Annotated in this window: 65 protein-coding genes and 1 tRNA gene; 27 read left to right on the top strand and 39 right to left on the bottom strand. The window is 72.2% G+C overall.

Annotation, left to right across the window (positions count from 1 at the left end; translation table 11 throughout):
* Positions 1–141 precede the first annotated feature (141 nt).
* The 4 genes from ABZX67_RS22410 to ABZX67_RS22425 form a co-directional block, all read right to left on the bottom strand.
* Positions 142–3,039, bottom strand: a complete 2,898-nt coding sequence (locus tag ABZX67_RS22410) for an ATP-binding protein (RefSeq protein WP_355362839.1) — start codon at positions 3,037–3,039, stop codon at positions 142–144.
* Between the two features lie 255 nt (positions 3,040–3,294).
* Positions 3,295–3,618 (bottom strand): STAS domain-containing protein, encoded by a 324-nt coding sequence (locus tag ABZX67_RS22415; protein WP_031073773.1) that lies wholly within the window; start codon positions 3,616–3,618, stop codon positions 3,295–3,297.
* A gap of 150 nt (positions 3,619–3,768) precedes the next feature.
* Positions 3,769–4,617 (bottom strand): 3-hydroxyacyl-CoA dehydrogenase family protein, encoded by an 849-nt coding sequence (locus ABZX67_RS22420; RefSeq protein ID WP_355362841.1) that lies wholly within the window; start codon positions 4,615–4,617, stop codon positions 3,769–3,771.
* Positions 4,618–4,772: 155 nt separating this feature from the next.
* Positions 4,773–5,462, bottom strand: coding sequence for a TetR/AcrR family transcriptional regulator (locus ABZX67_RS22425; protein WP_355362843.1), 690 nt, complete (start codon positions 5,460–5,462; stop codon positions 4,773–4,775).
* Between the two features lie 79 nt (positions 5,463–5,541).
* On the opposite strand from ABZX67_RS22425, the gene ABZX67_RS22430 reads away from it, so the two are divergent.
* Genes ABZX67_RS22430 through ABZX67_RS22440 form a run of 3 tightly spaced genes read left to right on the top strand, consistent with a single transcriptional unit; the run spans position 5,542 to position 7,669 of the window.
* On the top strand, positions 5,542–6,324 hold the full coding sequence (locus tag ABZX67_RS22430) for an ATP-binding cassette domain-containing protein (RefSeq protein WP_355362845.1): 783 nt from the start codon (positions 5,542–5,544) through the stop codon (positions 6,322–6,324).
* A 9-nt stretch (positions 6,325–6,333) separates the two neighbouring features.
* Positions 6,334–7,083 (top strand): ABC transporter permease, encoded by a 750-nt coding sequence (locus ABZX67_RS22435; protein WP_355362847.1) that lies wholly within the window; start codon positions 6,334–6,336, stop codon positions 7,081–7,083.
* 13 nt (positions 7,084–7,096) lie between these two features.
* Positions 7,097–7,669 carry a cob(I)yrinic acid a,c-diamide adenosyltransferase gene (locus ABZX67_RS22440; RefSeq protein WP_355362849.1) on the top strand — a complete coding sequence of 191 codons (573 nt, stop codon included), beginning with the start codon at positions 7,097–7,099 and terminating at the stop codon, positions 7,667–7,669.
* Here the strand turns inward: ABZX67_RS22440 and ABZX67_RS22445 are convergent.
* On the bottom strand, positions 7,666–8,244 hold the full coding sequence (locus tag ABZX67_RS22445) for a hypothetical protein (RefSeq protein ID WP_355362851.1): 579 nt from the start codon (positions 8,242–8,244) through the stop codon (positions 7,666–7,668). The two genes, ABZX67_RS22440 and ABZX67_RS22445, sit on opposite strands and share 4 nt — an antisense overlap.
* Positions 8,245–8,407: 163 nt before the next feature.
* On the opposite strand from ABZX67_RS22445, the gene ABZX67_RS22450 reads away from it, so the two are divergent.
* From ABZX67_RS22450 to ABZX67_RS22460, 3 genes are all read left to right on the top strand, one after another.
* Positions 8,408–9,607: a histidine kinase gene (locus tag ABZX67_RS22450; protein WP_355362853.1), complete on the top strand. Its 1,200-nt coding sequence runs from the start codon at positions 8,408–8,410 to the stop codon at positions 9,605–9,607.
* Positions 9,604–10,278, top strand: coding sequence for a response regulator transcription factor (locus ABZX67_RS22455; RefSeq protein WP_355362855.1), 675 nt, complete (start codon positions 9,604–9,606; stop codon positions 10,276–10,278). The genes ABZX67_RS22450 and ABZX67_RS22455 overlap by 4 nt, the downstream gene beginning before the upstream one ends.
* Before the next feature lie 225 nt (positions 10,279–10,503).
* On the top strand, positions 10,504–12,288 hold the full coding sequence (locus ABZX67_RS22460) for a glycoside hydrolase family 18 chitinase (RefSeq protein WP_355362960.1): 1,785 nt from the start codon (positions 10,504–10,506) through the stop codon (positions 12,286–12,288).
* A 138-nt stretch (positions 12,289–12,426) separates the two neighbouring features.
* Here the strand turns inward: ABZX67_RS22460 and ABZX67_RS22465 are convergent, their stop codons facing one another.
* The 26 genes from ABZX67_RS22465 to ABZX67_RS22590 form a co-directional block, all read right to left on the bottom strand.
* Positions 12,427–12,873, bottom strand: coding sequence for a DUF2550 domain-containing protein (locus ABZX67_RS22465; protein ID WP_355362857.1), 447 nt, complete (start codon positions 12,871–12,873; stop codon positions 12,427–12,429).
* Between the two features lie 174 nt (positions 12,874–13,047).
* A complete protein-coding gene (locus ABZX67_RS22470; protein WP_355362859.1) occupies positions 13,048–13,428 on the bottom strand; it encodes a F0F1 ATP synthase subunit epsilon in 381 nt (126 codons plus the stop codon).
* A gap of 126 nt (positions 13,429–13,554) precedes the next feature.
* A complete protein-coding gene (atpD, locus tag ABZX67_RS22475) occupies positions 13,555–14,997 on the bottom strand; it encodes a F0F1 ATP synthase subunit beta (RefSeq protein ID WP_355362861.1) in 1,443 nt (480 codons plus the stop codon).
* The gene (locus ABZX67_RS22480; RefSeq protein WP_355362863.1) at positions 14,997–15,911 is read right to left on the bottom strand and encodes a F0F1 ATP synthase subunit gamma; all 915 of its coding nucleotides are present in this window, start codon (positions 15,909–15,911) and stop codon (positions 14,997–14,999) included. Before ABZX67_RS22480 ends, atpD begins: the two co-directional genes overlap by 1 nt.
* 20 nt (positions 15,912–15,931) lie before the next feature.
* On the bottom strand, positions 15,932–17,521 hold the full coding sequence (gene atpA / locus ABZX67_RS22485; RefSeq protein ID WP_355362865.1) for a F0F1 ATP synthase subunit alpha: 1,590 nt from the start codon (positions 17,519–17,521) through the stop codon (positions 15,932–15,934).
* 126 nt (positions 17,522–17,647) lie between these two features.
* On the bottom strand, positions 17,648–18,463 hold the full coding sequence (locus ABZX67_RS22490; RefSeq protein WP_355362867.1) for a F0F1 ATP synthase subunit delta: 816 nt from the start codon (positions 18,461–18,463) through the stop codon (positions 17,648–17,650).
* Complete coding sequence (locus ABZX67_RS22495) at positions 18,460–19,005, bottom strand: F0F1 ATP synthase subunit B (RefSeq protein WP_031073811.1); 546 nt, start codon at positions 19,003–19,005, stop codon at positions 18,460–18,462. The genes ABZX67_RS22490 and ABZX67_RS22495 overlap by 4 nt, the downstream gene beginning before the upstream one ends.
* Before the next feature lie 41 nt (positions 19,006–19,046).
* Positions 19,047–19,286, bottom strand: a complete 240-nt coding sequence (gene atpE / locus ABZX67_RS22500; protein WP_031073813.1) for an ATP synthase F0 subunit C — start codon at positions 19,284–19,286, stop codon at positions 19,047–19,049.
* Between the two features lie 85 nt (positions 19,287–19,371).
* Positions 19,372–20,181, bottom strand: a complete 810-nt coding sequence (gene atpB, locus ABZX67_RS22505; RefSeq protein WP_355362870.1) for a F0F1 ATP synthase subunit A — start codon at positions 20,179–20,181, stop codon at positions 19,372–19,374.
* Positions 20,182–20,406: 225 nt separating this feature from the next.
* Positions 20,407–20,820, bottom strand: coding sequence for a hypothetical protein (locus ABZX67_RS22510; RefSeq protein ID WP_355362872.1), 414 nt, complete (start codon positions 20,818–20,820; stop codon positions 20,407–20,409).
* Positions 20,821–21,082: 262 nt separating this feature from the next.
* A complete protein-coding gene (locus tag ABZX67_RS22515; RefSeq protein ID WP_355362874.1) occupies positions 21,083–22,396 on the bottom strand; it encodes an MraY family glycosyltransferase in 1,314 nt (437 codons plus the stop codon).
* A gap of 106 nt (positions 22,397–22,502) precedes the next feature.
* The gene (gene glyA, locus ABZX67_RS22520) at positions 22,503–23,780 is read right to left on the bottom strand and encodes a serine hydroxymethyltransferase (RefSeq protein ID WP_355362876.1); all 1,278 of its coding nucleotides are present in this window, start codon (positions 23,778–23,780) and stop codon (positions 22,503–22,505) included.
* A 309-nt stretch (positions 23,781–24,089) separates the two neighbouring features.
* Positions 24,090–24,734, bottom strand: coding sequence for a protein-tyrosine-phosphatase (locus tag ABZX67_RS22525; protein WP_355362878.1), 645 nt, complete (start codon positions 24,732–24,734; stop codon positions 24,090–24,092).
* On the bottom strand, positions 24,731–25,378 hold the full coding sequence (locus ABZX67_RS22530; protein ID WP_355362880.1) for an L-threonylcarbamoyladenylate synthase: 648 nt from the start codon (positions 25,376–25,378) through the stop codon (positions 24,731–24,733). Before ABZX67_RS22530 ends, ABZX67_RS22525 begins: the two co-directional genes overlap by 4 nt.
* 38 nt (positions 25,379–25,416) lie before the next feature.
* Positions 25,417–26,298: a peptide chain release factor N(5)-glutamine methyltransferase gene (gene prmC, locus ABZX67_RS22535; protein WP_355362882.1), complete on the bottom strand. Its 882-nt coding sequence runs from the start codon at positions 26,296–26,298 to the stop codon at positions 25,417–25,419.
* Between the two features lie 26 nt (positions 26,299–26,324).
* Positions 26,325–27,404, bottom strand: a complete 1,080-nt coding sequence (gene prfA, locus ABZX67_RS22540) for a peptide chain release factor 1 (RefSeq protein ID WP_355362884.1) — start codon at positions 27,402–27,404, stop codon at positions 26,325–26,327.
* Positions 27,405–27,515: 111 nt separating this feature from the next.
* Positions 27,516–27,740 carry a 50S ribosomal protein L31 gene (rpmE, locus tag ABZX67_RS22545; RefSeq protein WP_355362886.1) on the bottom strand — a complete coding sequence of 75 codons (225 nt, stop codon included), beginning with the start codon at positions 27,738–27,740 and terminating at the stop codon, positions 27,516–27,518.
* Positions 27,741–27,894: 154 nt separating this feature from the next.
* The gene (locus ABZX67_RS22550; RefSeq protein ID WP_355362888.1) at positions 27,895–28,992 is read right to left on the bottom strand and encodes an LCP family protein; all 1,098 of its coding nucleotides are present in this window, start codon (positions 28,990–28,992) and stop codon (positions 27,895–27,897) included.
* 251 nt (positions 28,993–29,243) lie between these two features.
* Positions 29,244–30,998, bottom strand: coding sequence for a trypsin-like serine protease (locus tag ABZX67_RS22555; RefSeq protein ID WP_355362890.1), 1,755 nt, complete (start codon positions 30,996–30,998; stop codon positions 29,244–29,246).
* A 226-nt stretch (positions 30,999–31,224) separates the two neighbouring features.
* Positions 31,225–33,306, bottom strand: coding sequence for a transcription termination factor Rho (gene rho, locus ABZX67_RS22560; RefSeq protein ID WP_355362892.1), 2,082 nt, complete (start codon positions 33,304–33,306; stop codon positions 31,225–31,227).
* Between the two features lie 394 nt (positions 33,307–33,700).
* Positions 33,701–34,618, bottom strand: coding sequence for a homoserine kinase (gene thrB, locus ABZX67_RS22565; protein WP_355362894.1), 918 nt, complete (start codon positions 34,616–34,618; stop codon positions 33,701–33,703).
* A 307-nt stretch (positions 34,619–34,925) separates the two neighbouring features.
* Complete coding sequence (gene thrC, locus ABZX67_RS22570) at positions 34,926–35,990, bottom strand: threonine synthase (protein ID WP_355362896.1); 1,065 nt, start codon at positions 35,988–35,990, stop codon at positions 34,926–34,928.
* Positions 35,991–35,996: 6 nt separating this feature from the next.
* Positions 35,997–37,286, bottom strand: coding sequence for a homoserine dehydrogenase (locus ABZX67_RS22575; protein WP_355362962.1), 1,290 nt, complete (start codon positions 37,284–37,286; stop codon positions 35,997–35,999).
* A gap of 100 nt (positions 37,287–37,386) precedes the next feature.
* Positions 37,387–38,778 carry a diaminopimelate decarboxylase gene (gene lysA, locus ABZX67_RS22580; RefSeq protein ID WP_355362898.1) on the bottom strand — a complete coding sequence of 464 codons (1,392 nt, stop codon included), beginning with the start codon at positions 38,776–38,778 and terminating at the stop codon, positions 37,387–37,389.
* 15 nt (positions 38,779–38,793) lie between these two features.
* Positions 38,794–39,777, bottom strand: a complete 984-nt coding sequence (gene nrtL, locus ABZX67_RS22585) for an ArgS-related anticodon-binding protein NrtL (RefSeq protein ID WP_355362900.1) — start codon at positions 39,775–39,777, stop codon at positions 38,794–38,796.
* 66 nt (positions 39,778–39,843) lie between these two features.
* Complete coding sequence (locus ABZX67_RS22590) at positions 39,844–40,368, bottom strand: response regulator (RefSeq protein ID WP_355362902.1); 525 nt, start codon at positions 40,366–40,368, stop codon at positions 39,844–39,846.
* A 106-nt stretch (positions 40,369–40,474) separates the two neighbouring features.
* On the opposite strand from ABZX67_RS22590, the gene ABZX67_RS22595 reads away from it, so the two are divergent.
* Positions 40,475–40,546: transfer RNA gene (locus tag ABZX67_RS22595), tRNA-Arg, on the top strand.
* A gap of 369 nt (positions 40,547–40,915) precedes the next feature.
* Here ABZX67_RS22595 and ABZX67_RS22600 read toward each other — a convergent pair.
* On the bottom strand, positions 40,916–42,610 hold the full coding sequence (locus tag ABZX67_RS22600; RefSeq protein ID WP_355362904.1) for a TIGR04141 family sporadically distributed protein: 1,695 nt from the start codon (positions 42,608–42,610) through the stop codon (positions 40,916–40,918).
* A 192-nt stretch (positions 42,611–42,802) separates the two neighbouring features.
* Between ABZX67_RS22600 and ABZX67_RS22605 the strand changes: the two genes are divergently transcribed.
* The 6 genes from ABZX67_RS22605 (at position 42,803) to ABZX67_RS22630 (ending at position 54,520) form a co-directional block, all read left to right on the top strand.
* Complete coding sequence (locus tag ABZX67_RS22605; protein ID WP_355362906.1) at positions 42,803–44,923, top strand: N-6 DNA methylase; 2,121 nt, start codon at positions 42,803–42,805, stop codon at positions 44,921–44,923.
* Between the two features lie 79 nt (positions 44,924–45,002).
* On the top strand, positions 45,003–47,099 hold the full coding sequence (locus ABZX67_RS22610) for a class I SAM-dependent DNA methyltransferase (RefSeq protein ID WP_355362908.1): 2,097 nt from the start codon (positions 45,003–45,005) through the stop codon (positions 47,097–47,099).
* Positions 47,096–48,391 (top strand): restriction endonuclease subunit S, encoded by a 1,296-nt coding sequence (locus tag ABZX67_RS22615; RefSeq protein WP_355362910.1) that lies wholly within the window; start codon positions 47,096–47,098, stop codon positions 48,389–48,391. The genes ABZX67_RS22610 and ABZX67_RS22615 overlap by 4 nt, the downstream gene beginning before the upstream one ends.
* A 7-nt stretch (positions 48,392–48,398) precedes the next feature.
* The gene (locus ABZX67_RS22620; protein WP_355362912.1) at positions 48,399–48,974 is read left to right on the top strand and encodes an AAA family ATPase; all 576 of its coding nucleotides are present in this window, start codon (positions 48,399–48,401) and stop codon (positions 48,972–48,974) included.
* A 6-nt stretch (positions 48,975–48,980) separates the two neighbouring features.
* Entirely contained in the window at positions 48,981–52,181 is a 3,201-nt protein-coding gene (locus ABZX67_RS22625; RefSeq protein ID WP_355362914.1) for a DEAD/DEAH box helicase family protein, read from the top strand.
* A gap of 719 nt (positions 52,182–52,900) precedes the next feature.
* Positions 52,901–54,520: a protein kinase gene (locus tag ABZX67_RS22630; protein WP_355362916.1), complete on the top strand. Its 1,620-nt coding sequence runs from the start codon at positions 52,901–52,903 to the stop codon at positions 54,518–54,520.
* A gap of 16 nt (positions 54,521–54,536) precedes the next feature.
* On the opposite strand, the gene ABZX67_RS22635 is transcribed toward ABZX67_RS22630, so the two are convergent.
* Both ABZX67_RS22635 and ABZX67_RS22640 read right to left on the bottom strand, forming a co-directional pair.
* Positions 54,537–56,642: an AIPR family protein gene (locus tag ABZX67_RS22635; RefSeq protein ID WP_355362918.1), complete on the bottom strand. Its 2,106-nt coding sequence runs from the start codon at positions 56,640–56,642 to the stop codon at positions 54,537–54,539.
* Between the two features lie 54 nt (positions 56,643–56,696).
* Complete coding sequence (locus ABZX67_RS22640; protein WP_355362920.1) at positions 56,697–57,620, bottom strand: hypothetical protein; 924 nt, start codon at positions 57,618–57,620, stop codon at positions 56,697–56,699.
* A gap of 836 nt (positions 57,621–58,456) precedes the next feature.
* Here ABZX67_RS22640 and ABZX67_RS22645 point away from each other — a divergent pair.
* Positions 58,457–59,068, top strand: a complete 612-nt coding sequence (locus ABZX67_RS22645) for a hypothetical protein (protein ID WP_355362922.1) — start codon at positions 58,457–58,459, stop codon at positions 59,066–59,068.
* A gap of 54 nt (positions 59,069–59,122) precedes the next feature.
* Here the strand turns inward: ABZX67_RS22645 and ABZX67_RS22650 are convergent, their stop codons facing one another.
* The 3 genes from ABZX67_RS22650 to ABZX67_RS22660 are packed head-to-tail and all read right to left on the bottom strand — an operon-like array spanning position 59,123 to position 61,391.
* Positions 59,123–59,815 carry a 4'-phosphopantetheinyl transferase superfamily protein gene (locus ABZX67_RS22650; protein ID WP_355362924.1) on the bottom strand — a complete coding sequence of 231 codons (693 nt, stop codon included), beginning with the start codon at positions 59,813–59,815 and terminating at the stop codon, positions 59,123–59,125.
* Positions 59,812–60,651, bottom strand: a complete 840-nt coding sequence (locus ABZX67_RS22655; RefSeq protein WP_355362926.1) for a metallophosphoesterase — start codon at positions 60,649–60,651, stop codon at positions 59,812–59,814. The genes ABZX67_RS22650 and ABZX67_RS22655 overlap by 4 nt, the downstream gene beginning before the upstream one ends.
* On the bottom strand, positions 60,648–61,391 hold the full coding sequence (locus tag ABZX67_RS22660; RefSeq protein WP_355362928.1) for an alpha/beta fold hydrolase: 744 nt from the start codon (positions 61,389–61,391) through the stop codon (positions 60,648–60,650). The genes ABZX67_RS22655 and ABZX67_RS22660 overlap by 4 nt, the downstream gene beginning before the upstream one ends.
* Positions 61,392–61,612: 221 nt before the next feature.
* Here ABZX67_RS22660 and ABZX67_RS22665 point away from each other — a divergent pair, with 221 nt between their 5' ends.
* From ABZX67_RS22665 to ABZX67_RS22705, 9 genes are read left to right on the top strand one after another with little or no spacing between them, the layout of a single operon-like run.
* Entirely contained in the window at positions 61,613–62,926 is a 1,314-nt protein-coding gene (locus ABZX67_RS22665; RefSeq protein ID WP_355362930.1) for an MFS transporter, read from the top strand.
* Positions 62,923–63,120 (top strand): MbtH family protein, encoded by a 198-nt coding sequence (locus ABZX67_RS22670; RefSeq protein WP_355362932.1) that lies wholly within the window; start codon positions 62,923–62,925, stop codon positions 63,118–63,120. Before ABZX67_RS22665 ends, ABZX67_RS22670 begins: the two co-directional genes overlap by 4 nt.
* Before the next feature lies 1 nt (position 63,121).
* Positions 63,122–66,577, top strand: a complete 3,456-nt coding sequence (locus ABZX67_RS22675) for an amino acid adenylation domain-containing protein (protein ID WP_355362934.1) — start codon at positions 63,122–63,124, stop codon at positions 66,575–66,577.
* Positions 66,568–67,671 carry a MupA/Atu3671 family FMN-dependent luciferase-like monooxygenase gene (locus ABZX67_RS22680; RefSeq protein ID WP_355362936.1) on the top strand — a complete coding sequence of 368 codons (1,104 nt, stop codon included), beginning with the start codon at positions 66,568–66,570 and terminating at the stop codon, positions 67,669–67,671. The genes ABZX67_RS22675 and ABZX67_RS22680 overlap by 10 nt, the downstream gene beginning before the upstream one ends.
* Positions 67,672–72,213, top strand: a complete 4,542-nt coding sequence (locus ABZX67_RS22685; RefSeq protein ID WP_355362938.1) for an amino acid adenylation domain-containing protein — start codon at positions 67,672–67,674, stop codon at positions 72,211–72,213.
* Positions 72,210–76,019 carry an amino acid adenylation domain-containing protein gene (locus ABZX67_RS22690; RefSeq protein WP_355362940.1) on the top strand — a complete coding sequence of 1,270 codons (3,810 nt, stop codon included), beginning with the start codon at positions 72,210–72,212 and terminating at the stop codon, positions 76,017–76,019. The genes ABZX67_RS22685 and ABZX67_RS22690 overlap by 4 nt, the downstream gene beginning before the upstream one ends.
* Positions 76,016–79,186, top strand: a complete 3,171-nt coding sequence (locus tag ABZX67_RS22695; RefSeq protein ID WP_355362942.1) for an amino acid adenylation domain-containing protein — start codon at positions 76,016–76,018, stop codon at positions 79,184–79,186. Before ABZX67_RS22690 ends, ABZX67_RS22695 begins: the two co-directional genes overlap by 4 nt.
* 5 nt (positions 79,187–79,191) lie before the next feature.
* The gene (locus ABZX67_RS22700) at positions 79,192–81,156 is read left to right on the top strand and encodes a beta-ketoacyl synthase N-terminal-like domain-containing protein (protein WP_355362944.1); all 1,965 of its coding nucleotides are present in this window, start codon (positions 79,192–79,194) and stop codon (positions 81,154–81,156) included.
* Positions 81,153–82,394: a cytochrome P450 gene (locus ABZX67_RS22705; RefSeq protein WP_355362946.1), complete on the top strand. Its 1,242-nt coding sequence runs from the start codon at positions 81,153–81,155 to the stop codon at positions 82,392–82,394. The genes ABZX67_RS22700 and ABZX67_RS22705 overlap by 4 nt, the downstream gene beginning before the upstream one ends.
* Positions 82,395–82,443: 49 nt before the next feature.
* Here the strand turns inward: ABZX67_RS22705 and ABZX67_RS22710 are convergent, their stop codons facing one another.
* The gene (locus ABZX67_RS22710) at positions 82,444–83,487 is read right to left on the bottom strand and encodes a Ku protein (RefSeq protein WP_355362948.1); all 1,044 of its coding nucleotides are present in this window, start codon (positions 83,485–83,487) and stop codon (positions 82,444–82,446) included.
* Between the two features lie 50 nt (positions 83,488–83,537).
* Between ABZX67_RS22710 and ligD the strand changes: the two genes are divergently transcribed.
* Both ligD and ABZX67_RS22720 read left to right on the top strand, forming a co-directional pair.
* Complete coding sequence (gene ligD, locus ABZX67_RS22715; RefSeq protein ID WP_355362950.1) at positions 83,538–84,422, top strand: non-homologous end-joining DNA ligase; 885 nt, start codon at positions 83,538–83,540, stop codon at positions 84,420–84,422.
* The gene (locus ABZX67_RS22720) at positions 84,419–85,330 is read left to right on the top strand and encodes an ATP-dependent DNA ligase (RefSeq protein ID WP_355362952.1); all 912 of its coding nucleotides are present in this window, start codon (positions 84,419–84,421) and stop codon (positions 85,328–85,330) included. Before ligD ends, ABZX67_RS22720 begins: the two co-directional genes overlap by 4 nt.
* On the opposite strand, the gene ABZX67_RS22725 is transcribed toward ABZX67_RS22720, so the two are convergent.
* The gene (locus ABZX67_RS22725; protein WP_355362954.1) at positions 85,320–86,117 is read right to left on the bottom strand and encodes a nuclease-related domain-containing protein; all 798 of its coding nucleotides are present in this window, start codon (positions 86,115–86,117) and stop codon (positions 85,320–85,322) included. The two genes, ABZX67_RS22720 and ABZX67_RS22725, sit on opposite strands and share 11 nt — an antisense overlap.
* Positions 86,118–86,306: 189 nt before the next feature.
* Here ABZX67_RS22725 and ABZX67_RS22730 point away from each other — a divergent pair, with 189 nt between their 5' ends.
* Together ABZX67_RS22730 and ABZX67_RS22735 are read left to right on the top strand one after the other, a co-directional pair.
* Positions 86,307–88,469 (top strand): PBS lyase, encoded by a 2,163-nt coding sequence (locus ABZX67_RS22730; protein WP_355362956.1) that lies wholly within the window; start codon positions 86,307–86,309, stop codon positions 88,467–88,469.
* A gap of 66 nt (positions 88,470–88,535) precedes the next feature.
* Positions 88,536–89,343, top strand: an 808-nt coding sequence (locus ABZX67_RS22735; protein WP_355362958.1) for a hypothetical protein, incomplete at its 3' end; no start/stop codon positions are given.

Below are 89,343 nucleotides of genomic sequence, written 5' to 3' on the forward strand. Positions count from 1 at the left end.
TGCGTTGACGAGGACGAGGGGGTGGCGGCGTGACGCCGCGAAGGAGGCGGAGCGCCGGCGGCCGCCGTGCCCAGCGCAACGAGGCGGCGCGGCTCCGGGCGACGAGTTCCCTCGCCCGGGGCCTTCCGCGTACCGCGCGTCTCAGGAACCGCTGGGCGCGCCTCCGTCGGTGGTCGTGCCGCCGGTGGTGTCGGCGCCACCGCTGGTGGTCCCGCCGCCCGCGCCGCCGCTCGTGGTGTCGGTGCCGCCGTCCGCCGTGCCCCCGGTCGTGGTGTCGCCCGTCGTCGAACCGCTCGTGCTGCTGCCGGCGTCGCCCGTCGTGGAACCGCTCGTGGTCGGCGCCGGCGAGGTGGTGCCGCCGGAGGTGCTCGGCGAGGGGTCGCCGCTGCTGCCGCCGGTGCTGGTCGGCGAGGAGCTGCCGCCGCCGGTGCTGGTGGGCGAGGAACTGCCGCCGGTGGACGTGGAGCTGCTGCCGCCGGACGTCGGCGAGGTGCCGCTCGTCGACGTCGAGCCGGTCGTCGCGGACGGCGTGCCGCCGCCCGGCGCGGTCGGGTTGCCCGCCGAGCCCGACTCGCCCGGCCGGGCGGAGGCGCCGGGGCCGCCGCTGCCGCCCGGACCGCCGGTTCCGCCGGAGCCTCCGGTGGAGCCGCCGCCGGGGTGGCGGGTGGAGTCCTGGCCGGGCTCCTCGGCGTCCGAGCCGCCGCCGCTGCCGTTGCCGTCGTCCACGGTGGCCGGCTGGTCGGACGTGACGCGGCCCGAGCCGCCCTCGTCCTCCTCGCCGCCCGAGGTGGCGCCGAGCGTGACGACCGTGCCGAGTACGGCGGCGAGGAGCGCGCCCGCGCTCGCCGCGACGAGGTTGCGCCGGGCGCCGGTGAGCAGGGTGCGCCGCGCCGATGCGCCGAGCCCGGAGAGACCGAGGCGCGAAGCACCGGGCCGCGTGAAACCGGGCCCTGAAGGACCGGGCCCCGAAGGACCCGCTCCCGGAGAACCGGACGCCGGGGAGTGGGGCGCGGACGCCCGGGGCCCGGAACCCAGGGGAGCCTGCCCCGGCCGCGCACCCGGCGCACCCGGCGCACCGGGCGTCGTGCCCGGCGCACCGGGGCCGTCCTTGCGCAGGCCGCCCGAGGGCGTCTCGTGCGACAGACCCGGCAGGTAGGGAAGGGCCGCGAGGCCGCCGGACGTCGCCGGTACGCCGCCGGCCGGGGTCGCCGGTCCCTCGCGCCGCGCACCGGGCAGCTCCTCGCCCGCCGCCGTACGCCCGCTGGGCAGCGCGCCGCGCTCGCGGTCGACGACCAGCGCCAGGGCCCGGCGGCCGGCGACCGTGCCGCGCTTGTCGGCGAGCGCGCCGCGCATGCCGATGGACGCCTCCAGCTCGGCGCGTGCCCGGTCGAGGTTGCCGGAGCAGAGCGCGAGGACCCCCAACTCGTGGTGGAAGTACGCCTCTTCGGCCACTTCGCCCGAAATGCGGGCGGCTTCCTGGCCGGTGCGCAGCGCCCGCTCCCAGGCGGCCCAGTGCAGCCCGGCGGCGAACGCGGGCGCCGCGCTGCGCGCCAGCAGCACGGCCGCGCTCGCGTGGCCGGCCTCTCCCCCGGGCACCAGCGCGGCCATCGCGGCGAGCACCGCGTCCGCCTCGGCGCACGCCCGCTCGGAGGTGACCGACGGGTGCGCGGCCCACCAGGCGTAGTGCTGGGCGGCGGTGTGGGCGCGGGCGACCGCGCCCTTGTCGTACCCGCTCCGGGTGAGCTGGGCGAGGACCCCGGAGGCGAGCCGGTGGCGTGAGCCGACCGGGGTGAGCAGCCCGCAGCCGAGCAGCTCGGCCAGGGCGGCGTCCGCGTGGGTGTCACCGACCAGCGCCGGCAGGTGCGCCTGGTGCGGCACCTCGCCGCCGAGCGCGACCGCGAAGCGCAGGGTCTCGCGCGCCGACTCGGAGAGCCGGGAGGCGAGCAGCGCGGCGGGGGCGGCGCCTTCGGCGAGCGTCGGCAGCGGTACGTCACGGGTGCCGGAGAAGACGTCGGCGTCGCCGGACGCGTCGTCCGCGAGCTCCGCGTCGCCGTCGTCGTCCGCGTCCGCGCTGCCGGCGCCGGAACCGGCGCACAGCTCGTCGCGCTGCCGCAGCAGGGCGCCGGCCTGGACGAAGCGCAGGGGCAGGCCCTCGGACTCGAACCAGAGGTCGCCCGCCCAGTTCGCCTCCTCGTCGGTGAGCGCCCGGTCGACGCCGCGCTCCAGCAGCTCGAGGACGGAGCCCCGGCCGAGCCCGCTCAGGAAGACCTCTTCGAGGTGGGCGTCGGGCGAAGGCGCGGCGACGTCGGGCGTGGTGGCGAGCAGGAAGGCGCACTCGGGGGCGGCGTCGAGCAGCTCGTCCAGCGCGGAGCCGCCGAAGTCGAGGTCGTCGACGACCACGACCGCGCCGATCTCCCGCACGCCGGCCAGCAGCCCCGCACGGTCCGGCCGCTGCCCGGGCGCGCGGTACACGGTGGCGAAGAGCTCGTGCAGCAGCTCGGTGGGCGTGCGGTGGTGGCCGCTGAGCCGTACGACACCGTCGGGGGCGAGGTCGGCGCAGTCGGCCGCGACGGCGTCGAGCAGCGCGGTGCGGCCGGAGCCGGAGGGCCCGGTCAGCCGGACGGAGCGGCCGCGCGCGAGGAGCCGTACCAGCCGTTCGCGCTCCTCCTGGCGCTCCAGCAGCGTCAGATGGCGGGCGGCGGGGCCCGGGGGCACGGGCGGGCCCGCCGCGCGGGCGCGTTCGGCGCGCTCTTCGGCGGTGCGGCGGCCCGGTGGTGCGGGCTGCCGTCCGGGCGGACAGGGCTCGATCTCGCTGCCGTCTATCGGGTTGACGGTGAGCAGGAGGTCGCCCGCGACGATCTGGGCGGTACGGGCGGGGCCGGCCGGCAGTCCCCGCTCGGCGCCGCGTTCGGCGCCGCTCGCACGCGGCGGCGCGTCGTCGCGGGACGCCGCGTGGGCGCGGTGGGAACCGTCGCCGCCGGTTTCGTTGTCATCGTTGTCGTGGCCGTACTCAGCCGGCCCTCGGTCCATCGGGTTCATGGTGTGTGCCCCCAAAAGCGGTGCGCGCCGAAGCCCCTCCCGGCCGATCCGCACGCCGCTGTCGCTTCTGGTCCGGTGCCCGCCGGTGGGTCCGTCGTTCGGCAGGCGACCGAACCCTAGACGTTCGCCCAGTATCGGGGAAGCGCGGGGTGCCGTGCTGCCCAAGACGTCACGGTCTTGTGAGGATTGTGCGCCTGTGGTGTACCGCCACGGCCTGCGACGGCCTGCCCGACGTGGGACGCGGTGCGGACCGCTTCAGACGCGGGGCAACGTTTCGGCGGCGATACCGCCCTCGATGGCGAGGATGCGGTGCAGCCGGGTGGCCACCAGCAGGCGCTGCATCTGGGGTGGGACGCCCCGCAGCACCAGCCGGCGGCCGCAGCGGCCCGCACGCCGGTGAGCGCCCATGATGACCCCGAGTCCGGTGGCGTCCCAGGAGTCGAGGCCGGTCAGGTCGAGCACCAGGTCGCCGGCGCCGTCGTCGACGGCCGAGTGCAGGACCGTACGGGCGTCCGCCGCGCTGCGGACGTCGAGGCGGCCCCCGACGACCAGCTCGGCGTGGTCGCCCCTGATATGCATATGCGCTCCCCGAGAGTGCGGTGATGGTGCTGTGGTCGTCAGGTCTTTCTATGCATCAACTGACTGCCGTACCGGTGGAGCAGTTGCGCCTTGTAAGCGAACCGATATCGAATTCACCCCTCGGGGTGATGGCGTCACCGCCGATACGGCTCAGTGCTTGTAGAAGCCCTGCCCGCTCTTGCGACCGATGTCACCGGCGTCCACCATCCGGCGCATCAGCTCCGGCGGCGCGAACTTCTCGTCCTGGGTCTCGGTGTAGATGTTGCCGGTGGCGTGCAGCAGGATGTCGACGCCCGTCAGGTCTGCGGTGGCGAGCGGCCCCATGGCGTGGCCGAAGCCGAGCTTGCACGCGATGTCGATGTCCTCGGCGGAGGCGACGCCCGACTCGTACAGCTTCGCCGCCTCGACGACCAGCGCGGAGATGAGACGGGTCGTCACGAAACCGGCGACGTCGCGGTTGACGACGATGCAGGTCTTGCCGACGGACTCGGCGAACTCGCGCGCGGTGGCGAGGGTTTCGTCGCTCGTCTTGTAGCCGCGCACCAGCTCGCACAGCTGCATCATCGGGACGGGCGAGAAGAAGTGCGTGCCGACGACGCGCTCCGGGCGCTCCGTCACGGCGGCGATCTTGGTGATCGGGATGGCGGAGGTGTTGGAGGCGAGGACGGCGTCGTCGCGTACGAGCTTGTCGAGCGTGCGGAAGATGTCGTGCTTCACCTCCAGCTTCTCGAAGACCGCCTCGACGACGATGTCGGCGTCGGCGACCGCGTCGAGGTCGGTGGTCGTGCTGATCCGGGCGAGCGCGGCCTCGGCGTCGGCGGCGTCCAGCTTGCCCTTGGAGACGAACTTGTCGTACGACGCCTTGATGCCGTCCGTACCGCGGGTCAGGGCCGCGTCGGTGACGTCCCGCAGCACGACCTCCCAGCCCGCCTGGGCCGAGACCTGCGCGATTCCGGATCCCATGAGTCCGGCCCCGATGACGGCGAGCTTCCTGGCCACGTTCTACCCCTTAACGCCTGTTTACTTTTCGGCCCTTCGGCGGGAGGTTAGCGCCCGGCGGCGCCGCTGTGGCGGCGAAGAGATGCGCGTCACGTCTCACATGACGGACATCACACTGATACGGCCCGCCGGGTGAGGCTCCGGGCGGGACACGCCTACCGCTTCACGGCGTAGGCGAGCACCTTCTCGCCCAGCAGCTCCTCCATCTCGTCGAGGAGGACGAGGGCTTCGCGCGACACCTCGACGGGGTCGCGGCGGCGCAGCATCTGGGCCGTGATCCAGCGCATGAGGGTGGAGTGCAGCCAGTTCAGCTGGCCGGCGACGAGTTGGGGCCGGGGGTCGGTGTCGTCGGCGCCCACCTCCTCCCGCACGGTGCGCTCCAAGTGCTCCAGGATCTGGCCCTGCATCTCCCACATGCGGGAGCGCAGGGTGTCCGCGTCCAGGATGACCTGCATGAAGTCGGCGTAGCCCGGGAAGAGCCCGACGGCGTGGGAGAGGCCCTCCACCGCCTCGCGCAGCTCGCGCAGGACGGCTTCGGCGGCCGACTCCCCCGTGCGCCGGCCCCTGACCCACCGGGAGATCCGGTCGACGAGGCCCTCCCTCCGGTCGAGGAAGAGATCCTCCTTGGTGGGGAAGTAGTTGTAGACCGTGTTGACGGAGACGTCGGCGGCCCGGGCGATCTCGGCGATCGTCACCGCGTCGAAGCCGCGCTCCAGGAACAGGCCCGTGGCCACATCGGAGATGTGCTGCCTGGCCTGCCGCTTCTTGCGCTCCCTCAGCCCCTCGCGCGGCCCAGTCGGCTCGGTCGGCTCGCTCGCCCCGCTCGGCTCCCCGGTCGTCGTCATGCCGTCATCCTAGCTTTCCTGGTCCCGGTGAAAACTTGGTGTCATTGCAATTTTTCAGTCGCTCTGTTTTTCTGGGGTCATGGCAATCATCAGCGCGGCCGGACTGGCCCACACCTTCCGCACCCGCCGCGGACCCGTCGAAGCCGTGCGCGGCGTCGACCTGACCGTGCGGCCCGGCGAGATCCTCGGCTTCCTCGGCCCCAACGGAGCCGGCAAGACCACCACCCTGCGGATGCTCACCACGCTGCTCCCGCCGACCGGCGGCGCCGCCACAGTCGCCGGCTGCGACCTGGCCGCCGACCCCGCCGGCGTACGGAGGAAGATCGGGTACGTCGCCCAGTCCGGCGGCGTCGACCCGCAGATCTCGGTACGCGAGGAGCTCGTCACCCAGGGCCGCCTCTACCGGCTGTCCAAGGCCGAAGCAGCGGTCCGTGCCGAGGAGCTCGCGCGCGACCTGGACCTGACCGAGCTGCTCGACCGGCCGTGCGCTGCCCTCTCCGGCGGCCAGCGGCGGCGGCTCGACATCGCGCTCGGGCTCGTCCACCGCCCCGAGGTGCTCTTCCTCGACGAGCCGACCACCGGCCTCGACCCCGGCAGCCGGGCGGACCTGTGGCGGCTGGTGCGGCGGCTGCGCGACGAGCACGGCACCACCGTCTTCCTCACCACCCACTACCTCGACGAGGCGGACGCGCTCTCCGACCGGCTCGTCGTCGTCGACAAGGGCGCCGTGGTCGCGGAGGGCACCCCGGCGGCCCTCAAGGAGCGGTACGCCGGCTCGGCGGACGCGTCCCTCCAGGACGCCTTCCTCGCCATCACCGGGCGCCGCCCCGCGCCCGCCGACCCCACGCCCCTCGCGGTCTAGGAGCCTGCCTTGTTGCTGCACGACACCGCGCTCGTCTTCGGGCGGTACGCCCGCGCGACGCTGCGCTCGAAGTTCCACATGCTCTTCGGCGTGCTGATGCCGCTGCTGTACCTGTTCTTCTTCGGGCCGCTGCTCACGGGGCTGCCGCTCGGGGCGGAGGGCGACTCGTGGCAGGTCCTCGTCCCCGGGCTGCTGCTCCAGCTTTCGCTCTTCGGGGCGTCGTTCGCCGGTTTCTCGATCATCGTGGAGAAGCAGACGGGGGTGGTGGAGCGGATGCGGGTCACACCGGCCGGCCGCCTCGCCCTGCTGCTCGGGCGCGTCCTGCGGGACGCGGCGCTCCTCGTCTTCCAGGCGGTGCTGCTGGTGCTGGCGGCGGTCGCGATGGGCCTGCGGGCGCCGCTCGGCGGGGTCCTCATCGGCTTCGGCTTCGTCGCCGTCCTGACGACGGCGCTGGCCTCGCTGTCGTACGCGCTGGCGATGAAGGTCTCGGCGCCGCACGAGTTCGGCCCGGTCGTCAACGCCGTGACCATGCCGTCGATGCTGCTGTCGGGCCTGATGCTGCCGATGGCGCTGGCACCGGCCTGGCTGGACGGGCTGTCGCACCTCATGCCGTTCCGCTACCTGGTGGACGCGGTGCGGGCGGCGTACGTCGGGGAGTACGCGTCCACGGCGATGCTGTACGGGGTGCTGGTCGCGGTCGCGTTCGCGGGACTGGCCGTGACGGTGGGCACACGTGTGTTCCGGAAGGCCGGTGCGTAACTAGGCTGGCCGTATGGTCAATCTGACGCGCATCTACACGCGCACCGGCGACAAGGGCACGACGGCGCTCGGCGACATGAGCCGGACCGCCAAGACCGATCTGCGCATCGCGGCGTACGCCGACGCCAACGAGGCCAACGCCGTCATCGGCACGGCGATCGCGCTGGGCAAGCTCGACCCGGACGTCGTCAAGGTCCTCGTCCGCGTCCAGAACGACCTGTTCGACGTGGGCGCGGACCTGGCGACCCCGGTCGTGCCGGACCCGGAGTACCCGCCGCTGCGCGTGGAGCAGTCGTACATCGACAAGCTGGAGGCGGACTGCGACCGCTTCCTGGAGGACCTGGAGAAGCTGCGCTCCTTCATCCTCCCGGGCGGCACGCCGGGCGCGGCGCTGCTGCACCAGGCGTGCACGGTGGTGCGGCGTGCCGAGCGCTCGACGTGGGCCGCGCTGGAGGTGCACGGCGAGACGATGAACGCCCTGACGGCGACGTACCTGAACCGGCTGTCCGACCTCCTGTTCATCCTCGCGAGGACCGCGAACAAGGAGGTCGGCGACGTGCTGTGGGTGCCGGGCGGGGAGCGCTAGCTACGGCTCACCCGGATCGGTTCGCGCTGCTTCTCCGGCTCCTCCGGGCCCTTCCTCGGCCAGACGAAGTACGACAGGGCGATCAGACCGTGGATCCCGGCGGCCCGCCACGCCGCGCCCATCCAGCCGCCCAGCGTGCCGGTGCGGCTCGGGTCGTCCACGTACAGGATCGCCAGCCACAGCAGCACCGTGGCGACCGCCGCCCCCACGAGGGTGCCGAGCCAGATGCGGCCTTCGTGGCGGGCGCGGGCCATGCCGTAGCGGGGCGGCGGGACCGGACGGGGGCCGCCCGCGAGGCGGTGGGCGGCGTGGCCGTCGAGCCACTTCACGGTGCGGTGGCCGTGGCCGACGGTGTAGCCGATGTAGAGCGCGGCGAGGCCGTGTTTCCAGCTGGGCTCGGCGCCGTTCTTGAGGTCGATCGCGGTGACGACCAGCAGCAGGACCTCCAGCAGCGGCTCGCACAGCAGCAGCGCTGCGCCCGTGCGGGGCATCTTCAGCAGGTAGCGGGTGGCGAGCCCGGCGGCCAGCAGCACCCAGAAGCCGACCTCGCAGACGACGATCAGCGCGACGATCACGACAGTTCTCCCTCCGGCCGGATTCCGGCACCCCTCCAGCCTTCCGGCCTCCGCGCGCCGTTTCGTCGTCACCGGTGACGAATCGGTACTGCATCCTTCGATGTAGTCGACGCTCCGCCCGTGCGTGGACGTCCCCGGGCGGGCCACCGTGTTGGATGGACCCGTGAGACGCCCCCGTACGCATCGCGACGACGTGCTGATCGCCGCGGCCGGGCTGGCCTGCGGCCTGGTGCTGTGGGCGTTCGGGCTGTACTCGCAGGGGCCGGGCTCCGGGCTGCCGACCGGCGCGGTGGTGCTGGTGCCGCTCCTCGCGATGACCTCGCTGGCGCTGGTGCGCCGGACCATGCCGCGTACGGCGCTGGTCGCCGGTACGGTCGCCGTCGTCGGGGACCAGTTCACGCGCGGCAACCTGATGACGATCGTGATGTTCGCCGACATCGTGTACGCGGCCGTCGTGTACGGCCCGCCCGCCTCCGCGCGCCGCATTCCGGTCACCACCGGTCTGATCACCATCGCGGTCACGCTCGGCTTCCTGGCCTGGTACCGGGAGCCGGTCGCGCTGCTGATCGGGGTGGTCACCGCCCTCGTCTCGTTCTTCCCGGCGATCACGGGCGCGGTCGTCCGCAACCACCGGCAGGCCGCCGATACCGCGCGGCTGCGGGCGGAGCAGACGGCGCTGCTGGCCGAGCGGGACCGGCGGGAGGCGGTGATCGCCGAGCGGGCCCGGATGGCGCGGGAGCTGCACGACCTGGTGGCGGGCCACCTGTCCGCGATCGCGATCCACTCCACCGCCGCGCTGTCGTTGGACGATCCGAGGACCTCGCGCGAGGCGCTCGGCGTCATCCGGGAGAACAGCGTCGAGGGCCTCGCCGAGATGCGCCGGCTCATCGGCCTGCTGCGTGACCGCGGCGATCACGACGAGCCCGCCCCCGCCCCGACCCTCGACGGGCTGGACGCCCTGGTGCGCCAGGCGCGGACGAACGGCGCCGGGAGCGGCCTGGTGTTCCGGCTGTCCGACGGCCGCGCGCCGGACACCGTGCTGCCGGCGCCGGTCGAGCTGGCGGCCTACCGCATCGTCCAGGAGTCGCTGACGAACGCGCTCAAGCACGCCGACCCCGGCGAGGTCCGCGTCGTCCTGCGGTCGGCCGACCACGCGTTGACGGTGGAGGTGACGAGCCCATACGGCATCCGGCCCGGTCCGCGGGTGCCGGGCTCGGGCGCCGGCCTGGTGGGGATGCGGGAGCGGATCGCGCTGGTGGGCGGGGAGTTCGAGGCGGGCCCGGTGGTGGAGCGGGGCGAGAAGATCTGGCGGGTACGGGCGGAGCTGCCCGTGACGAAGGACGACAAGGAGCCGGACGCATGACGGACAGCCCACGGGTGCGTGTGCTCGTCGCGGAGGACCAGAGCGCGGTACGGGCGGGGCTGGTGCTCATCCTGCGCAGCGCCCCGGACGTCGAGGTGGTCGGGGAGGCGCGGGACGGCGAGGAGGCGGTGCGGCTCGCGCGGGAGCTGCGGCCGGACCTGGTGCTGATGGACATTCAGATGCCCCGGCTCGACGGGGTGTCGGCGACCCGCCAGGTGGTGGCGGAGGGCCTCGCCGACGTCCTCGTCCTGACGACCTTCGACCTGGACGAATACGTCTTCGGGGCGCTGCGCGCCGGGGCGGCCGGGTTCCTGCTGAAGAACACGGAGGCGAAGGACCTGATCGAGGCGGTGCGGACGGTGGCACGCGGCGAGGGCCTGATCGCCCCGGCGGTGACGCGGCGCCTGATCGCCGAGTTCGCGGCCCCGTCGCGACCGGCGCCGCGCAACGGGAACGGGGAGGCCTCGGATCCGGCCGTGCTGGACGCGCTCACGCGGCGCGAGCGCGAGGTGCTGTCCTGCCTGGGCGAGGGGCTGTCGAACGCGGAGATCGCGGTGCGCCTGGACATGGCCGAGGCGACGGTGAAGACGCACGTCAGCCGCCTGCTGGGAAAGCTGGAGCTGCGCAGCCGGGTGCAAGCGGCGGTGCTCGCGCAGGAGTTGGGCGTCTGACGCGCGGGTCAACGACAGGGGAACTCTAATGGTCTGGACCTATTGACGATTGGTCCAGACCTTCCTACGCTCACGGCGCGCACCTTTCACGGACCTACCCAACCCCCACCATGTCCGTCCGCATCTTGAGGAGCACCGTTGAGCACTCAAGCACTCCCGCGCAGATCGAGGTTCCGGGCCAGAGCCACGGCCGGACTGACCGCCCTTCTGCTGCCGCTGGCCGCCATGGTCGGCCTCGCCTCCCCCGCCCAGGCCGCGGCCTCCGCCACCGCCTCGTACACCAAGGTCTCGGACTGGGGCTCCGGCTTCGAGGGCAAGTGGACGGTGAAGAACACCGGCACCACCACCCTCTCCTCCTGGACCGTCGAGTGGGACTTCCCCTCCGGCACGTCGGTCACCTCCGCCTGGGACGCCACCGTCACCAACAGCGGCACCCACTGGACCGCCAAGAACGTCGGCTGGAACGGCACCCTCGCCCCCGGCGCCTCCGTCTCCTTCGGGTTCAACGGCACCGGCACCGGCTCCCCGACCGGCTGCAAGCTGAACGGCGGCTCGTGCGACGGCGGCCCCAGCGTCCCCGGGGACACCCCGCCCTCCGCGCCCGGCACCCCCGCGGCCTCCGACATCAGCGACACCTCGGTGAAGCTCAGCTGGACCGCCGCCACCGACGACAAGGGCGTCAAGAACTACGACGTCCTGCGCGACGGCGCCAAGGTCGCCACCGTCACCGGCCTGACGTACACCGACACCGGCCTGACCGCCGGCACGGACTACTCGTACGCCGTCCAGGCCCGCGACACCGCCGGCCAGACCGGCCCGGCCAGCGGCTCCCGCGCCGTGCGCACCACCGGCGGCGGCACCGACCCCGGCCCGGGCCCCGGCCCCGGCCCCGGCTCCAAGGTCAACCTGGGCTACTTCACCAACTGGGGCGTCTACGGACGCAACTACCACGTCAAGAACCTGGTGACGTCCGGCTCCGCGCAGAAGATCACGCACATCAACTACGCCTTCGGCAACGTCCAGAACGGCAAGTGCACCATCGGTGACGCCTTCGCCGACTACGACAAGGCCTACACCGCCGACCAGTCCGTCGACGGCAAGGCCGACACCTGGGACCAGCCGCTGCGTGGCAACTTCAACCAGCTGCGCAAGCTCAAGGCCCAGTACCCGCACATCAAGGTGCTGTGGTCCTTCGGCGGCTGGACCTGGTCCGGCGGCTTCCCCGACGCCGTGAAGAACCCGACCGCCTTCGCCCAGTCCTGCTACGACCTGGTCGAGGACCCGCGCTGGGCCGACGTCTTCGACGGCATCGACCTGGACTGGGAGTACCCGAACGCCTGCGGTCTGTCCTGCGACACCACCAGCGGCCCGGCGGCCTTCAGCACCATGATGAAGGCCATGCGGGCGAAGTTCGGCCCGAACAACCTGGTCACCGCGGCCGTCACCGCCGACGCCTCCGCCGGCGGCAAGATCGACGCGGCCGACTACGGCGTCGCCGCCCAGTACGTCGACTGGTACAACGTGATGACGTACGACTTCTTCGGCGCCTGGGCGGCGAAGGGTCCGACGGCCCCGCACTCCCCGCTCACCTCGTACCCGGGCATCCCGCAGGCGGGCTACAACTCCGCCGAGGCGATCGCCAAGTTCAAGGCGAAGGGCGTGCCGTCCGCCAAGCTGCTCCTCGGCATCGGCTTCTACGGGCGCGGCTGGACCGGCGTGACCCAGAAGGAGCCGGGCGGCACGGCGACGGGCCCGGCGGCCGGCACGTACGAGCAGGGCATCGAGGACTACAAGGTCCTCAAGGCCTCCTGCCCGGCCAACGGCACCGTCGCGGGCACGGCGTACGCGCACTGCGGTACGAACTGGTGGAGCTACGACACCCCGGCGACCATCGCCGGGAAGATGACGTGGGCGAAGAACCAGGGCCTCGGTGGCGCCTTCTTCTGGGAGTTCAGCGGTGACACCGCCAACGGCGAGCTGGTCGGCGCGATCAGCAACGGGCTGAAGTAGACACCCGCGAAGCCCCCCACGAAAAGGAGGAGCCGCACCCCCCGGGGTGCGGCTCCTTTCACGTCTCACGTCTATGCGACATTGACCCTCCCCCAGGGCTCCGCCTGGGGGTGCCCCCATCCAGCGAGACGCCCTTTTTCAGGCCACATTGACTCGCTGGCCGGGCGGGGCCGCCTCCAGCCACGCCAGGAAGCCGGTCAGCGCGTCCTCGCTCATCGCCAGCTCCAGGCGCGTGCCGTGGTGCAGGCAGCCGAGGATCACCGAGTCCGACAGCAGCGCCAGCTCCTCCTCGCCCTCGGGCATCCGGCGCGCCAGCACCTCGATGCCGGAGCGCTCCAGGAGGCGGCGGGGGCGGGGGGCGTAGGAGAAGACGCGGAACCAGGCGATGCGGTCGCCGCTGTACCGGGCGACGCCGTAGACCCAGCCCTTGCCCGAGGGGTCGCCCTCCTCCGGGACGTTCCAGCGCAGGCTGCAGTCGAAGGTGCCGCCGGAGCGCTGGATCAGCCTCCGGCGCAGTCCGAACACGAAGAGCCCGATCACCACCAGGGCGACGACCACGGCGCTCACAAGCAGAGCGAGGAACATCTCCACCGACCTCCTCGCATCGTCCCGTACCGGCCGTACCGGAATCCGTATCGGATCACAATCTGCACCTGCACTGCACCTGTCTGCACTGCACCTGCATCGCCTCAGCCGCGGCCCGGTCTGGATGGTTCCAGCCGGGGCCGCGGCTGAGGGCACAACTGTTGGTGCGGCGCGTCAGCGTACCGCTGCCGTCACCGCACGCAGCCGGACGTCGGCGCGGCGCTCGGCCGCGGCGTCCGACTCCGCCTTCGCGCGCTCCAGCGCTCGCTCGGCGCGCTGGGGGTCGATCTCGTCCGCCAGCTCGGCGATCTCCGCGAGCAGCGACAGCTTGTTGTCCGCGAAGGTGATGAAACCGCCGTGCACGGCGGCGACGACGGTCGCGCCCTCACTCGTACGGATGGTCACCGGGCCCGACTCCAGCACACCGAGCAGCGGCTGGTGGCCGGGCATGACGCCGATGTCGCCGGACGTGGTGCGCGCGATGACCAGGGTGGCCTCGCCGGACCAGACACTCCGGTCCGCGGCGACCAGCTCGACGTGCAGCTCAGCAGCCAAGGGTGGCTCCTCGGGTCACCACCCGGCCGCTCGGCCGGGTGTTGGGTCAATTCTACGGGGCGTGGAGAAGGGGGCGGGACGGACCCGCCCCCTTCCATGAGTCAGCGGCGCTCGGAAGCGCGTGGCTCAGGAGACGCCCAGCTCCTTGGCGTTCTTCTTCAGGTCCTCGAGACCACCGCACATGAAGAAGGCCTGCTCGGGGAAGTGGTCGTACTCGCCGTCGCAGATCGCGTTGAACGCGGCGATCGACTCGTCGAGCGGCACGTCCGAACCGTCCACACCGGTGAACTGCTTCGCCGCGTGGGTGTTCTGCGACAGGAAGCGCTCGACGCGACGGGCACGGTGGACAACGAGCTTGTCCTCCTCGCCCAGCTCGTCGATACCGAGGATCGCGATGATGTCCTGGAGGTCCTTGTACTTCTGGAGGATCCCCTTGACGCGCATGGCGGCCTCGTAGTGGTCCTGCGCGATGTAGCGCGGGTCCAGGATCCGGGACGTGGAGTCCAGCGGGTCCACGGCCGGGTAGATGCCCTTCTCGGAGATCGGACGGGAGAGAACCGTCGTCGCGTCGAGGTGGGCGAAGGTGGTGGCCGGGGCCGGGTCGGTCAGGTCGTCCGCGGGGACGTAGATCGCCTGCATCGAGGTGATCGAGTGACCACGCGTCGAGGTGATGCGCTCCTGCAGCTGACCCATCTCGTCGGCCAGGTTCGGCTGGTAACCCACCGCGGACGGCATACGGCCGAGCAGGGTGGACACCTCGGAGCCGGCCTGGGTGAACCGGAAGATGTTGTCGATGAAGAAGAGCACGTCCTGCTTCTGCACATCGCGGAAGTACTCCGCCATGGTCAGACCGGCCAGGGCGACGCGCAGACGGGTGCCCGGGGGCTCGTCCATCTGGCCGAAGACCAGGGCGGTCTTGTCCAGAACGCCGGACTCCTCCATCTCCTGGATGAGGTCGTTGCCCTCACGCGTACGCTCACCGACGCCCGCGAAGACGGAAACGCCTTCGTGGAGGTTGGCGACACGCATGATCATTTCCTGGATCAGAACGGTCTTGCCGACACCGGCACCACCGAACAGACCGATCTTTCCACCCTTGACGTACGGGGTGAGAAGGTCGACGACCTTCAGGCCGGTCTCGAACATCTCGGTCTTGGACTCGAGCTGGTCGAAGGCGGGGGCCTTGCGGTGGATCGGCCAGCGCTCGCCGACGTTGGCGTTCTCCTCCGGGAGGTTCAGCACCTCACCGAGGGTGTTGAACACCTTGCCCTTGGTGAAGTCGCCGACCGGGACGGAGATGCCCGCGCCCGTGTCGGTCACCGGGGCCTGGCGGACCAGGCCGTCGGTGGGCTGCATGGAGATGGCGCGGACGATGCCGTCGCCGAGGTGCTGGGCGACCTCGAGCGTCAGCGTCTTCTTCTTGCCGTCCTCGGCCGGGTCCGCGACCTCGACGGTCAGCGCGTTGTAGATCTCCGGCATCGCGTCGACGGGGAACTCCACGTCGACGACCGGGCCGATGACCCGGGCGACGCGGCCCGTGGCGGCGGCCGTCTCAACAGTGGTCGTCATTACTTGTCACTCCCCGCGGTCGCGTCGGCCAGGGCGCTGGCGCCACCGACGATCTCGCTGATTTCCTGGGTGATTTCGGCCTGGCGGGCCGCGTTGGCAAGTCGGGAAAGCGTGTTGATCAGCTCGCCCGCGTTGTCGGTCGCCGACTTCATCGCCCGGCGACGGGCCGCGTGCTCGGAGGCGGCGGCCTGCAGCAGGGCGTTGTAGACCCGGCTCTCGACGTAGCGCGGCAGCAGGGCGTCGAGGACGTCCTCCGCCGACGGCTCGAAGTCGAACAGCGGCAGGATCTCGCCCTTGCCCGTCTCCTCCGTGCCCTTGTCGAGGCTGAGCGGCAGCATCCGGTTGTCCACCGGCGTCTGCGTCATCATCGACACGAACTCCGTGAAGACGATGTGCAGCTCGTCGACGCCACCCTCTGCGGTGTCCTGCTGGACGGCCGCGATGAGCGGCGCGGCGACCTTCTTGGCGTCCGCGTAGCTCGGGCTGTCGGTGAAGCCGGTCCACGACTCCGCGACCTTGCGCTCGCGGAACCCGTAGTAGGCGACACCCTTGCGGCCGACGATGTACGTGTCGACCTCCTTGCCCTCGCCGCGCAGCCGCTCGGTGAGCCGGTCGGCCTGCTTGATGGCGTTGGAGGAGTAGCCGCCGGCCAGACCGCGGTCGCTCGTGACGAGCAGGACCGCGGCACGGGTCGGGGTGTCCGCCTCCGTGGTCAGCGGGTGGTTGGTGTTCGATCCGGTCGCCACCGCCGTGACCGCGCGGGTGAGCTCGGTCGCGTACGGCGTGGAGGCCGCCACCTTGCGCTGCGCCTTGACGATGCGCGAGGCGGCGATCATCTCCATCGCCTTGGTGATCTTCTTCGTCGCGGTGACGGACCGGATGCGACGCTTGTAGACCCGGAGCTGCGCTCCCATGAGTCAGGTCCCTTCCGTCGTCACTTCGAGGCGGCCGGGGCGTCCTCGGCAAGGAGCTTGCCGTCCGACGTCTCGAACTGCTTCTTGAACGCGGCGATGGCGTCGCCGACGGCCTGGAGGGTGTCGTCCGACATCTTGGCGCCCTCGCGGATGGAGGTCATCAGGCCCTTGTGGTCGCGGTGCAGGTAGTCCAGCAGCTCGCGCTCGAAGCGGCGGATGTCGTTGACCGGGACGTCGTCCATCTTGCCCGTGGTGCCGGCCCAGACGGAGACGACCTGGTTCTCGGTCGCCATCGGCTGGTACTGCGGCTGCTTCAGCAGCTCGACCATGCGCTTACCGCGCTCCAGGGCGGCCTTCGACGCGGCGTCCAGGTCGGAACCGAAGGCGGCGAACGCCTCCAGCTCGCGGTACTGGGCGAGGTCCACGCGGAGACGGCCGGAGACCTGGCGCATCGCCTTGTGCTGGGCGGAGCCACCGACACGGGAGACCGAGATACCGACGTTCAGGGCCGGGCGCTGACCGGCGTTGAACAGGTCGGACTCCAGGAAGCACTGGCCGTCGGTGATGGAGATGACGTTGGTCGGGATGAACGCCGAGACGTCGTTGGCCTTGGTCTCGACGATCGGCAGACCGGTCATCGAGCCGGCACCCATGTCGTCGGAGAGCTTGGCGCAGCGCTCCAGCAGACGCGAGTGCAGGTAGAAGACGTCACCCGGGTAGGCCTCACGGCCCGGCGGACGGCGCAGCAGCAGGGACACGGCGCGGTAGGCGTCGGCCTGCTTCGAGAGGTCGTCGAAGACGATGAGGACGTGCTTGCCCTCGTACATCCACTGCTGACCGATGGCCGAGCCGGTGTAGGGCGCGAGGAACTTGAAGCCGGCCGGGTCGGACGCCGGGGCGGCGACGATGGTCGTGTACTCCAGGGCGCCGGCCTCCTCCAGCGCGCCGCGCACGGACGCGATGGTGGAGCCCTTCTGGCCGATGGCGACGTAGATGCAGCGGACCTGCTTCTTCGGGTCGCCCGAGCGCCAGTTGTCGCGCTGGTTGATGATCGTGTCGACGGCCAGGGCGGTCTTGCCGGTCTGGCGGTCACCGATGATCAGCTGACGCTGGCCACGGCCGATCGGGGTCATCGCGTCGACGGCCTTGTAGCCGGTCTCCATCGGCTCGTGCACCGACTTGCGCTGCATGACCGTGGGGGCCTGCAGCTCAAGGGCGCGGCGGCCGCTGGTCTCGATCTCGCCGAGGCCGTCGATCGGGTTGCCGAGCGGGTCGACGACCCGGCCCAGGTACCCCTCGCCGACGGCGACGGACAGGACCTCGCCGGTACGGGTGACCGACTGGCCCTCCTCGATGCCGCTGAACTCACCGAGGACAATGGCACCGATCTCGCGCTCCTCGAGGTTGAGGGCGAGGCCGAGGGTGCCGTCCTCGAACTTCAGCAGCTCGTTCGCCATGGTCGAGGGCAGACCCTCGACCTTCGCGATGCCGTCGCCGGCCAGGCTGACCGTACCGACCTCCTCGCGCGAGGCCGCGTCCGGCTTGTACGACTGGACAAAGTTCTCCAGCGCGTCCCGGATCTCCTCCGGCCGGATCGTGAGCTCCGCCATCTGGGTTCCCTGCTCTCCTTGTTGGGCCCGAAGTATCTTTGGGGGATCTGGGGGCTCCCCCCAGAACTTCTGCATCCTGTGCACGGCCCAACCGGGCCGTAGGTAACGCTTGTTGAGTTGGTGGCCTCAGCCGGCCAGCCGCCGGGCCGCCTCTGCGAGACGGTTCACGACGGTGCCGTCGATGACCTCGTCGCCGACGCGGACCGTGATCCCGCCGAGGACCGTGGGGTCCACGTCCAGGTTCAGGTGCATCTGCCGGCCGTACAGCTTCGCCAGTACGGCGCCGAGGCGCTGCTTCTGCTGGTCGGTGAGCGGCACCGCCGAGGTGACCACCGCGACCATCCGGTCCCGGCGCGCCGCGGCGAGCTTGGACAGGGAGTCGAGTCCCGCCTCCAGGCTACGTCCCCGCGGCTGCGTCACAAGACGCACGACGAGCCGCTCGGTGGCCGGATTGGCCTTGCCGCCGAGCAGGCTGCGCAGCAGCTCGCCCTTGGCGGACGCGGTGGCGGCCTTGTCGGTCAGCGCGGCCCGCAGCTCGGTGCTGGACGCGACGATCCGGCCGAACCGGAACAGCTCGTCCTCGACGTCGTCCAGCGCGCCGGCCTTCTGCGCCGCGGAGAGGTCGGCGGTGTTCGCCAGCGCCTCCAGCGCGTCGACCAGGTCGCGCGAGTACGACCAGCGGGAGCGGACCATGCCGGAGACCAGGTCGACGGCTTCCCCGCCCACCTGACCGCTCAGCAGTCGCGCGGCCAGCTCGGCCTTGGCCTCGCCGGCCTGCGCCGGGTCGGTCAGGACCCGACGCAGCGATACCTCGCGGTCGAGCAGCGCGGTGACGGCGGCCAGATCGCCGGCGAGCTTCGCCACGTCGACCGACGTGTTGTCGGTCAGCGCGTCGAGACGCTCGCGGGCGGCGGCCAGTGCCTCGCGGCTCGCTCCGTTCATCGGGCGGCCTCGGCCTTCTCCTCGAGCTCGTCGAGGAAGCGGTCGATGGTGCGGCTCTGGCGGGCGACGTCCTCGAGGGACTCGCCGACCAGCTTGCCGGCCAGGTCGGTGGCGAGCTTGCCCACGTCCTGGCGCAGCGCGGTCGCCGCGGCCTTGCGGTCGGCCTCGATCTGGGCGTGGCCGGCCGCGATGATCTCCTCGCGCTGGCGCTGGCCCTCCGCCTTCATCTCCTGGATGATCGCGGCGCCCTGCTCCTGCGCCTCCTGACGCAGCCGCGCGGCCTCGTGACGGGCCTCGGCGAGCTGAGCCTTGTACTGCTCCAGCACACTCTGGGCTTCGATCTGGGCCGACTCGGCCTTCTCGATGCCGCCCTCGATGGCCTCGCGACGCTCGTCCAGAACCTTGTTGATGTTCGGGAGGAGCTTCTTGGCCAGGAAGCCGAAGACGATGACGAAGGCGATCAGGCCGATGACGAGCTCGTCGAGATGCGGGATCAGAGGAGGCTGGGGCTCCTCCGCTGCCGCAAGGAACAGAGCGTTCACATCAGTGCCTTCCGTGAAAGGGGTTGGTCTGCCGGTCCGGATCAGGCGGACGGGTAGACGAAGCCCATGACGATGCCGATGAGGGCGAGCGCCTCACAGAAGGCGAAACCCATGATCTGGTTGGTACGGATCAGACCGGCCGCCTCGGGCTGGCGGGCGAGGGCCTGGGTGCCGTTACCGAAGATGATGCCGACGCCGACGCCGGGGCCGATGGCCGCGAGGCCGTAGCCGATGGAGGCGACGTTTCCGGTGACAGCGGCGAGGTTGTCGAGAGCGGACATGCCGGTTCTTCCTTCTCTTTCAAGGATCCGGTGGGGGTTGGCCACCGGACGTCTGGTGGTTTGGGGTGGCGGGGGGCCGGGCCGATCAGTGGTGCTCGGCGAGCGCGCCCTGCACGTAGTTGCAGGCCAGGAGGACGAAGACGTACGCCTGGACGGCCTGGATGAAGAGCTCGAAGGCGGTCATCACGACGACCATCACGAACGACGTGGCCGCGTAGGCGATGCCGATGCCGTTCAGCAGGTACCAGCTCGCCAGCGAGAACATCACGATCAGCAGGTGACCGGCGAACATGTTCGCGAACAGTCGCACCGCGTGCGTGAAGGGCCGGATGATCAGGTTCGAGAAGAACTCGAGGAACACGATCAGCGGCAGAATCGCGCCGAGCGACTTGTCGTAGCCGGTGATGTTCTTCCAGCCACCCACGAAGCCGTGCTTCTTGAAGGTGAGGCTGACCCACATCACGTAGACGATCAGGGCGAGGCCGGCCGGGAAGGCGATCAGCGAGGTGACCGGGAACTGGGCGAGCGGAATGATCGACCAGAGGTTCATGACCCAGACGAAGAAGAACAGCGACACCATGAAGGGGACGTACTTCTCGCCGTCCTTCTTGCCGATGATCTCGTAGACGATGCCGCGGCGCACGAAGTCGTACCCGGCCTCGCCGACCATCTGGAGCTTGCCCGGGACGAGCTTCGGCTTCGCGAAGGCGGCCCAGAAGAACCCGACGATCAGGATCGAGCCCAGCAGGGCCAGCAGCATCGGCTTCGTGAACTCGAAACCGCCGATGTTGGCGATGGGCTCGTACATGAACGTGTGGAGGCCCGGCGCCGGGAAGCCGCATCCGGTGAAGATGTGACAGCTCGGGTCGAAGGCAAGCGTCTGGTCAGCACTCACCGCGGGCTCCTTCAGCGTGGCGCATAGGTACGGCAACCTCGTTGTGTCGGCGCGGCATGGAGCCGCGGTTCGGCACTGGACTGGTCTTACGGATAAGGGGGCGGCGGTTCGGCGTCGAGCCTCGCGCTGGGACAGGCGTCAGCTCGGATGCCCGCGCCCGCAGTGCCGCAGTTGGCACCGGACGATAGCAGCATCTCGAACGCGCATTTATCCCGGCCCTACCTCTCACGTCGTGGACCCCGATTTCTCGGGCTCGACGTAGAGGACCTTGGCTTTCATGTACGCACGCGCCTGCGCCGCGACCCAGACGACGGTCGTCGCGAGCAGCGTGAGACTGAATGCCTTGAAGTCGAAGAGCGTGGTGCCCTTCAGCAGGCTCAGGAAGATGAAGAGCACCAGCAGCTGGGCCGTGTACAGCATGAGGCCCATGGCCTGGAAGAGCTGCGGCATCGACTTTGCCGTCCGCTGCAGCACCACGAGCCCGATGCCCATGAAGAAGACGACGACGAGCGTGCCGGCGACGGCGCCGATGGCTCCCTCGCCACCGGCGACCACGCCGCTGACGACGGTCGCGATGGCGCCGGCGGCAACGGCTGGTACGGCGGTGTGCAGGAGGGTGCGGGCGTCGTTGGACGGCATGGCGGCATCTCCGCTTGCTGGTGGGGGCAGTGGTGTCGTCATGGACGAGCGTAAGCCCGGTCCGAGGTGGGTCTCGGGGCCCAGGAACCGTCGCACTACGGTCCCTCGACTGTGTCGCCGGGTACTCGTGAACGGTATCACAAACTATTTGAATAGGTCTTTACTCAGAGGTGTGCCAACTCTCACACATGAGAGTGACACCGCGCGTGTGTGCGCGACAGCGCGCCCTTATGGGTGGTAATGGGCGCATCCGCGGCTTTCGTCAACCGCGCGTTCCGGCCTTCCGCCGGTCGGGCAGGGTGGAACGGGCGCCCAGCGCGGTCGCTCCGTTGACACCCGCCGGGACGGGCACCCGCTCCTCGCCCCCCTCCTCGTACGCGACCGAGGGCAGCGGTTCCACCGCCGGCTTGCGGCGCCGGTAGCGCGGCGGAACGAACGACTCCGCCCAGCGCGGGGCGCGCGGCGTGAAGCGGGGCAGCAGCAGGAGCACCAGGCCGATCGCGGAGAGCGCGACGATCACCAGCACGATCCACATCGACGCCGAGTGCACCGAGTAGGCCAGCGTGCCGAAGGCGATCAGCGCCGACCAGAAGTACATGATCAGCACGGCGCGGCTGTGCGAGTGCCCGATCTCCAGCAGCCGGTGGTGCAGGTGCCCCCGGTCCGCGGCGAACGGCGACTGGCCGTTCCAGGTGCGGCGCACGATGGCGAGGACCAGGTCGGCCATCGGGATCGCGATGATCGTCAGCGGCAGCAGCAGCGGGATGAAGACCGGCAGCGCGGCGTGCGTGGCCTGGCGGGTCGAGCCCTCGAAGATCTTCAGCGCGTCGGGGTCGACCTGGCCGGTGATGGAGATGGCGGAGGCGGCGAGGACGAGGCCGATCAGCATCGAGCCGGAGTCGCCCATGAAGATCCGCGCCGGGTGCATGTTGTGCGGCAGGAAGCCCAGGCACATGCCCATGAGGATCACCGCGAAGAGCGTCGCCGGGGCGGCGGCCTCGATCGTGTACCCGAACCAGATCCGGTACGCGTAGAGGAAGAACGCGGCCGCGGCGATGCAGACCATGCCGGCCGCGAGGCCGTCGAGACCGTCGACGAAGTTCACCGCGTTGATGGTGATGACCACCAGGGCGACGGTCAGCAGCGTGCCCTGCCACTGGGTGAGCGCGACCGTGCCGACGCCGGGGATCGGCAGCCACAGGATGGTCAGACCCTGCATCACCATCACGCCCGCGGCGATCATCTGCCCGCCGAGCTTGATCAGCGCGTCGATCTCGAACTTGTCGTCCAGCACGCCGATCAGCCAGATCAGCGCGGCGCCCGACAGCAGGGCCCGCGGCTCGTTCGACAGCTCGAAGACGCTGTTGAGGTTGTGCAGGTGGTCCGCGACGAGCAGGCCGGCGCACAGCCCGAAGAACATGGCGATGCCGCCGAGCCGCGGCGTCGGTTCTCGGTGTACGTCGCGGGCACGGATCTCCGGCATCGCGCCGGCCGCGATGGCGAACTTCCGCACCGGACCGGTCAGCAGATAGGTCACCGCGGCCGTGACACAGAGCGTCAGCAGGTAATCACGCACGGGCTGCCCCACAGGAATCGCTGGCCATCTCAGCCCCACACCCTAGTCCCGATGGCCCTGTGCTTGAGGACACGCGGGCGGCGGCTACGGTTCCACGGCCCCGCTTCTACCCCGGATACGGGGGAAATCCTTCGGCGAGTTCACGCACATCGGAGCGGACGCGCGGCGCCTTCTCGGCGTCGTCCGCCCGCAGCGCCGCCGTGAACAGCGCGCCGATCCGCGCCATCTCCGCGGTGCCCATCCCCTGCGTCGTCACGGCCGCCGTGCCGAGGCGGATGCCGCGCCCGTCGCCGTACGGCAGGGCGCAGGTGTCCAGCACGATGCCGCAGGCCGCCAGGCGGGCCTTGGCGACGCGCCCGTCCACGCCCAGGGGCGTGGCGTCGGCGGAGATCAGGTGGGTGTCGGTGCCGCCGGTGGTGACGGCGAACCCCTCGGCGGCGAGCGCCTCCGCGAGCGCCCGCGCGTTCGCCACGACCCGCCGGACGTACGCGCGGTACTCGTCGGTGGCCGCCTCCGCGAACGCCACCGCCTTCGCCGCGATCGTGTGCATCTGCGCGCCGCCCTGCGTGAACGGGAACACCGCCCGGTCCATCCGCTCCGCGAGCTCCGCGCCGCACAGCACCATGCCGCCGCGCGGCCCGCGCAGCACCTTGTGCGTGGTCGCGCAGACGACGTCGGCGTACGGGACGGGGCTGGGCGCCACGCCGCCCGCGACCAGCCCGATGGGGTGGGCGGCGTCGGCGATCAGGCAGGCCCCGACCTCGTCGGCGATCTCGCGGAAGGCCGCGTAGTCGAGGTGCCGGGGGTACGAGATCGAGCCGCAGACGATCGCCTTCGGCCGGTGTTCGTGGGCGAGGACGCGGACCTGGTCGTAGTCGACGAGCCCGGACTCGGCGTCGACGCCGTACGGGACGAAGTCGAACCAGCGGCCGGAGAAGTTGGCCGGTGCGCCGTGGGTGAGGTGCCCGCCGTACTGCAGGCCCATCGCCAGGACGGTGTCCCCAGGCCTCAGCAGCGCCGCGTACGCCGCGAGGACGGCCTGCGAGCCGGAGTGGGCCTGGACGTTCGCGTGGTCCGCCCCGAAGAGCGCGGTGGCCCGCTCGACGGCGAGCCGCTCGGCGGCGTCCGCGAACTCGCAGCCGCCGTGGTAGCGGGCGCCGGGGTAGCCCTCGGCGTACTTGTTGGCGAGCGGCGAACCGAGGGCGGCGAGCACGGCGGGCGAGACGAAGTTCTCGGCGGCGATCAGCTGCAGCCCGTCGGCCTGCCGCCGCGCCTCGCCGGCCAGTACGTCGGCGATCTGGGGGTCCTGCCGGCGCAGGGCGTCGGCATCCGGGCCGTACGCGGCGAGACGCGCGTCGGCGGCGGCAGCAGCGGTGACCGGCATCTGTGGCTCCAGGCGTGGGCGTGCCCCCGTATCCAGGCTCCAATGTAGGCCCGCGCCCCGCTCGGCGCCGCGTGAAAGGCCCGCGAGAGCGCCTCAGCGCGGCGTCGGCACCCCCACGAGGCCGGTCAGCGCGGCGTCGGCACCCCCGTCAGCGCCGTCACCACCGGGTCCAGCGCCTGCTGGAGCCCCTTTCCGACGCGCCCCTCGCGCTGCTCGGCCCAGGGGGCCTCGCATGCTTCGGGACGCTGCGCCGGACTCCGTCCGGCGGGAGATCCGGTCAGCGCGGCGTCGGCACCCCCACGAGGCCGGTCAGCGCGGCGTGGGCACCCCGGTCAGCGCCGTCACCACCGGATCCAGCGCCTGCTGGATCTCGTCGCCGATCGAGCGGAAGAACGTGATCGGCGCCCCGTACGGGTCGTTGACCTCGTCCGCCTCCGCGCTCGGGGCCAGCAGCCAGCCGCGCAGGGCCGCCGCCGCGCGGACCAGGGCGCGGGCGCGTTCGACCACGCCGTCGCTCGACGGGTCGGGGAGCGTGGCCGGGTCTATCGCCCGCACCAGGCGGGTGAACTCCTTCAGGGTGAAGGTGCGCAGGCCCGCGCTGTGGCCCATCGAGATGACCTGCGCCCGGTGGTCGCGCGTCGCCGTGAGGACCAGGTCCGCGCGGATGACGTGCTCGTCGAGCAGCTCGCGGCCGACGAAGCCGCTCGCGTCCGCGCCGAAGTCGGCGAGGACGATCTCGGCGTTGGCCTCCATGGGGGCGCCCTCGTGGCCCCAGGTGCCGGCGCTCTCCACGACCAGGCCGCCGCCCAGGGGGTCGCCCAGGCGGTCGCAGAGGAAATGGCGGGTCAGCCGCTCGGTGATGGGCGAGCGGCAGACGTTGCCGGTGCTGACGTGGAGGATGCGGAAGGTGTCGGTCTCCGTGCCGCCTATGCCACGCCCCTCAGGGGCGGTCAATTGGCCACCTCGAGATCGGGTACCACCTTGCGCAGCTCGTCCGCGGAGAGCGCGCCCGCGCGCAGCAGGACCGGGACCTTGCCGGTGACGTCGACGATCGACGACGGGACGTTGCCGGGCGTCGGGCCGCCGTCCAGGTAGACCGAGACGGAGTCGCCGAGCATGCCCTGCGCGGCGTCGCAGTCCTCGGGGGACGGGTGCCCGGTGAGGTTCGCCGAGGAGACGGCCATCGGGCCGACCTCGGTGAGCAGCTCGATGGCGACCGGGTGCAGCGGCATCCGGATCGCGACGGTGCCGCGGGTGTCGCCGAGGTCCCACTGGAGGGACGGCTGGTGCTTGGTGACCAGGGTCAGCGCGCCGGGCCAGAAGGCGTCGACGAGCTCCCACGCCTGCTCGGAGAAGTCCGTGACCAGGCCGTGCAGGGTGTTGGGCGAGCCGATCAGGACCGGGGTCGGCATGTTGCGGCCGCGCCCCTTGGCCGCCAACAGGTCGGCGACGGCCTCCGCGCTGAAGGCGTCCGCACCGATCCCGTACACGGTGTCGGTGGGCAGCACGACGAGCTCGCCGCGGCGGACGGCGGACGCGGCCTCACGCAGGCCGGTCGTGCGGTCGGTCGCGTCGTTGCAGTCGTATCGCCGAGCCATTTAACGGGCCTCCTCGTACACGTACACGGTCTCGTGTGTCATGGCGTCGCCTTGCGCGCGGTCGCGAAGCGCGGGCGGTTGTTCAGGTCCGGGTGGTCGGCAGCGTCCGTCCAGCCGGCTTCCTCGTTGAAGATCCACGGCACCTGGCCGCCCTGGGTGTCGGCGTGCTCGATGACCACGAGGCCGCCGGGACGCAGCAGGCGGTGGGCGGTGCGCTCGATGCCGCGGATGGTGTCGAGGCCGTCCTCGCCGGAGAAGAGCGCCATCTCCGGGTCGTGGTCGCGGGCCTCGGGGGCGACGTACTCCCACTCGGTGAGGGGGATGTACGGCGGGTTGGAGATGACCAGGTCGACCTGGCCGTCGAGCTCGGGGAGGGCGGACAGGGCGTCGCCGTGGTGGACGGTGACCCTGGACCCCTCGGCGTTCTTGCGCGCCCACACCAGGGCGTCCTCGGACAGCTCCACGGCGTGCACGCGGGAGCGCGGCACCTCCTGGGCCATGGCGAGGGCGATGGCGCCGGAGCCGGTGCACAGGTCGACGATGAGCGGCTCGACGACGTCCATCGCGCGGACGGCGTCTATGGCCCACCCGACGACCGACTCCGTCTCCGGGCGCGGTACGAAGACGCCGGGGCCGACCTGGAGCTCCAGGTAGCGGAAGAAGGCCCGTCCGGTGATGTGCTGGAGCGGCTCGCGGGCCTCGCGCCGGGCGATGGTCTCCCAGTAGCGGGCGTCGAAGTCCGCGTCCTTGACGGTGTGCAGCTCTCCCCGCTTGACGCCGTGCACGAACGCGGCGAGCTCCTCGGCGTCGAAGCGCGGTGAGGGTACGCCGGCGTCGGCCAGCCGCTGGGTGGCCTGGGCCACCTCGGCAAGCAGCAGAGTGCGGGGGCCTGGGGGTCGTCCCCCAGAATGTCGCTGCACGCTGGTCCTCCGTACGGGGATGTGTCTTACGCGGCCGCGGCGAGCTTCGCCGCGGAGTCGGCGTCGACGCAGGCCTGGATCACGGCGTCCAGGTCGCCGTCGAGCACCTGGTCCAAGTTGTACGCCTTGAAGCCGACCCGGTGGTCCGAGATGCGGTTTTCCGGGTAGTTGTACGTCCGGATCTTCTCGGACCGGTCGACGGTGCGCACCTGGCTGCGGCGCGCGTCCGCGGCGTTGCGCTCGGCCTCCTCCTGGGCGGCGGCGAGCAGCCTGGAGCGCAGGATACGCATGGCCTGCTCCTTGTTCTGGAGCTGGCTCTTCTCGTTCTGGCAGGAGGCGACGATGCCGGTCGGCAGGTGGGTGATGCGGACGGCCGAGTCGGTGGTGTTGACGGACTGGCCGCCGGGGCCGGAGGACCGGTAGACGTCGATGCGCAGGTCGTTGGCGTGGATCTCGACGTCGATCTCCTCGGCCTCCGGGGTCACGAGGACACCGGCGGCGGAGGTGTGGATGCGGCCCTGCGACTCGGTGGCCGGCACGCGCTGCACGCGGTGCACGCCGCCCTCGTACTTCAGGCGCGCCCAGACGCCCTGGCCGGGCTCGGTCGCGCCGTTGCCGCCCTTGGTCTTCACGGCGACCTGGACGTCCTTGTAGCCGCCCAGCTCGGACTCGGTGGCGTCGATGATCTCGGTCTTCCAGCCGACGCGCTCGGCGTACCGGAGGTACATGCGCAGCAGGTCGCCGGCGAAGAGGGCGGACTCGTCGCCGCCCGCGCCCGCCTTGATCTCCAGGATGACGTCCTTGTCGTCGCTGGGGTCGCGCGGGACCAGCAGCAGGCGCAGCTTCTCGGTGAGCTGCTCGCGCTGCTTCTCCAGCTCCTTGACCTCGGCGGCGAAGTCGGGGTCGTCGGCCACGAACCCCTTGGCCGTCTCGATGTCCTCGCCGGTCTGCTTCCAGGCGCGGTAGGTGGCGACGATCGGGGTCAGCTCGGCGTAGCGCTTGTTGAGCTTGCGCGCGTTGGCCTGGTCGGCGTGGACGGAGGGGTCCGCGAGCTTCTTCTCGAGGTCGGCGTGTTCGCCGATCAGTTCCTCGACCGCCTCGAACATCGGTGCTCCTGGTTTTCGTACGCGGGTTGGTGGCTGCTGCGGGAGTGAGACGGCAAACGCCGGTCCCGGCCGCCCCTCGCCGGGGCGGCCGGAGACCGGCGCAGGGGCTCGCTACTTGGCGGAGCCGGCAGCCTTCTTGCCGAAGCGGGCCTCGAAGCGGGCCACACGGCCACCGGTGTCGAGGATCTTCTGCTTGCCCGTGTAGAACGGGTGGCACTCGGAGCAGACCTCGGCACGGATGTTGCCGCCCTGGATCGTGCTACGGGTGGTGAACGACGCGCCACAGGTGCAGCTGACCTGCGTCTCGACGTACTCGGGGTGGATGTCGCGCTTCAAGGTGTCTCCTAGTTTCGGGAGGGCGCCGGGTCGCACGGGCGGGATGCGCGTGCGTGAACCGGGGCCGACGTACCAGTCTGCCAGGACCGGCCGTATCTCCCAAAACCGGGGTGGGTCCGAATCTATTCCGGAGCCGTTCCCGAGCCGGTCCGGGCTACTCGACCACGCCCTGGGCCGTGCCCGTGGCGGCGTCCTTCGTGGCGGACGCGGGGATCGGCCGGTCCTGCCGCAGGGCGGTCCACACCTGCTGGGACTGGGCCTGGAGCGGGACGACGCGGTTGAGGTCGGCGGGGTCGTACCGCACCGGCAGCGTGATCATGTGGACGTCGTCGGGGCCGAGCTGCTGCAGGCCGCGGGCGAAGCCGACGAGCTCCTTGACGGTGTCGAGCTCCGCGTCGGGCGTGATGGCCTTGGTGGCGGTGTCGGCGAGGCCCCAGAGCTTCTGGGGGCTGGTGAAGACGCCGACGCTCTTGACCTGCTCGATGAAAGCCTTGATGAACGCCTGCTGGAGCTGGATGCGGCCGAGGTCGCTGCCGTCGCCGACGCCCTTGCGGGTGCGTACGAGGCCGAGGGCCTGCTCGCCGGTCAGGGTGTGCGTGCCGGCCGCCAGGTCGAGGTGGCTGGACGGGTCCTTGATCGGCTTGGTGGTGGTGACCTCGACGCCGCCGAGCTCGTCGATGAGCTTCTTGAAGCCGGTGAAGTCGACCTCGATGTAGTGGTCCATGCGGATGCCGGACATCGCCTCGACGGTCTTGACCGCGCAGGCCGGGCCGCCGACCTCGTACGCCGTGTTGAACATGGCCTTGCGCTGCCCGGGGACGGCCCGGCCGGTCTTGTCGGTGCAGTCGGGCCGCTCGACGATCGTGTCGCGCGGTACGGAGACGACGCTGGCCTTCCGGTGGCCCTCGTGGACGTGGAGGATCATCGCGGTGTCGGAGCGGGCGGCGCCCTCGTCGCGGCCGTAGGCGCCGTTGGCACCGGCGCGGGTGTCGGAGCCGAGGACGAGGATGTCCATCGAGCCGTTGTCGACGTCCTCGGGGCGGTCGTCGTCGCGCAGCTGGGCGTTGATGTCGACGCTGTCGATGTTGCCGTTGAGGGTGACGTAGCCGTAGGCCAGTCCGCCGCCGCCGACGACCGCCAGTCCCGCCGCCGACCAGGCGGCGACGCGGACCGCCCTGCGGCCCTTGGCGGGCGGCTTGCGGCGGCGTCCGGTGGCGCGTATTCGGCTGTGGCTGCGGTCCTGCTGGGCCATGGGTGTCCTCGGTCTCGTGGTCTTCGGTCTCCCGTCCTCCCCCTGCCGCGTCAGACGGGGAAGCGGCCCACAGGGTTGCACGCACTTCTGAGAGGTGTTTGAGAAAGCGCTGTGCCCACCGTGCGGGGCACGGTGGGCACAGGTGCTCTTCTTCCCAGGTCACAGGCGGGACGCGGGCGGGTTGAGGGCCCGGCCCGACTGTGACGCGGATCTCCGGCGGACCGGGGTCACGCCACGGTCCGCCGAAGACGTCAGCCGAAGATGTTGAAGGCGTTCCAGCCGCTGCCGATCTTCGTGCGCGGCGAGAAGGGCGCCGAGGCGGAGCCACGGCCGGCGTAGAACCACAGCACGCCGTCCTTGTCGCGGGCGAACAGGTCGGCCCGGCCGTCACCGTTCACGTCGCCGGTGGCGGCGTACGCGGTGAAGTTCCAGCCCGTGCCGACGAACGTCCGCTTCCCGAAGGGAGCGCTCGCGGAGCCACGGCCCGGGTAGACGTACAGCGACCCGGAGGAGTCCCGCGCCAGCAGGTCCGCCTTGCCGTCACCGGTGTAGTCGCCCTTGCCCGTGAGGGTGAGGACGCCCCAGCCGGAGCCGACCTGGACGCGCTTGCCGAAGGTGCCGTTGCCACGGCCCGGGTAGGTCCACATGACGCCGGCGGTGTCGACGGCGAGCAGGTCGGCCTGCGCGTCGCCGGTGACGTCGCCGGGCAGGGTGATGGACTTCATCGCGCCCCAGCCGCCGCCGATGCGGGTCGCGACGTACTCGCCCGCGGCGAAGTCCGGGTGGAACCAGTGCAGATCACCGTTGGTCGTGCGCACGATGAACTCGGCGTAATTGTCCCGCTGCAGGTCGGCCTGACGGATCAGGTTCGTCCCGGACCAGTCGCCGAGGGAGGCACGGCCACCGACGGTGGTCCCCCGCGAGTAGTACTCGAAGAGCTCGCCCCCGCTCGTCCGGGCGAGGAGGTCCGCCCGGCCGTCGAAGTTGAGGTCCGTGTCGTCGATCCGCGGGTTGATGCGGCCCGTGTAGGTGCTGGTCTTGGCGTAGACGCCGTACGCGCCCGACTCGACGCAGTCCTCGACGCCCCACGAGACGACACCGGCGATACGGCCGTTGACGACCAGCGGGCCGCCGGAGTCGCCGTTGCACGGCGAGACGGTGCCGGCGTCCTGGCCGGAGGCCGGCTCGCCCGCGCAGACCATGTTGCCCGCGACGAAGTGGGAGCCGAAGTACGCCGAGCAGGAGCTGTCGGCCCGCATCGGCACGGTGGCCTTCTGCAGGACCTCGGCCGACTCGTCGCTGGTGGAGCTGATCCGGCCCCAGCCGTAGACGGTGCCCGGCGTGCCCGCCTTGTACGACAAGGTGTCGTCGGCCGACGTCGTCTGGAGCGTCCGGTACGGCAGCGGGGTGTCGAGCGTCAGGACCGCGACGTCACCGTTGATGGTGGTGTCGTTGTACGCCGGGTTCACCCACTGGCGGGCGACGCCGACGGCCATGCCCTCGTCGGTCGTGTAGAACAGCTTCTCCGTACCGCCGACCACCGTGCCGTTGAGGGCCCAGTTCACGCCGTACACGCAGTGCGCGGCGGTGAGGACCTTGTTCGGCGCGACCAGCGAGCCACCGCAGAAGAAGCCGGTGCCGTCGGCGGGGTCGTAGTAGTACAGCTGCACCATCCACGGCGCCTCGGCGATCGACGCCGGCTGGCCGCTGATGATCTTCGGGTCGACCGTGGAGGACGACGACGAGCCGCTCGGGGCGGGCTTCTCCCCCGTGGCACCGGCGTCTTCCTCCGGCCCGTCCTTCTTGAGTACGGACTTGACACCCTCGACCCGTGCCCGCAGCTCCGCCTCGGAAGACGTGGGCAGCGGGCGCACGGTCCGCTCGCCGGACAGCGGCTGGGTGTCGGTCGCCTGGGCGGGGGCGCCGCCGAGCAGCGCACCTCCCAGGGCGAATGCGGCGGCAGCCGCGGGAAGGGCTATGCGCGCCCTCCGCTGAGCAGATGTCACTCAGAAACTCCTCTCGATGTCCGCGCAGGGAGGAGAGGAGCCACGGAAGGCCACCGGAAAGAAGGCAACGGCGCGGAGCGGCCCGGTGTTTCAGGGCGCGGCTCCGTCGACTCAGTGAGCGCATTCGTAAATGCGTTCCCCCCCACTACGACGCGCTGATCCTACAACGCCGAACCGCCCCCGTCACTGGCGTAACGGGGGCGGTTCAATGCTTCCTGACGGATCGTCAGTCGTTGCCGTTTCCGGCCGACGGCGTCGTCTTCTGGATCTGGAGCAGGAACTCGGCGTTCGACTTCGTCTGCTTCATCTTGTCGAGCAGCAGCTCGATCGCCTGCTGCTGGTCGAGCGCGTGCAGCACCCGGCGCAGCTTCCAGACGATGGCGAGCTCATCGCTGCCGAGGAGGATCTCCTCCTTGCGCGTACCGGACGCGTCGACGTCGACGGCCGGGAAGATGCGCTTGTCGGCGAGCTTCCGGTCGAGCTTGAGCTCCATGTTGCCGGTGCCCTTGAACTCCTCGAAGATCACCTCGTCCATGCGCGAGCCGGTGTCGACCAGCGCGGTGGCCAGGATGGTCAGCGAGCCGCCGTCCTCGATGTTGCGCGCGGCGCCGAAGAAGCGCTTCGGCGGGTAGAGCGCGGTCGAGTCGACACCACCGGACAGGATGCGGCCGGAGGCGGGGGCGGCGAGGTTGTACGCGCGGCCCAGGCGGGTGATGGAGTCGAGCAGGACGACCACGTCGTGACCCAGCTCCACGAGGCGCTTGGCGCGCTCGATGGCCAGCTCGGCGACGGTGGTGTGGTCCTCGGCCGGGCGGTCGAAGGTCGAGGAGATGACCTCGCCCTTGACCGACCGCTGCATGTCGGTGACCTCTTCCGGACGCTCGTCGACGAGGACGACCATCAGGTGGCACTCGGGGTTGTTGTGGGTGATCGCGTTGGCGATCGCCTGCATGATCATGGTCTTGCCGGTCTTCGGCGGGGCCACGATCAGGCCTCGCTGGCCCTTGCCGATCGGCGACACGAGGTCGATGATCCGCGTGGTCAGCACACCCGGGTCGGTCTCCAGACGGAGGCGGTCCTGCGGGTAGAGCGGCGTCAGCTTGTTGAACTCGGGACGGCCGCGGCCGGAGTCGGCGGCCATGCCGTTGGCCGAGTCCAGGCGGACCAGCGCGTTGAACTTCTCGCGGCGCTCGCCCTCCTTGGGCTGGCGCACGGCGCCGGTGACGTGGTCGCCCTTGCGCAGGCCGTGCTTGCGGACCTGGGCGAGGGAGACGTACACGTCGTTCGGGCCGGGCAGGTAGCCGGAGGTCCGGATGAACGCGTAGTTGTCGAGGATGTCCAGGATGCCCGCGACCGGGATCAGGACGTCGTCCTCGGAGACCTGCGGCTCACCGGCGGCGAAGTCGTCGCGGCCACGGCGGCCACGGCGGTCGCGGTAGCGGCCGCGACGGCCCCGGCGGCCGCCCTCGTCGTCGAAGTCGTCCTGCGGGCCGGTCTGGCCCTGCTGGCCGCCCTGGCGCTGCTGGCGCTGGCCGCCGCCCTGCTGGTCGGCGCCCTCGCCCTTGCCGCGGTCGCGGCGGTCACGCTGGCGGTCGCGGCGCTCCCCGCGCTCCCCGCGCTCGCGGCGGTCCCGGCGGCCGGCCTCGGCGGTGTCGACGGAGGCCTCGGCCTTGGCGTCGCCCTGCGCGTCGGTACGGGGCTCGGTCCGGGTCTCGGTGCGGACGTCGGTCCGGACGTCCGTCCGCACGTCGGCGCGGGCCTCGGTGCGGGTGTCGCCCTCGGGGCTGCCGGCCGGCGCGGTGGCGCGGCGACGGCGGCGCTCGCCGACGGCCTGGTCGTCGGAGGCCGGCTGACCGGGGATCTCGATCTGCTGCTGCGCGACGGGCTGCCCGGCCTTCACGGTCTTGGGCGCGGCGTCGGCCTCCTCGGCCCTGCCGGCCTTCTCCACCTTGTCGGCGGCCTTGGCGGTGGCGGCCTTGGCGGCGGTGGCGCCCTCCTCACCCGTACGGGCCTTGGAGGTGGCGCGGCGCTTCGGCTTGGTCTCGGCGGCTCCGGCCGCACCGGCGGCCGCGCCCCCGGCCTGCGCCTCCTTGATGACCTCGATCAGCTGGCTCTTGCGCATCCGCGCGGTGCCCCTGATGCCGAGGCCGGACGCGACCTGCTGCAGCTCGGCCAGGACCATGCCCTCGAGGCCGGTGCCGGAGCGGCGGCGCCGTGAGGTGGTGCCAGTGGCAGCACCTGCGGCGGGCGCGGGGGTGTCGACGCTGGTGTCGGCAGTCACGCCCATCAGATCGGTGGTGTCGCTCACGAAGGGTCCTTCCCTGGAGCGGACGTCGGCCTTCTGGCTCGGCGACCGGTTGTGCTGTCCGACAGCGGTCCCTGATCTGTGGTCCGTGTCGGGGCGGTGGTCCCGCCGGGTACGGCGGAAAGAGAGATACGTGCTTGGGTCCGGCCCGAGGCCCCCTGCTCGGCCCGCTCCTGGGAAAAGCGAGGGGTGTCGCGCGCCGGTTCCGGAGCGTGCTCGAAACTGCTCAGGCAGGCTGCTCAGGCAGTGGAGGAGGCTCCCGGAAGAATGGTGGTCCCGGAAGGGGACACTCAGCACCGCGCCACAAAGACGTCGGGTGCAGACTTGAGGTTAACACTACCGGCTCCAACAAACATTCCCCCTCTCCCACACCGGCAATCCGTGTTCCGGCGGAGACCTACGGCGCGAGCGGCAGCACGCTCGCGCCCGAGAGGTCGAGGGAGAGCCGGTTGGCCGCCCAGCCCTCGCCCGCCAGGAGCGCGACCTTCTCCGCCGCGCCGTCCTCGGCCAGTGCGAGCACCGTGGGGCCCGCACCGGAGATGACCGCGGGGACGCCGTCCGCGCGCAGTCGGTTCACAAGCGCGACGCTCTCCGGCATCGCGGGGGCCCGGTATTCCTGGTGGAGGCGGTCCTCGGTGGCCGCGAGCAGCAGCTCGGGGCGCCGGGTCAGGGCCTCCACCAGCAGGGCCGCGCGGCCGGCGTTGGCCGCGGCGTCCACATGGGGGACGGTGCGCGGCAGCAGGCCGCGGGCGGTCTCGGTGAGCACCGGCTTCCCGGGGACGAAAACCACCGGAACGATGGAACGCGAGGGTTCCATCCTGATCGCCCGGGCGGCGCCGCCCTCGGTCCAGGCGAGCGTGAAGCCGCCGAGCAGACAGGCGGCGACGTTGTCGGGGTGGCCCTCGATCTCGGTGGCGAGCTCCAGCAGCGCCGCGTCGTCGAGCTTGGCGTCGCCGCCTATGGTCACCGCGCGGGCGGCGACGATGCCGGCGCAGATGGCGGCCGAGGAGGAGCCCAGGCCCCGGCCGTGCGGGATGCGGTTGGCGCAGACGACCTCGAGGCCGCGGGGCTGCCCGCCGAGCAGGTCGAAGGCCGTGCGCAGGGAGCGTACGAGCAGGTGACTCTCGTCGCGCGGGAGCGTGTCGGCACCCTCGCCTGCGATGTCGATGTGCAGCCCGGAGTCGGCGACCCGGACGACGACGTCGTCGTACAGCCCCAGCGACAGGCCGAGGGCGTCGAAGCCCGGGCCGAGGTTGGCGCTGGTGGCGGGGACGCGCACCCGGACGGCGGCGGCGCGGAACGCGGGACCGGCCATCGCTCGATGACTCTCCTTGACTCTGACGACGGGGGTTGTACGAGGCGTACGCAAGACCCGGGGGCCGTATCGGTGTCAACGGCATCAGTACCGCGGCATATGCGGAGGCATACGCGACGGGGTGGGTTCGGTACAGCCTATCGAAGGAAGGTTCTGTGGCGACATAGGGCGCACAGGAGGCGCACGATGCGTGTCGCGAGCCTTCCTGTGCTCCTGTGTCCCGTACTGCGTGGCTTGCGGCTTTCCGGCGTGGCCGAAACGCCTTGCGCGAGGCCGAAGCCCTTACGCGACGCGTGGCCGAAGCGCCTTACACGAGGCCGAGCCGCTCGGCGGCCGCGGCCGCGTCGACGGGGACGGTGACCGGCTGGGGCGCTCCGGCGACCGCCCAGTCGGGGTCCTTCAGGCCGTTGCCGGTGACCGTGCAGACGATCGTCTGGCCGGGGTCGACCTTGCCCTGCTCGGCGGCCTTCAGCAGGCCGGCCACGGAGGCGGCCGACGCCGGCTCGACGAAGACGCCCTCCTGGGAGGCCAACAGGCGGTACGCCCGCAGGATCTCACGGTCCGTCACCTCGTCGATGAAGCCGCCGGACTCGTCGCGGGCGGCGATCGCGTAGTCCCAGGAGGCCGGGTTGCCGATGCGGATCGCGGTGGCGATGGTCGACGGGTCCTTGACGACGTGGCCGCGGACGAGCGGCGCGGAGCCGGAGGCCTGGAAGCCCCACATGCGCGGCCGGCGGGAGGCGATGCCGTCCGTCGCGTACTCGGTGTAACCCTTCCAGTACGCGGTGATGTTGCCGGCGTTGCCGACGGGCAGGACGTGGATGTCGGGGGCGTCGCCCAGCATGTCCACGATCTCGAACGCGGCGGTCTTCTGGCCCTCGATGCGGACCGGGTTGACCGAATTGACCAGCGCGACCGGGTAGTTGTCGGAGAGCGCGCGGGCGAGGTCCAGGCAGTCGTCGAAGTTGCCGTCGACCTGGAGGATCTTCGCGCCGTGGACGAGCGCCTGGCCCATCTTGCCGAGCGCGATCTTGCCCTGCGGCACGAGGACGGCGGAGACCATCCCGGCGCGCACGGCGTACGCGGCCGCGGAGGCCGACGTGTTGCCGGTGGAGGCGCAGATGACGGCCTTCGCGCCCTCCTCCTTGGCCCGGGTGATGGCCATGGTCATGCCCCGGTCCTTGAAGGAGCCGGTCGGGTTCGCGCCCTCGACCTTGAGGTGTACCTCGCAGCCGGTGCGCTCGGAGAGGACCTGGGCCGGGACGAGCGGCGTACCGCCCTCACGGAGCGTGACGACCGGCGTCGTGTCCGTAACCGGAAGGCGGTCCCGGTACTCCTCGATGATGCCGCGCCACTGGTGGGTCCTGGTCATGGGTCCTTACTCCCCTTCAACACGCATGATGCTGGCGACACCGCGCACGGTGTCGAGCTTGCGCAGCGCCTCGACGGTCCCGGAGAGGGCGGCGTCGGGCGCGCGGTGGGTGACGACGACGAGGGAGGCCTCGCCGTCCTTGCCCTGCTGGCGCACCGTATCGATGGATACGCCGTGCTCGGCGAAGACCGTCGCGACCTGGGCGAGGACGCCCGGCTTGTCGGCCACGTCGAGGCTGATGTGGTACCGCGTGACGACGTCGCCCATGGGGCTCACGGGCAGCTGCGTGTACGCGGACTCGCCGGGCCCCGTCGCGTCGTTGAGGCGGTTGCGGCAGACGGCGACGAGGTCGCCGAGGACGGCGGACGCGGTCGGCGAGCCGCCGGCACCGGGCCCGTAGAACATGAGCTGCCCGGCGGCGTCGGCCTCGACGAAGACGGCGTTGTACGCGCCGCGGACGGAGGCCAGCGGGTGGCTGAGCGGGATCATCGCGGGGTGCACGCGCGCGGTGACGGACCCGCCGTCGGCGGCGCGCTCGCAGATGGCGAGCAGCTTGATGGTGCAGCCCATGCGCTTGGCGGAGGCGAAGTCGGCGGCGGTGACCTCGGTCATGCCCTCGCGGTAGACGTCGTCGAGGCGCACGCGCGTGTGGAAGGCGATGCCGGCGAGGATGGCGGCCTTGGCGGCGGCGTCGAAGCCCTCGACGTCGGCGGTCGGGTCGGCCTCGGCGTACCCGAGGGCCGTGGCCTCGTCCAGCGCCTCGGAGTACCCGGCGCCGGAGGTGTCCATCTTGTCGAGGATGAAGTTGGTGGTGCCGTTGACGATGCCGAGCACCCGGTTGACCTTGTCGCCGGCGAGGGACTCGCGCAGCGGCCGGATGAGCGGGATGGCGCCGGCGACGGCGGCCTCGTAGTACAGGTCGCGGCCGTGCTGCTCGGCGGCGGCGTAGAGGCTCTGCCCGTCCTGGGCGAGGAGCGCCTTGTTGGCGGAGACGACGGAGGCACCGTGTTCGAAGGCGGTGGTGATGAGCGTACGGGCGGGCTCGACGCCCCCGATGACCTCGACGACGACGTCGATGTCGCCGCGTTTGACCAGGGCCATCGCGTCGGTGGTGATGAGCTCGGGGGCGATGCCCTCGCGCACCTTGGAGGGCCGGCGGACGGCGACTCCGGCGAGCTCGACCGGGGCGCCGATGCGCGCGGCGAGGTCGTCGGCGTGCGTCGTCATGATGCGCGCCACCTCTGAGCCGACCACTCCACAGCCCAGCAGCGCCACCTTCAGCGGACGCGTACGCATCATCCGACCTCGTTTCCTTCTTACAGCTTGAATGCGATCCAGTCTCACTCACCGGACGGAAGTTTCTCCCTTCCGTCCGGATTATGAGACATCTATTTCATCAGCCGACATCGAGACGCAGGAGATCTTCCTCCGTCTCACGCCGGACGATCACCCGCGCCTGACCGTCGCGGACGGCGACGACGGGCGGGCGAAGTGCGTGGTTGTAGTTGCTGGCCATGGAGCGGCAGTACGCCCCGGTGGCCGGTACGGCGATGAGGTCCCCCGGCGCGACGTCGGCGGGGAGGAACGCGTCCTTCACCACGATGTCACCACTCTCGCAGTGCTTGCCCACCACACGGCTCAGCATCGGCTCGGCGTCGCTCGTCCGGGACACCAGCGCGACGGTGTACTCGGCGTCGTACAGGGCGGTGCGGATGTTGTCCGACATGCCGCCGTCGACGCTCACGTACGTACGCAGCCCTTCGAGCGGCTTGACCGTGCCGACCTCGTACAGCGTGAAGGCGGTGGGGCCGACGATGGCGCGCCCGGGCTCGACGGAGAGGCGGGGGACGCCCAGCCCCGCGGCCTCGCACTCCCTCGTCACGATCTCGGTGAGCGACTTGGCGATCTCGTGCGGCTCGCGCGGGTCGTCCTCGGAGGTGTACGCGATGCCGAGCCCGCCGCCGAGGTCGATCTCGGGCAGCTCGACGCCGTGCTCGTCGCGGACCTCCTTGAGCAGGCCGATCACCCGGCGGGCGGCCACCTCGAAGCCGGAGGTGTCGAAGATCTGCGACCCGATGTGCGAGTGGATGCCGATGAGCTCCAGGCCGTCCAGCTTCAGCGCACGCCGTACGGCTTCGGCGGCCTGACCGCCGGCGAGCGCGATGCCGAACTTCTGGTCCTCGTGGGCGGTGGCGATGAACTCGTGGGTGTGCGCCTCGACGCCCACGGTCACCCGGATCTGCGCCTTCTGCCGGACACCGAGGGACTGGGCGATGTGCGCCACGCGCACGATCTCCTGGAAGGAGTCCAGCACGATCCGCCCGACCCCGGCGCGCACGGCGCGCTCGATCTCCTCCACCGACTTGTTGTTGCCGTGGAAGGCGATGCGCTCGGCGGGCATCCCGGCGTCGAGGGCGGTGGCGAGCTCGCCGCCCGAGCATACGTCGAGGTTGAGCCCCTCCTCCTTGAGCCACCGGACGACGGCGCGCGACAGGAACGCCTTCCCGGCGTAGAACACGTCGGCCTCGCTGCCGAAGGCGTCGGCCCAGGCGCGGCAGCGGGCGCGGAAGTCGGTCTCGTCGAGGAAGTAGGCGGGGGTGCCGTACTCCTCGGCGAGGGTGGTGACGGGGATCCCGCCGACGGTGACGACACCGTCCTCGTCCCGGGTGACGGTCCGGGACCACACCTTCGCGTCGAGGCGGTTGAGGTCGGCGGGCGGAGCGGTGTAGTGCCCCTCGGGCAGGACATCGGCGTGACGGGGCCCGGCGGGGTGTGCGGAACGGCTCATGTCTCTCTCACAAAGTCACAAGTAGTCGGGGGCGCTGATGCCGAGCAGTGCCAGGCCGCCGGCCAGCACCGTCCCGGCGGCTTCGGCGAGGGCGAGCCGGGAGCGGTGGGCGGCCGAGGGTTTCTCGTCGCCGAGGGGCAGCACGGTGTGCTGGAACCCCAGGAACGCGTCGGCGGTGGCCTCCAGGTGCCGGGCGACCCGATCGGGGGCGCGGTGGCGTGCGGCGGCTTCGAGGACGGCGGGGTGGTCGCCGATGGCGGTGAGGAGGCGCGGCGCGTCGACGTCCTGCTCGTACGCGGCGCCGAATCCGAGCTGCGCCGCGTTGCGCAGCAGGGCCGCGGCCCGGGCGTGCGCGTACCGCACGGTGAAGAGCCCGTTGGCCTCGGTCTGCGGGAGTACGTCGTCGGCCGTCAGGGCCCGGTCGTGGGCGGCGGGCCGGAGGAGGGCCCAGTGGGCGGCGTCGGGCCCGAGCGCGTCCACGTCGTACGTCACGGGCACGGGTACGGGCGTGAGCCGGATGCCGTCGTCGGCGTTGGTGATCCGCGTGCGGGCGCCCTGCGCGCTCTGGAGCCGCGCGACGGCCCGGACGACGGCGGCGGCCCGCACCTCGCGGGGCTCCCGGTAGTGGAAGACCTGCCCGTCGAGCGCGCGCCCGTGCCCGTAGCGCCGCCCCTGCTCGCGCACGCGGGCGACCAGCTGCGCGTGGCTGTCGCCGCGCAGTGTGAAGTTGAGGAACCCGGGCCCGGTGATCTCGACGGCCGCGATCCCGGGGGCCTGGGCGAGCCGGGCCTGGAGGATCTCGGCGACCCGGCGGGCCGGCATCCCGGCGGGCCCGGCGAGCTGGAGCGCGGCGCTGGTCGCGTAGTCCCCCCTGCCGCCGGGGCGGGGCCGCTCGACCTTGACCCGCTCGGGGACGGTGGTCTCCGCCCGCAGGGCACCGTCACCGACCGCGCGGCGCACGGCGTGCAGCACGGTGAGGGAGAGATCTGCGGGGGTCACGGGACAAGCGTATGGGAGGAGGGGGGTGAGGACGCGAACCGGTTTCGCGATGCGGTCATGGGGGGCTCAACCCCAGGGGGTCCCGGTGCCCGTCCCAGGCCCTGCCCCTGCCCCCGACCCCGTCCCGGTACCGGCGTGGCCGGCGCCGCGGCGGCCGTGGACGTCCCGCTCCATGAGCTGCCGCACGAGCCGCACGAGGTCGGCGGGCTCGAACGGCTTCGCCAGGAACGCGTCCACTCCGGCGGCGAGCCCGCCGTCCATCTCGTGCTGCGTACAGGCACTGATGATCGCGACCGGCAGATGCCCGGTCCGCGGATCCTCCCGCAGCCGCGCGGCGGTCCGCAGCCCGTCGAGGCGCGGCATGACGACATCGAGCGTGACGACATCGGGGCACACCCGATGCACGACATCCAGACACTCGGCACCATCGGCCGCGGTCACGACCTCGAAGCCCTCAAGCTCGAGATTGACCCTGATCAGCTGCCGGATGACCCTGTTGTCGTCCACGACGAGCACCCGGCCGGACGCGCCTGACACAACTCGAGAGTAGGTCGCGATCCGGCCCTGCGTCCGGGTTTTCCCCACTTCCACCCCGCACGAGCGACAGGCCGCGTGTCGCCCTCCGGAAATACCTGTTCACAGCCACCGCCCGAGAGCTGGTAGGGTTCTACCCGTCGCCGCCGATCACGGCGGACACGCCCCCGTAGCTCAGGGGATAGAGCAACGGCCTCCGGAGCCGTGTGCGCAGGTTCGAATCCTGCCGGGGGCACCCTTTCTGAGGTGCCTAAAGACCCCGTGACCAGCGGATACGCTGAGTGCGGGGTCTTCGTGTATGTGCAGGCGTGTGCCACCCGGAGCGGGTGTGTGCCGTGGACGGGCTGTGGACGGGACGACGGCACCGTCATGGCCCTGAGCCCTGCCCATCCGCAGAAGAAGCCCGCTCCGAAACCCGTCCCGGTCGGCGCTCGCTCAGTCTTCCGTGCAGTGTTCCTCATCATCCCCGCGGCGGCGGCGCGCTCGCTCGGCGATCACGCTGGGAAGCTTGACCTTCACCGAACTTGCCCGCCCTGAGGGCTCGTTGCCGAGGTTTCTGGCGACCATGACGCCCCCATGACCGGCTCGACGGGGGTCGAGGCCCCTAGGCGGCCAGGTGGCGAATTCCCGTCCGGCTCGGATGCACCGCCGTGGCCTGAATCCCGATGACCTCGACTGCGACGCCCCACGCCTCAAGCATCTTGGCCGTCTGCACGAGGGTGACCTGGGAGAACGGGAACAGCGTGTCGGCGGTGAGGTCGGTTCCGCTCTTCAGCAGGATCGCGAATACGACCTTCGACGGCCGGAAGCCGTCCGGCAAGGCTCGGCCGGGCCGGGCCTCGGCCACCTTCCGGGCGAAGCCCTCCATGGCGTCCGGCGAGTGCAACAGGCTCTGCACGGCGACCACGGCCTGGCCGAACAGATGACTCAGCGCGTCGGAACCCTTGGCCCGCTTCACCATGACGAGGACGTTGTCCGGGCTCAGCAGGTCGCAGACCTCCACGCCGTTGCCCCGGTGCAGGGCGGTCCGGACGTTGTCACGGTCGAAGCAGACGTACCCGGGTCGCAGGTCGGGCACCGACTCGTTGTAGTCCCGCTCCTTGTCCCCGAGCACCCAGGCCGGAAGGTCGACCGAAGGCGTGTAGGTAATGAGCCGCTCCACCTGTGAGCGGATCGCCTCCAGGTACGCCTTACCGATCTCGTACCACTGCCCGTCCAGCAGGAAGAACCTCCGCGCCCCGAGCGCCACCTCGGCTTCGATCCACCGCAGCACGTTCGACGTCCAGATGACGTCCTCCTTCCCTGCCCGGGGGTGCGAGTAGAGAGTGACCGTGCCATCCCGGAGCGCGGCGAAGCGGGTTCCGCGACGCTGTACCCGTGCCCGGTTGAGGACGTACTCGAGGCTGAAGTCGTCGGAGAGGCGGGCCTCCGGGCTGTTGACCTTGGTGGCGAACACCTGGGCGGCGGCGAAGTCGGCCCAGCGGCCGGACGGGACGGCGACCGCGATGCGGCCGTCCTGCCGCTCACCGAGCATGTCGTCGAGCCGCTCCTCGAGCCGCGTGACGAGGTCGCCGTCCTTGATCGGGACGATGTGCTCGACGAACTCCAGTTCCGGGCAGGGGGCCTCGTCCCGGAGGACCCGAACGATGCCCCGGATGTCCGCGACCAGGTCCGCGGCCTCGACGCCGAGCCGCATGCGCAGACCCGTACCGCCCTCGACGCTGGAGATCCTCGTACGGTCGTCCTGGCCGATCGTGAGCTGCATCCCGTCCAGCCGACCACCCAGCCGGCGCACGATCTGCGCGTGCTCCTGGACGCCGAGGTTCCAGACCGGAGTGCCACCCGGCACCAGCGTGATGTCGGTCCGGCCACCGCCCGGCGTGTGGGAGACCAGGTCGCGGATCTGGGCAGGGTCGACCCTGCGGATCACGAACTGCAGCCCGAACCGCCGGTCCTTGAGGTGGTCCGGCACCAGACGGAACCCCTGGTCGTAGCCGATGGCGTACACCTCGCCGTCGACCGCGAGCATCAGCAGTCCGGCCGACCGGTTCACAGGCCGCGACACCTCACACCCGGTGGTGCGGATGATCTCGCCACACCAGCTCGCGACCGGCTGCTCGAAGCTGCCCGTGACCAGCAGGGCCGGAACGCCGAGCCGTTCCTGCGGGAGGTGCAGTTCCGCGTCGACGGCTTCGAGCCGCTCCGGGTCGAGGACGTCGAACATGGCGTCGACCGTGGGAGCGACACCCGCGAGCCGGTACAGGGTGCGCTTGGACGTGTTGGGGGTGCTGGATGCCATTCACCGCTCCGTTTCGAGGGGATCAGCGCAGGGGGAAGCCCGGATTCCCGGGAGGAGACCGGGAGGGGCGAGTGAAAGCGACACCAGTAGAGCAATAACTGAAAGCACTGTCAAATGATGCCGCCTATCGGATGTCGGTATAGAGTGGGCCGCAGCCCGTCCCGACCACAGCCACGTCACCGGCAGGAGCCCATGAACCAACAGGCCAGCGCCCTCGTGACCGCCGCCGAGATCTCCCGGCTGGCCGGGGTCACCCGGGCCACCGTGAGCAACTGGCGTCGCAGGCACCGGGACTTCCCCACCCCAACAGGGGGCACGGACACCAGCCCGACCTACGACCTCGCCGCCGTACGCGCCTGGCTCTCCGCCCGTGGCCAGCTTCCCGAGGACACGCCGGCGGACGAACTTCGCACCGCGCTGCGCGCCCACCCCGGCGATGGCGAAGTGGCCCTGCGCCTGCTCCCCGCGGTACTCACGGCCGCCCGGCTGGACGCGAGAGAGCGTGAGACCCTGCCCGGTCTGCGCGATGACGCGCTGCTGCGATGGATCCGGTCGGCCGCGGACGCCGAAGCAGCGGACATCCCCGGAATCCAGGACCCCGAATACGGCGCCGACACGACGGGCCCGTTGAGGGCCTTGTTGCGATGCGTCTCCGTGGACGGCGCCGAGGCCGCGACGGATGTCCTGGCCGAGCGCCTGCTGGAGGACAGCGGCACCGGCACCTACGTCACGCCGCGCCCCCTCGCCGACCTCATGGCCCGCCTCCTGGCCGACAGCACCGGCGCCTTCCCCGCCAGCGTCCTGGACCCCGCGTGCGGCACCGGATCGCTGCTGATCGCGGCGGCGTCCGCCGGGGCGACCGAGCTGCACGGTCAGGACATCCTGGCCGCCCAGGCCGCCCAGACCGCCGTCCGGCTCCGGCTGCGCCACCCCGGGGCGGTGATCTCCGTACGCACGGGGGACAGCCTGCGCGCCGACGCCTTCAGGAGCCTCGTAGCGGACGCCGTCCTGTGCAACCCCCCGTACGGGGTCCGCGACTGGGGGCACGAGGATCTGGCGTACGACCAGCGCTGGGCCTACGGCGTACCCCCCAAGGGGGAGCCGGAACTCGCCTGGGTCCAGCACTCCCTGGCCCACGTCGCTCCCGGCGGCCGTGCCGTACTCCTCATGCCGCCCGCTGTCGCGGAGCGCACCGCAGGCCGACGTGTCCGGGCCCAGCTGGTACGAGACGGAGCCCTCCGCGCGGTCGTCTCACTCCCCCCGGGTGCGGCGACACCACTTCACATCGGCCTGCACCTTTGGGTGCTGGAGCGGCCGGATCCGCAGGCCGAAGCCCCCGGGACGGTTCTGCTCGTCGACGCCGCCGCCGGGGGCCGCGATCTCGACTGGGCCGCCATCGACGAGACCGTACTGTCGGCCTGGCGGCGCTACCTCGCCGACCAGGACGGCTTCACGGGAACCCCGGGCACCGCCGGCGCCGTGCCGATCACCGATCTCCTCGACGAGGCCACGGACCTGACCCCGACCCGCCACATCCAGCAAGCTTCCCGGCAGGCGCTTCGCCCCGCCGCCCTGGCCCGACACGCATCGGAGCTCTACGACCATCTGCGTCAGGCCGCTGGAGACCTGACCGGCCTCAGTCCCACCGACGGCGACTGGCCGCCGGTCGACGACGGCCCCCGCGACTGGCGCACCGCGACGGTCGCGGACCTTCTACGCGGCGGTGCTGTCCACCTCCTTCGGACACCGCCCGGAGGCCGCCGGACCCGGAACGGCCAGGCCCTACCGCCGCCCCGTCCGGAACACGGTGGACGCCCGGCGCTCACGGCTGCCGACGTCCTGGACAACCGACCCGCGTCCGGCACGGAAGCTGACCTACCCGCCGGTGTCCCTCTCCCCTCGGTCCAGGAAGGTGATGTGCTGCTCACCGAGACACTCCGGGGGGGACGGGGCGCCGTGGCCCGGGTCGTCGAGCCGGGTGAGGAGGGCTGCTTCCTGGGACCCCACCTGCTGCTCTTCCGCCCGGACCGGCGCCGGCTCGACGCCTGGTTCCTGGCCGGCTTCCTCGCGGCGGACCAGAACGTCAACGCCGCCGCCACCGGCACCTCCATCGTCCGGGTGGACCCGCGACGCCTACGCGTCCCCCTGCTCCCCCTCGCCGAGCAGCAGCGCTACGGCGCCGCCTTCCGCCGCCTGCACGAGCTGCGTACCGCCGCCCGCCGTGCCGACCAGGCCGCCGAGGACGTCACACGTCTCCTCAATGCCGGGCTTACCGGCGGTGCGCTGCTACCGCACGTTGACGGATCGGCGTGAAACGTACGCCGCGACGCCGAAAGGCGACCAGACTTGACGTCACCGTCCCGTGGGGACGGCGAACACCGGAAGGACTTCGTTGAACAGCAGTAAGCACACGGAACTGGCAAACCACGCGTGGTCGGTCGCCGACCTCCTGCGCGGCGACTACAAGCAGTCCGACTACGGCAAGGTCATCCTGCCGTTCACCGTACTGCGGCGCCTGGAGTGTGTCCTCGCCCCGACCAAGGACAAGGTCCTGGAGGTCGCCGCCCGCTTCCGGAACCAGGACATCAACCCCGACCGCTTCCTGCGCAAGGCGTCCGGCCACAGCTTCTACAACACCAGCACCTACACGCTGAAGGCCATCGCGGGTGACGCGTCGCACGCGGCGAAGCACCTCCACGAGTACTACGGCGCCTTCTCCCCCAACGCCAGGGAGGTGCTGGAGCGGTACGACTTCGCCCAGCAGATCAAGCGGCTGGAGGCGGCGGATCTGCTGTACCAGGTGGTCGGGCGGTTCGCCGACCTCGACCTGCGGCCGGTGAAAAGGGATGAAGACGGCAATGTCGTGCTCGGCGAGGACGGCAAGCCGGTCGAGATCGTCAACAACCACCAGATGGGCTACATCTTCGAGGAGCTGATCCGGCGCTTCGCCGAGCAGTCCAATGAGACGGCCGGTGAGCACTTCACGCCCCGCGAAGTCATCCGGCTGATGGTCAACCTGCTGGTCGCACCGGACAGTGACGCGCTGGCCCTTCCGGGCACCGTGCGCACCATCATGGACCCGGCCTGCGGCACCGGCGGCATGCTCAGCGCGGCCGAGGAGCACATCACCGCCCTCAACCCGGACGCCACCGTCAAGGTCTTCGGCCAGGAACTCAACCCCGAGTCTTGGGCGATCTGCCGGTCCGACATGATGATCAAGGGCCAGGACCCGGAGAACATCAAGTTCGGCAACTCCTTCAGCGACGACGGCTTCAGCAAGGACGACTCCAAAAGGGACAAGAACACGCCCACCAGTTTCGACTATTTGCTGGCCAACCCGCCGTTCGGCGTGGAGTGGAAGAAGGTCAAGGACGCGGTCGAGGACGAGCACGAGCGCCTCGGAGAGAGCGGACGCTTCGGGGCCGGCCTGCCGCGCATCAACGACGGCTCGCTGCTCTTCCTCCAGCACATGATCTCGAAGATGAAGCCGGTGGACCCGTCGGGGTCGGGCGGCAGCCGCATCGCGATCGTCTTCAACGGCTCCCCCCTGTTCACGGGGGCGGCGGAGTCGGGCGAGTCCAGGATCCGGCAGTGGATCCTGGAGAACGACTGGCTGGAGGGCATCGTCGCTCTGCCCGACCAGCTCTTCTACAACACCGGCATCTCCACGTACTTCTGGGTGCTCAGCAACCGCAAGGCCAGGGACCGGCGCGGCAAGGTCGTCCTGCTGGACGCGCGCGACTACTGGCGCAAGATGCGAAAGTCGCTCGGCGACAAGCGCAAGGAGCTAGGCGAGGAGCACATCTCGGAGATCACGCGCCTGTACACGGAGGCGCTTGCGGTCCTGGAGGCGGCGGAGAAGGGCGGCGGCCACGACCTGGCCGACCGGGCCGGGAAGATCAAGGTCTTCCGCAACGAGGACTTCGGATATCGCCGGATCACCGTCGAGCGGCCGTTGAAGCTCCGCTTCGAGGTGACGGAGGAGACGCTGGCCGCCATCACGGCGTCGAAGCCGATCGCCCGGGCCACGGACGCCGAGGCGTTCGCGGAGGCGCTGCGCCCGCTGGTCGGCAAGTCCTGGGCGGCGAAGTCCGACGCGTGGATCGACCTGAAAGACGCGGTCGTCGCCGCCGGTCTGCTGTGGCCGACGGGTGCGCCGTTCGGCAAGGCCCTGCGGGAGGCGGTCGGCGCCCGCGACCCGGAGGGCGAGGTCCAGCGCATCAAGGGCGAGCCGGAGCCGGACCCTGAGCTGCGGGACTACGAGAACGTCCCACTGGACGAGGACGTGGAGGAGTACCTGCGGCGCGAGGTGCTGCCGCATGTCCCGGACGCGTGGATCGACCACAGCAAGACGAAGATCGGGTACGAGATCCCGTTCACGCGTCACTTCTACGTGTACAAGCCGCCCCGGCCGCTGGCGGAGATCGACGCGGAGCTGAAGGCCCTGGAGGATGAGATTCAGGTGCTGCTCGGTGAGGTGACGGAATGAGCACTGCACTCGGAGTTGCTCTGCCCGAGAAGTGGAAAGTGTCGCGACTGAAACATGTGACAGGTCTGCTCAATCGCGGATCTACCCCATCGTACGTAGATGATGGACAAGTACGCGTGATCGGTCAAGCCGCAAATCAGAATGACGGGATTGCCTGGTCTCGAACACGACTTCACGAGCACAACGGTGACGCAACGAAGATTAAGGGATCCTTGCAACCGGACGACGTACTGATTAACTCGACCGGCACGGGAACCCTCGGCCGCATTGGATATTTCAACGGCGCACCTGACGGGCTCCCATGTATGGCGGACAGCCATATCACCATTGCGCGAACAAGAACCGATGAATTGCACCCTCGATTCGCCTATTACTGGCTTACCTCGCAAGCGTTCCAAGAATACGTGTACGCGGCACTTGCGGTGGGGGCAACAAACCAGATCGAGCTGAACCGCGACAGATTGGGTGACGCGCCCGTTCCGCTCCCATCGATGGAGGAGCAACGCCGCATCGCCGACTTCCTCGACGCCGAGACGGCTCGCATCGACCGGCTTTTGACATTGAAAAGCCTGGTTAGAACGCGACTTGCTGAGCGAATTCTCTCTGTTCGTGACACCCTGGTCAACCGACTTGCAGATTCACGGGATTCAGTACCACTGCGTCGCTTCACGACACGAATCGAGCAGGGTGCAAGCCCTCAATGCGAGGCAGGCCCACGCAAGACAGAGAATGAATGGGCAGTACTAAAGCTGAGCTCCGTAAAGAACGGATTTTTTCACCCGCGAGAGAACAAGCGACTGCCAGGCGATGTGCAATTCTCCTCGGCACATGAAGTTCGCGCCGGCGATTTTCTCGTGACTCGCGCGAATACGCCAAGTCTAGTCGGGGACGTTGCAGTCGTAGGCGACAATCCGCCACCGCGCCTCCTCTTGCCGGATCTAATTTACCGAGTCGGCTTGATCCCTGAAATCAAGGCCGAATATGTCATGCAAATCGCCTTGAGCGGCCGGATTCGATCACTGGTCGAATCCGTGGCCCGTGGAACCTCCCAGTCAATGGTTAAATTGCGAGGCGAAGATATTAAAGAGTGGCCCATACCCGTCGCCACTCTGCCCCAGCAAGTAGAAGTCATAAGGGAGATTTCGAAGGCAACTGAAAATGCGACCGAACTTCAAAGGCGCACGGAACGCCAGGTCAGGTTGCTCACCGAGCGGCGCCAAGCGCTGATCACCGCTGCCGTCACCGGGCAGATCGACGTGTCCACTGCCAGCGGACGCGGGATCGAGGAATGATCGCGCCATGAGTACCACCGCGCCGCATCGCCCAGGGCCCTTCATCACCCGTGTCCGAATCGAGGACTACAGGTCTATCGCTCACTGTGACGTGGCCCTCGGCCGGATCACCGTGCTGCTCGGGCTGAACGCCGCAGGCAAGTCGAACTTCCTCGATGCCCTGCGCTTTGTACGCGACGCGCTGGTGAGCGGCCCGGCCGAGGCAGTGGCAGCGCGCGCCGGGTGGGACGAGGTGCTGCGCCGGATGCCCGAGCCGACGGCCTCCAGCATGACCGGGCGCCGGACGGCCGTAGTGCCAGCGAACCGGGAGTTCGAGGCGTGGTTCCTCGCGTCGGCGCCTTCACTCGGTGGCCGCGCGAGGCTCGCCGAACGCCTAGAGGACCTGCCCGACAGCGAGGCGTTACGCGACTGCAAGGGCTGGCTGACTCACCACCGGCGCGACGGGGTGCGGTACCGGCCTCGTGTGGACCAGGCGGCGCTGACCCAGTTCATGAATCTCGGCCTCGCCCGCGCCTACTCGTCATCGTTCGACAAGTTCTGCCGCGACATCACCTATCTGGTCACCGGAAAGCGGGGGGAATAGCCGCTCATGTCCGTCCACGACGAAGCAGCCTTCGGAAACGCCATAGCCGCCGCCTTGCTGGAACGCGGTTGGAGTGAAGGAGACAGGCAGTACTACCAGCCCCACCTCGGCCTGGACACCGCCCAGCTCTTCGAGTTCATCGGCAAGACCCAGGCCGACTCCTGGGAGGAACTGATCACCTTCTACGGCGGGGATCGCAACACCGCTCAGGCCGGGTTCGCCAAGCGTGTGGACCAAGCGATCGCGACCGAGGGCGTACTGGACGTACTCCGCAAGGGCGTGAAGGACCTCGGTGTCCTGATCAGACTCGCGTACTTCAAGCCGTCGCTCGTCGCGTCGGACACGGTCCTGGACGACTACCGGGCGAACCGGCTGACTTTCGTCCGGGAGTTGCAGTACGCGACGAAGCAGGCCGACAAAGGTAACGAGCTGGATTTCACCCTCTTTCTCAACGGGATTCCGCTGGCAACCGCCGAACTGAAGAATGCCCTCACACGGCAGGGGGCAGAACACGCCAAGGAGCAGTACCGCGTCAAACGGGACCCCACCGAGCTGATCTTCGCACGCCGAGTGATCGCGAATTTCGCCGTGGACACGGACGTGGTCTACGTCGCGCCCGAGCTGCGCGGCAAGGCAACGCGGTTCCTGCCGTTCAACACCGGATCCGAAGGCCCTGGAAAGCCGGGCGGGGCAGGGAATCCGCCGCCCACCGTCCCCGGGACGTACGCGACGTCCTACCTCTGGGAGCAGATCTGGGAGCGGGACACCTGGCTCGACCTGATCGAGCGGTTCGTGCACCTCAGCAAGGAGAAGGGCCCGGACGGTCGGACCCGGAAGAAGCTGATCTTCCCGCGCTACCACCAGTGGGACATCGTCAAGAAGCTCACCGCCCACGCGGCCCGCCACGGCGCCGGCCACAACTACCTGGGCATGGCCTCCGCCGGCTCCGGCAAGTCGAACACCATCGGGTGGCTGGCGCACCGCCTGTCGTCGCTGCACACGCCCACCGACGCGGCTGAGATCGACCCCGAGGCCCTGGCTTCCGGGCTCAAGCCCGGCGTGCCCGTCTTCGACAAGGTCGTGATCATCACCGACCGCCGCAATCTCGACGCCCAGCTCCGTGAGACCGTCGGCAGCTTCGAGAAGACCGCCGGCCTGGTAGTGAAGATCGACGAGAAGCACGGCGCCAAGTCCGACCAGCTCGCCAAGGCGCTGTCCCGCGAGACCGGGAAGATCATCACGGTCACGCTGCACACCTTCCCGGCCCTCATCGACTACCTTCGGCGCAACCCCACCGAGATCCAGGGCCACAACTTCGCCATCATCGTGGACGAGGCGCACTCCTCGCAGTCCGGCGACGCTGCCACGGCCGTACGCGCGGCGCTGCGTGACCTGGGCCTTGACTCCGACTCCGACGAGGCCGGGGCGACCAAGCTGGAGGCGGGGGCCACGACCGACGCCAAGCTCGTCCGTAAGGCCACCCAACGCAGCAAGGCCTCGAACCTCTCCTACTTCGCCTTCACGGCCACGCCCAAGGCCAAGACGCTCGAACTCTTCGGCACCCTGGAGAGCGTCGACGGCAAGCCGACGTACGTCCCCTTCCACACGTACTCGATGCGCCAGGCCATCGAGGAGGGCTTCATCCTCGATCCCCTGCGCAACTACGTCACGTACAACACGTACTGGAAGCTGGTGAACAACAACCCGGACGAGCGCGAGGTGGACCCGGCCAAGGCGAATCCGCTGCTCGCCCGGTACGCCCTCACGCACGACTCCACCGTGGCGCAGCAGGCGCAGGTGATCGTCGAGCACTTCCGCACCCACACCGCCGGCCGACTCGGCGGGCGCGCCAAGGCCATGGTGGTCACTGCCTCCCGGCACAGCGCCGTGCAGATGGCCCGCGCGATCAGGCAGTACGTGGACGACCGCGCGTACGCCGATCCCGGCGTCCTGGTCGCCTTCTCCGGCACCCTCACCTACGACGGTGAGGAGACGACCGAGTCGAAGGAGAACGGTGGCCTGGCCGAGCCCGCGCTGCCGAAGGCGTTCGCGTACACCCGCAAGGACGACAAGGCCGTGCGCACCGGCGGGACCGCCACCCAGCGCGAGTACCGCATCCTGGTCGTCGCCGAGAAGTACCAGACCGGCTTCGACCAGCCGCTCCTCACCACGATGTACGTGAACAAGAAGCTCGCGGGCATCAGCGCCGTCCAGACCCTCTCACGCCTGAACCGCACCGCCGACCGCAAGTCGCAGGCCGACCTCGCCGTACTGGACTTCGTCAACGACGCCGAGGACATCAAGGCCTCCTTCCGCCCGTACTTCGAGGAAGCGAACACCCTTCCCTCCGACCCCAACCTCCTCTACACCGCGCAGAGCAAGGTCATGCAGGCCGACATCCTCGTCGAGGAGGAGATGCGGGAGTTCGCCGCCGCCTACCTGGAGGCCGAGGAGCAGGCGGCCGGCTCGGTGGCCCGCTGGGAGAAGCTGCACGCGGAGCTGTACCGGCACCTCGGGCCCGCTGTCGGACGGTTCACCGAGCTGCTGGACGGCAAGGACGAGGCGGGCGACCCGGACGAGGACGCCCGCGAGGCCGCCGAGCAGTTCCGCGCGGATCTCAACGACTACGTGCGGAAGTACGGCTTCCTCTCCCAGATCGTGCCCTACCGCGACGCCGACCTCGAGTGCCTCTACCTCTACGGCCGCCACCTGCTCAACCGTCTGCCGCGACGCGGAGACGGCGGTGTGGACATAGGGGACGTCGACCTCAGTCACCTGCGCATTCAGAAGACCGGTGAGCACGACCTCGCGCTGACCGCCGAGGGAGCGGCGGAGCTGCGCGGCTTCGGCGAGGGCTCCGGCGGCGCCAAGGAGCAGGAGAAGTCGCTGCTGTCGGAGCTGATCGAGAAGTTCAACGACAAGTTCGGCACGGACTTCACCGAGCAGGACGTGATCACACCGTTCTCGGAGGCGAAGGCGGACCCGAAGGTCCGCGCGGCCGCGGTCAACGACGAGGCGAACTTCGGGCTCGTCTTCGACGAGGTTTTCGAGGACAAGATGGCCGAGCACATCGACACCATCGCTGACATGGGACGCCAGTACTTCAGCCACGACGACAGTTTCAAGCAGTCGCTCAACCAGAGTGCCCGACGGGCGGCGTGGCGGATGATCCGCCGGGAGGAGAACATCGACGACGAGGCGGCCTGACACGCCCGGACTTCCGTCTTCCCCCGCCGACCGCTCCGCCGGGTCAACCTTCCCGGCGGAGCGAGAGCCCTACGAACACGGACGTTCCACGCGTGGGCGGGGGCGGACGGTGCAGGCGGCGGCCAGGCGGTCAACGAGGACCAGACCTCGACCGCTCTGGGAGTCCGCGTCCGGGCGGGACAGTGCCGGTTTGCCGGTACGCGGGGCGGGCACGGCCAGCCAGTAGTGTCCGTGGGCGGGCCACAGGACGAGTTCCATGAGGCTGCTCTGCGGATCATCTCCGTCGGCTGCGACGGTCTTCCCGGAGCGGGACACGCCTTCCTGCATGCCGAGGGCCCCCGTACCGCAGCTCGACACGGTGCGGTTGAATTCCACGTACGGCCCCGAGTTTCACCTTGCCGACGCGCAGCTCGCCAAGCCCCGTGCACACCTGCACTGGATGGATACGCATTCCCTGAGCCCCCTGTCATCACGTAGGAAGGGCTCTTCTGCGCGAAAGGCAAGAGTGCTTCCACCTCGGCACAAGGCCGACAGCAACGGCTACATAGCCGTTGCCGGCCAGGAGGACCACTACCTCACCGCCTCCCTCGAAGCCTGCGCACTCTCATCACGGACATCAAGGCCGGCCACCCTGCTGTAGCATCCGCCACGCGCCCCACCGCCGCTCGGTACCGTATACAGGGTGACTGACGAGGCATCAGGACGACGGGGGCGCGCGCGTGGCGCAGGCAGAAGCGAGAATCGGCGAGCAGGGCCGCTACGAGCTGATCGAAGAGATCGATTCCGGCGGCATGGGCACGGTCTGGCGCGGCTACGACGCCGTCCTCGACCGGGAGATCGCGGTCAAGCTCATTCGGCCCGACATCGTCGTGTCACCCGCGCAGGCGCTGGAGTTCGCCCGCCGCTTCGAGCGTGAGGCGCGCGTCACCGCGCGGATCGGGCACCACGGAGTGCCGCAGGTGTTCGATGCGGTGTTGGACCAGGCGTCGTACGACCGGCTGTTCCTGGTGATGGAGTACGTGCGCGGAATCTCCCTGCGCAGGGTGCTCACGGACGCGGAGGAGGGAGCGGCGGTGGGGCTCCCGGTAAGCTGGGCCGCGTCGATCGCCGCGCAGATCTGCACGGTCCTTTCGTACGCCCACGCCATCCCGGTCGTGCATCGCGACCTGAAGCCGGATAACGTCCTGATCGCCTCGGACGGCACGGTCAAGGTGCTGGACTTCGGCATCGCGAAGATGTTGCGCTCGGACGTCACCCGGCTCACGGCAACCGGCAACCGCATCGGCACCACCCGCTACATGTCGCCCGAGCAGATCGACAATGCGCAGATCACGCCGCTAAGCGACCTCTACGCGCTCGGCTGTGTGCTGCACGAACTCCTAACCGGGCAGCCGGTCTTCAGCGGCGACAACGACTACCAGCTCATGCACCAGCACATGGACGTGTCGCCGAAGCCCCTGCGCACCCTGCGGCCCGAGGTTCCGGAAGACCTGGAGGCGCTGGTCCTGGACCTACTCGCCAAGGCGCCCGAGCAGCGTCCGACCGACGCGTACGCGGTGTACGAACGCCTGTCGCGGCACCTCCCGCAGGCAGGCTCGGCGCCCGTCCCTGTGCCTTTCGCCGACGGCGGCTCCCCGTCCGTGGTTCCAGACCCGACGGTGGTCTACCGGCAGCCGAACGCACCGCTGCGGCGGTCCACGGCGTCCGCGCCGTCACCCGAGCCGACGGCTCCCGTACCAGTCCCCCCACGCGCCGACACCGTGCTGCGGGACGCGATCCGGGATGCCTACGCCCGGTCCGCGGACCTCGCCGAGAAGGGCCGGTTCTCGCAGGCCGCGGACGTCCTCAAGGCGGTGATCACCACGGCGGCCAGTGCCCTCGGCGCACACAATCCCCGTGTGCTGGGTCTGCGGCGGCAGCGCGCGGCAGTCCTCATGGCTGGCGGGGATTTCCAGCGTGCCCTACCCGAGTTCGACGATCTGGCCGCCGTCTACTCCCGTACGGCGGGCCCGGCCGGCGAAAGCACGTTGGAGTGCCGTCGGCACGCCGCCCACTGCCGGGCCAACCTCGGCAAGGTCACAGACGCCCTAAGGGAGTTTCAGGACGTTCTAGAGATCGTTTCCGAGGTGGATGGAGACGCCTCCGAGACCGCTCTTGACCTGCGCCGCAGCATCGGCCTCCTCCTCTTCTCCGAGGGCCGCCGCACCGAGGCGGAGGGCGTCCTCGACGCCCTCCACGAGGACATGTGCGTCCTTCTCGGCGAAGACGACGAGGAGACCCGCGAAATCGCTGGCCTCCTCGCCCGACTGCGCGGCCCGGGGGACTCGGGTCCCTACTGACGTCCCGCCGGTACCGTCATGCGCCTTCCTCTTCGTCTTCGTTGTGGATGCGCTGTGCCAGGTCCCACAGGCTGCGGCCATCCGTGACAAACCAGCGAGCCGTCCCCTGGTTGGAAACCGGCCGTTCGTCCCATTCGGCGTCTGCCCACATCTTCGACACCAATCCGGACGGCGAGTACTGCTGCTTGTCGTACGCCCACAGGATCGGCTTCGTCCGGTGATTGACCCAGGTGGCCTGGCGTCGCATCTCGTCTTCGGCCAGCCACCTCTCCATGGCATCACGCTCGGGCTCGTTGAGACCCACGTACTTGAGCGGGGATCCGTCCTTGATGACACGGCGGTCGACCAGGAGCGGCACGGTGTTCGGGCGACGCGGCTTGCGTTCTTTCGCGGGAGCTGCCGGAACGGCGACGCCGTCGGCCAGGTCGCCGAGGATCTGCTTCGCGAGCTCCCGGCATGTCGCTGCCGTCTGGAAGGCGGTCCTGATCTGGGGACGCGGCCCGTAACCGGTGAGCAGCTGGTGCGTCAGCCGGCGCACCAGCTCGGGCACGAGAGCGGGGATCTTCTCCAGGACCTCGCTGTCCCAGTCGAAGTCGGGGTCGTCGATGCTCGTGGCACCCAGATGCTGAAAGATTAGATGAGTGACGAGAAAGCCACCGTGCTCCACGATCGCAGCCTCGCGGGTGTTCTGCCCGCCGCCCAGTTCGTAGACCGCGCTCCGCGCCGCCCGCAGCGTGAGCACGGAGCGCCAGACCTTCTGCGGAGAAGGTTCGCGTTTGAACAGCAGGGTGTGGCTGCCCTGGGGGCCCTGCTCCCAGAGGTTCTCCGTGGAACTGGCGGCCCGGGCGGCCTGTTCGGCGTCCGGGTAGAGGCAGGCGAGGGCGAGGGCGAGCTCGTCCAGCGAACAGCCCGTCTCAGGCGCGGCGACCGGCTCACCGCGCTTGATCACGTACTGCTTGCGCAGTTCGGCGCGCAGGTTGGCCTTGATCGCCTGGTGCACGGGTTCCAAGGCGATGTGGTCACGCTGCTCGATGGCGTTCTGCCGGTTCGCCGCCTGCGAGACCTGTACGCCGAACTCCCGGTCCTGATGTGTGTTGATGACCTTGATGCTCAGCATGGCGTTGGCTGCTGCCTCGCCGTCGTCGTGCATGGCCCTGGCGACCGCCCGTACAGTCTGAGCGCCGTTGACGATGCTCGCACCCGTCACGGTGAGAGTGGTCGGCCTGCTCTGCGGTGACTTGGCACTGTCGTGCCTGGCCGTGAGCGAGTCGCAGATCATGGTGATGCCGTTGTTCAGGTGCCAGAACTTGGTGGGATCGGACGTGAGGGTCTGACCGATCTCCGCGTTGGTGACGGTGGTCCCGAGCGGGGCCCGCAGATTCTGCTCGAACAACCCGGTGCCGTGCGTCTCGTACCACTCGGCGACGCTCTCGGCGGAGACCGTGCCCTGGTAGGCCTCAAGCGGCCCCTTCTGCTGGTACCAGTCGTCAAGGCGGACATCCAGGCGAATCGGTTCCGGTCGGAGGTCCGCGTGGATTTGGTCATGGAAGTCGGCGGCGTACAACACCTCGACCCTCAGGCGGGCACCGTGCCGGTTGAACTCGCTGAGAGCGTTGTCGAGGACCTCGCGTGCTGGCGGGGAGGGCGCCACGGTGCCCATCAGCGCGATGACCAGAGTGGCCTTCTTGTTGACGATGAAGGGCCTGGCCTCCAGGGCGAGGTCGGCGGCACGCTGGTTGAACTGGTCGTACAGCTCGTTCTCGATCCGGTTCAGGCCGTCTACCATCGCCTTTGCGGCATCCACGTCGAAGGTCGCCGTACCCTTGTCGCTCCACTTCGCCTGGACGAGTAGGGCCTGCCCGCTCTCCGGCAGGGGGGCGATGGCGTCCAATCCCTGGTCCGCGATTCCGTCCGTGACGAACCGGGCCGCCTCGGCCGCACTGCACTGGGCCACGCGTCGTACCGCGAGGGCCGCCAGGGCGCGGGAGAGGAAGCGCTGCTCGTAGTTGCCTCCTCGGAAGTGGGCGATGTCGCTGTCGTCGATCACCCCGTCGAATGTCTCGTGCAACTGCTCGCGTACCTGAATGACCTGGCGAGGTGTGTCCGCGCCCGAGGTGGCCATGAATGGTTGCCTTCCCACTGGTGGTGTCCTGGTGATGGCCTGGGCCCGCGTGCCCTATGCCTTGATCCCTGAGCCGTTGCCACGCTGCCGGTGGCTGAAGTCCACGACGACCAAGGCGACACCCGCCGTGTCGATCGTGGCCTCCACCCAGTCCAGGGCCGTCTCGAAGGGCACGCCGCGCGCGCCGAACCAGCCGTCGCGCACCAGCCGCGCGAAGTCGGTTGGAACCAGGTGACGGGTGAGCGCGGCCGTCGAAGGGCCCTGAAGACCGTTCCTCGCCTCGGCTGAGATCGCTGCGGCGATCTGTCCGTAGGGGTAGATCGCGCCGGAGCTCGTCCGGTACAGAGCGGCAGTGAAGGGCTCCGGTTCATGCACGCGGAGAAAGAGGGGATCGTCCAGCAAGCCGTAATCGTCGGCGCTCCACCGAATACCTCTCGACAGGTGGTGAACACGGCGGTGGAACACGTCCAGACAGTCACGAGTTTCGAGCGAGAAGAGCCCGTCCCGACCGGGGCGGACATAGCGCAGCACAACCAGCGTCCCGGTGTCGACGTGGTAGTAGTACGCGTCGAGGGATCCGCGCCCGCCGTCGATCACCCACTGACCGGTTATCGACGTTGCCTCGAAGTCATGGCTTCCTCTACCTCGGCGACTCGCGAACGCTCGGACGGCAGTCTGCCCGGTGTCGCTGAACTTCTGTGCTACCCGCCCGCGGACATCGTCCAGCATCGGCTGAATCGCGGTCCCGGTGAGCCCGCTGACGAAGGCCGCCCGGGCGGCCGGCCTGTCCCAGAGACACACTTCGGAGAAGTCACTCGGGGGCAACCCGGCTATCTTGGCGAACAGCAGAAGAGCATCACGCTCGTCACGCCAGCGAAGCTCCTCCTCGCTCCAGCCTTGGGCTTCGTCGAGCAGAGGCATCAGTCTCTGGACTTCGGCCTCGACCTCAGGTGAGATCCGCAGAAGACTGGTGAACATGGCGTCCGCGCCGACCGTAACGGGACCACTTTCCGGTAACGACGCGGAGAGTGCGGCATCCCGCTCGCCGTCGGCGCCCCAGAGCCCTGATACAGGCACTAGGCTCCGAAACCTTCGTGCATGTGTTACGACGACCTTGCGGTCCCGATCGGTCTCGTGAGCGGGGCGCACTACGCCCAGACCCCAGATGCGCTCCTGCTGCTCCCGGTCGCGTCCATCGCTGCGCTCGTCGGGAGCAGCGAGCAGGATCGCGAGGCGCGACTTGGCCTCGGGCCAGTCACGGCAAGGTTGGGAGTAGGACCTTTCCTTAGTGGGGTCGGCATCGAGCAGACGAAGCAAGTCATTGTCGGGGTGCAGAATCGCCAGCCGCGGCGATCGCCCCGAAGACGGAGAATCTACCCGCCTTGGTTGTCCGAATGCCATCCACTCCCCCGAACCACCTGCCACCACACCGAGCCAGGCTCAGGGGGATGGTAGCGCGCTAGCTCCAACCTCGGCTCGCGCTCCCCAGTTCTCGCCTCTTTGGCCAGCTTCGTTACATCTTCGCCCCGTTCCTCAAGGACCAAGCCGACGGACTCCTCGACTGCCTGGCGCCCGGTAGACGCTGCGCGCAGGTCGCTGTCACCCGCGCCAAACGGCCAACCGGAATCTTCCACTTCGGCGACTGGGACGCAGCCGCTGCTGCCGATGAACGGAGTACAAAGGCAGACGGCGGGCGAGACGCATTTGGTGTGCTCAGCCGGCATGCGCTTGAGTGTCCACGTCAAGTGGACAATGAGTGCGAGGGGTTGACGTTGAGTAAGGCAGCACGGGGGATCGCAGCCGGAGTGGTGCTGATGGCCGTACTGACAGCGTGCGGCAGTTCGGACGACGGCCTGGATGCCTTTCGCGGGGACGGCGACAAGCCCCCGGTCACGCTGACGCCGGACATGGTCCGCACCGCCCTCCCCAGCAGGGCGAGCGCGCCCCAGGGCTTCGAGGGCGACGACATCGAGGTCGCGGTCGGCGACGAGGCCGTCGAGGCGTGCGACGGATCGACCGAGTCCAACTGCGGCGGGCTGCTCAGCATGGGCAGCACCGACTTCGACACGGATGACAGCGGTCAGGGCGACAGCTCCAAGTACGACGGTGAGGTCGTCTTCGGCATCCTGGCCTTCCAGAGCCCGGACGACGCCAGGGCCACGTACAAGGCCATGGTCAGCGAGGAGCGCAGGAAGGCCGAGAAGGACGGCAAGGTGAAGCCGGTCGAGATCAACGCGGGCGCCGAGGAGACCGACGCCTTCGAGGACGCCGACGGCGAGACCATGGTCACGATGCGGATCGGCAGCGTCGTCGCCGTGGTGAACGGCCAGGGCACCTTCGTGGTGAAGCCGAACTACAACGACTTCGCGAAGCTCCAGATCGACCGCCTGAAGATGACCGCCCAGGGCATGAACCCCGACGCGTAACCCGCCCGGCCTCCGAAGCCCCGGCCCCGCGCCGCCGCCGGGTCGGGCCGGCCTTCACGAAGACGTGGCGGGTCCTGGTGTCGGTGTGTGCGTCGGCGTGCGGTCCGTGGACGTGAGCGTCGCCGCCGTCACCAGCAGGCCCTCCCGGCAGAGCCAGGTGCCCCTGAGCGTGGGGAACGGGGACGGGACCAGGACGCGGGCCGTGAAGGTCGAGGTGGTCGGGTTCAGGGTGAGGGTGGCCTCGTGGAAGTCGAGCCAGCGGTGGGTCAGGGGGTACCAGACCTTGTAGACCGTCTCCTTGGCGCTGAACAGGAGGCGGTCCCAGTGGATGCCGGGGTGGCGTGCGGCCAGGGACGACAGGTGGCGGCGTTCCTCGGGGAGGGTGACCAGGTCGAGGACGCCGCCGTCGGGGAGCGGGAGGTTCGGTTCCGCGTCGATGCCCAGGGAGGTGAGGGTGTCCGCGCGGGTCACCGCGGCGGCGCGGTAGCCCGCGCAGTGGGTCATCGAGCCGATGAAGCCCGTCGGCCACCGGGGGGCGCCCTTGGGGTCGCGGAGGAGCGGGGCCGGCGGGGCGCCCAGTTTGGCGAGGGCCTCGCGGGCGCAGCGGCGGGTGGTGGCGAACTCGCGGCGGCGCGTCTCGACGGCGTTCGCCACCAGGGCCGCCTCTTCCGGGAAGAGGGCGTCCACTGTGTCGTCCGTGAAGGATTCGACCGCCGTGACCGACGGTGGCAGGAGGTCCTCGATCATTCCGGGGCTCCCAGGATCCGTACGGGTTTGTACTCCGCGGCGTCGGCGCGGCGCTTCCATTCGCGGGGGTAGCCGAGCGACACCTCGTGGTGCGGCACGCCGTCCTGGTGGATCAGGCGCGGGATGTGGAGGTGGCCGTAGACGACCGCGGCCGCGCGGAAGCGGACCGGCCAGTCCTCGGTGGCCTCGGTGCCGCACCACAGCGCGAACTCGGGGTAGCGCAGGATGCGGGTGGGTTCGCGTACGAGGGGGAAGTGGTTGACCAGGACCGTCGGCAGGTCCGGCGGGATCTGCGCGAGCCGGGCCGCCGTGGCGGCGACGCGGGCCCGGCACCAGGCCTCCCGGCTCGGGTACGGGTCGGGGTGGAGGTAGTACTCGTCGGTGCCGACGATCCCGGCCTGCTCGGCGATCCGCAGGGCCTCCGCCTGGGTGCGGGCGCCCGCGGGGCGGAAGGTGTAGTCGTACAGCAGGAACAGCGGCGCGATCACCGCCGGGCCGCCCTCGCCCTCCCAGACCGGGTACGGGTCCTCGGGGGTGGTGATGCCGAGGCTCCGGCACCGTTCGACGAGGTGGAGGTAGCGCTCCTCGCCGCGCAGCTGTACGGGGTCGGACGGGGTCGTCCACAGTTCGTGGTTGCCGGGGGCCCAGACCACGTGGGCGAACCGGTCGCGGAGCACGCCGAGCGCCCAGGCGACGTCCTCGACCGCCTCGCTGACGTCACCGGCCACCAGCAGCCAGTCGTCGTCCGTCTCCGGCCGCAGCTTCTCGACGATGGCGCGGTTCTCGCCGTGCCCTACGTGCAGGTCGCTGACCGCGAGGAGTCGACCGGGCGTCACGCTGCCTCCAGGGGTGTACGGATGATGTCGGCCACCGTCTCGGTGTGGGCGTCGAGGTAGAAGTGGCCGCCCGGCAGCACCCGCAGGTCGCTGTCCGCCGTCGTGTGCTCCCGCCACGCCGCCGCGGCCTCGACCGGGACGAGCGGGTCGCTGTCGCCGACGAGCACGGTCAGCGGGGTGCGCAGCGGCGGGCCGGGCCGCCAGGCGTACGAGCACAGCGCGCGGTAGTCGGCGCGCAGGGGCGGCATCACCAGCTCCATCAGCTCCGGTTCGTCCAGGATCTCCACGGCCGTGCCGCCGAGGAGGCGGATCCTGGCGAGGATCGCCTCGTCGGTGTCGAGCCGGTCCATGGTGTCGCTCTCCGCCGGCGCCGACCGGCCCGACAGGAACAGGTGCCGGGGGCCGGGCAGCCCCCGCCGGTCCAGGGCGCGGGTGAGTTCGTACGCGACGAGCGCTCCCATGCTGTGGCCCAGGAAGGCGTACGGGCGGTCCCCGTCGCCGCACAGCGGGGTCAGCTCGTCGGCCAGGGCGTCGACCAGGCGGCCCAGATCGTCCAGCGGCGGCTCGGTGCGGCGGTCCTGCCGGCCCGGGTACTGGGCCGCCAGCACGTCCAGCTCCGGCGCCAGCCGGCGGCTCAGCGCCAGGTAGGCACCGGCCGCGCCGCCCGCGTGCGGGAAGCAGAACAGGCGTACGCCGCTGTCGGGCGCCGGCGTGAACCGGCGGAACCAGTCACTGGCCATGTCCTTTTCCCCGTTTCGATGGTGACTGGCCATCACATTACCCAGGCCGGTGCGGATCCTCCGGCGAACGGTTGATCGAGTCGGTCTCGTGTGCGAAAGTTCGAGCCGCTGAGGAACCGTCAACGGAACCGCAAACGGACGTCGGGGTCGTCATGCACAAGTCCTTACGTGTCAAGGGCGGCACCGAGTCACAAGCTCCCCGCCCCGGCCGCTTCGCGGGGATGGGGGGATTCTCGGTCATATGGGCCGGGCAGGTCGTGTCGCTGGTCGGCAACTCCGTGCTCCGGTTCGCGTTCGTCATCGAGGCCTGGTCGGCCGGTGAGCGGGCGACCGCCGTCACCCTGCTGTCGCTGTGCGCCCTGCTGCCGCAGGTGGTGCTCAGCCCCGTCGCCGGAGCGCTGATCGACCGCTCCAGCAAGCGGACCGCCCTCCAACTCGCCGACGGCGGCGGGCTCGTGGTCGTCGCGGCCCTGTGCGCCGTGCACTTCGCCGGGGGCGGGCTCCAGGCCTGGCAGGTGTATCCGGCCGTCGCCCTGCTCGGGGTGAGCGCGGCCTTCCAGTTCCCGGCGATGGCCTCCGCCGTGCCCATGCTGGTGCGGGGCGACCAGCTCCAGCGGGCCAACGGCATGCTCGCGAGCGCCAAGAGCACCGCCGAGGTGGGCGGTCCCGCGCTGGGCGGGGTGCTCGTCGCCCTGTCCGGAGTCGGGGTCGTCCTCGTCGTCGACGTGGCCAGTTTCGTGCTGGCGCTCGTCACCATCCGCGTCGTGCGGTTCGCGGGGGACGCCAGGAAGACCGGGGCGGCCACCGGGCGGAAGCGGATCCTCCGGGACGCGGTGGCCGGGCTGCGGCATCTGTTCCGGCAGCCGAGCCTGCGCGATCTGATGCTGACGTTCTGCGTGGTGAACCTGGTGATGGTCTTCGGGTTCGCCGCCGTACAGCCCATGGTGCTCGCCCGCACCGGGAACGACGCCGCCGCGCTCGCCGCCGTCAACACCGCCATCGGCGTCGGCGGTGTCGCGGGCGGGTTGCTCATGGCCACCTGGGGCGGGCCGCGCGACCGGGGGCGCGGCATGATGCTCGGCATCATCGGCATGTGCCTGACCTCGCAGGTGGCGATGGCGCTGGTCGACGGGGTCGTGGGCTGGTGCGCCGCGATCTTCGCGGGGGCGCTGCTCATGCCGCTCATCAACGGGGCCATGCACTCCCTCGTGCAGACCAAGGTGGAGCCCGAGTGGCACGGCCGGGTGTTCGGCGCCGTCATGTTCCTGTCGCAGCTGTCCGTGCCGATCGCCACCGGTGTGTCCGGGCCCCTGGCCGACACCGTCTTCGAGCCGCAGGCGAGCGCCGGCACCGGGCTCTTCGCGGTGCTCGGGCCGGTCCTCGGGGACGGGCCCGGCAGCGGCATGGCGGCGATGCTGCTCATCGCCGGTCTCCTCGGCATCGCCGTGGCCCTGTGGGGGCTCGCGCGGCGCTCCGTGCGCGACATCGACGTACTGCTTCCGGACGCGAAGCCTGACAAGGGGGAGAAGGAATGAGCGACGTACGGACCAATCCGTTCGAGGACGAGGACGGGCTGTATCTCGTACTCGTCAACGACGAAGGGCAGCACTCGCTGTGGCCCGACGGGATCGACGTGCCCGCGGGGTGGACCGTCGCCCTCGGGGCGAGCCCTCGCACGGACGCCCTCGCGTACGTGGAGGAACACTGGACCGACCTGCGGCCGGTGTGACGTGGAGCGTGTGCACGAGCGGTTCGCGGAGCAGGTGCGCCGCGCCCCGGACGCGGTCGCGCTGGTCGACGGCGACGAGAGGCTGACGTACCGCCGGCTCGACGAGGCGGCGGAACGTTTCGCCGGGGCGCTGGCCGGCCACGGGGTGGTGCGGGGCTCGCGCGTGGGCGTGTACCTGGAGCGGTCGGCCGCGATGGTGGTGGCGCTGCTCGGCACGCTCAAGGCGGGCGCCGCGTACGTGATGCTCGACCCCGATTTCCCGGCGGCGCGGCTGCGGGCGATGGCCGCCGACGCGGGCGTCGGCGTCGTCGTGGACCGGGCGGGCGCGCGCTGGGAGCACGGGCCCTCCGTCGACGTGGCAGCCGTGGCGGCCGAGGGCGGGGCGTACGCCCTCGGCGCGGGGGACGCGGGCGACGCCGCGTGCGTGATGTTCACCTCCGGGTCCACCGGGCGGCCGAAGGGCATCGTCGCCTCCCACCACGCCATCACGGCGACGCTGACCGGGCAGGACTTCGCCTCCTTCGGGCCCGGGGCGGTGTGGCTGCAGTGCGCGCCCGTGTCGTGGGACGCGTTCGCGCTGGAGCTGTGGGGGCCGCTGCTGGGCGGCGGGACGTGCGTGCTGCATCCGGGCCGGCGGCCGGACCCGGTGGTGATGGGCCGGCTCGTCGCCGAGCACCGCATCACCTCGGCGTACCTGTCCGCCGGACTGTTCAACGTGATCGTGGACGAGTATCCGCGCGCGGTCGACGGCGTACGCGAACTCGTCGTCGGCGGCGAGGCGCTGTCCGCTCCGCATGTGGCGCGCGCGCTGGAGCGGTGGCCCGGGCTGCGGATCAGCAACGGCTACGGGCCGGTGGAGGGCATGGTGTTCCTCACCACCCACCTGATCGGGCCGGAGGATGTCCGGGGTGGCGAGACGCCCTCCGTGCCCATCGGGCGGCCGCTGGCGGGGAAGCGGGTGTACGTCCTCGACGCGCGGCTGCGGCCCGTTCCGGACGGGGTCGTCGGGGAGTTGTACGCCGCCGGGGCCGGGCTCGCGCTCGGGTACGCCGGGCAGGCGGGGGCGAGCGCGGAGCGGTTCGTCGCCGATCCGTACGGGCCGCCGGGTTCGCGGATGTACCGGACCGGGGACCTGGTGCGGCAGCGGGCGGCGGACGGCGCGCTGGAGTTCGTCGGGCGGGCCGACGCGCAGGTCAAGATCCGGGGCTTCCGCGTGGAGCCCGGCGAGGTCGAGGCCGTGCTGGGGCGCCACCCGGGCGTCCGCCGGGTCGCGGTCGTCGCCCGCGAGGACCACGCCGGGGAGCGGCAGCTCGTGGCGTACGTCGTCGGGCGCGACGGATACGACGAGGCGGATCTGCGCGCGTACGCGAAGAGCGTGCTGGCCGGCCATTTGGTGCCGGGGGCGTTCGTGACGCTGGACGCGCTGCCGCTGACGGGGAACGGCAAGCTGGACCGGGCCGCCCTGCCCGCGCCGGGACCCGTGGCGGGCGGCCTCGGGCGGGCGCCCGGTGACGCGCGCGAGGCGGCGCTGTGCAGGCTGTTCGCCGAGGTGCTGGGCGTGGAGTCGGTCGGCGCCGACGACGACTTCTTCGCGCTGGGCGGGCACTCGCTGCTCGTGGCGCGGCTGCTGGGGCGGATCCACGCGGAGCTGGGCGCCGAGGTCGACGTACGGACGCTGTTCGAGGCGCCGACGCCGGTGGCGCTGGCGCCCCGGTTGACCTCCGTTTCCCTGCCGGCGGAACCGGGTGCTCCGGATGACGGCACGTCGGTGTCGTACGCCCAGCGCAGGCTCTGGTTCCTGGACCGGCTCGACGCGGGCGTCGCGTACAACATGCCCATGCTGGCCCGGCTGCGCGGGCCCGTGGACGCCGGCGCGCTGGCCGCCGCGCTCGGCGCGGTCGTGGCGCGGCACGAGGCGCTGCGGACGGTGTTCGACGCGGTGGACGGCGAGCCGGTGCGGCGCGTACGGGCGGGGGACGCGGCCCGGCCGCCGTTCACGCACCTGGTCGTGGGCGACGCGGAGCTGGAGCGGCGGATCCGCGAGGAGGCGCTCCACCGGTTCGACCTGAGCGCCGAACTCCCCGTGCGCGGCGTGCTGTTCACCGTACGGGAGCGGCCCGGCGAGCACGCGCTGCTGCTGGTGCTGCACCACATCGCGGCGGACGGCTGGTCGCTGCCGCCGCTCTTCCGCGACCTGTCGCGGGCGTACGCGGGTACGGCGCTGCCTCCCCTTCCGGTCGGGTACGCCGAGCACGCGCGGCGCCGGCGGGAGCGGCTGGTGGAACTACGCGACACGCAGCTGGCGTACTGGGAGAAGGCGCTGGCCGGCGTACGGCCGCCGGAGCTGCCGTGGCGCGGCGAGGGCGGCGGGGCCCGGGACGCCGGCACCGTCGTGCGGAGCCTGGACGCCGGGGCGCACCGGCGGCTGGTGGAGCTGGGCCGCGCGCACGGGGCCACGCTCTTCATGGTGCTGCACGCGGCGCTGGCCGCCGTGCTGGCCCGGGCGGGCGCGGGCGAGGACACCGCGGTCGCCGCGCCGGTCGCGGGGCGCGGGAACGACGGGACCGTCGACGACGTGGTCGGCTTCTTCGTGAACCTGCTGGTCCTGCGCGCCGACACGTCCGGCGACCCGACGGTACGGGAGCTGCTGGCCCGCGTGCGGGAGGCGGACCTGTCGGCGCTGGCGCACCAGGACGTGCCGTTCGAGGAGGTCGTCGACGCGCTGAACCCGGCGCGGCGGGTCGGGCGCCAGCCGTTCACGGACGTGGTCCTGGCCCTGCAGAACAACGCCCGCGCGGAGGTGGACCTGCCGGGCGTGGACGCCTCGGTGGAGGTCGTGCGTACGGGCGCGGCGCGCTTCGAGCTGCTCGTGGACGTGACGGACCACTACGGGGCGGGGCCCACGGGTGCGCCGGAGGGGGTGGCGGTCACGCTGGAGTACCGCACGGCCGCGCTGGACCACGCGGTGGTGGAGTGGCTCGCCGACGCCTTCGTAAGGGTGCTGGAGGCCGCGGCCGCCGACCCCGATGTCCGGCTCTCGCAGCTGGACCTCGGCGAGCCGCCCCGTACCGCCGAGGCTCGGACATCGCCGAAGCCGGCGCCCGTGCCGGACGCTCCCGACACCGCGCTCACGCGGCGCGTCACGGCGGTGTGGCGGGACGTGCTCGGCGTCGAGCAGGTCGGGCCGCACGACGACTTCTTCATGCTCGGCGGCAACTCCCTGCGCGCGGTGCGCGTCGCCGCGCGCCTCACGAACGAGGGGCTCGGCGGCGGGGCCGTCACCGCCGCGCAGATCTTCGAGACGCCGACGCCCGCCGGTCTGGCCGCCGCCCTGGGGGCCGCGGACCGGCCCCCGCGCGCCGCCGACTCCCCGATCCCCCGCCGGGCCCGGGTGCCCCGGCAGCGGGCCCAGGAACCGGAGCAGGACCGGCGGGAGGGGGAGCGGTCATGGACCTGAGCGTGATGTTCTTCGGCGCGGACGCGCCGGGCGGGGCGGAGGCCGGAGCCGCGGAGGCCGGGGCAGGGGCCGGGCGGGGGCGGCACGTGGGGGCGTACGACGACATCCTCGCCGTCGCCCGCGCCGCCGACCGGCTCGGGTTCCACGCCGTGTGGACGCCCGAGCGGCACTTCCAGCAGGTCGGGCAGGTGTTCCCCAGTCCGCCCGTGCTCAGTGCCGCGCTCGCCGTCGCCACCGAGCGGATCGCGATCCGGGCCGGCAGTGTCGTCCTGCCCCTGCACCATCCGCTGCGGGTGGTGGAGGACTGGGCGGTCGTCGACAACCTGTCGCGCGGGCGCGTCGGGCTGTCCGTCGCCACCGGCTGGCACTCCGCCGACTTCGTCGTCTCCCCCGGCGCGTACGCCGACCGGCGCGAGCGCGTGCTGCGGGACGTGCCGCTGCTGCGGCGGCTGTGGGCCGGGGAGGCGGTGGAGTTCGAGGACGGCGTCGGGGAGGCGGTGGCCGTGCGGCCCACGCCCACGCCCGTGCAGGAGGCGCTGCCGCTGTGGCTGACCACCTCCGGGAGCCCCGAGACCTGGGAGACGGCCGGGCGGCTGCGGACCGGGGTGCTGGGGGCGACCGTGGGCCAGAGCCGGGACGAGCTGGCCGGGAAGATCGCCCGGTACCGGGCGGCACACGCCGCCGCGCACGGGCAGGACGGGGCCCCGCTCAGTGGCATGGCGCCGCACGGGAGGGTCACGCTCATGGCGCACACCTTCGTCGGCGAGGACGACGCGCACGTACGGCGGCTGGTGGCGGCGCCCCTGACCGCGTACCTGCGCTCGTACGTGCGGCAGACCTCCGCCAACCGGTCCGCCGACCGGCGCACCGCCGGGCTGACGGACGAGCAGACGGCGCTGATGGCGGAGTTCGCCTTCCGCCGCTACCTCACGTGGGGCTCGCTGCTCGGCTCGGCGGAGACCTGCCGGAAGATGCTCGCCGACCTGCGCGACCTGGGCGTCGACGAGGTCGCCTGCTTCATCGACTTCGGCCTCGGCCGGGACGACGTGCTGGCCGGGCTGCACCGGCTGGCGGAACTCCAGGAGGACTTCTAGATGGTGTCGACGGCCGACCGGTTCCGCGCGCTCGGCTCCGAGCAGCGCGTGCGGTTCATGCGGCGCCTGGTGGAGTCGGGGCGGGCCGGGTCCGTGCCCGCCGTCGTGCCGGTGCGGGACGGTGACGGGCCGGTGCGGCTCAGCCCCGCGCAGGAGGACCTGTGGGTGTACGACTCCCTGTATCCGGGGACCCCGGCGCTGAACCTGTGCTCGGCGTACCACTTCGACGGGCCGGTCGACCCCGCGCACCTGGCGGCGGCGCTCACGCTGGTGCGGGAGCACCACGACATCCTGCGGGCGCGGATCCGGGGGCGGGCCGGGGACCTGTGGCTGGAGTTCCCGGACGAGGGGCCCTTCGTGCTGGAGCGGGAGGACCTGCGCGGGACCGGGCGCGGGATCGAACAGGCCCTGGAGGCGTTCCGGCGGCGGCCGTTCGACCTGGCGGGCGACCGGCTGATCCGGGCGCGGTTCGTCACGGTCGACGACCGGCGGTCCACGCTGATGCTGAGCCTGCACCACATCATCACCGACTGGTGGTCCTTCGACGTGCTCCAGAGCGAGTTCGCCGAGGCGTACCGGTCGGTGCGCGACGGCACCGCGCACCGGCTGACGCGGCCGCGTGTTCAGTACGCCGACTTCGCCGCCTGGCAGGGCGAGCTGGAGGCCGCCGGGGTCTTCGAAGCGCGCCTCGGCTTCTGGCGGCGCTACCTCGCCGAGCCGCCGGGGGCGTTGACCGTGCCCGGTACGCCGACGGCGGCGGCCGGCCGCGGTCCCGGGATCGCGCAGGTGCCGTTCCGGATCGAGCGGGAGACGGCGGACGCGGTGCGGGCGCTGGCGCGGCAGCGGGGCGCGTCGGTGTACGTGGTGCTGATGGCGGCGTTCGCGGTGCTCGCGCACCGGCTGTCGGGCGCCGGTGACCTGGTGCTGGGCACGCCGACCGCGAACCGGGCGGCCAAGGGCCTGGAGCGGGTCATCGGGTACGTGATGAACGCCGTGCCCACGCGGTGGCGGATCGGACCGGAGGACTCCTTCGGGGAGGTGCTGGCGCGGTTCGCGGCCGACTTCCCGGAGCTGATGGCCAACGCCGACGTGCCGGTGGGGCGGATCGTGTCGGCGGTGGCGCCCGAGCGGGACGCGGGGCGTTCGCCGCTGTTCCAGTGGGTGTTCATGCACCTGGCGCAGCAGCGCAGTGTGCGGGCGCTGAGCGAGTTCGCCGTGCCCGAGCGCATCCACACGGGCGGCGAGCACGACCTGGTCGGCATCGTCCGGGACGCCGCCGACCCCGCCGAGGGCATGACGGGCAGCTTCGAGGTGCGCACGGAGCTGTTCGCGCCCGAGGCGGTGGCGCGGTGGGCCGAGGCGTACGTGGAGCTGCTGCGGCACGTGACGGCGGCGCCGGACGCCCCGGTGCGCGATCACGACCTGGTGCCGGCGGCGGAGCGGGCCCGGCTGCTGGCGGCCTCGGCGGGTCCGGCGGGGCCGCGACCGGAGACGCTCCCCGGCCTGGTGGCGCGGCAGGCGGCGCGTACGCCCGGTGCCGTGGCGCTGGCGTGCGGCGACGTCGCGCTGACCTACGCCGGACTCGCCGACCGGGTGGACCGGCTGGCCGGTCTGCTCGCGGCGCGCGGCGCCGGGCCCGGGCGGCTCGTGGCGCTGGCGCTGGGGCGGACGCCCGCGATGGTGGTGGCCGCGCTGGCGGTGCAGCGGGCGGGCGCCGCGTACCTGCCGATCGACCTCGACTACCCGGCCGAGCACGTGCGGTACGTGCTGGAGGACGCGGCGCCGGTGCTCATGGTGACCGACCGTCAGCATGACGACCTGCCGGGCGAGATGCCCCTGCTCGTCCTGGACGAGGCGGCGTACGCGGCGCACGAGCCGCTTCCCGTACGGGAGGTGGGCGCGGACGACACCGCGTACGTCATCTACACCTCCGGCACCACCGGGCGGCCCAAGGGCGTCGTCGTCACGCACCGGGGCATCGCCGCGCTGGGGCACGGCTACGCGGAGCGGTTCGGGCTCGGGCCGGACGACCGGGTGCTCCAGCTGGGGTCGCCCGCCTTCGACATCTCGGTCGGTGAGGCGGCGATGGCGTTCACGGCCGGGGCGACGCTGGTCGTGGCGCCCGCCGGGCCGCTGGTGGGCGCGGCCCTCGGGGACGTACTGACCCGGGAGCGGATCACGTGCACCCTGCTGCCGCCGTCGGTGCTGGCGACCGTGCCGGACGGCGCGTATCCGGACCTGCGGGTGGTCGCGTCGGGCGCGGAGGCGTGCCCGCCGGAGCTGGTGGCCCGCTGGGCCGCCCCCGGCACCGGGCGGCGGTTCCACAACGCGTACGGGCCGACCGAGTCGACCGTCGGCGCCACCGCGTCCGGGCCGCTGGTGCCGGACGGGCGGACGCCGACGATCGGGACGCCGGTGGCCGGTACGCGCGCGTACGTCCTCGACGCGCGGCTCCGCCCGGTACCGGCCGGGGTGCGCGGCGAGCTGTACCTGGCGGGCGACGGGCTGGCGCGCGGCTACCTGGGGCGACCGGGGCTGACCGCCGAGCGGTTCGTCGCCGATCCGTACGGGCCGCCGGGCGCGCGGATGTACCGGACCGGGGACCTGGCGCGGTGGCGCGAGGACGGGTCGCTGGACTGCCTGGGCCGCGCGGACGACCAGGTGAAGCTGCGGGGCTTCCGGGTGGAGCCGGGCGAGGTGGCGGCCGTCCTCGCCGAGCACCCGGCGGTCGGGCGGGCCGTGGTGGTGGTGCGCGGCGGGCGCCTGGTGGGGTACGTGGTGCCGAACGGCTCCGTCGGCATCGGGGAGTTGCTCGCGTACGCGGCCGGGCGGCTGCCCGCGCACATGGTGCCGGCCGATGTGGTGGTGCTGGACGCCCTGCCGGTCGCCGCGAACGGCAAGCTGGACCGGGCCGCCCTGCCCGAGCCGGGCGGGGTGGCGGAAGCCGGGCGGGCTCCGGCCTCCGGGCGCGAGGAAGCCCTGTGCGGGCTCTTCGCGGGGGTGCTGGGCGTGGCGTCGGTCGGCGCGGACGACGACTTCTTCCGGCTCGGCGGCGACAGCATCATGGCGATCCAGCTGGCCGGGCGGGCGCTGACGGAGGCGGGGCTCGCGCTCACGCCCCGGGACGTGTTCACGGCGCGGACCCCGGCGGGGCTGGCGCGGGTGGCGCGGGAAGCAGCCCCCGCGTCCGGGGGCTCGGACGCGGGGCGGTTGCCGCTCACGCCCGTCATGCGGTGGTGGCGCGAGCTGAGCCGTGAACACGGCGGTGACCCGGCGGCGTTCACCCAGTCGATGGCGTTCCCCGTCCCCGACGGGGTGCCGTACGAGCGGGTGGCAGCTGCCGTGCAGGGGCTGGTGGACCGGCACGGGGCGCTGCGGATGCGGCTGGTCGACGGCGGCCCGGACGCGGACCAGGTCGAGCTGGAGGTCCGGCCCGTCGGGGACGTACGGGTGGAGGTCCTGCGCGAGGCTCCGGAGGACGCGCGGCTGGACCCGGCGCGGGGCGAGATGCTGCGGGCCGTCCTGGAGGGCGACGGCTCCCTCCGGCGGCTGCTGGTGACGGTGCACCACCTCGCCGTGGACGGCGTGTCCTGGCGGGTGCTCGGGCCCGAGCTGGCCGCCGCGCTGGCGGGCTCGGACTCCCCGGCCCGGGAGGCGGGCGGCACGTCCTTCCGGCGGTGGGCGGAGCTGCTGCGCGAGGAGGCGGCGCGGCCGGACCGGGTGGACACCGAAGCGGCCTGGTGGGAGCGGGCGTTGACGGGCGCGCCGGACGCCCGGATCGCGGGCGGGCGCGGCGCCGGGGCGCCCCGGGCCACCTTCACCGTGGAGTTCGGCGCCGAGGTGACGGAGGCGGTGCTCGGGGCCGTGCCCGCGGCGTTCCACTGCGGTACGGACGCGGTGCTGCTGGCCGCCCTCGCGGTGGCCGTGGAGCGGTGGCGCGGCGGCTCCGGTGTGCTGGTGCACCTGGAGGGGCATGGGCGCGACGCCCTGGCGGACGGGGTGGACGTGTCCCGGACTATCGGTTGGTTCACCACCCAGTACCCGGTACGGCTGGACGCGGGCGGTACGGCGGAGGCGGAGGCGGCTGCGGGCGAGGCGCTGAAGCGCGTCAAGGAGCAGCTGCGCGCGGTGCCGGACGGGGGTGTCGGGTGGGGGCTGCTGCGCTACCTGAACGAGGACACGGCGCCGAAGCTGGCGGCCCTGCCCGTGCCCGACGTCCGCTTCAACTACCTGGGGCGGCTGGGCGGCACCGATGTGGCCGGGGGTGAGCTGCTCGGCGGGGCGGCGGACGCGATGCCGCTGGCGCACGCGCTGGAGATCGACGCGGTGGCGCTCGACCGGGGGCTGGTCGCCGCGTGGTCGTACGCGGAAGGGGTCCTGGACGGCGCCGGGGTGCGGCGGCTCGCGGAGCTGTGGCGCGAGGCGGTCGAAGCGCTGGTGACGGAGGCGGCCCGGGAGGGCGCGGGCGGGCACACGGCGTCGGACTTCGACCTGGTGGAGCTGTCGCAGGAGCAGCTGGAGATGCTGGAGGGGGACCTGTGAGCGAGCGCGGCCCGGCCCGTGGCGGCGGGCGGATCGCGGATGTGCTGCCGCTGGCGCCCGCGCAGGAAGGGCTCTACTTCCACGCGGTACGCGACGCCGGGGGCGAGGAGCCGGACCCGTACGTGGTGCAGGCCCGCTTCCGGATCGGCCCCGGCACCCCGGTGCCGGTGCGGCAGGCCGTGGCGGCGCTGCTGGAGCGGCACCCGAACCTGCGGGCGTGCTTCCGGCACGAGCGGCTGGAGCGGCCGGTGCAGCTGATCCCGCGCGAGGCGGCGGTCGAGTGGCGGGAGGTCGCCACCGGCGACGTACGGGAGGTGATGGCGCAGGAGCGGGCGCGGGGGTTCGACGTGAAGCGGCCTCCGCTGGTGCGGGGTGCCCTGGTGGCGGGCCGCGACCTCGTCCTGACCTTCCATCACCTTCTCCTGGACGGCTGGTCGCTGCCGCTCCTGGAACGGGACCTGGCCGCGCTCTGCGCCGGTGCACCGCTGCCGCCGCCCGTCCCCTACCGGGACTACCTCGCGTGGCTGCGGCGGCAGGACGCCGACGCGGCGCGGGCGGCGTGGCACGCGGCGCTCGCGGGCCTGGAGCGGCCGCCGCTCCTGTCCCCGTCCGGTTCCTCCGAGGCCGCTGTGCACGACCTGGAGCTCTCCGCCGCGCTCACGGCCGCGCTGACGCGGCGGGCCGCCGCGTGCGGGGTCACCGTCAACACCCTGGTCCAGGCCGCCTGGGCGCTGGTCCTGCACCGGATGACGGGCGGCGGCGCGCGGGACGTGGTGTTCGGGGCCGTGGTCTCGGGCCGGCCGCACGACCTGCCGGGCGTGGAGGAGATGGTGGGCCTCTTCATCAACACGCTGCCGGTACGGGTGCGGCTGCGCGAGGGCGAGTCGGTGGGCGGGCTGCTGGCCCGCCTCCAGGACGAGCAGCTGCGCCTCGCTCCGTACCACCATGTGCGGCTCGCGGAGGTGCAGCGGGCGGCGGGGGCCGGGGACCTCTTCGACACGGTGCTGGCGTTCGAGAACTTCCCGCGCTCCGCGGCGGACGGCACCGCCGCCGTGCGCCTCGTCGAGGCGGAGGACGCCACCCACTACCCGGTGACCGTGGCCGTCGTCGCGGGCGAGCGCATGCTGCTGCGGGTCACCTGCCGCCACGGCATCGCGCCCGACGCGGTGGCGGCGCGGCTGGCGCGCGCGCTGGAGGAGCTCGCGGGCGACCCGCGCCGGCCGGTGGCCCGGCTGGACGTCCTGCCGCCCGAGGAGCGCGCCGCGCTGCTGGCGGCGGGAGCGGGACCGGCGGGGGCGTCCCCCGGGCCGGCGACGGTCGTGGAGCGGTTCGCGCAGCAGGCGTCGCGCACCCCGGAGGCGGTGGCGCTGCGCGCGGTGGACGGCTCGGGCTCGGGCTCCCTCACGTACGCCGAGCTGGCGGCCGCGTCGGACGCGCTGGCCCGGCGCCTGGTCGCCTCGGGGGTCCGGCGGGGCGACACGGTGGCGCTGCTGCTGCCGCGCTCGCTGCCGCTGGTGGTGGCGCAGTTGGCGGTGGTCACGGCGGGCGCCGCGTACCTCCCCCTGGACCCGGCCCAGCCGTCCGCCCCGCTGCGCCGGCTCCTCGCCTCCTCGGGGGCGCGTTTCGCCGTGACGCCGGAGCCGGTGCCGTGGCTGCCGCGCGACGTGGCCGAACTCCGCCTCGACGCGGAAGGCCCGGCGGACACCGCACGCTGCGCGCCGCCCGGTCCGGACGACGCCGCCTGCGTCATGTACACCTCGGGCTCCAGCGGCGAGCCGAAGGGCGTCGTCGTCCCGCACCGCGCGATCGCCGAACTCGCCGCCGACCGGCGCTTCGAGGGCGGGGCCCACCGCCGCGTGCTGTTCCACAGCGCGCACACCTTCGACGCCGCCACCTACGAGGTGTGGGTGCCGCTCCTCACCGGCGGGACCGTCGTCCTCGCGCCCCCGGAGCCGGTGACGCCCGACCTCCTCAAGCGGCTCCTGCCCGACGAGGGCGTCACCGCGCTGTGGCTGACCGCCGAGCTGTTCCGCGTGGTCGCCGACGTCGCGCCCGAGGTGCTGTCCGGCCTGCGCGAGGTGTGGGCGGGTGGCGACGTCGTGGCGCCGGAGGCCGTGCGGCGCGTGCGGGAGGCCTGTCCCGGCACCCGCGTCGTCATCGGGTACGGGCCCACCGAGACCACCGTGTTCGCCACCGCCGGGCCCGAGGGCATCGGGCGGCCCCTCGACGGGACCCGTACGTACGTCCTCGACGCCGCCCTGCGCCCCGTCCCCGACGGCGCGACCGGCGAGCTGTACGTCGCCGGGACCGGTCTCGCGCGCGGCTACCTGCACCGGCCCGGCCTCACCGCCGAGCGGTTCGTCGCCGACCCGTACGGGCCGCCCGGCGCCCGCATGTACCGCACCGGGGACCTGGTGCGGCGCCGCGCCGACGGGGTGCTGGAATTCGAGGGCCGCGCCGACGCGCAGGTCAAGGTGCGGGGCTTCCGTGTCGAGCCCGCCGAGGTCGAGGCGGCGCTGGGGCGCTGCGCCGGAGTCGTCCGCGCCGTGGTGACGGCCCGGCCGACGGGGGCGGACGGCGACGGCGGCAAGGTGCTCGCCGCGCACGTCGTCCTCGCGCCGGGCGCCGGGCTCCGTGCCGTACGGCAGGAGGCTGCACGGGTCCTGCCGCCGCACCTGGTGCCGTCGGTGTGGGCGCGCCTGGACGCGGTGCCGCTCACGGCGCACGGGAAGGTGGACCGGACGGCGCTGCCGGAGCCCCGAGCGGCAGGGGAAACGCTCCGCGCGCCCCGGCCCGGCCGGGAGGCGGCGCTGTGCGCGCTGTTCGCCGAGGTGCTCGGGGTGGACGCGGTCGGCCCCGACGACGACTTCTTCGCGCGCGGCGGGCACTCGCTGCTCGCGCTGCGGCTGGCCTCGCGGATCGAGACGGCGCTCGGCGTCCGCGTCCCGCTCGCCGCGCTGTTCGAGGCGCCGGCCCCGGCCGCGCTCGCCGACCGCCTGGACGGGGACGCCGACGACGGCTTCGGGCCGCTGGTCACCCTGCGCCCCGGGCGCCCGGACCGTACGCCGCTGTTCTGCGTGCACCCGGGCTTCGGCCTCGGCTGGGCGTACACGGCGCTGCTGTCGCACCTCTCCCCCGGCCTCCCGGTCCTCGCCCTGCAGTCGCCCGCGCTGCGCGGCGAGACGGACCTGCCCGCCGACATGGGGGCGCTGGCGGAGCAGTACGTCGAGCGGGTCCGCGCCGTCCGGCCGCACGGCCCGTACCTCCTCGTCGGCCGTTCCTTCGGCGGGCCGCTCGCCCACGAGATGGCCGTCCGGCTGCGGCGGGCGGGCGAGGAGGTCGGGCTGCTCGCGGTGGTCGACGCGATGCCGAAGCCGGCCTCCGCCGGGCCCCTCGATCCTGAGGCCGTCGAGCGGGAGGCGGTGCGGCTGCTGCTGCGCAACAACCAGGTGCCGCCGGACGCCTGTCCGCCGGTCCGGGCCGAGGTCTTCGCGCGCGTACGGGACGGGGAGGGCGTCCTCGCCGGGTTCGACGACGCGCGGCTCGCGGCCGTGGCCGACTCGATGGCCCACCACATCCGGCTGGCGCGCGCCTGGCGGCCGTCGCCGTACGACGGGCGGGTGACGCTCTTCTCGGCGACGCGCGCGGCCGAGGCGACGACGGAGGAGAAGGCGGCGGCGTGGCGGCCGTGGGCGGCCGCGCTCGACGTCCACGAACTGGACTGCGGCCACAGCGAGGTGCTGGACGCGGGACCGGCGGCGGCCGTCGCCGCCGTCCTCGACGACGTACTACGGGGGACGTCATGACGGAAGTGGAAGAGGTGGAGGAGTACGAGTTCCCGGTCTCCGACGCGCAGAGCCGACTGCTCGTCCTGGACCAGCTGGCCCCGGGCTCCGCGCAGTACAACGTGCCCGCCGCCTTCGCCGTGCGCGGCCCCTTCGACGTCGCCGCGTTCCGCCGCGCGCTGGACGCGCTGGTGGAGCGGCACGAGGCGCTGCGCACCGTCTTCCGGGCGTCCCCCGACGGGATCCCGGTCCAGATCGTCGCGTCGGGCGGCCGGGCGGCGGTGCGGGTGGAGACCGGCGTCCCGGCGGGCGAGGTGGACGCGCGGATACGGGCGGAGGCGGCGCGGCCGTTCGACACGGCGGCCGGTCCGCTGCTGCGTGCCACGGTGTACGGCGTCGGCGGCGGCTCGCACCGGGTGCTGCTCGTCGCCCACCACCTGGTGTGCGACGGCTGGTCGCTCCAGGTGATCCTGCGGGACCTCTCGGCGGCGTACGAGGCGGAGCTGAAGGGCCTGCCGGACGCGCTGCCCGAACCGCCGCTGCAGTACCCCGACTACGCGGCCTGGCAGCGCGAGCGGATGGAGCGGGGCGCGTACGACCGGGCCGTGGCGCACTGGGCGGATCAGCTGCGCGGGGCGCCCGGCACGGTGGCGCTGCCGCTGGACCGGCCGCGCGCGGTGGTGCGCTCGGCGGCGGGCGGGAGCGTGCGGTTCCGGATCGGCGCCGCGGTGCGGGAGCGGCTGGCGGCCGTGGCCCGGGCGCGCGGGGCCACCCCCTTCATGGGGCTGTTCGCGGCGTACGCGGCCTTCCTGGGGCGGCTTTCGGGGCGCGAGGACCTGGTGATCGGGTTCCCGGTGTCGGGGCGCGACCGGCCCGAGCTCCAGGAGACGGTCGGCATGCTCACCAACACGCTGGCGCTGCGGGTGGACCTCTCCGGCGACCCCTCGTACGGCGAGCTGGTCGCCCGGCTGCGCGAGCGGCTGGTGGCGGCCCGGCCGTACGAGGACGCGCCGTTCGAGGCGGTCGTCGACGCGGTCGCCCCGGCCCGGGAGACCAGCCACGACCCGGTGGTCCAGGTGGTGTTCGCGTACGACGACGACACCGAGCTGTCGCTCGCGCTGGCGGGCGCGGAGGTCGAGCGCGCCGACGTCGAGGTGGAGGCCGCGAAGTTCGACCTGCACCTGCACGTGGAGCGCTGGGGGGAGGACCTGGCGGCGCAGTTCATCTTCCGCACCGGTCTGTTCGAGGCGGCGACGGTACGCGCGTGGGCGCGGTCCTTCGAGACGCTGCTCTCCGACGCCCTGGCCCGACCCGACGCGCCGCTGTCCCTGCTGGACGCGGTCCCGGCGGACGAGCGCGACCGCGTGCATGCGGCCGCCGACCGCACGGCCGAGGCGGCGCCGGTGGACCGCCTGGTGCCGGACCTGGTCGCGGACCGCGCGGCCGAGCGCCCGGACGCCACGGCCCTGGTCTGCGGCGGGCTGCGCCTCACCTACCGCGAGCTGCTCGCCCGCGCCGACGCCCTGGCGTCCCGGCTGCGCGCGGCGGGCGCCCGGCCCGGCGTCCGCGTCGGCCTGCTGCTGCCGCGCTCGGCGGACATGGCGGTCGCGGCCCTCGCGGTCCTGCGGGCGGGCGCCGCGTACGTCCCCCTGGACCCGGCGAACCCGGACGCACGCCTGCGCTACATGGCCGAGGACTCCGGGATGTCGCTGCTGCTGGTGGCGGCGGAGACGGCGGACCGGGAGCTGGGGGTGCGGCCGCTGCGGGTGGACGAGCCGGGCGACGGGACCCAGGGGGGTGAAGCCCTGCGGCCGGGGCCCGCCGACCTCGCCTACGTCCTCTACACCTCCGGTTCCACCGGCGTCCCCAAGGGCGTGGCCGTGGAGCACCGGGCACTGGTGAACCTGGCCGTCGCCGTGCGGCCGGTGTTCCCGGTCACGGCCGAGGACCGGGTGCTGCAGTTCGTGTCGTTCGGGTTCGACGTGGCCGTGTCCGACCTGTTCTTCCCGTGGGTCGCGGGTGCCGAGCTGCACATCGCGCGGGAGCACGAGCGGCTCGGGGACGGGCTGTTCGCGCGCTTGCGGGACAGCGGCATCACGTACGTGTTCCTGCCGCCGTCCGCCGCGATGATGCTGCCCGAGGGGGCGGGCGCCGCGCTGCCCCGGCTGCGGACGCTCGCCGTCGGCGGGGAGGCGTGCCCCGCCGAGCTGGTGGAGCGGCTGGCCGCGCCCGGGCGGCGGATCGTCAACGCGTACGGGCCCAGCGAGGCCACCGTGTACGCGACCACCGCCGAGCTGCGCCCCGGCGAGCCGGTGGTCATCGGACACGCGGTGCCGGGCGCCCGCACCTATGTGCTGGACGCGCGGCTGCGGCCGGTGCCCGTCGGGGTCACGGGCGAGGTGTACGTCGCCGGGGCCTCGCTGGCGCGCGGCTACACCGGCCGCCCCGGCATGACCGCCGAGCGGTTCGTCGCCGACCCGTACGGGCCGCCCGGCAGCCGCATGTACCGCACCGGCGACCTGGGGCGGATCGACGCGCACGGGGTGCTGCACTACCTCGGGCGCGGCGACGCGCAGGTGAAGCTGCGCGGCTTCCGCGTCGAGCTCGGCGAGGTGGAGGCGCTGCTGGCGGGGGTGCCGGGGGTGTCGATGGCGGCCGCGGCCGTGCGCGGCGACCGGCTGGTGGCGTACGTCGTCGGCGACGCGCCCGACGAGGCGCTCCGTACCCGGCTGGCGGAGCGGCTGCCCGGCTACATGGTGCCCGAGGTCTTCGTCCGCCTGGACGAGCTGCCGCTGAACCGCTCCGGCAAGATCGACCGGGCCGCGCTGCCCGAACCCCCGGCGGAGCGACCCGCGTTGGCGGAGTCGTACGCCGCGCCGGGCAGTGACACCGAGCGCCGCGTCGCGGCGGTGTGGGCGCGGGCGCTGACCCTCGACCGGGTGGGGATCCACGACAACTTCTTCGAACTGGGCGGCAATTCGGTGCGACTGCTGGCCGTCCTGGCGGCCCTGCGCCGCGCCGGGTACGGCGAGGAGGCGCTGACCCTCGTCGACCTCTTCCGGCACCCGACGGTCGCCGCGCTCGCCGCATACCTGGACGGCGGTACCGGCGGCGCGCCCGTACCCCGCACGCGGCGGGACCGCGCCGCCACCGCACGAAGGCTCCGCAGCAACCGGAAAGGCTCCTGAAACCGATGAACGACGTTCCCGAAGGCGTCCCCGAAGGCGCGATAGCCGTCGTCGGCATGAGCGGGCGCTTCCCCGGCGCCCCCGACCTGGCCGCCTACTGGGCGAACCTCCAGGGCGGCGTCTGCTCGCTGACCGACTTCGACGCCCCGGCGGGCGAGGTCGGCACCAAGGGGCTCCTCGCGGACGCCGACCGCTTCGAGGCCGGGCTCTTCGGCTTCCACCGCACCGAGGCCGCCGCGCTCGACCCGCAGCACCGGCTGCTGCTGGAGACGGCGTGGGCGGCGCTGGAGGACGCGGGGTACGACCCGCTGCGGGCGCCCGCCCGTACGGGTGTGTACGTCGGCGGCTCGCCCACCGAGCACGCGCTGGCCGCCGCCACCGACCGCGGGCTGGCGGCCCGGATCGGCGCGACGCAGGTGCGGATCCTCACCGACCGGGAGTTCCTGGCGCCGTGGATCTCGTACCGGCTGGGGCTCGACGGGCCGAGCATGAACGTCCAGACGGCGTGTTCGACGTCGCTGACCGCCGTGCACCTGGCGGCGCAGGCGCTGCTGCTGGGCGAGTGCGACACCGCGCTCGCGGGCGGCGTCTGCGTCGACGCCGTACGGCCCCGGGGGTACGTCCACGTCGACGGCGGGATCTACGCGCCGGACGGGCGGTGCCGGCCCTTCGACGAGAAGGCGGCCGGGACCGTGCCCGGCAACGGCGTCGGCGTGGTCGTCCTGCGGCGGCTGGAGGACGCGCTGGCGGACGGCGACCCGGTGCGCGCGGTGGTGCGCGGCTCGGCGGTGACGAACGACGGGGCGACGAAGGTCGGGTTCACGGCTCCGGGCGTGGACCGGCAGACGGCGGCGATCGTGGAGGCGTGGGAGGCGGCCGGTCTGGACCCGGCGCGGGCGCAGTACCTGGAGGCGCACGGGACGGGCACGGAGCTCGGCGACCGCATCGAACTGGCGGCGGCGGGCACGGCGTTCGCCGGCGCGTCCGCCGTCCGGCTCGGGTCGGTCAAGTCGAACATCGGGCACCTGGACGCGGCGGCGGGGGTGGCGGCCTTCATCAAGACGGTGCTCATGCTGGAGCACGGCAGGCTCGCGCCGACGGTCAACGTCGAGTCGCCCCATCCGGACCTGGAGTCGTCGCCGTTCCGGCTGGCCACGGAGGCGGGAGCCGCGTGGCCGCGCCCGGCGGACGGCACGGGCCGGCTGGCGGGCGTGACGTCGGTCGGCATCGGGGGCACCAACGTGCACGTGGTGCTGGAGGAGGCGCCGCCGCGGCCGGCCCCCGCTCCCGCCGAGGGCTCCTTCGTGCTGCCGCTGTCGGCCCGCACCGAGGAGCAACTGCGGGCGCTGGCGGGGAGGTTGGCGGACACCCTGGGCGCGTCGGACGCGCCGCCGCTCGCCGAGGTGGCGCACACCCTGCGCACCGGGCGCACCGCCCTGCCGGTACGGACGTACGTCGTCGCCTCCGGCCCGGCCGAGGCCGCGGAGAGGCTGGCCGCCGGGGTGCGGGACCCGCATCCGCTGGGCGAGGCGTGGCTGGCGGGCGGGGAGGTCGCCTGGCCGGAGGCGCCGGAGGGCACGCGGCGGGTGAGCCTGCCGACGTACCCGTTCGCGGGCGAGCGGCTCGGCGCGCTCACGCTCGGACAGGGCGCGCCGCAGGCCCCGGCGCCGGAAGCGGCTCCGGAAGCCGGCCTGGAGGCGGCGGTGGCGGGGGCGCTGCGGGAGGCGCTGGGCCTCGACGCGTCCGACGAGGCCCTGGACCGGACGTACTTCGAGGCGGGCGGCGACTCGCTCACGGCCGTGCACCTCGTGTCCCGGATGGGCGACGAGTTCGGCATCGACGTACCGATCGACCTGTTCCTGGAGCAGCTGACCCTCGCCGAGCTGGCGGCCAGGATCGTGGCGCTGCGGGCCGGGGACGACGAACTGGACGCGCTGCTCGACGAGTTCGAGGCGGAGGCGGAGTCGTGACCGTGCCCCGCACGGCGGTGGACCTGCTCGACCCGCGCGTGCACGCCGAGGTCGACCTGCGCGGCGTGTGGCGGGAGCTGCGCCGCCGGGAACCGGTGCGCTGGCAGCCCGTCGACCCCGCGCGGGGCGCGGCCGTGCCGGGCTTCTGGGTGGTGACGCGCCACGCGGACGTGACCCGGGCGCTGCGCGACGCGCGGACGTTCTCGTCGGAGGGCGGGAACATGCTGGCCACGCTCCTCCAGGGGTACGACCGCGGAGCCGGGAAGATGCTCGTGGTGACGGACGGCGAGCGGCACGCGGCGCTGCGGCGGCTGCTGTCCGGCGGGTTCGGGCCCCGGCAGCTGGGGCCGGTGACGGAGTCGATCGCGCGCGCGACGCGGGAGCTGCTGGCGGAGGCGGTGGCGCGGAGCGGCGCGGGAGAGTCCGTCGACTTCGTGGCGGAGGTCGCCGCGCAGGTGCCGCTGCGGGCGATCTGCGAGCTGCTGGGCGTGCCGGCGGCGGACCGGGCGCAGGTGCTGGAGCTGACGAACGCGGCGATGCTGGGCGAGGAGAGCGCCGCGGCGTCCGTCGAGGCGCGGATCGCGCAGAGCGAGATCATGCGCTACTACCTGCGGCTGGCGGCCGAGCGGCGCGAGGCGCCGGGCAGCGACATCATCAGCCTGCTGGTGACCGGCACGGTCGACGGGCGCCCGCTCACCGAGGAGGAGACCCTCCTCAACTGCTACAACCTCATCATCGGCGGCGACGAGACGGCCCGGCTGTCGATGGCGGGCGGGCTGCTGGCGCTGGCCGCGCACCCCGGGCAGTGGGCGCGGCTGCGGGCGGACGCGTCGCTGGTCGAACCGGCCGCCGAGGAGATCCTGCGCTGGACGACGCCGGTGGCCCATGTGGGCCGTACGGCCGCGGTGGACACGGAGCTGGGGGACGGCACGCGGATCGCGGCGGGGGACGCGGTGACGCTGTGGTGCGCGTCGGCCAACTTCGACGAGGAGGCGTTCGACGACCCGGACCGCTTCGACGTGGGGCGCGACCCCAACCGGCACGTCACCTTCGGCTTCGGCCCGCACTTCTGCCTCGGCGCGCAGCTCGCCCGGGTGGAGATCCGGGCGATGCTGGCCGAATTGCGCGCCCGGGTGGCGTCCTTCGAGGTGACGGGCCCGGCGCCGCGGCTGGCGTCGAACTTCGTACGGGGGGTGAGCGCGCTGCCGGTGGCGTTCAGGGCGACGAGCGAGCCGTGACGGGCGCGTGCCGACGCGCCCGTCAGTCCCGCCAGTCCCGTCTGTCCCGTCACGCCGAGCGCTTGCGCGGGGCGGCCTTCTTGGCGGTGGTCTTCTTCGCCGCCGGCTTCTTCTCGGCCGCCTTCGACGCCTTGGACGTGGACGTGGACTTGTGGGACGCGGCCGGCTTCTTCTGCCCGGACTCGGCCGCCTTCGCGGACTTCGCGGTCTTGGCGGTGGACTTCTTCGCACCCGTCTCCTTCGGGGCCGCCTGCGCCTTCTTGCGCGGGCGCGGGGACAGCTCCGTCACCGAGGCCTCCGCGGGGGCGGGCTCGCCGCGGGCCTCGCGGGCGGCGCGGACGCTGTTCTCCAGGGCGGCCATCAGGTCGATGACCTGGCCGCCCGCTTCCTTCCTGGGCTCGGACGGGACCTCCAGGGCGCCCTCGGCCTTGGCGGCGATGAGCTCCTCCACCGCCTCGCGGTAGTCGTCGTGCAGGGTGTGGATGTCGACCTCGCCGAGCGTGTCCATCAGGGCGTCGGCGAGGTCGAGTTCGGCGTCCCGCACCGTGACATGGGTGTCGGGGGCGACGCCCTCGGGGGCGCGGATCTCGTCGGGCCAGAGCAGGCCGTGCATGGCGATCACGTCGTCGACGACCCGCAGCATGCCCAGCCGCTCCCGCCCCCGCAGGGCGAACTTGGCGATCGCGACCCGGTCGCTGCGCTTGAGCGCCTCGCGCAGGAGGGTGTACGGCTTGGCGGCCGGGACGCCGTTCGCGGCGAGGTAGTACGCCGCGTCCATCTGGAGGGGGTCGATCTCGGAGGCCGGGACGAAGGCGACGATCTCGATCGTCTTGGCGGTCGGCAGCGGCAGCGCGGACAGGTCCTCGTCGGTGATCGGGATCATCGTGCCGTCGGCCTCTTCGTACGCCTTGCCGATCTCCGACGTCTGCACTTCCTCGCCGTCCAGCTCGCACACCTTGCGGTAGCGGATGCGGCCGCCGTCCTCGACGTGGATCTGCCGGAAGGAGACGGACTTGTTCTCGGTGGCGTTCACCAGCTTGATGGGGATGCTGACCAGGCCAAAGGAAATCGCACCATTCCAAATGGACCGCACGGTTCGTCCCTTTCATCCCGTTCGTCCCGGTTTCATGGGATTCTCATCGTATGACGCCGATCACCGAGGTGGAGGGGCGACGGCTGGCGCTCAGCAACCTGGACAAGGTCATCCACCCCGCCACCGGCACCACCAAGGGCGAGATCCTGCACTACTACGCGACCGCCGCCGCCGTCCTGCTCCCCCACCTCCAGGGCCGCCCGCTGTCCTTCCTGCGCTACCCCGACGGCCCCGACGGCCAGCTGTTCTTCACCAAGAACCCGCCGCCCGGCACCCCCGCCTGGGTGCGGACCGTGCCCGTCCCCCGGTCGGAGGACAAGGGCATGCGCCAGGTGGTGGTCGAAGACCTGGCCTCGCTCATGTGGGCCGCCAACCTGGTGGTGGAGTTCCACACCCCGCAGTGGCGGGCCGACGCCCCCGCCGAGGCCGACCGGCTCGTCCTCGACCTCGACCCCGGCGCGCCCGCCACCGTCGTGGAGTGCTGCCACGTCGCCGTCTGGCTGCGCGAACGGCTCGCCGCCGACGGCCTGGAGGCGTACGCCAAGACCTCGGGTGCCAAGGGCCTGCACCTGTACGCGGCACTGGAGCGGGCGCCCTCCGAGCGGGTCTCGGCGTACGCGAAGAAGCTCGCCGTCGAGGCGGAGGCGGAGCTCGCGGGGCTGGTCGTGCACCGGATGACCAAGGCGCTGCGGCCCGGCAAGGTCTTCGTCGACCACAGCCAGAACGCCGCCGCCAAGACCACGGCCGCCCCGTACACCCTGCGGGCCCGCCGCGAGCCGGTCGTCTCCACGCCCGTCACCTGGGAGGAGGTCGAGGCCTGCGGCCACCCCTCCCAGCTCGCCTTCCGCATCGAGGACCTCCCGCCGCGCCTGGAGCGGTACGGCGACCTCCTCGCGCCCCTGCTCGACCCCGACCTCGCGGGGCCCCTGCCATGACCGGGGCCGCGGCCGCCGCCGCTCCGCGACCGCCCGTGCGGGTCGCGCTCGCCGAGACGGTGGGCGCGCTGCCGCGCGAGGCGGGACTGGCGTACGAACCGAAGTTCGACGGGCACCGGATGGTGATCTTCCGCCAGGACGGTGACGACGTGGTGCTCCAGGCCCGCTCCGGGCGGATCATCACCGCCGCCTTCCCCGACCTCGCCGAGGCCGCCCGGCACCTCCCGGCGGGCACCGTCCTCGACGGCGAGGTGGTGGTCTGGCGCGAGGGCCGCACCGACTTCGCCGCCGTGCAGGGCCGGGCCTTCGCCACGCCCGGCCGCGCCCCCGGGCTCGCGCGGCGGCTGCCCGCCTCGTACGCCGCCTTCGACGTGCTCGCGGCGGACGGCGCCGACCTGCGGCCGGTGCGCTACGACTGGCGGCGCGAGCGGCTGGTGGAACTGCTCGCGGAGCTCGGGCCGCCGATCCAGGCGGTGCCGATGACGACCGACCCTCAGCTCGCGGAGACCTGGTACGAGACGCTGCCCGAGATCGGCGTGGAGGGGCTGGTGATCAAGCGGCTCGACCAGCCGTACAAGCCGGGCAAGCGGGTGTGGCGCAAGTACCGGCACACCGACACCAGGGACGCGGTGGTGGTCGGCTTCACGGGCGCGCGCGAGCGGCCCGCCGCGCTGGTGCTGGTCCTGCCGGACGACGACGTCCCGGTGGTCTCCAGCCCCCTGCCGCCCGCGCTGCGTGCCCGCGCGGGCACGGCGCTGCGCGCGCTCACGCCCGGCGAGCCCGCGACCGCGCAGGCGGTCGGCATCGGCGACGTCGCCTACCGCTCCGTACCGCCGGAGGTGACGGCGGAGGTGGCGACGGGCACGACCCGGCACATGGTGACGACGGTGCTGCGGCTCAAAGACTGAGCCAGCTGCGGCGGTCGCGTGCCGTCGCGTACAGCGCCTCCACGTCCGCGGGCTTCAATACACCGCCGAGCCCGGCGAGCGACGGGATCTCGCCGTCCCGCACCACCCGCACGTCCCGCGGGTCGGGGACCCGGTCCAGCAGGCCCGCGTCCGTCACCGCGAGGAGCGGCCGCACCGCCGTGGCCAGGGCGTGTGCGGCCCGCTCGGCGTCGCGGCGCAGCCACCGCAGGTGCGGGCGCGGCTCGGCGCGGCCCACCGCGACGTCCGGGTCGGCGATCCGCACCCGGCGCCCGCGGGCGGCGAGGGTGCGCACCGCGAACACGCCGCCGGGGCCGATCGCCAGGTGGTCCAGGCGCGCCGCGCCCGGCAGCGGTACGGAGTGCAGGACGCGCCAGCCGGCCCCGTCGAGCCGGTCGAGCGCCTCGCCGACGCGCTGCTGCGCCGCGAGCTCGGCGGGGCGCGGATCGCGCCCGAAGCGGCGCGGCGGGGTCCGGCCGAGCGCCAGGTGGAGGGCCTCGCCGGGGCGGTTGGGAGCGAGGTCGTCGTCAGGGTGGAGGGAGAGTCGCCGCAGGTCGGCGGGGGTGGGGACGGGCGGCGGCCCGATGGTGACGGTCCCGGTGACGAAGGGCGCGAGGGCCGCCATGACGGCCTCCTCGTACGCGTCGTGGAGCAGGCTGATCCGGCCGCTGTCCCGGTCGTACCAGGCGACCGCGCGGCCGTCCGGCAGGCTGACGTGCAGCCGGTCCCGGCCGTACCGGCGGGTCGGCGTGACCCGCAGTCCGCTCATGCCGCATCACCCCCACGCCCATGGGAACAGGCCCGCTCGCGGGCGGCAAGACGCGGGGCGACGCGTTGCGACGGCCGTGCGGCGGGCGTGTCGGAACGGTGGCGATGCGTGTCCGATTGGCGGGTCATGGTGGCCGCCCGTGTGGTGCACTATTGCCCCCAAGTGCAGTGTTCACGGGGAGGGATGGGCATGTTCACGGGGATCGACGAGGTCGACTGGGCCTCGCTGGGTCATGCCTACGGACCGGCCGACGACGTGCCCGCGCTGCTGCGCGGGCTGGCCTCCGACGACCCGGCGGAGCGCGAGGCCGCGCTGGACGGGATGTACGGAACGGTGCACCACCAGGGCGATGTGTACGACTCGACGCTGGCCTGCATCCCGTTCCTGCTGGAGCTGGTGGCCTCCCCCGAGGTGCAGGACCGCGGCTGCATCATCGAGCTGCTGACCAGCATCGGAGGCATCGACCTGGGCGGCGACGACGAGCTCGCCGCGCTGGACCCGGAGGACGAGGAGTTCGAGGACGCGGCCAACTACGCGATGGCGTCGGCCGCCGTCGCCGCCGGGTCGGACGTGTTCCTCGGGCTGCTGGGCGACGGGGACCGCGAGGTGCGGCTCGCCGCGCCCGGCGCGTTGGCCTCCCTGCACGGCGACCCGGCGCGGGTGCTGCTGCTGGTGCGGGAGCGGCTGACCGTCGAGACCGACACGGAGGTGCGGCTCGCGCTGGTCGAGGCGGTGGGCCGGATCGCGCTGCGCTACGAGTCGCTGCGCGACGAGACCGCGGAGTGGCTCGCCTGGCTGACGGACGCCGCCCAGGACCCGGCGCTGCGGCTGGCGTCGCTGGCCCAGCTGGCGCGGTGCGCGCCCGCGCGGCTGCCGTCGGACGTGGTGGCGCGGGTGACGGGGCTGCTGGCGGAGCTGCGGCGGGTCCCGCGCACGGAGCCGGCCCTGGAGGTGAAGCCCGTCCTGGAGGTGAAGCCGGCCCTGGAGGTCGAGCCGTTCGGCCGCCCGCTGTGGTCTCCGGCGCCGGCCGGGTACGTACGGGAGGGGTGCGACGAGCAGGGGGCGGGGTGCGGCACGGCGTGGGCGGACGACCTGCTGCGGACGCTGCACTGCGCCCTGGACGACCGGGTCGACGACCGCATCGGGCTGGTCACGTACCAGCTGCGCAGCCCCGACTGGGGGCAGCGGGCCGACGCCGTGTGGATGTGCGGGGGCCTGGTCCAGACGTGGCGCGGGGCGTACGACGAGGTGGTGCGGCTCGTCGGGGCGCAGCTGACCGACCCCGAGCCGCGGCTGCGGACCGCCGCGGCGGCCTGGCTGGAGGGCCTGTTCGAGCTGGCCCGCCCAGCCGCCGACGCCCTGGCCGCGCGGGTGGCGGCGGATCCGGCGCCCTGGCAGCCGGAGCGGGTGGGCGGCCCGGCGTGGCTGGGCAGCGCCCTCCTCGCGCTCACCCGCGCGGGCGACGCCCGGGCGGTGCCCGCGCTGGCCTGCGCCCTGGACGAGCCCGAGCTCAACGTGCACCTGATGTACGCGGTGCCGCACCTCGGCGAGGCGGCCGCGCCGCTCGCGCCCCCGCTGCGGCGCCGGCTCGCCGGGCTGCCGCTGGACGACCGGCTCAGCGAGCAGGCGGGGCCGCTGCTGCTGGCGCTGGCGCACCTGCGGGCGGTGGAGGCGCTGCCGGAGGTGCTGCGGGTGCTGCGCGGGGCGCCCGCCTTCCGCCGCGAGTGGGTGGTGGAGTCCGCGCTGCGCGCGGTGGCGGCGTTCGGCCCGGCGGCGCGCGAGGCGGCGGAGGACCTGCGGGCGCTGCTGGGCGACGGCTCGGCGGGGCTGGTGAGCATGGCCGCCCGGGCCCTGTGGGCGGTGGACGGCGACGCCGGGCCCGTACTGCCGAGGCTCAGAACCCTGCTGCGGGCGCCGGACGCGCACGAGCGGCGCGAGGCGGCGTGGGCGGTGGGCGCGATCGGCGGGGCGGCCCGGGCGGCGGCGCCGGAGCTGCGCGCCTGCCTGACGGCGCCGGACCTGTGGCTGCGGGTGGACGCGGCGGTGGCGCTGTGCCGGGTGACCGGGGACGTACAGGAGGCGCTGCCGGTGCTGGTGGCGGCCTGGCGGGAGAACCGTTACACGCGGGTGGAGATCGCCGAGTGCCTCGCCGAGCTGGGACCCCTGGCGGCCCAGCCCGCCGCGCCGCTGCTGCGCAGCGAGCTGGCCCGGCAGCGCCGGCACAACGTCTCGGAGGGCAGCTCCGGCGACCACGACATCCACCACGACGAGAAGCTGCTGGCCCTGTGCCGCCGGGGACTGGGTCACCGGCCGGCCACCACCGGTCGACAAAAGGGACTTCCGTACGAATAAGGTTGACGGGACGAACGAGGTCGACGAGACCGCCGCCCGGCCGAGAGCAGGAGCACCAGGACCACCGTGAGCCGCCCGCACCGCCGTGCCGCGTACGCGGCGCTCCTGCCGCCCGCCGCCGCGCTCGGCACGCTGCTGCTGGCGGGCTGTGACGACCCGGGCGCCCTGGAGAGCGCGGGCCCCACGCCGACGGCGGTCGGACCGGTGCGCCTCTGGCCCGACCTGCCTCCGGTGACGGCGCCGCCGATCGACTACGGCGAGAGCGACACCGAGCGCGTCCCCGGCATCCGCGTCCCGGACGGCGATGTGCGCGGGGTCGACCCGGTGGCGGTCGTCCGGGCGGAGGTGGCGGCGCACCCGGACCAGTACAGCGGCCCGGACGGCATGGACGAGGGGACGGCCCGGCGCATCGAGCGGTGCGGCAGCGAGCCCAAGGGGTGCCCGGTGCTCGCGCCGTACCACCGGGACCTGACCGGCGACGGCAGGGACGAGCTGATCGTCGGCATCCGGATGCCGGACCAGCAGCTGGGGCTGCGCGTCTACCTGCCCGAGCGGGGCGGGCTGACGCGGATCATGTCCACGGTGGAGCAGATCGTGAGCGTGGAGCTCGCGGGCAAGGACCTGGTGACGCGCGTGGTCTCGGCGGGCATCCCGGGCTACGAGTACCGCACGGCGTGGACGTGGGACGGGCAGCAGCGGACGATGCTGCCGACGCGCGACGAGATCATCCGAGTCAAGCCGTCCGCGCCGCGCCCGGACACGGCGGCCACGCCCACGCCGGCGAAGCCAGTCGGCCACTTCACGGCCGGTGCAGGCGGGAATGCGCGCGAGCAGATTGCGGTGGGTCTCTTCGGAGAAGACTTGGGACATCGGC

This window comes from Streptomyces sp. NPDC003036 (assembly GCF_040611175.1).
Lineage (GTDB): Bacteria > Actinomycetota > Actinomycetes > Streptomycetales > Streptomycetaceae > Streptomyces.

What these genes read in the sequence shown, in the direction of transcription:
- ABZX67_RS22410 (WP_355362839.1), bottom strand. Translation starts at nt 3,039, where the DNA reads ATGAACCCGATGGACCGAGGGCCGGCTGAGTACGGCCACGACAACGAT.
- ABZX67_RS22415 (WP_031073773.1), bottom strand. Translation starts at nt 3,618, where the DNA reads ATGCATATCAGGGGCGACCACGCCGAGCTGGTCGTCGGGGGCCGCCTC.
- ABZX67_RS22425 (WP_355362843.1), bottom strand. Translation starts at nt 5,462, where the DNA reads ATGACGACGACCGGGGAGCCGAGCGGGGCGAGCGAGCCGACCGAGCCG.
- ABZX67_RS22430 (WP_355362845.1), top strand. Translation starts at nt 5,542, where the DNA reads ATGGCAATCATCAGCGCGGCCGGACTGGCCCACACCTTCCGCACCCGC.
- ABZX67_RS22440 (WP_355362849.1), top strand. Translation starts at nt 7,097, where the DNA reads ATGGTCAATCTGACGCGCATCTACACGCGCACCGGCGACAAGGGCACG.
- ABZX67_RS22455 (WP_355362855.1), top strand. Translation starts at nt 9,604, where the DNA reads ATGACGGACAGCCCACGGGTGCGTGTGCTCGTCGCGGAGGACCAGAGC.
- ABZX67_RS22460 (WP_355362960.1), top strand. Translation starts at nt 10,504, where the DNA reads ATGGTCGGCCTCGCCTCCCCCGCCCAGGCCGCGGCCTCCGCCACCGCC.
- ABZX67_RS22465 (WP_355362857.1), bottom strand. Translation starts at nt 12,873, where the DNA reads ATGTTCCTCGCTCTGCTTGTGAGCGCCGTGGTCGTCGCCCTGGTGGTG.
- atpD (WP_355362861.1), bottom strand. Translation starts at nt 14,997, where the DNA reads ATGACGACCACTGTTGAGACGGCCGCCGCCACGGGCCGCGTCGCCCGG.
- ABZX67_RS22480 (WP_355362863.1), bottom strand. Translation starts at nt 15,911, where the DNA reads ATGGGAGCGCAGCTCCGGGTCTACAAGCGTCGCATCCGGTCCGTCACC.
- atpA (WP_355362865.1), bottom strand. Translation starts at nt 17,521, where the DNA reads ATGGCGGAGCTCACGATCCGGCCGGAGGAGATCCGGGACGCGCTGGAG.
- ABZX67_RS22490 (WP_355362867.1), bottom strand. Translation starts at nt 18,463, where the DNA reads ATGAACGGAGCGAGCCGCGAGGCACTGGCCGCCGCCCGCGAGCGTCTC.
- atpE (WP_031073813.1), bottom strand. Translation starts at nt 19,286, where the DNA reads ATGTCCGCTCTCGACAACCTCGCCGCTGTCACCGGAAACGTCGCCTCC.
- ABZX67_RS22510 (WP_355362872.1), bottom strand. Translation starts at nt 20,820, where the DNA reads ATGCCGTCCAACGACGCCCGCACCCTCCTGCACACCGCCGTACCAGCC.
- glyA (WP_355362876.1), bottom strand. Translation starts at nt 23,780, where the DNA reads ATGCCGGTCACCGCTGCTGCCGCCGCCGACGCGCGTCTCGCCGCGTAC.
- ABZX67_RS22530 (WP_355362880.1), bottom strand. Translation starts at nt 25,378, where the DNA reads ATGGCTCGGCGATACGACTGCAACGACGCGACCGACCGCACGACCGGC.
- prfA (WP_355362884.1), bottom strand. Translation starts at nt 27,404, where the DNA reads ATGTTCGAGGCGGTCGAGGAACTGATCGGCGAACACGCCGACCTCGAG.
- ABZX67_RS22550 (WP_355362888.1), bottom strand. Translation starts at nt 28,992, where the DNA reads ATGGCCCAGCAGGACCGCAGCCACAGCCGAATACGCGCCACCGGACGC.
- thrB (WP_355362894.1), bottom strand. Translation starts at nt 34,618, where the DNA reads ATGGCCGGTCCCGCGTTCCGCGCCGCCGCCGTCCGGGTGCGCGTCCCC.
- thrC (WP_355362896.1), bottom strand. Translation starts at nt 35,990, where the DNA reads ATGACCAGGACCCACCAGTGGCGCGGCATCATCGAGGAGTACCGGGAC.
- ABZX67_RS22575 (WP_355362962.1), bottom strand. Translation starts at nt 37,286, where the DNA reads ATGCGTACGCGTCCGCTGAAGGTGGCGCTGCTGGGCTGTGGAGTGGTC.
- lysA (WP_355362898.1), bottom strand. Translation starts at nt 38,778, where the DNA reads ATGAGCCGTTCCGCACACCCCGCCGGGCCCCGTCACGCCGATGTCCTG.
- ABZX67_RS22600 (WP_355362904.1), bottom strand. Translation starts at nt 42,610, where the DNA reads ATGGCATCCAGCACCCCCAACACGTCCAAGCGCACCCTGTACCGGCTC.
- ABZX67_RS22605 (WP_355362906.1), top strand. Translation starts at nt 42,803, where the DNA reads ATGAACCAACAGGCCAGCGCCCTCGTGACCGCCGCCGAGATCTCCCGG.
- ABZX67_RS22615 (WP_355362910.1), top strand. Translation starts at nt 47,096, where the DNA reads ATGAGCACTGCACTCGGAGTTGCTCTGCCCGAGAAGTGGAAAGTGTCG.
- ABZX67_RS22620 (WP_355362912.1), top strand. Translation starts at nt 48,399, where the DNA reads ATGAGTACCACCGCGCCGCATCGCCCAGGGCCCTTCATCACCCGTGTC.
- ABZX67_RS22625 (WP_355362914.1), top strand. Translation starts at nt 48,981, where the DNA reads ATGTCCGTCCACGACGAAGCAGCCTTCGGAAACGCCATAGCCGCCGCC.
- ABZX67_RS22635 (WP_355362918.1), bottom strand. Translation starts at nt 56,642, where the DNA reads ATGGCCACCTCGGGCGCGGACACACCTCGCCAGGTCATTCAGGTACGC.
- ABZX67_RS22640 (WP_355362920.1), bottom strand. Translation starts at nt 57,620, where the DNA reads ATGTTCACCAGTCTTCTGCGGATCTCACCTGAGGTCGAGGCCGAAGTC.
- ABZX67_RS22645 (WP_355362922.1), top strand. Translation starts at nt 58,457, where the DNA reads ATGGCCGTACTGACAGCGTGCGGCAGTTCGGACGACGGCCTGGATGCC.
- ABZX67_RS22650 (WP_355362924.1), bottom strand. Translation starts at nt 59,815, where the DNA reads ATGATCGAGGACCTCCTGCCACCGTCGGTCACGGCGGTCGAATCCTTC.
- ABZX67_RS22660 (WP_355362928.1), bottom strand. Translation starts at nt 61,391, where the DNA reads ATGGCCAGTGACTGGTTCCGCCGGTTCACGCCGGCGCCCGACAGCGGC.
- ABZX67_RS22665 (WP_355362930.1), top strand. Translation starts at nt 61,613, where the DNA reads ATGGGGGGATTCTCGGTCATATGGGCCGGGCAGGTCGTGTCGCTGGTC.
- ABZX67_RS22670 (WP_355362932.1), top strand. Translation starts at nt 62,923, where the DNA reads ATGAGCGACGTACGGACCAATCCGTTCGAGGACGAGGACGGGCTGTAT.
- ABZX67_RS22680 (WP_355362936.1), top strand. Translation starts at nt 66,568, where the DNA reads ATGGACCTGAGCGTGATGTTCTTCGGCGCGGACGCGCCGGGCGGGGCG.
- ABZX67_RS22685 (WP_355362938.1), top strand. Translation starts at nt 67,672, where the DNA reads ATGGTGTCGACGGCCGACCGGTTCCGCGCGCTCGGCTCCGAGCAGCGC.
- ABZX67_RS22695 (WP_355362942.1), top strand. Translation starts at nt 76,016, where the DNA reads ATGACGGAAGTGGAAGAGGTGGAGGAGTACGAGTTCCCGGTCTCCGAC.
- ABZX67_RS22700 (WP_355362944.1), top strand. Translation starts at nt 79,192, where the DNA reads ATGAACGACGTTCCCGAAGGCGTCCCCGAAGGCGCGATAGCCGTCGTC.
- ligD (WP_355362950.1), top strand. Translation starts at nt 83,538, where the DNA reads ATGACGCCGATCACCGAGGTGGAGGGGCGACGGCTGGCGCTCAGCAAC.
- ABZX67_RS22720 (WP_355362952.1), top strand. Translation starts at nt 84,419, where the DNA reads ATGACCGGGGCCGCGGCCGCCGCCGCTCCGCGACCGCCCGTGCGGGTC.
- ABZX67_RS22725 (WP_355362954.1), bottom strand. Translation starts at nt 86,117, where the DNA reads ATGAGCGGACTGCGGGTCACGCCGACCCGCCGGTACGGCCGGGACCGG.
- ABZX67_RS22730 (WP_355362956.1), top strand. Translation starts at nt 86,307, where the DNA reads ATGTTCACGGGGATCGACGAGGTCGACTGGGCCTCGCTGGGTCATGCC.